This is a genomic window from Pantoea rwandensis, assembly GCF_000759475.1.
Lineage (GTDB): Bacteria > Pseudomonadota > Gammaproteobacteria > Enterobacterales > Enterobacteriaceae > Pantoea > Pantoea rwandensis_B.
On record NZ_CP009454.1, the window covers coordinates 863,497 to 975,802 of the forward strand.

Below are 112,306 nucleotides of genomic sequence, written 5' to 3' on the forward strand. Positions count from 1 at the left end.
GCCGAGGGTGAAAATCAGGATGATGGCGAGGCCAACGTAAGCGCCCGCCATCGCCGAACTGATCCAGAAGGCCAGCGGGCTGTGTTGTGCCGTACGCACAATGCGCGCCGCGTTGGCGGCGCAGGTATTCAGGGTGTCAGTAAACATAGTGACGTCTCATAAAGTAAAAGAATTCTGTCAGGCGCACACTTCGACCTGGCCCGCAGTAACGCGCACCGGATAGCTCGCCACGGAACGGGCGGCATCTTCCAGGCAGACGCCATCGCTTAAACGGAAGCGCTGTTTTTTCAGCGGGCTGGCGACCCACAGCGTGTGCTGATGTTCGGCAATCAGGCCGCGTGACAGCACGCTGGCGGCGGAGAAAGGATCGATGTTACTCAGCGCATAGAGTTGCTCATCATCATGCGGACGGAAGATGGCAATCTGCTGGCCTTTCACCAGCGCGCAGACGCCGGTGGCAGGCAGGATTTGTTCGAGTTCACACACGGAATGCCACTGGCTCATGCGTCGATCTCCTCAATCTGGGTGATGGCAATACGCTCGGCAGGGCTTGCCGGACGGTGCTGATCGCGCTGAGCGACGTGCTGCACCAGCGGATCGCGCTGATCGCTGTTGATGAAGGTGCTGAAGTGGATGTGCTGCCGGGGATCGTTCACCGTTGCAGTCCATTCACACTCGACTTCAGCCCGAAGGCGCGCCAGTTCAGCTTCCAGCTGCGCATTCAGGCTGAGTTTGTCATCGATAATCACGCTGCGCAGATAGTCGATACCGCCTTCCATGCTTTCCAGCCACAGCGAGGTACGTTGCAGGCGGTCACCGGTGCGGATATAGAACATCATAAAGCGGTCGAGATAAGTCAGCAGGGTATCGCGATCCAGGTCCGCTGCCAGCAAATCGGCGTGGCGTGGCTTCATGCCACCGTTGCCGCACACATACAGATTCCAGCCTTTTTCCGTCGCGATAATGCCGACATCTTTGCCCTGCGCCTCCGCACATTCGCGTGTGCAGCCCGAGACGCCAAACTTCATTTTGTGCGGTGTACGAATGCCTTTGTAGCGGTTCTCGAGCTCGATACCGAAGCCGAGGCTATCGCCGACGCCATAGCGACACCAAGTGCTGCCCACACAGGTTTTTGCCATGCGCAACGCTTTGGCATACGCCTGGCCGGTTTCAAATCCGGCATCAATCAGCAGCGACCAGATGGCAGGCAGGTCATCACGCTGGGCACCGAACAGGCCAATACGCTGCGAGCCGGTGATTTTGGTGTAAAGGTTGTACTGGCGCGCCACCGCACCGATCGTCATCAACCCTTCTGGCGTGATTTCGCCCCCGGGTGAGCGCGGGATGACCGAGTAGGTACCATCTTTCTGGATATTGCCAAGGAACAGATCGTTGCTGTCCTGAAGTGGCGCGAGTTGCGGTTTGAGCACATAGTCGTTCCAGCAGGAGGCCAACAGCGAGCCCACGGTCGGTTTGCACACTTCACAGCCATAACCCTGACCGTATTTCGCCAGTAAGGCTTCGAAGGAAGTGATCTCTTCGACACGAATCAGGTGATACAACTCCTGGCGTGAATAGGGGAAGTGCTCGCACAGGTGATTGTTGACTTCGATGCCCTGGCGGCTCAGTTCCGCGTTGAGCACCTGAGTGATCAGCGGAATGCAGCCGCCGCAGCCCGTTCCGGCACGGGTATCGCTTTTCAGCATCGCCACGGTATGGCAACCGCCTTGCACCGCTTTGACGATATCGCCTTTACTGACATCAAAGCAGGAGCAGATTTGCGCGCTGTCCGGCAGGGAATCGACGCCCAATACCGGCTTCTCGCCACTGCCTGCTGGCAAAATCAAACCTTCAGGATTATCGGGCAGCGCGATGTTATTCAGCGCCAGCTGCAGCAGATTGCCGTAATCACTGGTGTCACCGACCAATACCGCGCCGAGCAGCGTGCGGTTGTCTTCGCTGACAATCAGGCGTTTGTAGATGTGCTTTTGCTCATCAAGCCACATATAGCTGCGCGCGCCCGGCGTGCGGCCATGCGCATCGCCAATACCACCGACATCCACGCCCAGCAACTTAAGTTTGGCGCTCATATCGGCACCAGAAAAGGCACTGTCGCGTCCCAGCAACGCATCGCTGGCGACCTGTGCCATTTTGTAGCCCGGCGCGACTAAGCCGAACAGCCGGTTCTGCCAGGCTGCGCATTCGCCGACGGCATAAATCGCCGGATCGCGCGTCTGGCAGCGGTCGTTGATGGCAATGCCGCCACGCTGGCCGATTTCCAGCCCACACTGTTTTGCCAGCTTGTCTTGCGGACGAATGCCGGTGGAGAACACGATGAAATCGACATCCAGCGCGCTGCCATCGGCGAATTCCAGCGTCTTACCGCCTTTAGCGTGGTGCACAATTTGCTGGGTATTTTTGCCGGTGTGCACACGCACACCCATTTGTTCGATCTTACGACGCAGTTGCTCGCCACCTTGCGCATCCAGCTGTTCCGCCATTAATCCGGGCGCGAACTCAATTACATGGGTTTCGATACCGAGGTTTTTCAGTGCGCCTGCCGCTTCGAGGCCAAGCAGACCGCCGCCAATCACGGCACCGCGTTGGCTGCGGCGGGCGCAGGCTTCTATGGCGTTGAGATCTTCGATGGTGCGATAGACAAAGCAGTCGCTGCCTTCGGCGCCTTTTATCGGCGGTATCCACGGATAAGAGCCGGTGGCAAAAATCAGCGTGTCGTAATGCACCGCGCGACCGGTATTGGAGTGAATCAGTTTTTCGTCGCGGTTGATGGTAATCGCCCGTTCACCGATCAGCAGTTTGACCTGATGTTTTTCGTAATAGCCGGGGCGAACCAGTGACAGCTCTTCAGCGGTGTGATGGGAGAAGTAGGCGGAAAGGTGGACGCGGTCATAGGCGACGCGCGGTTCTTCACAAAAGACGGTAATGGCAAATTGGCCGGGCTCGGCTTTATCGATCAATTCTTCTATAAAGCGGTGGCCCACCATGCCGTTGCCAATGATCACGACACTGTGCTTGCTCATGCTTGCCTCAAAAATTGCGGTATCTGCGCTTACGATAGCGCGCTACATCAGGCGCTTATTGATGCACATCAAGCGCACCCTCATATACCTATTTTGAGGTATGTAATTGATTTTGAACGAAATAGATAAGTGACTTATTTGGTTGAATATTGTGCAGAACGGGTCACTGCCGATGGCGCCGTGAAAAGTCACTCGCTGGTTCGCCAATAATGACATCCGAAAAATCGATGACGCTGACAGACAGTTTTTCGTGCTAGCTTAACCTGTTGCTTTGAACAGGAGGATGGCATGGCGAACCGGTCACTGAAGTGGATCAACAATCTGCGCTTAGCGGGCCAGCAGGGCTTGTGGCAAATGGAAATCAACGGTGGAAAAATTGCGGCGATACGTCCCCAGCCACCGCAAATCGTGGATCAGAGTGACGCACTGGACGCCGAAGGAGGGCTGGCGAGTGCGCCGTTTATCGAACCGCACATTCACCTCGACACCACGCAAACTGCCGGGCAGCCTGCCTGGAATCAGTCCGGCACCCTGTTTGAAGGTATTGAACGCTGGGCGGAGCGCAAAGCGCTGCTCAGCCATGACGATGTCAAACAGCGCGCACAGCAGACGCTGAAGTGGCAAATTGCCAACGGTATCCAGCATGTGCGTACCCACGTTGATGTTTCCGATCCCACTCTCACCGCGCTGAAAGCGATGCTGGAAGTGAAAGCGGAAATGGCGCCGTGGATCGATATTCAAATCGTGGCGTTTCCGCAGGAGGGAATTCTTTCCTATCCCAACGGCGAAGCGCTGCTGGAAGAGGCATTGCGTCTCGGCGCCGATGTGGTGGGTGCCATCCCGCACTTCGAGTTCACACGCGAGTATGGTGTGGAATCGCTGCATAAAACCTTCGCGCTCGCCAACCGTTATGACCGCATGGTGGATGTACACTGTGATGAGATCGATGATGAGCAATCGCGCTTTGTCGAAACCGTGGCGGCGCTGGCGCATCGTGATGGCAATGGCGAACGCGTAACCGCCAGCCACACCACGGCGATGCACTCCTATAACAACGCCTACACCTCGCGATTATTCCGCTTGCTGAAGCTGTCGAAGATTCACTTTGTGGCTAATCCGCTGGTGAACATTCATTTGCAGGGACGTTTTGATAGCTACCCCAAACGTCGCGGCATCACGCGAGTGAAAGAGTTGCTCGACGCCGACATCAACGTCTGTTTTGGCCATGATGATGTGTTTGATCCCTGGTATCCGCTCGGCACGGCCAGTATGCTGCAGGTGCTGCATATGGGATTACATGTCTGTCAGTTGATGGGCTACGAACAGATCGACAACGGCCTGAGTCTGATTACCACCAACAGCGCGAAAACGTTGCAATTGAAGGATTACGGTCTGGCGGTGGGTGACCATGCCAGTCTGATTATTCTGCCGGCTGAGAGTGGCTTTGATGCGGTACGCAGACAAGTGCCTGTGCGCTATTCGATACGGCAGGGAAGCGTGGTGGCGTCAACGCAGCCCGCGAGCAGTGAAATCTATTTGGGCGAGGCGGAAGCGGTGACATTCCGACGATAGTCGCTTAATAAAAAAGAGTGCGCATCACTGCGCACTCTCTTGCTACGGCACCAGGCAACGGAGGCGAACGTTCACCCCTGCACGTCACCGATTAGTGCGTAATATGACCATGCTGGCGATGTTTGGTCACAAAGCCCAGCAGCACACACATCACAAACACCACGGCATACAAGCCATTCGCGGTGGAGAGTGCCGCATGTGCGCCGCCTTTCGCCACAATCGGGCCGGTGACCACAAAGGTCAGCATGGTGCCGACGGTGCCGCAGGTGAGGATAAAGTTCACCAGCTTCGGCGAAGAGACTTTGGTTTGCAGCGAACCGAGGGTGATGATGGTGGTGTAAATGGCGCTGGAGCTGAAGCCGAGAATCATGATGATCCAGTGCAGCATGCTGGCGTCGTTCGTGGTGACAAACCAGTACATCAGGCCCGTCGCTAATGCGGCTAGCACCATCAGGATGCGCTGTAGATCGAAGAAGCGCAGCAGGAAGCTGAACACCCACATGCCGACCATGTACGCGGTCCAGAAGTTACCCACCAACTGACCGGCTGCCGCAATGTCCATACCCATCGATTTGGTCGCATACTCTGGCACCCAAGAGATAAAGCCCAGCTGACCAAGGATGTAGCACAGCGCCGCGATCGACAGGAACAGCACGCCAATGCCCCATTTCTCTTTCTCGCCACCTTGTACGGCAGCTTCGCTTTTCAGTTCCGGGAATTCCACCATCAACGTCAGAACGAAGATGGCGATGTAAATGACGCCGATGCAGGCATATACCCAGTACCATGGCAGCATGCGCGCCAGTAACACACCGGCGATAATCGGGAAAATGGTACCGGCCATGCTGAAGAACGAGTCGGTAAACAGCAGGCGGGAGCCACGCTGACGGCCATCGTACAGATGGGTAATCAGGAAGGTACCGATCGACATGGTTATACCGCTGACCACACCGAGCACAAACATGCACAGTGAGAAGACGGTCAGGTTATGGCTGGTCATCAGGCCTGCCACCGCGAGGATCATCAGCACAAAGCCAAAAATCAGCTGGCGTTTCAACGGCACAATCACCATCAGCCAGGCGTTAAGGAATACCGCGACCAGGATACCGGCATTCAGGAAGGTGAAAGTGTTGCTCATCTCTGAGATGGGCAACTGGAAGTATTGGGCAATATTATCCAGTACCATACCGGTAACGATCACCAGCGCGCCGGTGAGCGCGTAGGAGAAAAAGCTGATCCAGGTAAGGCCAATGCGATTACGGTTTGTCATGTTCTGAACCTGTGATGCGCCGGGATTGGCAAAAAGTGTCATGAATTGTAAATGCAACTGTGATCTTAATAAACAACGAGTGTAACGAGCGGGAAATATTTCATTAATAGTGTGATTTTCATCACGCAAATGATTGCGTGCCAAAAAAAGTATGACAATCGCAACATCAGCGTAAATATCGGTAAAACGCTGGCTCTTATATAACTTGCTCTTTACAATCGATCTCGTTTTTGAGCTTGCACTTCATGGTAAGGAATCTTTCATGTTTAAACGTACTTTGACAGCGGCAGTCGCCCTGTTAGCGCTCTCTTCTGTATCCGCTTCGGCTCTGGCCGCTAAAGGGGATACTCATGTGCTGCTCACCACCTCTGCGGGCAATATCGAACTCGAACTGAACAACCAGAAAGCCCCGGTTTCGGTGAAAAACTTTGTCGACTACGTCAACAACGGTTTCTACAACAACACGATTTTCCATCGCGTGATTCCTGGCTTTATGATCCAGGGCGGCGGTTTCACCACGGATATGCAGCAGAAGCAGACCGTGGCACCGATTAAGAACGAAGCCGACAACGGCTTGCGTAACCTGCGTGGCACCATCTCGATGGCGCGTACTGCTGATAAAGACAGTGCGACCAGCCAGTTCTTCCTCAACGTCGCGGATAACGCGTTCCTCGATCACGGCCAACGTGACTTCGGTTACGCGGTATTTGGTAAAGTTGTGAAAGGCCAGGACGTGATCGACAAGATTGCTCAGGTGCCAACCAAGGATGTCGGCCCGTACCAAAATGTGCCGTCAAAACCGGTTGTTATCCTTTCTGCGAAAGTCCTGCCTTAATGATTTAACGCGCCGGCGATCGTCGGCGCGTTCTGCTGCTCTCCAGCAAAGCTAAAATTAGCTCTTATACTTAGGGCAAATTGCTTGTCGGAGGCGCCATGACCAGCCAACTCACCGAAAAACAGAAAGCCACCCTGTGGCAACAGCGCCGCATGGCCAGTTATCAGGCCAGTTGCCGTCTTGCAGGCTACGTACTCAGCGATATGACGGCTGAGCAACATGAAGAGCGACTTGAGTCACTGAGGAGGCAATATGGCGGATAACACGCTGGCCGTGCGCGACCCTTATGTCTGGCACAATGATACGGTGCTGAAAAACCGCCTTGATATTCATGATGACGTGCAGTTGCGTAAAGCCGAACTGGCTTTCAGTGCCGCCCGGCTAACCACGCTGGAACTCGGCCCGCGCAGCACCGGCATGCCATGGCTATGCCATATTCATCGCACGCTGTTTCAGGATCTCTACAGTTGGGCAGGGGAGTTACGCAGCATCGATATCTGGCGTGATGAGACACCCTATTGCCACTGCGAATATATTGAGAAAGAGGGCAACGCGCTGATGAGCGCGCTGGAAGATGAACATCAACTGACAAACCTGACGCAGGATGAGTTTGTTGCGCGGCTTGCGCATTACTACTGTGAAATCTTCGTATTGCATCCGTTCCGCGCCGGCAACGGCCGCACGCAGCGCATTTTCTTTGAACAGCTGGCGCTGCACGCCGGTTATCTGCTGTCATGGGATAAGCTGGATCGAGAGGCGTGGCGTACCGCACTGTATGCTGGTGTATCGGGCGATCTGACGCCGCTGACGGCGCAGTTTGCAAAAGTGGTGAGCCCAGCCCGGTAAAATGCGTAGAATAGCGGCGGTTTGACTGGCCTGAGGGCACTATGCTGCTGTTAATTGATAACTACGACTCCTTCACCTGGAATCTCTACCAGTATTTCTGTGAGCTGGGAGCACAAGTCCGCGTGGTGCGTAACGATGCCATCACGCTGGCGGAGATGGAGACGCTGCCACTCACCCATTTGGTGATCTCCCCTGGCCCCTGCACGCCGGATCAGTCTGGTATCTCACTGGACGCCATCCGCCATTTTGCTGGGCGTTTGCCGGTTCTGGGTGTTTGCCTCGGCCATCAGGCGATTGCGCAAGCCTATGGCGCGCAGATAGTGCGCGCGCGGCAGGTGATGCACGGCAAAACTTCTGTTATCCAGCACACCAATCAGGGCGTTTTTCGCGACCTTAATAATCCGCTCACCGTTACGCGCTACCATTCACTCATTGTGGCGCGCGATACGCTACCTGCAGAATTCGACGTCACGGCCTGGAGCCTGCGTAACGGCGAGCCGGATGAGATCATGGGCTTCCGCCACCGTACGCTGCCCTTAGAAGGGGTGCAGTTCCATCCTGAGAGTATCCTCAGCGAGCAGGGCCATCAGCTGTTGGCTAATTTCCTCGACACGTAACTTATGTTTGCCTTCGTGTGATTTTTTATGCATATTTTGTGATTATAATTTCACTTCAGCTCAATAAATAACCCAATGAGGTCGGCAATGGCAGCGGAAAAACTAGCGGTAACCCGGGAAACGTTCGATAACGTGATTTTGCCTGTTTATGCACCTGCGCAGTTCGTGCCGGTGAAAGGCAAGGGCAGCCGAGTCTGGGATCAGCAGGGCAAAGAGTATATCGACTTCTCCGGCGGTATCGCGGTGACGGCTCTGGGTCATTGCCATCCGGCGCTGGTGGAAACGCTGAAAAGCCAGGGTGAAACCCTGTGGCATACCAGCAACGTGTTTACCAATGAACCGGCATTACGTCTGGCGAGCAAACTGATTGCCGCGACCTTTGCCGATCGCGTGTTCTTTGGTAATTCCGGTGCGGAAGCCAACGAAGCCGCCTTCAAGCTGGCACGTTACTACGCCTGCAAAAAACACAGCCCGTTCAAAAGCAAAATCATCGCCTTCCACAATGCGTTCCACGGTCGTACCTTGTTTACCGTTTCTGTTGGCGGCCAGCCGAAATACTCCGACGGCTTTGGTCCAAAGCCGGCAGATATCGTACATGTGCCGTTTAACGATCTGGATGCGGTGAAAGCGGTGATGGATGACCACACCTGCGCGATTGTCGTGGAGCCGATTCAGGGTGAAGGCGGCGTGGTGGCTGCGACGCAGGAATTTATGCAGGGTCTGCGTGCGCTGTGCGATGAGCATAAAGCGCTGCTGGTGCTGGATGAAGTACAGAGCGGCATGGGTCGTAGCGGTAAGCTGTTCAGCTACGAACATTACGGCATCAAGCCAGACATCATCACCACCGCGAAAGCGCTGGGCGGCGGTTTCCCGGTGAGCGCGATGCTAACCACCAATGAAATCGCGTCGGTGATGGCTCCGGGCGTGCACGGCACCACCTATGGCGGCAACCCGCTGGCCTGTGCGATTGCTGAAACCGCGCTGGATATCATCAACACCCCAGAAGTGCTGGGTGGCGTAGAGGCCCGTCGTCAGCAGTTCGTGGATGCACTGCAGGCGATCGACAGCAAATACGATCTGTTCAGTGAGATTCGCGGCAAAGGTTTACTGATTGGCGCAGCGCTGAAGCCACAACACGCCAGTAAAGCGCGCGATATCCTCAATGCCTCAGCAGCAGAAGGGGTGATGGTTCTGACCGCGGGCACTGATGTGATGCGTTTTGTGCCGTCACTGGTGATCGAGCCGACTGACATCGAAGAAGGCATGGCGCGTTTCGCCAAAGCGATTGAGAAAGTGCTGGCGGCGTAATCAGCCCTTCGGACGTAACACTTTCAGCCAGCGGCCGTGATGCGGTCGCTGGCTCCACGCCAGTGAAGAGATGGTGTGCATCACATTCAGGTGTTGCAGGATGCGCTTCACATGCTGCTCGACAATCGTTACCGGCCCTTCATTCATATTCTCCGGCGCTTCCAGAATATTGCTGTCATTGCCTGGCCCATCATACGCCAGCCGCTGCTGACAGCGCTGCAGCGCAATTTCACAGGATTGCAGATAGCGTTCCGCCAGCTTCGGCGTCAGCATGGTGTGCTCACGCGCCAGGATCGTCATCGCGTTGATGTGTTCCACAATGAACTGGCTGTGGGTCACCCACATGCGCATATCTTTCAGGTACTGCGCGTTGAAGCCCGGTTCGCTTGAGGCCTGATTCAGTGAGTTGAAGAGCGCATTGTGCGCCTGATTGACCTTCATGCGCTGATACGCCAGCTTTTCAGGAGACTGCTCCGGCCCCAGCAACATCCGCAAGGCTTCCTGATAAGCCTCCAGCGCATCATGCGCGTTGCTGCGCAGTAATCCGCTCTGCCACTGTGGCCACAGCCAGATCATACCGGCAAAGGCGATCAGGCAGCCCATCAGGGTATCCATCATGCGCGGCAGCAGAAACTGCGCCCCGTTCAGCGACAACAGCTGAAGTGAATACACCGCCGTCACGGTGAAGCCAATCATCGACCAGCCGTAATACTTGCGCGTGACCAGGTAGCTGGCGAGGGTGATGGCCAGCATGAACAGTAGGGTGATCGATTCGGGGACGTCGAGCTGTAGCGATCCTGCGGCGATCAGCAATCCGGCAAAGGTGCCCAGCGCACGGTGCTGGATACGCACCCGTGTCGCGCTGTAGCCATTCTGGCTGACAAACATGATGGTCATCAGAATCCAGTAAGGCTTGGGGATATTGAAGAACAGCGCCAGCGCGCTGCCGAACATCAGCATCACCGAGATACGCGCGGCGGTGCGCAATGCGGCGGACTTGAGCGATAGGTAGCTGCGCAGCGCCGGGAACAGCGGCAGGCGACGCTGGCGATCCGCCATCAAGTCTCGAGTGTATAACGGCTTTTGCGTGCGCAACACGCGGGCGATGCGGCTGAAGTGGTAGTAGCAGAAGTTGCCCACCGGGTTATCAGGATGCTGGCGCGCGATTTTTTCCAGCGCACCCAGTTGCTTCTCCATGTGGAAGCGATCGGGCAACTGATGATAGAGAATGGCATCGGCCAACAGGCGCAGGCGCGCAGAGATGGTTTTGGCATTCCAGCGGATCACTGCTTCAGCGTGACTCTGCTCGACCAGCTTTTGCACTTCTTCCGGCTGGTGCAGGCTCACCGAGATGTGCTCCTGCAAATCAAGCGCCACCTGGAAAGCCCGCGTCAGGCGCTTGTGGCTGTTATCGCGGCTGGCAGAGAGCATGTGCATCTGCTGATAGCAGGTGGTGATCAGGTCAACGGCTTTTTGCTGACGCGCCAGCAACGGCGGCAGCGCTTTCTCGGGATCGGTAAGCTGCGTCAATAGGGTGTATTTGGCATCGCAATAATCCGCCAGTTCCCGATACAGCAGGCTGAGGGTTTCGCGCATTGGCTGCTCTTTCCACAGCCAGAACCAGAACCAGTTAAACAGGCCGTACCACAGCGTGCCACCAATATACAGCAGAGGCGGCACCCACATGGGCATGCGGCCCACCAGGCTGAGGCTGAAGATGGCAGCAATGAGCGTAGCGGGCAGTAAGCGGCCGTGCAGCGGGCTGATTTCGCCGGTCACGCCAATCAACAGCGGCAGCACAAACAGGATCAGCGGTAACGGAATGGCGTCACTGGTAAGAAATTGGATCAGGAAACTGGCGGTAGCAAACAGTGAGCCGCCCACAATCAGGCGTTTAAAGAAGCGCTTATGTGGTGTATCGAGACCCGCCATGTTGCAGCAGGCAGGAACTAATGAGAACAGCAGGCCTTTTTGCAGATCGCCAAACAGCCAGCCTAGTGCCACAGGCAGGCACAGCACCAGCGTTTGCCGCAGTGCGTAGTTGACCTCAGGATGATAGATGATTCGGCGCCACATCAGCTCATCGCAAACAAAAACGGCGCGATGTTGCCATCACGCCGTGGGTGATAAGAAATTAGCGGGTGCCGTAGACGACGATGGTTTTACCGTGTGCGGAGATCAGGTTCTGATCTTCCAGCATTTTCAGGATACGACCCACGGTTTCGCGTGAGCAACCCACGATCTGACCAATCTCCTGACGGGTTATTTTGATTTGCATCCCGTCGGGGTGCGTCATCGCATCGGGTTGTTTCGCCAGATTAAGCAGTGTTTGCGCGATACGGCCCGTCACATCGAGGAAGGCAAGGTTGCCCACTTTCTCGGAGGTGACTTGCAGACGACGCGCCATCTGCGACGAAAGTCGCATTAAAATATCCGGGTTTACCTGAATCAGCTGACGGAATTTTTTGTAAGAAATTTCAGCCACTTCGCAGGCAGTCTTAGCACGTACCCAGGCACTACGTTCCTGGCCTTCTTCAAACAGGCCGAGTTCGCCGATGAAGTCTCCCTGATTGAGGTAGGAGAGGATCATCTCTTTGCCTTCTTCATCTTTGATCAGAACCGCAACGGAACCTTTCACGATGTAGTACAGCGTTTCCGCTTTCTCACCCTGATGGATGAGCGTGCTTTTGGACGGATATTTGTGAATATGGCAATGGGACAGGAACCATTCGAGTGTAGGGTCTGTTTGCGGTTTGCCGAGAACCATTCGCTATTATCCTCTGTTGTAATCGTGCCCAAAATACAGGGGGCAGTTTTCCCTGTCAGGCGGTGTAATCGTAGAGCGCTTCCAGTAAAGGAAAATTATTTCCGGGTGATTCTTAAGCTACGCTTTTGATTCTTCCCGCCTTCGTCTGTGATGACGAAAATATTTTCAGCACTGTTTGTAGCACAGCTTTTGCAAGCTGTCTTCTGTTGTCTCGCTTCAGCAACAGGCGGAAGAGTCTGGATTGCTGTTTATCAAGTGAAAGCGTACTCTGGCGGCAAAACCGCCACTTCAGGAGAAAGAATAATGCAGGCACGAGTGAAATGGGTGGAAGGGCTGACCTTTCTCGGAGAATCCTCATCTGGCCATCAGGTATTAATGGACGGTAACTCGGGTGACAAAGCGCCAAGCCCGATGGAGATGGTTTTGATGGCAGCAGGCGGCTGTAGCGCGATTGACGTGGTATCGATCCTGCAGAAAGGCCGAAATGATGTGGCTGACTGCGAGGTGAAACTCACCTCCGAGCGCCGTGAAGAAGCGCCACGTATTTTTACGCACATCAACCTGCATTTTATCGTTAGCGGCACCGCGCTAAGCGATAAAGCAGTGGCGCGGGCTGTCGATCTGTCGGCGGAGAAGTATTGCTCGGTGGCGATCATGCTCGGCAATAGTGTGAAAATGACGCACAGTTACGAAGTGATTGAGCGATAACATAAGCGGGCGGCCAAACGGCCGCCGCTACAGAATTTCTGGATTATTCAATCCGTTTACCTTCAATCAGCCGCTGCACCAGTGGCGTCATGATTAACTCCATTGCCAGCCCCATTTTGCCGCCCGGCACCACTAGCGTGTTCATATGTGAAATGAACGAGCCCTGGATCATCGCCAGCAGGTAAGGGTAAGCAATGCCTTCCAGCCCACGGAAGTGAATTACCACAAAACTTTCATCGAGTGACGGAATTTCACGTGCGGCAAAGGGGTTTGACGTATCCACCGTTGGCACACGCTGGAAGTTGATGTGGGTGCGCGAGAACTGCGGCGTGATGAAGTTGATATAATCCTCCATCGAACGCACCACTGAATCCATCACCGCTTCACGGGAATGGCCGCGCTCACTGGTGTCGCGCACCAGCTTTTGAATCCACTCCAGATTGACAATCGGCACCACGCCGACCAGCAAATCGACATGCTCGGCGACGTTGTGCTGCTGTGTTACCACGCCACCGTGTAATCCTTCATAGAACAGCACGTCAGTGTTTTCCGGCAGCGGCTGCCAGGGCGTAAAGGTGCCCGGCACCTGATTCCACGGCACCGCTTCGTCGTAGGTGTGCAGATATTTGCGCGACTCACCCAACCCGGTTTTTCCGTAATGCTTAAACGTCTGTTCCAGCAGCCCGAAGTCATTGGCTTCCGGGCCGAAGTAACTGATATGGCGGCCCAGATCGCGTGCCTTACGGATCGCCATATCCATTTCTGGACGGGTATATCGGTGAAAACTGTCACCTTCCAATTCCGCAGCATGCAGATCCAGCTGCTGGAAAATCTTACGGAAGGCGAGGCTGGTGGTGGTGGTACCGGCACCGCTGGAACCGGTCACGGCAATGATTGGATGCCTGGCTGACATAACAGAACTCCCTGTGAAGTCGGGCGATGAGCATTGTTACCACGAATTACTGTGCGGTGCATTAACCGCGAAACTCGCCTTTCGGCATAATGTTGACGGATTCATGCAGTTCCGACCACACCAGCACAACGTCTCCGCGCTCCAGTTGGCGGCGCACGTCGGCGACTTTCTGTTCCAGGCTGCGCTCCTGCTCACCATAGTCGGTACCTTCGCGCAGCACGAAAGTTTCAATCAGGTTTTCCAGTGTTGCGACTTCAAGTTCTTGCCAGGGAATAATCACGATCACACATCCAGATAGGTTGAAAGCCAGTCAGGCACACGCTGTTCCAGCCACATTTTCGGCTTCATTAACGTACCGCCAACAAAGCCAACGTGACCGCCTTTTTGCGTCAGCTGATATTCAATCGAAGGCGACAGTTGCTCCGGCTGCGGGATCACCGCATCGGTCATAAAGGGATCGTCTTTGGCATGGATGATCAGCAGCGGCTTGCGCACGCCCGTGAGCAGCGGCATAGCGCTGGCACGTTGATAATAGTCGTTGGCATCCAGAAAACCGTGCGCCCGTGCAGTAATCGCATCATCAAACTCACGAATACGGCGAAATGCCCGCAGCTGGCTCAGTTCCACCGGCAGTGTGCCAGGCCAGGCCAGCAGTTTGCGCGTGGCGTTCTGTTTCAGCTTGGTCAGTAAATAGTGCTGATAGAAACGAGAGAAGCCGGCATCGAGCTTTTCACTGCAGGGTTCGAGCGCAAAGGGTGCCGAAATCGCGACGGCTGCATCCACAGGCACATCATTGCCCTGCATGCCCAATAAATAGGCCAGCATATTGCCACCGAGTGAAACGCCCACTGCTGCCGTTGGCACCGTGCCCCATTCGCGCTGCAGCCAGTGTAAGAAAAAGGTCGCATCTTCGGTTTCACCGGAATGATAAATGCGTTCCAGGCGATTAGGTTCGCCACTGCAGCCACGAAAGTGCATCACCACCGCCAGCCAGCCCCGCGCCTGACACGCTTGCATCAGACCATGGGCGTATGGGCTACGAAAGCTTCCTTCCAGGCCATGAAACATCACCATACGCGGCTTGTGGCGCGCCTGCGCGGGGTCTTCGCTCCAGGCGAGATCAACAAAATCGCCGTCAGGCAGATCAAGTCGCTGCCAGTGCGGACGCAGGGTTACGCGCCGACGCAGTATGCGCGGCAGCAGGGTTTGCAGATGCGCGTTACTGAATCCGCGCAGCGGAGTGAATCGCTCGCCGTTCAGGCGATCAAAATAGCTTGGGTAAAGGCTTGTCTGATGCATAACTCGCTGATAGCTTCGATGGGTTGTCCGCTTTACTGGGTGAGGAGCACCCGAATTTACATGGAACTGAGTCTTTTTTTATCAATGTTGGGTTTTCTTTGGGTCGCTGCCATCACGCCAGGGCCCAATAATATGTTACTTACCGCCTCAGGTGCTAATTTTGGCTTCCTGCGCACCATCCCGCTGCTCATTGGTATCATGATTGGTATGCAAGTCATGTTGCTGATGGTGGCATTTGGCATCGGCGGTTTGATCCTGCTTTATCCTTCACTGCATCTGGTGCTGAAGATTGCCGGTAGTCTCTATCTGTTGTGGCTGGCGTGGAAAATTGCTACCGCAGAGTACGAGAAGCTGGAAACCGAAGACGCCACGGTGAAACAGATGCCGTTCTGGCAGGGTGGTCTGTTACAGCTGATCAACCCAAAAGCCTGGCTGATGGCGTTGGGCGCGGTGGCCAGCTTCAGCCTTGCAGGCGACGCGTATCTGCATTCCGTGATTGCGATCAGTATCGGCATGGCGCTGGTTAATGTGGTATCCGGTGTTATCTGGATGGGATTTGGTTCGCTGATTGGCCGATTGTTGCGCAGCCCGCGTGCGTGGAAAATCTTCAACCTGGCGATGGGTGCGCTCACGGCAGCCTGTGTACTGCTGATCTGGCGTTGAGTTAACTGGAGGCGCGTTCAACGCGCTTCCAGGGTAACACTTCACGCACCACTTCACTGTGCGGCTGGCGGATGCGGTTCAATAACAGCTGAACACTGCGTGCACCCAGTCGATTCATCGGTTGTTCGATGGTGGTCAGTGGTGGATTGAGGCTGCTGGTGAAGGGAATGCCATCGAATCCTACTACCGCCAAATCCTCTGGTACCCGCAATCCCGCTTCCAGCGCTGCATGGATCACGCCAACCGCCAGCACATCAGAAACCGCAAACACGGCGTCTGGTCGCTCCGGTAGCGCCAGCAGTTCACGCAGTGCGGCACTGCCCGCTTCACACGAAATGTTTTCCGCGTAAGCCACGCCACCCCAACTCAGTTCCAACTGCTCCAGCGCTTCGCGATAACCCGTTTCGCGCTGATGTGAATAGAGATAGCGCATATCACAATTCACCAGCGCGATACGTCGGCGGCCTTTGTTGGCCAGATAACGCACCGTTTCAAATGCGGCTTCTTTATTATCAATGGTGACACTAGAAGCGGGAATGGCTGGATCGTATTCGGCGCATTGCACCCAGGGGGCGTCACCAATCAAATCTTTTAACTGCTGCAAACAGGCGGCGGCATCCATAGTGATCACACCGTCAACCACTTTACCGCTTAATAACGCCAGATAAGCGGCTTCGCGCGGCAGCTGCGAGGCCGAATTGCACAACAGGATGTGATAACCCTGCGCTTCGGCTTCAGCTTCAATGCCTTGTACCACGCGTGAGCAGAAGGGATTAGTGATGTCTGATATTAACACCAGCAACATATGACTCTGGGCAGTACGCAGCTGGCGAGCCAGCAGATTGGGCTGATAGTCACAGTGATTGATGGCCGCCAATACTTTTTCTCGCGTATCTGTTCGCACGCCGGGATGCTGGTTCAACACCCGAGAAACCGTGGCTTTAGACACGCCAGCAAGACGGGCAACTTTTTCAATCGACATGGATTTCAGTACCGCCAGTAGAGGTGAAAAATCAGAAGCCTATCAATAGCACAGTCGTTATGTGAGCGCGTGACATATTTCCGTCTTTACGCGTTCTTTGCATTTGCATATTTCGCATATCCTTGCCCAATGTTGATCTAAGAACAGATTTTCATTAGGGATAATTTTTAATTCCTTTATGAAATTATAGCCGCTGGAGAAACTGCCATCACGACATAACATTGGGGTGAACGATGATGGCAGTAAAAAAAACAATAACGGCAGTGGCGGCAGCATTGGCCCTGATGGCGTTTCAGGCACAGGCGGTGAATGTCACCGTGGCATATCAAACCTCGGCGGAACCGGCCAAAGTGGCGCAGGCCGATAACACCTTTGCCAAAGAGAGTGGCGCGACGGTGGATTGGCGCAAGTTTGATAGCGGTGCCAGCGTGCTGCGGGCATTGGCTTCCGGTGATGTGCAAATCGGTAATATCGGGTCCAGCCCGTTAGCCGTGGCGGCAACACAGCAGTTGCCCATCGAAGCTTTCTTACTGGCATCACAGCTTGGCAATTCCGAAGCGCTGGTGGTGAAGAAATCCATCACCCGTCCCAAGGATCTGATTGGCAAACGCATCGCCGTGCCTTTCATCTCCACCACCCATTACAGCCTGCTGTCAGCGCTCAAGCATTGGGGCATCAAGCCGTCGCAGGTGCAGTTAGTGAATCTGCAACCGCCTGCCATTATTGCGGCGTGGAAACGCGGTGATATTGACGGCGCGTACGTCTGGTCACCGGCGGTTAACGAGCTGGAAAAGGATGGCACGGTGTTAACCGACTCTTCTCAGGTGGGCAAATGGGGATCGCCAACGCTGGATGTGTGGGTGGTGCGCAAAGATTTCGCCCAGCAGCATCCTGAAATCGTCACTGCCTTTGCGCGCAGCGCGATTGAGGCACAGCAAGCCTACATTGCTAATCCAGAACAGTGGCTGAAGCAGCCCGACAATCTCAGCAAACTGGCGCGCCTGAGTGGCGTACCGGAAAGCGATGTGCCGGTGCTGGTCAAAGGCAATACCTACCTGACCGCACAGCAGCAGGTGGAACAGCTGGGCAAGCCAGTGAACAAAGCCATTGTTGATACCGCGCACTTCCTGAAAGAGCAGGGCAAAGTGCCGGACGCGGCTAATGATTACAGCAGCTTTGTCACCACGCAATTTGTTGCACCTTTAGCGAAATAACGGAGGCGCTATGCTCAGCATCACCAACCTGAATGCACGTTACGCCGGACAACCGGCGCTGCAGGATATCAATCTGCAGCTGGATCAACGCGACCTGCTGGTGGTGCTGGGACCGTCTGGCTGTGGCAAAACCACCTTGCTGAACTTGATCGCCGGATTCCTGCCGCTGGAGTCAGGCAGTATCACGCTTGATGGTAAAGCGGTAAATGGACCGGGCGCAGAACGCGGCGTGGTGTTTCAGAATGAAGGGCTACTGCCGTGGCGTAACGTGATCGATAACGTGGCGTTTGGCTTGCAGCTGGCGGGAATGGACAAGGCTGAACGCCACACCATTGCTCGCCGTTTAATCCGCAAAGTCGGACTGGAAGGGGCAGAAAAGCGTTATATCTGGCAGCTCTCTGGGGGTCAACGTCAGCGCGTGGGGATTGCGCGTGCGCTGGCGGCTGATCCTCAGTTGCTGCTTTTAGATGAGCCATTTGGTGCGCTGGATGCCTTTACACGCGAACAGATGCAAACCCTGCTGCTGACGCTGTGGCGCGATACCGGCAAACAAATTCTGCTGATTACCCACGATATTGAAGAAGCGGTGTTTCTTGCCAGCGAACTGGTGCTGTTGTCACCGGGACCCGGCCGTGTGGTGGAGCGTATCAAACTCGATTTTGGTCAGCGGTTCGCTGCCGGTGAAGCGTGCCGCAGTATTAAATCCGACCCGGCCTTTATCGAGCGCCGTGAATATGTGCTGAATCAGGTCTTTTCTCAGCGGGAGGCGTTTGTATGAGTGCGGTGATTGATGAGAAAACCCAGACTCGCCGACGCACACTGCGCTGGCCGTTTTCCCCCCAGTTTTCATTGAGTCTACTGAGTGTCGCGTTGTTGCTGCTGGTGTGGTGGGGCGTCACAACGCTGGGTTTGGTGGCCCCTCTGTTTCTGCCGCCGCCACAGCAGGTGCTGCAAAAGCTGCTGCTGATTGCCAGCCCGCAAGGCTTTATGGATGCCACGTTATGGCAGCACCTGGGCGCCAGCCTGACGCGCATGCTGGTGGCGCTGTTCTTTGCCGCGCTGATTGGCATTCCCGTCGGCATTGCGATGGGCCTAAGCCCGGCGATTCGGGGGCTGCTCGATCCACTGATTGAACTCTATCGCCCGGTGCCGCCGCTCGCTTATTTGCCGCTGATGGTGATTTGGTTTGGTATCGGTGAGACCTCAAAAATTTTACTGATATATCTGGCGATCTTCGCGCCGGTGACGCTCTCGACGTTGGCGGGTGTGAAAAATGCTCAGCAGGTACGGATTCGCGCGGCACAAGCATTGGGCGCGTCGCGCTGGCAGCTGCTGCGCTTTGTCATCTTGCCGGGCGCCTTGCCGGAAATTCTCACGGGTTTGCGCATTGGCCTTGGCGTCGGCTGGTCAACGCTGGTGGCTGCCGAACTGATTGCCGCCACACGCGGACTGGGATTCATGGTGCAGTCAGCGGGCGAGTTCCTTGCCACTGATGTGGTACTGGCCGGAATCGCCGTGATTGCCTTGATCGCTTTTAGCTTAGAACTGGGTCTGCGCGCTTTGCAGCGCCGATTAACGCCCTGGAATGGAGAACAGCAATGAACGAACGTATCACTTTTACCGCGCTGGGCCCGCATATCGGTGCGCAGGTTAGCGATCTTGATCTCAGCCGCCCGTTAAGCGACGCGCAGTTTGAGCAGCTTTATCATGGCTTGTTACGCCATCAGGTGTTGTTTCTGCGTAATCAGGTGATCACACCGGAACAGCATCGCGCTCTGGCGATCCGCTTCGGTGATCTGCACATCCATCCGGTGTATCCGCATGCCGAGGGGGTGGAAGAAATTATCGTGCTGGATACCCATCAGGATAATCCACCGGACAACGATAACTGGCACACCGATGTGACCTTTATTCAAACGCCGCCAGCGATTGCGATTTTAGCGTCGAAGCTGCTGCCGGACAGCGGTGGCGACACGCTGTGGTCCACGGGGATTGCGGCTTATGAAGCGCTGTCCGAGCCTTTCAAGCAGCTACTGAGTGGCTTACAGGCAGAACACGATTTCAAGAAGTCATTCCAGGAATACAAATACCGTAAGACTGAAGAGGAACATCAACGCTGGCAACAGGCCGTGGCGAAGCATCCGCCGGTGCACCATCCCGTCATTCGCACGCACCCGGTGAGCGGGCGTAAGGCGCTGTTTGTGAATGAAGGCTTTACGACGCGTTTACTGGGATTGCGTGAGAAGGAGAGCGAAGCACTGCTGAATTTCCTGTTCTGGCACACGGCAAAACCGGAGTTTCAGGTGCGCTGGCGCTGGCAGGAGAATGATGTGGCTATTTGGGATAACCGCGTCACGCAGCATTATGCCAATGCGGATTATTATCCGGCGCGTAGAGTGATGCATCGTGCAACCGTGCTGGGTGATGTGCCGTTCTAACTGGCTGATTCATATCCGTAGCGGCACTATTTATCGCGCGCGTCTAAAAAAAATGCGCAATAAATTGCGCCGCTACGAAGTGTGCAAACATCCAGACAAGCGCACAAGATACAGCGATGAGAATCTAAACAGGACAGGAAAGCCCCGCCCGAAGAGCAAAGCGTCCGCCACATGGATGTGGCGGTCGATCAGCATGGATGCGTGATCCCTTTGCGATCGGGCGGGGCTTTTCTGGCCCTTACACCAAACCCGGCAGCAACATAAACAGCAACACAATTTACCAGGTTCGCAAAATGCTAACCCTACAGAATCAACCTAGCGGCTAGCCCGCCAGCATCTGCTCCAGCTGTTCTTGCGCATCCAGCCAGGCCATTTCAACGTCTTCCAGCGCCGATTTGCTTTCAGCCTGGCGTTGCAGCGCCGAAGTGAGGTCCGCTTTACGACTCTGATGGTAAATCGCACTGTCTGACAGCATCGCTTCCGCTTCGCTCAGTTGGCTCTGCCACTTTGCCATCTGCTTCTCTAACTTCTCGATCTCTTTACGCAACGGCTGGGTTTGCGCACGCAGTTCGGCATCGCGGCGTTTCTGATCTTTACGAGACTGGGCGCTGTTGGCGTTATCCTGCTTCGGTGCCGCATCCTGCTGGGCTTGCTGCTTTTGCAGATCGCTCAACCACTGCTGGTAATCATCGAGATCGCCTTCAAACACATCGACTTTGCGGTCATGCACCAGATAGAGATCGTCGGTGGTGGATCGTAGTAAATGACGGTCATGCGAAACCACAACCAGCGCGCCTTCGAAATCAATCAGCGCTTCGGTCAATGCCTGACGCATGTCGAGATCGAGGTGGTTAGTCGGTTCATCGAGTAGCAGCAGATTTGGACGTTGCCAGACGATCAGTGCCAGCACCAGCCGCGCTTTTTCACCGCCGGAGAAACGTTCGGTGATTTCACTGACTTTATCCCCCTGGAAACCGAAGCCGCCGAGATAATCACGTAGCTGTTGTTCCAGCGTTTGTGGCGCAATGCGGGCCAGATGCTGCAATGGCGATTCATCGGCGCGCAGGTATTCAAGTTGATGCTGAGCGAAGTAGCCAAGCTTGATGCCTTTTGCCAGGCCAACTTTGCCATCCAGCGCTTCAATCTCACCAGCCAGCAGTTTGATCAGCGTTGATTTACCCGCACCGTTACGGCCGAGCAAACCGATGCGTGAGCCCGGCACCAGATTCAGTTTGATGGCATCAAGAATGATGCGTTCGCCATAACCCGCCGTGACTTTCTCCATTTTCAGTAATGGATTGGGCAGGCTTTCTGGTGCGCGGAAGCTGAAGCTGAACGGGTTATCGACGTGAGCCGGCGCAATTAACTCCATGCGCTCCAGCATCTTGATACGGCTCTGCGCCTGTTTGGCTTTAGTGGCCTGGGCGCGGAAGCGATCAATATACTTTTGCAGGTGCTGTACTTTTTCCTGCTGGCTCTGGAACAGCGCCTGCTGCTGCGCCAGTTTGGCGACACGCTGGCGCTCGAACGAGCTGTAGTTGCCGGTGTATTCGAACATCGTCTGCTGTTCGATATGAATGATTTTATCCACCACCGGATCAAGGAAGTCACGGTCATGCGAGATGAGGATCAGCGTGCCTTCATAGCTTTTTAACCAGCGCTCAAGCCAGATAACGGCGTCAAGATCGAGGTGGTTAGTCGGTTCATCAAGCAGCAGCAGATCGGAGCGGCACACCAGCGCTTGCGCAAGGTTAAGGCGCATACGCCAGCCGCCGGAGAAATCACTCACCGGCCGCATTAATTGTTCCTGGCTAAAGCCCAATCCGTGCAGCAGGCTGGAGGCGCGAGCATGTATGCTCCACGCCTGAATCGCATCCAGCTTGCCATGCAGCAGGGCGATGGCGTTGCCGTCATCCCTGGCGTTGGCATCAGCTAATTCGGATTCAAGCTGACGATATTCGCGGTCGCCGTCGATAACATATTCCAGCGCGGCTTTACTGAGAGCCGGGGTTTCCTGGTTCACCCATGCCAGCGCCCAGTTACCTGGGAAAGTGAAATTGCCTGCATCACTGCTAATTTCGCCCTTCAGTAGCGACAGCAGCGTGGATTTTCCACAGCCGTTCTTACCCACCAAACCGACTTTTTGGCCGGGATTAATGGTGGCTGTTGCGTTGTCCAGCAGCACGTTGGTGCCGCGGCGTATTTGTAATGCGGAAAAGACAATCATAAGCGCCGTATCGTCAGAATATGTTAATTTATCGGCAACATAATTCAATAATGGTTAGTTGCGTCGAGCATGGTAGCGGAATTCCGCTGCGGTGACGACGCTTTGGAGGGGAACGATGTCGCAGCCACCCAAAATTTTGCTGCTTTACGCCCATCCGGAAACACAGGATTCGATTGCTAATCGGGTTTTGCTGCAGTCGGCTATGGAACTGGACCACGTCACGGTGCACGATTTATACGCCCACTATCCGGACTTTTTTATTGATATTCATTACGAGCAGCAGTTGTTGCGCGAACACCAAATCATTGTTTTCCAGCACCCGCTATACACCTATAGCTGCCCGGCTTTGCTGAAAGAGTGGCTGGATCGCGTGTTGTCGCGCGGGTTTGCCAGCGGTCAGGACGGGAATGCGCTGGAGGGCAAGTACTGGCGCAGCGTGGTGACCACCGGAGAACCAGAAACCGCGTACCACCACAATGGTCTGAATCGTTATCCGATGAGCGACATCATGCGTCCGTTTGAGCTGACGGCGCAGATGTGTCGTATGCACTGGATGACGCCGATGGTGATCTACTGGGCGCGCCGCCAGACGCCGGAAGTGATGCGCAATTATGCGCGCGCCTACCGTGACTGGCTCTCGTCACCGTTGCCGCAGGGAGTGATGTGATGGAAGGTCAAACGTTACTCACCGCCGGAGTGATTTATCTGGTGGCTGCTGTGGTTGTGGTGCCGATTGCGGCACGACTTGGCATTGGTGCCGTACTGGGTTATCTGCTGGCCGGCATTGCCATCGGCCCGTGGGGGCTAGGCTTTATCAGCGACGTTGATGAGATTCTGCACTTCTCCGAACTCGGCGTGGTGTTCCTGATGTTCATCATCGGACTGGAGTTGAATCCCGCCAAGCTCTGGGCGTTAAGACGTTCAATCTTTGGCGTGGGCGCTGCGCAGGTATTGGTTTCTGCGGCGATTCTTGGTGTGCTGTTGTGGCTAACCAACTTTAGCTGGCAGGCCGCGACTATCGGCGGGATTGGCCTGGCCATGTCCTCCACGGCCATGGCACTGCAATTGATGCGCGATAAAGGCATGAATCGTAGCGAAGCGGGACAGCTCGGCTTCTCAGTGCTCCTCTTCCAGGATTTGGCTGTCATCCCCGCATTAGCACTTGTGCCCTTGCTGGCCGGTGGGGACAGCGGTCATGTTGACTGGCTGAAAGTGGGTATGAAGGTGCTGGCGTTTGCCGGCATGCTGGTGGGTGGCCGTTATCTGCTGCGTCCGATTTTCCGCTTTATCGCCGCTTCCGGTGTGCGTGAAGTGTTCACGGCGGCTTCATTATTACTGGTGCTGGGCTCGGCGCTGTTTATGGATATGCTAGGGCTGTCGATGGCCCTCGGCACCTTTATCGCCGGGATCCTGCTGGCCGAGAGTGAATATCGGCACGAGCTTGAAGTGGCGATCGAACCCTTCAAAGGGTTGCTGCTCGGGCTGTTCTTTATTTCCGTCGGCATGGCGCTGAATTTGGGCGTGCTCTATACCCATATCGCGGAAATTATCCTTGGCGTAGTGATTCTGGTGGCGGTGAAAACGCTGGTGCTCTATGTGCTGGGCCGTATTTATGGCTTACGCAGTTCCGAGCGCCTGCAGTTTGCCGGGGTGCTTAGCCAGGGCGGTGAATTTGCTTTTGTGCTGTTTTCGGCGGCCTCGTCGGCCAAACTGTTTAGCGGCGATCAATTACCCCTGTTGCTGGTGACGGTGACGCTGTCGATGATGACTACACCGCTGTTGATGCAGGGTGTAGATAAAATTCTCGCACGTCGGTTCAATGAGCCCGATGATGACAATGAGAAGCCGTTTGTCGAAGATGATCAGCCGCAGGTGATTGTGGTGGGCTTTGGTCGTTTTGGTCAGGTGGTGGGTCGCTTGCTGATGGCTAACAATAAGCGTATTACGGTGCTGGAGCGTGACATCTCGGCTGTCAGCCTGATGCGCAAATATGGCTATAAGGTTTACTATGGCGATGCCACTGAGCTTGAGTTACTGCGTGCTGCCGGTGCGGAGAATGCACAATCCATTGTGATTACCTGCAATGATCCGGAAGATTCGATGTCCATCGTTCACCTTTGCCAGCAGCACTTCCCGCAGTTGGAAATCCTGGCGCGTGCGCGTGGCCGTGTGGAAGCCCATGAGTTACTGCAAGCGGGCGTCACGCTGTTCTCGCGTGAAACCTTCTCCAGTGCGCTGGAACTGGGGCGCAAGACGCTAATTTCACTCGGCATGCATCCGCATCAGGCGCAACGTGCGCAACAGCACTTCCGTCGACTCGATATGCGCATGCTGCGTGAGCTGGTGCCAAGCCACGATGATAACGCGCAGGCCTCACGCGTGCGTGAAGCTCGCCGTGAGTTAGAAGACATCTTCCAGCGCGAAATGCAGCATGAAAAGCGCCAGATCGACGGTTGGGATGACGAGTAGGACTACACTTAACATATCCGTTGCTTAATAGCGGGCAGGAAAGAGTATGCGTAAACGTTTTATTGCTGGTGCGGTATGTCCGCAATGTCAGGAAAAAGACACGCTGGCGTTATGGCGTGAAAACAATGTCGAAGTGGTGGAGTGCGTGCAGTGCGGCCATCAAATGCGTGAAGCGGATAAACAAGTTCGCGATAAGGTGCGCAGCAATGAGCAAGTGATCGGCATTTTTCATCCTGAGTAGCGGAATGGCGCAGCTTTTTTTAAGCTTAAACTTACAGCGGGATTGAATTCCGCTACAATCGGCGCCATTAACGCTGAGCAGTATGCAGCAACACATTTGTTGGCATCCTCAGTCTTGAACCTTTCTGGTTGGTTATTGCACGCAAAATAGACCAATGAGACGGGATCTCAGTTCTCAACGGTTAGGAGATATCATGAAAGTAGCAAAAGACCTGGTGGTGAGCCTGGCGTATCAGGTTCGTACCGAAGACGGTGTGTTGGTTGACGAGTCACCGGTGAGTGCGCCGTTGGACTATCTGCACGGTCATGGTTCCCTGATTTCTGGTCTGGAAAAAGCGCTGGAAAATCACGCGGTTGGCGATAAGTTTGATGTGCATATTCCGGCAAACGACGCTTACGGTCAGTACGATGACAACCTGGTGCAGCGTGTACCAAAAGACGTGTTCATGGGCGTCGACGAACTGCAGGTTGGCATGCGCTTCCTGGCAGAAACCGATCAGGGTCCAGTGCCGGTTGAAATCACCGAAGTGGAAGACGAGCACGTTGTGGTTGATGGTAACCACATGCTGGCGGGTCAGAACCTGAACTTCAACGTGGAAGTGGTAGCGATCCGTGAAGCAACGGAAGAAGAAATCGCTCACGGCCATGTGCATGGCGCGGATGGTCATCATCATGACCACGATCACGACCATGGTCACGATCACGGCCAGGGAGGTTGTGGTACTGGCGGTTGCGGCTGCAGCCACTAAGTTCTTCATTGAACAACAAAAGGCCACCTCCGGGTGGCCTTTTGCTTTAATAGTGCGGTGGTGGCGTCTCTTCGGACTGCGAAGCAATCGGTGAGGGTGTCGCTGCTTTCACTTTATCCACTAATAAACGTACCTGTTCGCGCATACGACTCATCTCTAGTTCGTGTTGAGTCACCGTCAGATTGAGCTGATCGATGGTATGCTCCTGAAATGCCAGTTTGCTCTCCAGCGCCTCAAGGCGTTGTTCCCACTCTTCATGCTGCATCATCTCTTCTCCTGTCACGGTGCTGCGCCTGGCGCGTATCGGGCGTGATTCTACGGCCTTTAGCGCCAGAATCACCCGATTTTTAACCATTATGGGGCTTTGCGGTTGAAATCAGCGCTAATGCCTTCATCTCTGGTGAAACTTCCTGATGCAAAAAAGGTCGGATGTTAAGCGGGTAATTACGTTGTGGGAGTGTTCGCCGCTGCCACGTAAAGTTATAGTGTGGGCCACTGTCCGCAATGATTCCCGAGGTTTAGATGCTTCGGTTTTGGAGAAAGGATGAAATCACTGTTTAAAGTCACATTGTTAGCTACCACCATGGCCATTGCGCTGAATGCACCGCTGGCAATGGCAGCTGAAACCGCTGCGGCTCCGGCTGACGCTGCTCAGGCAGCACCGCAGGCACCGAAAAATGCTGCCTTCAAAAACGAAGACCAGCAGTCAGCTTATGCGCTGGGTGCCTCTTTGGGTCGCTACATGGACAACTCTCTGAAGGAACAAGAGAAGCTGGGCATCAAACTGGACAAAGATCAGCTGATCGCAGGTGTTCAGGATGCATTCGGTGGCAAGAGCAAACTGTCTGATCAAGAGATCGAGCAGACACTGCAAGCCTTCGAAGGCCGCGTGAAAGGCGCTGCACAGGCGAAGATGGAAAAAGACGCGAAAGAGAACTCTGACAAGGGTGCCGCTTACGCTGATAAATTCGCCAAAGAAAAAGGCGTGAAGAAAACTGAATCTGGCTTGCTGTATCAGGTTGAGAAAGAAGGCACCGGTGACGCGCCTAAAGACAGCGACACCGTCGTCGTGAACTATAAAGGTACGCTGATTGACGGTACCGAGTTCGATAACTCTTACACCCGTGGCGAGCCACTGTCATTCCGTCTCGACGGCGTGATCCCAGGCTGGACCGAAGGTCTGAAGCACGTGAAGAAAGGCGGCAAGATCAAGCTGGTGATCCCACCGAACCTGGCTTACGGCAAAAATGGCGTTCCGGGCATTCCGGCCAACTCAACGCTGGTATTTGATGTTGAGCTGCTGGATATCAAGCCAGCGCCAAAAGCGGATGAGAAAGCACAGGCTCCGGCCACTGCTGATAAGAAAGCGCAGTAATCTGCTTGCGCTTCTGACGCCGCCTCCGGGCGGCGTTTTTATTTGTCCGCCAGACTTGAGATTCGCTGGCTGTACTCGCAATACTCAGGGCTGAACGAACATGCCGCCTTGCAGCAACCCAAATTGTTTAGGGGAATGAGTAAAGCTCTGGCTAAACATCCCGACATTTGCCAGACTAGCGCCTGCACAACTATCACAATATGAGTCTGCCCCAAAGCTGTCGAGACAGGCTCCAGCCATTTAGGGTAATGTCTTCGATGTCTAATCCATTCAATCCCGGTGAACTGACTGACTTCGATTTACTGGAGCAACGTCCGTTCGAGCAAGCCGATTACGATATTCTCAAATCTTACGAAGCCGTCGTTGATGGCCTCGCGATGCTGATCGGCTCGCACTGCGAAATCGTGCTGCATTCACTGGAAGATTTGAAATGCTCCGCCGTGCGCATCGCCAACGGTGAACATACCGGCCGTAAAGTGGGCTCGCCGATTACCGATTTGGCATTGCGCATGCTGCATGATATGCATGGCGCAGACAGCAATGTGTCCCGTGCTTACTTCACGCGCGCCAAAAGCGGTGTGCTGATGAAATCTGTCACCATTGCGATTCGCAATCGTCAGCAGCGAGTGATTGGCCTGCTGTGTATCAACATGAACCTTGATGTGCCGTTCTCGCAGATTATGTCGACCTTTATGCCGCCGGAGATGCAGCAGGTGGATTCCAACGTCAACTTTGCCAGCTCAGTCGAAGACCTGGTGATGCAAACGCTGGAATTTACCATTGAGGAAGTGAGTAACGACCGCAACGTCTCGAACAACGCCAAGAATCGCCAGATTGTGCTCAACCTGTATGAGAAGGGCATTTTTGATATCAAGGATGCGATTAACCAGGTCGCTGACCGTCTCAATATTTCTAAGCACACGGTTTACCTCTACATCCGTCAGTTCAAAAGCGGTGACTTCCAGGGGCAGGATCGCTAATGCGCTATACCTTGCTGGTGACGGGGCCGGCGTACGGTACGCAGCATGCCAGTAGTGCATTGCTGTTTGCTCGTGCGTTGCTCAAAGCAGGGCATCAGCTGGAAAGTGTTTTCTTTTATAGAGAAGGCGTGCTGAATGCCAACCAGCTTAGTGCACCTGCCAGCGATGAAGTGGATGTGGTGCGCGCATGGCAACAACTGCGCGAAGAGAGCGGTGCCGCGCTGAATATTTGCGTGGCTGCCGCATTGCGCCGTGGCGTGACGGATGAACAGGAAGCCACTCGCTTGCAACTGGCAGGCAGTAATTTGCAGCCTGGTTTTGAACTGAGCGGCTTAGGTGCGCTGGCAGAAGCCGCGTTGAGCTGTGATCGTCTGGTGCAATTCTGATGAATCGCGTGGCATTTCTTTTCACTCAGGCACCTCACGGCAGCAGCGCGGGCAGGGAAGGGCTGGATGCGGTGCTGGCTACTGGCGCGCTCAGCGAAGACATTGGACTGTTCTTTATTGGCGATGGCGTGCTGCAACTGCAACGCGAACAGCAGCCTGAGCAGATTTTGGCTCGCAACTATATCGCGACGTTTGGCGTGCTCGATCTCTACGACATCGACCAGTGTTTCGTCTGCCGCGAGTCACTTGATGCGCGCGGGCAAAGCCTGACGGCTGAACGTGTGATGACGGCTGAAGTGCTGGATGCCGCGACACTGCGCCAGACACTCGCCACTTATCATCGAATCCTTCGTTTCTGAGAATCCAACATGCTCTACACGCTGCTGCAATCACCCTGGCAATGCGATATCGATAGCCTGTTACTGCTGATGCAGGAGGGCGACGATTTGCTGCTAATGCAGGATGGCGTCACGGCGGCGCTTGAGGGCAGCCAGATGTTCATCAAGCTGCAAGCCTCTCCGGCCGCGCTTTGGGTCCTTGAGGAAGATGTGGTCGCGCGTGGGTTGGTTGAGCAAATTTCGACCAAAGTAGCACGTTTGGACTATACTGGTTTCGTTGCGATGACGGTGAAGCACCAACAACAAGTGGCCTGGTAGCAAGGAAAACCTGGTTATTTCTTGACACCCTTTTGACACAGCCCTAAAATTCTGCCTCCTCGTAGTAATACGAGGCGATTTATTACGTGTTTACGAAGCAAAAAGCTAAATCCCAGGAGCTATTTAATGGCAACAGTTAACCAGCTGGTTCGCAAACCACGCGTACGCAAAGTTGCAAAGAGCAACGTGCCTGCGCTGGAAGCTTGCCCGCAGAAACGTGGTGTTTGTACTCGTGTGTACACCACTACCCCTAAAAAACCAAACTCAGCACTGCGTAAAGTTTGCCGTGTGCGTTTGACTAACGGTTTTGAAGTTACCTCCTACATCGGCGGTGAAGGTCATAACCTCCAGGAACACTCAGTGATCCTGATCCGTGGCGGTCGTGTTAAAGACTTGCCAGGTGTGCGTTACCACACCGTTCGCGGCGCGCTTGACTGCTCAGGTGTTAAAGACCGTAAGCAGTCACGCTCCAAGTACGGCGTGAAGAAGCCAAAGGCTTAATGGTTCTCCGTTAAGTAAGGCCAAACATTTTCACTTTAATGTCAAAATAAACTCGTAGAGTTTTGGACAATCCTGAATTAACAACGGAGTATTTCCATGCCACGTCGTCGCGTCATTGGTCAGCGTAAAATCCTGCCAGATCCTAAGTTCGGATCAGAATTGCTGGCTAAATTTGTAAACATCCTGATGGTAGATGGTAAAAAATCTACTGCAGAATCTATCGTCTATACCGCACTTGATACCCTGGCTCAACGTGCAGGTAAAGATGGTCTGGAAGCTTTCGAAGTTGCTCTCGAAAACGTACGTCCGACTGTAGAAGTTAAGTCACGTCGCGTTGGTGGTTCAACCTACCAGGTTCCAGTTGAAGTCCGTCCGGTTCGTCGTAATGCTCTGGCAATGCGTTGGATCGTTGAAGCTGCTCGTAAACGCGGTGATAAATCAATGGCTCTTCGCCTGGCGAACGAACTTTCTGACGCTGCAGAGAACAAAGGTACTGCAGTTAAGAAACGTGAAGACGTTCACCGTATGGCTGAAGCCAACAAGGCGTTCGCACACTACCGCTGGTAACAGCCACGTAGTTGTTATTAACCCAGCGGGCGTCCCAGTGGCTTACCTGCTGGGCTTTTTTAACTTAGAACGTCTCAGAATCAGAGGAATCAAATGGCTCGTAAAACACCCATTGAGCGCTATCGTAACATCGGTATCAGTGCTCACATCGACGCCGGTAAAACTACCACTACCGAACGTGTTCTGTTCTACACCGGTGTAAACCACAAAATCGGTGAAGTGCATGACGGCGCCGCAACCATGGACTGGATGGAGCAGGAACAGGAACGTGGTATTACCATCACTTCCGCTGCAACCACCTGTTACTGGTCAGGTATGGCTAAGCAGTTCGAGCCACACCACGTCAACATCATTGACACCCCGGGACACGTTGACTTCACCATCGAAGTTGAGCGTTCTATGCGTGTGCTTGATGGCGCAGTAATGGTTTACTGTGCGGTTGGTGGTGTTCAGCCACAGTCTGAAACCGTATGGCGCCAGGCTAACAAATATAAAGTTCCACGCATCGCGTTCGTTAACAAAATGGACCGCATGGGTGCTAACTTCCTGAAAGTTGTTGACCAGATGAAAACGCGCCTGGGTGCAAACCCGGTTCCACTTCAGCTGGCTATTGGCGCAGAAGAGAAATTCACCGGTGTTGTTGACCTGGTGAAAATGAAAGCCATCAACTGGAACGATGAAGATCAGGGCGTTACCTTCGTTTACGAAGATATCCCAGCTGATATGCAGGAACTGGCTGAAGAGTGGCGTGCCAACCTGGTTGAAGCCGCTGCTGAAGGTTCTGATGAGCTGATGGAGAAATTCTTCGGCGGTGAAGAGCTGACTGAAGAAGAGATCAAAACTTCTCTGCGTAAGCGCGTGCTGAAAAACGAAATCATCCTGGTAACCTGTGGTTCTGCATTTAAGAACAAAGGTGTTCAGGCGATGCTGGATGCGGTTGTTGAATACCTGCCAGCACCGACTGACGTTACCGCGATCAACGGTATGCTGGACGACGGTAAAGACACGCCGGCTGAGCGTCATTCTGACGACAACGAGCCGTTTGCTGCTCTGGCGTTCAAAATCGCAACCGACCCGTTTGTGGGTAACCTGACCTTCTTCCGCGTTTACTCTGGTGTTGTTAACACCGGTGACACCGTGTTCAACCCGGTTAAGTCAAACCGTGAGCGTCTGGGCCGTATCGTTCAGATGCACGCAAACAAACGTGAAGAGATCAAAGAAGTTCGTGCGGGCGACATCGCAGCAGCGATCGGCCTGAAAGATGTGACCACTGGTGACACCCTGTGTGATCCAGAAAATGTCATCATTCTTGAGCGCATGGAATTCCCAGAGCCGGTAATCTCTATCGCCGTTGAGCCGAAAACCAAAGCTGACCAGGAAAAAATGGGTCTGGCTCTGGGTCGTCTGGCGAAAGAAGATCCATCATTCCGTGTATGGACTGACGAAGAATCTAATCAGACCATCATCGCGGGTATGGGTGAGCTGCACCTCGACATCATCGTTGACCGTATGAAGCGTGAGTTCAACGTTGAAGCGAACGTCGGTAAACCACAGGTTGCTTATCGCGAAGCGATTCGTTCTAAAGTTACCGATGTTGAAGGTAAACACGCTAAGCAGTCTGGTGGTCGTGGTCAGTACGGTCATGTTGTTATCGACATGTACCCACTGGAGCCGGGTGTTAACCCGAAAGGCTACGAATTTGTCAACGATATCAAGGGCGGTGTGATTCCAACTGAATACATCCCTGCGGTTGATAAAGGTATCCAGGAGCAGCTGAAGTCTGGTCCACTGGCCGGTTATCCGGTAGTTGACCTGGGTGTTCGTCTGCACTTCGGTTCTTACCATGACGTTGACTCCTCTGAGCTGGCGTTTAAACTGGCCGCTTCTTTAGCCTTCAAAGATGGCTTTAAGAAAGCACAGCCAGTTCTGCTTGAGCCGATCATGAAGGTTGAAGTAGAGACTCCGGAAGAGAACACCGGTGACGTTATCGGTGACCTTAGCCGTCGTCGTGGTATGCTCAAAGGACAGGAATCTAACGCTACTGGCGTTCAGATTCATGCTGAAGTTCCGCTGTCTGAAATGTTCGGATATGCAACCCAGCTGCGTTCTCTGACCAAAGGCCGTGCTTCTTACTCCATGGAGTTCCTGAAGTACGATGATGCGCCGAACAACGTCGCTCAGGCCGTTATTGAAGCTCGTAGCAAATAAGCTACGGTTTAAAAATTGTGAACTGATGCCTTCATGACTCATGAAGGCACAACGTAAGGAATTATCGCCATGGCGAAAGAGCAATTTCAGCGTAACAAACTGCACGTAAACGTTGGCACCATCGGTCACGTTGACCATGGTAAAACCACTCTGACTGCAGCTATCACCACCGTTCTGGCTAAAACCTACGGCGGCTCTGCTAAAGCGTTCGATCAGATCGATAACGCACCAGAAGAGAAAGCTCGTGGTATCACCATCAACACTTCACACGTTGAATATGAAACCCCGACTCGCCACTACGCACACGTTGACTGCCCAGGCCACGCCGACTATGTGAAAAACATGATCACCGGTGCTGCGCAGATGGACGGCGCGATCCTGGTTGTTGCTGCGACTGATGGCCCAATGCCACAGACCCGTGAGCACATCCTGCTGGGTCGTCAGGTTGGCGTTCCTTACATCATCGTGTTCCTGAACAAGTGCGACATGGTTGATGATGAAGAGCTGCTGGAACTGGTAGAGATGGAAGTTCGCGATCTGCTGTCAGCATACGACTTCCCAGGCGACGATACTCCAATCGTACGCGGTTCTGCTCTGCAGGCACTGAACGGTGTTGCTGAGTGGGAAGAGAAGATCATTGAGCTGGCTGGTCACCTGGATAACTACATCCCAGAGCCAGTACGTGCAATCGACCTGCCGTTCCTGCTGCCAATCGAAGACGTATTCTCAATCTCAGGCCGTGGTACTGTTGTAACCGGTCGTGTTGAGCGCGGTATCGTTAAAGTGGGCGACGAAGTTGAAATCGTTGGTATCAAGGCGACTGTTAAGTCTACCTGTACTGGCGTTGAAATGTTCCGTAAGCTGCTGGACCAGGGTCAGGCGGGTGAAAACTGTGGTGTTCTGCTGCGCGGTATCAAGCGTGAAGACATCCAGCGTGGTCAGGTACTGGCTAAGCCAGGCACCATCAAGCCACACACCAAGTTCGTATCAGAAGTATACGTCCTGTCTAAAGACGAAGGCGGCCGTCATACTCCGTTCTTCAAAGGCTACCGTCCACAGTTCTACTTCCGTACTACTGACGTGACTGGTAACGTTGAGCTGCCAGAAGGCGTTGAGATGGTAATGCCAGGCGACAACGTGAAAATGACCGTTGAGCTGATCCACCCAATCGCGATGGACCAGGGTCTGCGTTTCGCAATCCGTGAAGGCGGCCGTACTGTTGGTGCGGGCGTTGTTGCTGAAGTTCTGGCTTAATCGCGGAATGTCGGTGGCTGCCTGGGTAGCCGCCGCAGCACGAAAAGAGAGCACTTCGGTGCTCTTTTTTTTGTCTGAAATTCGCCACTCAAGTCAATCCCACACAAAAGCTACGTTTGAAATAAAAACTATTCTCATTTACACTTTGATCAGAATTTGTACTGGAGTCGCAGTAAATGTACGTCTGTCTGTGTAATGCCGTGAGTGACAAAACCCTCCGTGAAGTAGTACGTCGCTATCAACCCAAATCGATCCAACATCTTCGTCAACTGGTCCCTATTGGAAAACAGTGTGGTAAGTGCATCCGTTTTGCGCGCGAGATTATGGATGATGAGCTGCAGAAGGTACCGCTGTACAAAGAAATCGCTTAGGTCGAATCGACATCCTCCGGCAATAACCACAAAAACAGTCCTGTTTTTTTGACTTCTTTTTATCCGCATCTACGATCTATTTACCTGGAAGCGGAGGAAGCAAAATGAAGGGCGACAGTAAAATCATAACTCATCTCAATAAACTGCTGGGGAATGAACTGGTTGCGATTAATCAGTACTTTCTTCATGCACGTATGTTCAAAAACTGGGGGCTTATTCGCCTCAACGATGTCGAGTATCACGAATCCATCGATGAAATGAAGCATGCGGACAAATACATCGAGCGCATTCTTTTTCTTGAAGGGATTCCAAATTTGCAGGATCTCGGCCGGTTGCGTATTGGTGAAGATGTACCGGAAATGCTGCAGTCCGATCTGACGTTGGAGTTAGAAGGGGCGAAGGATTTACGTGAAGCAATTGCCTATGCCGACAAGGTACATGACTACGTAAGCCGCGACATGATGATTGAGATTCTGGGCGAGGAAGAGCATCACATTGACTGGCTGGAAACCGAACTCGACCTGATTCAAAAACTCGGTTTGCAGAATTACCTGCAGGCGCAATTAAAAGATGAAAGCACAGACTAAAACCCTTTCGTTGTAGCAATGTCACAGAGCCTGTAAGGGGAAATATCGAGCCCCATACAGGCTTTTTCGCATTTAGTCCGCAATTGATGTGGTTAAAAACGCATCACGGGTTGCTTCCTGAACTGATTTGCGTATAATGCGCGGGCCTGCCGATATTGGTATGGCGCGATTCGAGCAGAATCGCAGGTGATAGCAAGCGATGTATCACCTGACAATACTCCCGATTGGGGAGTTATATGCTGAACGATTACACTCCTCCATCAATCGTAATGGGTGTGGGTAGTAATTCTTTTCGTTTATAAAATGTTTGGAGCCTTGGTCTCATGTCGAACCAAAGAATCCGTATCCGTCTTAAAGCGTTTGATCATCGCCTGATCGATCAATCAACCGCGGAAATCGTTGAGACTGCCAAGCGCACTGGTGCGCAGGTACGTGGTCCGATCCCGCTGCCAACTCGCAAAGAGCGTTTCACCGTTCTGATCTCTCCGCACGTTAACAAAGACGCGCGCGATCAGTACGAGATCCGTACTCACAAGCGTCTGGTAGACATCGTTGAGCCAACTGAAAAAACCGTTGATGCACTGATGCGTCTGGATCTGGCTGCCGGTGTTGACGTGCAGATCAGCCTGGGTTAATCAGGTCATCGAGCGATTGAGAGGTTGATACAATGATTGGTTTAGTCGGTAAAAAAGTGGGCATGACTCGCATCTTCACTGAAGATGGCGTTTCAATCCCAGTAACCGTAATCGAAGTTGAAGCAAACCGCGTTACTCAGGTCAAAGGCCTGGAAAACGACGGTTACCAGGCTATCCAGGTGACCACCGGTGCTAAAAAAGCAAACCGTGTGAGCAAGCCGGAAGCAGGTCATTTTGCTAAAGCTGGCGTTGAAGCTGGCCGTGGTCTGTGGGAATTCCGCACCGAAGGTGAAGAGTACTCAGTAGGCCAGAGCATCAGTGTTGAAATTTTCGCTGACGTTAAAAAAGTAGACGTTACCGGTACCTCTAAAGGTAAAGGTTTCGCAGGTACCGTTAAGCGCTGGAACTTCCGTACCCAGGACGCTACACACGGTAACTCCTTGTCTCACCGCGTTCCGGGTTCTATCGGTCAGAACCAGACTCCGGGCAAAGTGTTCAAAGGCAAGAAAATGGCTGGTCAACTGGGTAACGAGCGCGTAACCGTTCAGAGCCTGGAAGTGGTACGTGTTGACGCTGAGCGCAACCTGCTGCTGGTCAAAGGTGCTGTCCCGGGTGCAACCGGCAGCGACCTGATTGTTAAACCAGCTGTGAAGGCGTAAGGGGATAGCAATGGAATTAGTACTGAAAGACGCGCAGAGCGCGCTGACTGTTTCCGAAACTACCTTCGGTCGTGATTTCAACGAAGCGCTGGTTCACCAGGTTGTTGTTGCTTATGCCGCTGGTGCTCGTCAGGGTACTCGTGCGCAGAAAACTCGTGCTGAAGTAACTGGTTCAGGCAAAAAGCCTTGGCGCCAGAAAGGTACCGGCCGTGCGCGTTCAGGTTCTGTAAAGAGCCCGATCTGGCGTTCAGGTGGCGTGACCTTCGCTGCGCGTCCACAGGACCACAGTCAAAAAGTTAACAAGAAGATGTACCGCGGCGCGCTGAAAAGCATCCTGTCCGAACTGGTACGTCAGGACCGTCTGATCGTTGTCGAGACGTTCTCTGTAGAAGCGCCTAAAACTAAGCTGCTGGCACAGAAACTGAAAGACATGGCGCTGGAAGATGTGCTGATCATCACCGGTGAACTGGATGAGAATCTGTTCCTGGCTGCGCGTAACCTGTACAAGGTTGACGTGCGTGATGCAGCAGGTATCGACCCAGTTAGCCTGATCGCCTTCGACAAAGTCGTTATGACTGCGGAAGCAGTTAAGCAAGTTGAGGAGATGCTGGCATGATCCGTGAAGAACGTCTGCTGAAAGTAGTGCGTGCACCGCACGTATCTGAAAAAGCATCTACTGCGATGGAAAAAAGCAATACCATCGTTCTCAAAGTTGCTAAAGACGCGACCAAAGCAGAGATCGTTGCTGCTGTTGAGAAGCTGTTCGAAGTTGAAGTTAAAGACGTAAACACCCTGGTTGTTAAGGGCAAAGTTAAGCGTCACGGACAGCGTATCGGTCGTCGTAGCGACTGGAAAAAAGCTTACGTCACCCTGAAGGAAGGCCAGAACCTGGACTTCGTCGGCGGCGCTGAGTAAGTCGGAGGAGAAAGACAATGGCAGTTGTTAAATGTAAACCGACATCTCCGGGTCGTCGTCACGTAGTTAAAGTGGTGAACCCAGAGCTGCACAAGGGCAAACCTTTTGCTCCGCTGTTAGAAAAAAACAGCAAATCCGGTGGTCGTAACAACAATGGTCGTATCACTACCCGTCATATCGGTGGTGGTCACAAGCAGGCTTACCGTATTGTTGACTTCAAACGCAACAAAGATGGTATCCCAGCAGTTGTTGAGCGTCTTGAGTACGATCCGAACCGTTCTGCGAACATCGCACTGGTTCTGTACAAAGATGGCGAGCGCCGTTACATCCTGGCCCCTAAAGGCCTGAAAGCTGGTGATCAGGTTCAATCTGGCGTTGATGCTGCGATTAAAGCAGGTAACACCCTGCCAATGCGTAACATCCCGGTGGGTTCTACCGTTCACAACGTAGAAATGAAACCAGGCAAAGGCGGTCAGATTGCTCGCTCAGCTGGTACTTACGTGCAGATCGTTGCGCGTGATGGTTCCTACGTAACCCTGCGTCTGCGTTCAGGCGAAATGCGTAAAGTCGAAATCGACTGCCGCGCAACCCTGGGCGAAGTCGGTAACGCTGAGCACATGCTGCGCGTTCTGGGTAAAGCTGGTGCAACCCGTTGGCGTGGTGTTCGTCCTACCGTTCGCGGTACTGCGATGAACCCAGTCGATCACCCGCACGGTGGTGGTGAAGGTCGTAACTTTGGTAAGCACCCGGTAACTCCGTGGGGCGTTCAGACCAAAGGTAAGAAGACCCGTAGCAACAAGCGTACCGATAAATTTATCGTACGTCGCCGTAGCAAATAATTTTAGAGGATAAGCCATGCCACGTTCTCTCAAGAAAGGTCCTTTTATTGACCTGCACTTGCTGAAGAAGGTAGAGAAAGCGGTGGAAAGCGGTGACAAGAAGCCCCTGCGCACTTGGTCCCGTCGTTCAACGATCTTCCCTAACATGATCGGTTTGACCATCGCTGTCCATAATGGTCGTCAGCACGTTCCTGTCTTTGTATCCGACGAAATGGTCGGCCACAAACTGGGTGAATTTGCACCGACACGTACTTATCGCGGCCATGCTGCAGATAAGAAAGCCAAGAAGAAATAAGTAGGAGGAAGAGATGGAAACTATTGCTCAACATCGCCATGCTCGTTCTTCTGCTCAGAAGGTCCGCCTTGTTGCTGACCTGATTCGCGGTAAGAAAGTGTCGCAGGCTCTGGATATTCTGACCTACACCAACAAGAAAGCTGCTGTGTTGGTTAAGAAAGTCCTGGAATCTGCCATTGCGAACGCCGAACACAACGATGGCGCTGATATCGACGATCTGAAAGTCGCGAAAATCTTCGTAGACGAAGGCCCAAGCATGAAGCGCATTATGCCGCGTGCGAAAGGTCGTGCAGATCGCATCCTGAAGCGCACCAGCCACATTACTGTGGTTGTGTCCGATCGCTGAGACTCTGGAGACTAGCAATGGGTCAGAAAGTACATCCTAATGGTATTCGCCTAGGTATTGTAAAACCATGGAACTCTACCTGGTTTGCGAACACCAAAGAATTCGCTGACAACCTGGACAGCGATTTTAAAGTACGTCAGTTCCTGACTAAGGAACTGGCTAAAGCGTCTGTATCTCGTATCGTTATCGAGCGTCCGGCTAAGAGCATCCGTGTGACCATTCACACCGCTCGCCCGGGTATCGTTATCGGTAAGAAAGGTGAAGACGTAGAAAAACTGCGCACGGTCGTAGCGAAAATCGCTGGCGTTCCTGCACAGATCAATATCGCCGAAGTCCGTAAACCGGAACTGGACGCTAAATTGGTTGCTGATAGCATCACTTCACAGCTGGAGCGTCGTGTGATGTTCCGTCGTGCTATGAAGCGTGCTGTTCAGAACGCAATGCGTCTGGGCGCGAAGGGTATTAAAGTTGAAGTTAGCGGCCGTTTGGGCGGAGCCGAGATCGCACGTACCGAATGGTACCGTGAAGGTCGCGTGCCACTGCACACTCTGCGTGCAGACATTGACTACAACACCTCTGAAGCGCACACCACTTATGGTGTAATCGGCGTTAAGGTATGGATCTTCAAAGGTGAGATCCTGGGTGGTATGGCTGCTGTTGAACAACCGGAACCGGCTGCTCAACCTAAAAAGCAGCAGCGTAAAGGCCGTAAGTAAGGAGAGTCGCTGATGTTACAACCAAAGCGTACGAAATTCCGTAAAGTGCACAAAGGCCGCAACCGTGGTCTGGCGCAGGGTACGGATGTCAGCTTCGGTACTTTCGGTCTGAAAGCTGTTGGCCGTGGTCGTCTGACTGCTCGTCAGATCGAAGCAGCACGTCGTGCTATGACCCGTGCAGTTAAGCGTCAAGGTAAGATCTGGATCCGTGTATTCCCGGACAAACCGATCACCGAGAAGCCGCTTGAAGTGCGTATGGGTAAAGGTAAGGGTAACGTGGAGTATTGGGTTGCCCTGATCCAACCGGGTAAAGTCCTGTATGAAATGGACGGTGTTCCGGAAGAGCTTGCCCGTGAAGCATTCAAGCTGGCAGCAGCAAAACTGCCTATCAAAACCACCTTTGTTACTAAGACGGTGATGTAATGAAAGCAAATGAGCTGCGTGAAAAAAGCGTTGAAGAGCTGAACGCTGAGCTTCTTAACCTGCTGCGTGAGCAATTCAACCTGCGCATGCAGGCAGCATCCGGCCAGCTGCAGCAGACACATCTGCTGAAGCAAGTGCGCCGTAATGTTGCACGTGTTAAGACTTTACTGACTGAGAAGGCGGCGTAATGACCGATAAAATCCGTACTCTGCAGGGTCGTGTAATTAGTGACAAAATGCAGAAATCTGCAGTTGTTGCTATCGAACGTGTCGTGAAACACCCGATCTACGGTAAGTTCATCAAGCGTACGACTAAGCTGCACATCCATGACGAGAACAACGAATGTGGAATCGGTGACGTGGTAGAAATCCGCGAAACCCGTCCACTGTCTAAGACTAAGTCTTGGGCGCTGGTTCGCGTTGTAGAGAAAGCGATTCTGTAATAGAATCCGCTTCCTCTAAAAAATAAAATGAACGGCTCGTCTGAGCCGTTCATTTTTTCTACCCATCTGCGAGATCCGGTGTTATAATGCCGCGCCCTCAATTATGGGGCTTTTTAACGACCTGAGGTTTGGGTCCCGAAGTAGTAGTTGACATTAGCGGAGCACTAAAATGATCCAAGAACAGACTATGCTGAACGTCGCCGACAACTCCGGTGCACGTCGCGTAATGTGTATCAAGGTTCTGGGTGGCTCGCACCGTCGCTACGCAGGCGTCGGCGACATCATTAAAGTTACCATCAAGGAAGCAATTCCTCGCGGTAAAGTTAAGAAAGGTGATGTCCTGAAGGCGGTAGTGGTGCGCACCAGGAAGGGTGTTCGTCGCCCGGACGGTTCTGTCATTCGCTTCGATGGTAATGCATGCGTTATTTTAAACAATAACAGCGAGCAGCCTATCGGTACGCGTATTTTTGGGCCGGTAACTCGTGAACTTCGTACTGAAAAGTTCATGAAAATTATCTCTCTGGCACCAGAAGTACTCTAAGGAGCGAGCAATGGCAGCGAAAATCCGTCGTAACGACGAAGTTATCGTGATTACCGGTAAAGACAAAGGTAAACGCGGTAAAGTAAAGAATGTCCTGACTTCTGGTAAGGTCATCGTTGAAGGTATCAACCTGGTTAAGAAACACCAGAAGCCGGTTCCGGCTCTGAACCAACCAGGCGGCATCGTTGAAAAAGAAGCTGCTATTCAGGTTTCTAACGTTGCAATCTTCAATGCGGCAACCGGCAAGGCTGACCGTGTAGGCTTTAGATTCGAAGAAGGCAAAAAAGTCCGTTTCTTCAAGTCTAATAGCGAAACTATCAAGTAATTTGGAGTAGTACGATGGCGAAACTGCATGATTACTACAAAGACGAAGTAGTCCAGAAACTCATGACTGAGTTCGGCTACAATTCTGTCATGCAAGTCCCTCGGGTCGAGAAGATCACCCTGAACATGGGTGTTGGTGAAGCGATCGCTGACAAGAAACTGCTGGATAACGCAGCAGCTGACCTGGCAGCAATCTCCGGTCAAAAACCGTTGATCACCAAAGCACGCAAATCAGTTGCAGGCTTCAAAATCCGTCAGGGCTATCCGATCGGCTGTAAAGTAACTCTGCGCGGCGAGCGCATGTGGGAGTTCTTTGAGCGCCTGATCACTATTGCTGTTCCACGTATTCGTGACTTCCGCGGCCTGTCTGCTAAGTCTTTCGATGGTCGTGGTAACTACAGCATGGGCGTTCGTGAGCAGATCATCTTCCCAGAAATCGATTATGACAAAGTCGATCGCGTTCGTGGTTTGGATATTACCATTACCACTACTGCGAAATCTGATGATGAAGGCCGTGCTCTGCTGGCTGCCTTTGACTTCCCGTTCCGCAAGTAAGGTAGGGTTACTTAATGGCTAAGCAATCGATGAAAGCACGCGAAGTAAAGCGTGTGAAATTAGCAGACAAGTTCTTCGCTAAGCGCGTTGAACTGAAAGCGATCATTTCTGATGTGAACGCATCCGACGAAGATCGTTGGGATGCCGTTCTCAAGCTGCAGAGTCTGCCGCGTGATTCCAGCCCTTCCCGTCAGCGTAACCGCTGCCGTCAGACAGGTCGTCCGCACGGTTTCCTGCGGAAGTTTGGGTTGAGCCGTATCAAGGTCCGTGAAGCCGCAATGCGCGGTGAAATCCCGGGTCTGAAAAAGGCTAGCTGGTAATTGTCACCATTTGAATCACGGGAGTAACACAGATGAGCATGCAAGATCCGATCGCGGATATGCTGACCCGTATCCGTAACGGTCAGGCCGCGAACAAAGTTGCGGTCTCTATGCCTTCCTCCAAGCTGAAAGTGGCAATTGCCAACGTGCTGAAGGAAGAAGGCTACATTGAAGATTTTAAAATCGAAGGCGACATCAAGTCTGAGCTGGAAGTTACTTTAAAGTATTTCCAGGGCAAGGCTGTGGTAGAGAGCATTCAGCGTGTTAGCCGTCCAGGTCTGCGCATCTATAAGAAAAAAGATGAGCTGCCAAAAGTAATGGCTGGTCTGGGCATCGCTGTAATTTCTACCTCTAAAGGTGTCATGACTGATCGTGCAGCGCGCCAAGCTGGTCTTGGTGGCGAAATTATCTGCTACGTAGCGTAATCGGAGGATAAAATGTCTCGTGTTGCAAAAGCACCTGTCGTTGTTCCTGCGGGCGTAGAGGTAAAACTCAACGGTCAGGAAATTTCGATCAAAGGCAAAAACGGCGAGCTGACTCGTACTATCAACAGTGCTGTAGAAGTTAAGCATGCAGACAACGCCCTGACTTTCGCTCCACGCGAAGGCTTCTCGGACGCTTGGGCACAGGCAGGTACTGCTCGTGCGCTGCTGAACGGCATGGTTATCGGTGTTACCGAAGGCTTCACCAAGAAGCTGCAACTGGTTGGTGTTGGTTATCGTGCAGCTGTTAAAGGCAACTCTGTGAGCTTGGCCCTGGGCTTCTCTCACCCTGTTGACCATGCACTGCCGGCCGGCATCACTGCTGAATGTCCAACTCAGACTGAGATCGTGCTGAAAGGCGCTGATAAACAGCTGATTGGTCAGGTTGCAGCGGATCTGCGCGCCTACCGTCGTCCTGAGCCTTACAAAGGCAAGGGTGTTCGTTACGCCGACGAAGTCGTGCGTACCAAAGAGGCTAAGAAGAAGTAAGGTAACACTATGGATAAGAAATCTGCTCGTATCCGTCGTGCGACCCGTGCACGTCGCAAGCTCAAAGAGCTGGGTGCTACTCGCCTGGTGGTACATCGTACCCCGCGTCATATTTACGCACAGGTGATCGCCCCGAACGGTTCCGAAGTTCTGGTTGCTGCTTCTACTGTAGAAAAAGCTATTGCCGAACAACTGAAGTACACCGGTAACAAAGACGCTGCTGCAGCCGTAGGTAAAGCTCTGGCTGAGCGCGCTGTCGAGAAAGGCATTACAAATGTTTCTTTCGACCGTTCCGGGTTCCAATATCATGGTCGTGTCCAGGCACTGGCAGATGCTGCCCGTGAAGCTGGCCTTCAGTTCTAAGGTAGAGGTCTAAGATGTCAAACATCGAGAAACAAGCTGGCGAACTGCAGGAAAAACTGATCGCGGTAAACCGTGTATCTAAAACTGTAAAAGGTGGTCGTATTTTCTCCTTCACCGCACTGACTGTAGTGGGTGATGGTAACGGCCGCGTTGGTTTTGGTTACGGTAAAGCGCGTGAAGTTCCAGCAGCGATCCAGAAAGCGATGGAGAAAGCCCGTCGCAACATGATTAACGTCGCGCTGACTCACGGCACCCTGCAGCACCCTGTTAAAGGTGCTCACACGGGTTCTCGTGTGTTCATGCAGCCAGCTTCTGAAGGTACCGGTATCATCGCCGGCGGTGCAATGCGCGCTGTTTTAGAAGTTGCTGGAGTACATAACGTTCTGGCTAAAGCGTATGGTTCTACTAACCCGATTAACGTGGTTCGTGCAACTATCGATGGCCTGGGCAATATGAATTCTCCAGAAATGGTCGCTGCCAAGCGTGGTAAATCCGTTGAAGAAATTCTGGGGTAATCACGATGGCTAAGACTATTAAAATTACACAAACCCGCAGTTCAATCGGCCGCCTGCCTAAGCACAAAGCCACTCTGGTTGGCTTGGGTCTGCGTCGTATTGGTCATACCGTTGAGCGTGAAGACACGCCAGCAGTGCGCGGTATGGTTAACGCGATTTCCTACATGCTGAAAGTGGAGGAGTAAGAGATGCGCTTAAACACTCTGTCTCCGGCCGAAGGGTCTAAACACGCTTCTAAGCGTCTGGGTCGTGGTATCGGTTCTGGCCTCGGTAAAACCGGTGGTCGTGGTCACAAAGGTCAGAACTCTCGTTCTGGCGGTGGCGTACGTCGCGGTTTCGAGGGTGGTCAGATGCCTCTGTATCGTCGTCTGCCGAAATTCGGTTTCACCTCTCGCAAAGCAATGGTCACTGCAGAAGTTCGTCTGTCTGACCTGGCGAAAGTTGAAGGCGGTATTGTTGACCTGAATACTCTGAAAGCAGCCAACATCATCGGTGTTCAGATCGAGTTCGCGAAAGTGATTCTGTCTGGTGAAGTTTCTGCACCGGTAACGATTCGTGGTCTGCGTGTCACTAAAGGTGCGCGTGCTGCAATCGAAGCTGCTGGCGGTAAAATCGAGGAATAAGTAGCAGATGGCAAAGCAACCGGGATTAGATTTTCAAAGTGCCAAAGGTGGCTTTGGTGAACTGAAGCGCAGACTTTTGTTTGTTATCGGTGCACTGATTGTCTTCCGTATTGGCTCTTTTATTCCAATCCCTGGTATCGATGCCACTGTACTTGCCAAACTGCTTGAGCAACAGCGTGGCACCATCATTGAAATGTTCAACATGTTCTCTGGTGGTGCTCTCAGTCGTGCCTCAATCTTCGCACTGGGTATTATGCCGTATATTTCGGCCTCTATTATTATCCAGTTGCTGACGGTGGTTCACCCAGCGTTGGCCGAGATTAAGAAAGAGGGTGAAGCTGGTCGTCGTAAGATTAGCCAGTACACTCGCTATGGCACCCTGGTTCTGGCTGTATTCCAGTCGATCGGTATTGCTACCGGTCTGCCGAATATGCCTGGAATGCAAGGCCTGGTAATGAATCCAGGTTTCGCATTCTACTTTACCGCTGTTGTAAGTCTGGTTACCGGGACAATGTTCCTGATGTGGCTGGGCGAACAGATTACTGAACGAGGTATCGGTAACGGTATCTCGATCATTATCTTCGCAGGTATTGTTGCGGGTCTCCCGCCGGCCATTGGCCATACCATCGAGCAAGCGCGGCAAGGTGACCTGCACTTCCTCCTGTTGCTGTTGGTTGCAGTTCTTGTATTTGCAGTGACGTTCTTTGTTATTTTCGTTGAGCGTGGCCAGCGCCGCATTGTGGTCAACTACGCTAAACGTCAGCAAGGTCGTCGTGTATATGCTGCACAGAGCACACATTTACCGTTGAAAGTGAATATGGCGGGTGTAATTCCGGCTATTTTTGCTTCCAGCATTATTCTGTTCCCAGCAACCATCGCGTCATGGTTCGGGGGCGGAACCGGTTGGAACTGGCTGACAACAATTTCGCTGTATTTGCAACCAGGACAGCCGCTTTATGTGCTACTCTATGCGACTGCAATCATCTTCTTCTGTTTCTTCTACACGGCGTTGGTTTTCAACCCACGTGAAACAGCTGATAACTTGAAGAAGTCTGGAGCATTCGTACCGGGAATTCGTCCGGGAGAGCAAACGGCGAAGTATATCGATAAAGTAATGACACGTTTGACCTTAATCGGCGCACTGTACATTACCTTTATCTGCCTGATCCCGGAGTTCATGCGTGATGCCATGAAGGTTCCCTTCTACTTTGGCGGCACATCGCTGCTTATCGTAGTGGTTGTCATCATGGACTTTATGGCTCAAGTGCAAACTCTGATGATGTCGAGTCAGTATGAGTCTGCATTGAAGAAAGCAAACCTGAAAGGCTACGGCCGTTAATTCAGGCGCTTGAGAAGTTACGGAGAGTAAAAATGAAAGTTCGTGCTTCCGTCAAGAAATTATGTCGTAACTGCAAAATCATCCGCCGCGACGGTGTCGTACGTGTGATTTGCAGCGCCGAGCCAAAGCATAAACAGCGCCAAGGCTGATATTGTCACATATTTTTCTTGCAAAGTCGGGTTGAGCTGGCTAGATTAGCCAGCCAATCTTTTGTATGTCGATGCGTTACCATTTGAGTATCCTGAAAACGGGCTTTTCAGCATGGGACGCATTTATTTAATTATAGGAGTGCATAGTGGCCCGTATAGCAGGCATTAACATTCCTGATCAAAAACATACCGTAATCGCATTAACTTCGATCTTCGGTATCGGCAAGACCCGTTCTAAAGCCATCTGTGCTTCAACGGGTATCGCTGAAAATGTTAAGATCAGAGAGCTGTCTGAAGAACAAATTGAACAGCTGCGTGAAGCAGTTGGTAAATTCGTTGTTGAAGGTGATCTGCGCCGTGAAATCACCCTGAGCATCAAGCGTCTGATGGACCTTGGTTGCTATCGTGGTTTACGCCATCGTCGTGGTCTGCCAGTTCGCGGTCAGCGTACTAAGACCAATGCACGTACCCGTAAGGGTCCGCGTAAACCGATCAAGAAATAATCGGGGTGAGTAAATAATGGCAAAGGCACCAGTTCGTGCACGCAAGCGTGTAAGAAAGCAAGTCTCAGATGGCGTGGCTCATGTCCATGCATCTTTTAACAACACCATCGTTACCATTACTGATCGTCAGGGTAACGCACTGGGTTGGGCAACCGCCGGTGGTTCCGGTTTCCGCGGTTCACGTAAATCTACTCCGTTTGCTGCTCAGGTAGCTGCAGAGCGCTGTGCAGAAGCAGTGAAAGATTACGGTATTAAGAATCTGGAAGTTATGGTTAAGGGTCCAGGTCCAGGCCGCGAATCAACAATTCGTGCTCTGAACGCTGCTGGTTTCCGCATCACTAATATTACTGATGTGACTCCAATCCCTCACAACGGTTGTCGTCCGCCGAAAAAACGTCGCGTTTAACGCCCGTTTTTAGGTTAGTTGGAGAAAGAAAATGGCAAGATATTTGGGTCCTAAGCTCAAGCTGAGCCGTCGTGAGGGCACCGACTTATTCCTTAAGTCTGGCGTTCGCGCGATCGATACCAAGTGCAAAATTGAACAACCACCTGGCCAGCACGGTGCGCGTAAACCGCGTCTGTCTGACTACGGCGGTCAGTTACGTGAGAAGCAGAAAGTTCGTCGTATGTACGGCGTACTGGAGCGTCAGTTCCGTAACTACTACAAAGAAGCAGCACGTCTGAAAGGCAACACCGGTGAAAACCTGTTGGCTCTGCTGGAAGGTCGTCTGGATAACGTTGTTTACCGTATGGGCTTTGGCGCCACTCGTGCAGAAGCACGTCAGCTGGTTAGCCATAAATCTATCCTGGTAAACGGTCGCGTTGTTAACATCGCTTCTTATCAGGTATCTCCGAATGATGTCGTTAGCATCCGTGAGAAAGCCAAACAGCAATCTCGCGTGAAGGCCGCTCTGGAGCTGGCTGAGCAGCGTGAAAAGCCAACCTGGCTGGAAGTTGATGCGACTAAGATGGAAGGTGTGTTCAAGCGTATTCCTGAACGTACTGATCTGTCTGCGGACATTAACGAACACCTGATCGTCGAGCTTTACTCTAAGTAAAGCTTAGTACCAAAGAGAGGACACAATGCAGGGTTCTGTGACAGAGTTTCTAAAACCGCGCCTGGTAGATATCGAGCAAGTGAGTTCGACGCACGCCAAGGTGACCCTTGAGCCATTAGAGCGTGGCTTTGGCCATACTCTTGGCAACGCACTGCGCCGTATTCTGCTTTCTTCCATGCCGGGTTGCGCGGTGACCGAGGTTGAGATCGATGGCGTGCTCCACGAGTACTCCACCAAAGAGGGCGTACAGGAAGATATCCTGGAAATCCTGCTCAATCTGAAAGGGCTGGCGGTAAGAGTTCAGGGTAAAGATGAAGTCATCCTTACTTTGAATAAATCTGGCATTGGCCCTGTGACTGCAGCCGATATTACCCACGACGGTGATGTCGAAATCGTCAAGCCGCAGCACGTGATCTGCCATCTGACCGATGAAAACGCATCTATTAGCATGCGTATCAAAGTTCAGCGTGGTCGTGGTTATGTGCCGGCTTCTGCCCGAATTCATTCGGAAGAAGATGAGCGCCCAATCGGCCGTCTGTTGGTTGACGCTTGCTACAGCCCTGTAGACCGTATCGCCTACAATGTTGAAGCAGCGCGTGTAGAACAGCGCACCGACCTGGACAAGCTGGTCATCGAAATGGAAACCAACGGCACAATCGATCCTGAAGAGGCGATTCGTCGTGCGGCTACCATCCTGGCAGAACAACTGGAAGCTTTCGTTGACTTACGTGATGTACGTCAGCCGGAAGTGAAAGAAGAGAAACCAGAATTCGATCCGATCCTGCTGCGCCCTGTTGACGATCTGGAATTGACTGTCCGCTCTGCTAACTGCCTCAAGGCAGAAGCTATCCACTACATCGGTGATCTGGTACAGCGTACCGAGGTTGAGCTGCTTAAAACGCCTAACCTTGGTAAAAAATCTCTTACTGAGATTAAAGATGTGCTCGCTTCACGTGGTTTGTCTCTGGGCATGCGCCTGGAAAACTGGCCACCAGCAAGCATTGCTGATGAATAATCAGATCACAGGTTAAGGTTTCACTGAGAAGGATAAGGTCATGCGCCATCGTAAGAGTGGTCGTCAACTGAACCGCAACAGCAGCCATCGTCAGGCTATGTTCCGCAACATGGCCGGTTCTCTGGTTCGTCACGAGATCATCAAAACGACTCTGCCGAAAGCCAAAGAACTGCGTCGCGTAGTTGAGCCGCTGATTACTCTTGCCAAGACCGACAGCGTAGCTAATCGTCGTCTGGCATTCGCCCGCACTCGTGATAACGAGATCGTGGCAAAACTGTTTAACGAGCTGGGCCCGCGTTTCGCGAGCCGTGCCGGTGGTTACACTCGTATTCTGAAGTGTGGCTTCCGTGCTGGTGACAACGCTCCGATGGCTTACATCGAGCTGGTTGATCGTCCAGAAGCTCAAGCAGAAGCTGCTGCAGAGTAATTTGCAGTAACGTAGAAAACCCGCTTCGGCGGGTTTTTTATTGCCTTCAATTCCCCATCTCCCCCATCTTTCGCTATGCTGAACGCTGTTGTCAGTCGCAGAGGTTCATTATGTGGTTAATTGACCAGCTGGTAGAGCAGCAGATACGCGCCGCGCAGGAAAAAGGTGAACTGAGTAATCTACCTGGTGAAGGTGCACCTTTGCAGCTCGAAGACGAAAGTGGCGTGCCGCCAGAGTTACGCACGGCATATCGACTGCTGAAAAACTCAGGTTTTTTACCCCCTGAACTTGAAATGCGCCGCGAAGCTGTGCAACTCAACGATCTTTTACAGCATTTGGATCCTGACGATCATCAAGTCAGTGAACTCAATAAAAGATTAACCCTGCTGGAGATGAAGTTACAGCAGGCCGGTATGAGCACAGATTTTTTACGTGGTGAATATGGCGGGCCCGTTCGGCATCGTCTATTGCAGGAGAAGTAACATGTATAAAATTGGCCAGCTGGCTAAACTTGCGGACGTCACACCTGACACCATACGTTTTTATGAAAAGCAGCAAATGATGGATCATGAGATTCGTACTGAAGGTGGCTTCCGTCTCTATAACGATGATGATCTTCAGCGCTTGCGCTTCATTCGCTATGGGCGTCAGCTCGGTTTTAGCCTGGATTCGATCCGCGGTTTATTATCGATCCGTATCGATCCCGAACACCATACCTGCCAGGAGTCCAAAGCGATCGTAGCCAGACGTCTGGATGAAGTGAATGGTATGATTACCGAGTTGCAAACCATTCAGCGCTCATTAGAACGTTTAGCCGCGACCTGTTGCGGGGAACTACATAGCAGCGCCTGCTGTTCTATCCTTGAAGCGCTGGAAAAAGGTGAAGAGCCGCAGGTGGAAATTTGTTGTAGCAAGGATTGAATTTCACGCAGGAAAGCCTATAGTTGCGCCATTATTAACCGGAGGACACTATGAGTCGCTATCAGCATCGCAAAGGCAAGATTAACGATAACGCTTTGGAGGCACTGTTACATGATCCGCTGTTTCGTCAGCGAGTTGAACAGAATCAGAAAGGGAAAGGCAGCTACCGACGTAAAGATAAACATGCGAAGGGTAGAAACTGGGAGGCCAGTGATAAGCAGAAAAGTTTATCACTGGCCTTCTGCTTTACAGACAAAAAAGCCGCCTGGACATGGCGGCTTTTTTATCACAATTTATCGCTGTTCTGCTGTTTCAACAGATCGCGAATTTCAGTGAGCAACACTTCTTCGTTGGTTGGTTTTGGCGCTGGTTTTTCAACTTCTTTCTTCTGATACAACTTGTTCATCAACTTGATGGCCATAAAGATGGCAAAGGCAACGATTACAAAGTCAAAAATGGTTTGAATAAAGTTACCGTATTCCATTACGACAGCAGGTACATCACCCTCGGCTGGTTTTAGGACCCACTTAAACTGTTTAAAATCGACTCCGCCAATCAGTAATCCCAGTGGTGGCATGATGATATTCGCGACCAGTGATGAAACAATCTTGCCGAAAGCGGCACCGATAATCACACCGACTGCCAAATCAACCACGTTCCCACGCATTGCAAAATCACGAAACTCTTTGAATAAACTCATTGTTATCTCCTTGCCTTGGCCAATGGCTAAAGTCTAACAAACCTTTGTGCAATTGCCATGATAACAGCGGATTAAGCAAAATTATCATGGCGGGCAAACGCCCGCGGCGATTTAGAGGAAGAAAGGACTTGGCTGGAAGAGACGTTCAACATCGGGGACAAACTTCTTATCTGTCAGGAACATAATGACATGGTCGCCCTGCTCAATACGCACATTGTCATTCGCGATGATGACTTCATCACCACGTACGACGGCACCGATTATCGTACCTGGCGGCAGTTTAATATCTTCAATTAAACGGCCCACCACGCGGGACGTGGTCTCTTCCCCGTGTGCGATAGCTTCGATAGCTTCGGCAATACCGCGTCGCAGTGAGGAGACGCCAACAATATCTGCCTTGCGCACGTGACCAAGCAGGGCGGAAATGGTGGCCTGCTGCGGAGAGATGGCAATATCGATCACGCTTCCCTGAACCAGATCGACATAAGCACGACGCTGGATCAAAACCATGACCTTTTTCGCTCCCATCTTCTTTGCGAGCATGGCCGACATAATGTTGGCTTCGTCGTCATTGGTGACGGCGATGAAAAGATCCACCTGATCAACATGTTCTTCGGCGAGCAATTCCTGATCTGAAGCATCACCATAAAACACCACGGTGTCGTGCAGACGTTCAGCCAGTTCTGCTGCGCGTTGTTGATTACGTTCAATCAACTTCACGCTGTACTGTTTTTCCAACCGCTGGGCCAAACCAAAACCGATGTTGCCGCCGCCGACCAGCATAATGCGTTTGTAGGGTTTCTCAAGGCGCTGCATTTCGCTCATTACCGCGCGAATATGCTGGCTTGCGGCAATAAAGAAGACTTCATCGCCCGCTTCGACAATCGTTGAACCCTGAGGGCGAATAGGGCGGTCCTGACGGAAAATAGCCGCTACGCGTGTATCGATATGCGGCATATGTTCACGCAAAATGGACAACGGGTTACCGACCAGAGGCCCACCGTAATAAGCTTTAACTACCGCAAGGCTCACTTTTCCTTCGGCAAAGTTAACGACCTGCAATGCGCCAGGATACTGAATCAGGCGATAGATGTTGTCGATCACCAACTGTTCCGGTGAAATCAAATGATCGATCGGCACAGCTTCCGGTACAAACAGCTTTTCGGCATCCCGCAAATATTCCGCTGCGCGAATACGGGCAATTCGGTTCGGTGTATTGAAGAGCGAATAGGCAATCTGACAGGCAATCATGTTGGTTTCGTCGGAATTGGTGACAGCAACCAGCATATCGGCATCTTCAGCGCCGGCTTCACGCAATATACGTGGATGGGAACCATGGCCGTGCACTACGCGCAGGTCAAATTTGTCCTGCAACGCGCGCAGACGGGTGGCATCCGTATCTACAACCGTGATGTCGTTATTTTCGCCCACCAGGTTTTCAGCAAGCGTGCCGCCAACCTGCCCGGCGCCGAGGATAATAATTTTCATCGTTGAATCGCCCTTGTCAGAATGCGCCGCGCTATTTTTTTATTAATTTAGCGTAAAAGAATCCGTCACCGCCATCAACGCTCGGGAAGACTTGCCACCCATTGATTTGGCCTTCGGGCAGCTGCTCAGCGACAGCATCATCGTGCTCAGCCAGAAAGGCCGCGATCTGCTGATGGTTTTCTTCGGGCAGGATCGAGCAGGTCGCGTAAAGCATCGTGCCGCCGGATTTCAAACGTGGCCAAACTGCATTGAGGATTTCGCGCTGCAGTGTAGCCAGCTCTGGGATATCACGATCACGGCGCAACCATTTAATATCAGGATGACGTCGAATCACACCGGTTGCAGAACAAGGTGCATCCAGCAGAATACGGTCAAATTGCTGGTCGCCGCACCACTCTGCAGGTGTCCGGCCATCGCCCTGGCGGACTTCGGCTTGCATGCCCAGGCGCTGGAGATTTTCATGCACGCGAGTCAAACGTTGTTGATCAATATCCACGGCCAGCACGTTTGCCTGAGGGGCGATTTCCAGAATATGCGTGGTCTTGCCGCCAGGTGCTGCACAGAGATCGAGAATGGCTTCATTGTTTTGTGGCTCAAGCAGCAGAGCACAGCGCTGTGCAGACAAGTCTTGTACTGTCACCCATCCTTGATCGAAGCCCGGTAGCTGACTGACGGGGGCAGGGGATTCAAGACGCAGAGCATCCGGCGCATCGGCGGGGAAAGCTGCTTTATCTTCAGCCTGCAACAGGCTTAGCCACGTATCGCGGCTATGATGCTGACGATTGACGCGCAACCACATCGGCGGACGCTGATTATTGGCGTCAACGATCTGCTGCCAACGATCTGGCCAGGCGGTCTGCAAACGTTTGAGTAACCAACCGGGATGCCAGTAGCGCTGCGGGCCTTGATCCACTTCAGCAAGCAGCGTTTCTTGCTGACGCTGGAACTGACGTAGCACACCGTTAATCAATCCCTTCAGCGCCGTGCGTTTTAGCACTTCTGCACCTGCAACCGTTTCGGCCAGTGCGGCATGTGCTGGCACGCGCGTGTACAGCAACTGATACAACCCAATCATGATCAGGTAGTGCAGCACGCGCTGCTTACCCGTTAGCGTGCGCTCCATCAGTTTGCCAATCAGCGCTTCCAGCTGCGGCAAAGTGCGCATTACGCCAAAGCAGAGTTCCTGCAACAGCGCGCCATCTTTATCAGCCAATGTTTTTTGCGCGCCAGGCAGAATGGCACTGAGTGATTCACCTTTATCTACCACGCGTTCAATGAGTTGCGCGGCAAGGCTACGCAGGTTAGTTGCTTTTTTCATATTCATTCATCAAACAAAAAGCCCGGTTAAACCGGGCTGGAGATCAGGCCAGAAGGGTGCCAGTGGCAAACCATTCACGACGCGAATTCAGCAGATCTTGCGCGGACATGGCTTTCTTACCCGCAGGCTGCAGCGAAAGTAGATTGAGTACGCCGTCAGCGGTGGCAATCTGAATGCCATTTTTATCAGCATGGATGATTTCGCCCGGCCGTTTGTTCTGATGAGGTAAAACGCTAGCCTGCCACACTTTGACGGGCTGATCCTCGATCAGGAAGAAACTCACCGGCCAGGGATTGAAGGCGCGAATGCAGCGCTCAAGCTGTACAGCAGAAAGTGACCAATCAAGACGCGCCTCTTCTTTGCTCAACTTTTCAGCGTAAGAAACCAGTGCTTCATCCTGCACTTCCGGTTGCGCTTTGCCGCTAGCGAGCAGGTCGAGTGTATCCAGCATGCCTTGTGGCCCGAGCTCGGCCAGTTTGTCATACAGTGATGCGCTGGTGTCTTCAGGCGTGATAGGGCAGGAGAGCTTATGCAGCATGTCACCCGTATCCAGACCCACATCCATCTGCATGATGGTCACGCCGGTTTCGCGGTCGCCAGCCCAGAGCGAACGTTGAATAGGTGCCGCACCGCGCCAGCGTGGCAGGAGTGAACCATGGACATTGATGCAGCCGAGTCGCGGCATATCGAGAACGGCCTTCGGCAGAATCAGGCCATAAGCCACCACGACCATGATATCGGCTTGCAAATCCGCGACCAGTTGTTGGTTCTCTTCAGGTTTTAGCGATTTCGGCTGAAACACAGGAACATCGTGTGACTGCGCCAGCACTTTGACGGGACCTGGAGTGAGTTTATTACCGCGGCCCGATGGACGATCGGGCTGAGTAAATACGCCAACCACCTGATGCTCAGAAGCAAGCAGCGCGTCGAGATGACGCGCTGCAAAGTCAGGTGTACCGGCAAAGATAATTTTTAGCGATGCAGACACAGTTTAACCTTCTGTTAGTACTCAGGCTTCGCGTGCATTCATGCGGGCCAGCTTTTCCAGTTTCTGTTTAATGCGCTGACGCTTGAGCGGCGACAGATAATCGATAAACAGCTTGCCATCCAGGTGGTCGATTTCATGCTGAATGCAAATTGCCAGCAGACCATCCGTTTCCAACTCAAAACTTTTACCGTCACGATCCTGCGCACGGACTTTGACCCATTCCGCACGCGGCACGAAGGCACGTTGTTCAGGGATTGAGAGGCAACCCTCTTCAATGCCGGTTTCACCGCTTTTTTCCAGCAGTTCCGGGTTAATCAACACCAGACGTTCGTCTCGATTTTCAGAAACATCGATAACAATGATGCGTTGATGAATGTCGACCTGAGTGGCCGCTAAGCCAATGCCTTCTTCGGCGTACATGGTTTCAAACATGTCATCGACAATGCGCTGAACGTCTGCGTTTACGGTAGCCACCGGCGCAGCGATTTTGCGAAGGCGATCATCAGGGAAATGTAATACCTGCAAAACTGACATAAATATCCAGATCTGTATGCGTTAAAGAAAAGATTACTACCTCATATTGTAGACTTTTTGTGGCCTGATTGACAGCATTGCACCGCATGTGAGCAGGCTTAAGGATGGACGCGTGGAGCGAGTGGAAGGGATACTCCGGCTGGCAAATGTTAAAGGCCTGCGCCGGCATCGCGTAGTGAATCTCGCGCGGAATTTGCAAAACGGTGCCGCCGTCGATGACGAATTACTGCACAGCCATGGTTTGAATGAATTGCAGCGCCAACAGTTTAACGATTATTGCCCACGGCAACTGGCGCGCACGTTACAGTGGCTGGATCAACCTCATCATCATTTAGTCTCCTGCATAGATGCTGATTATCCGGGCCACCTGGCTGAAATCAGTCAACGCCCCTCATTGCTCTATGTATCTGGTCACCTCTCCGTTTTGCAGACACCGCAATTAGCTGTGGTGGGCAGTCGGCACTGTTCCCACTATGGCAAAGAGTGGGGCACATGGTTTACACAGCAACTTGCACTCAGTGGGTTGACCATCACCAGCGGACTGGCTCGCGGTATTGATGGCGTTGCACACCGTGCAGCCTTGAATGCAAGTGGTAAAACAATCGCAGTGCTGGGTAGCGGCTTGCAACATATCTACCCCAAAAGCCATCAGTCGCTGGCGCAGGCGATCATGGATAACGAAGGGGCTTTAGTCTCTGAATTTCCTCTTGATATGGCGCCACATGCTGTTAATTTTCCGCGCCGTAACCGCATCATCAGTGGGTTGAGCCAGGGAGTGCTGGTCGTTGAGGCTTCACTGAAAAGCGGTTCGCTGGTCACGGCTCGCTGCGCGCTGGAACAAAATCGCAATGTTTATGCGTTACCCGGAGCATTGGGTAATGATGGCAGTGGAGGTACGCATTGGTTGATTCAGCAGGGAGCACTGTTGGTTGCCCATCCAAATAACATCCTTGAAGATTTGCATTCCAATTTGCAATGGCTGCCGGCAACCACTTCAGAAACAATATATTCACAAGACAGTGACGATGTTCCATTGCCATTTGCAAGCGTGTTGGCTAACGTAGGTGATGAGGTTACACCTGTTGACGTCGTCGCTGAACGTGCCGGCCAACCTGTGCCAGTTATCGCAGCCCAGTTGCTGGAGCTGGAGTTAGCAGGATGGATCGCAGCTGTACCCGGCGGCTATGTCCGATTGAGGAGGGCATGCCATGTTCGACGTACTTATGTACTTGTTTGAGACCTATATCCACAACGAAGCTGAAATGCGTGTTGACCAGGATAAATTGACCGATGATTTGGCCGATGCGGGTTTTCATCGTGAAGATATCTACAATGCGTTGAATTGGCTTGAACGTTTAGCGGACTATCAGGATGGTCTGGTCGCGCCAGTACAATTGGCTGCCGACCCGCTCTCAATGCGAATTTATACGGACGAGGAATGCCAGCGTCTTGATGCTGATTGTCGCGGTTTTATTTTGTTCCTGGAACAAGTTCAGGTGCTGAATATGGAAACGCGCGAGATGGTCATCGAACGGGTCACGGCTCTTGATACTCAGGAATTCGATCTTGAAGATCTTAAATGGGTGGTGCTGATGGTGCTGTTTAACATCCCTGGATGTGAAAACGCTTATCAGCAGATGGAAGAACTGTTATTCGACGTCAATGAAGGTATGCTGCATTAATTTGCGATTAATGTATCCGGAAATATGAGTAAACCAGCACTATTTTCTGTGCGTAAACACGATCCCTGCCCCGCTTGCGGGGCAGATTTAGTGATACGCAGTGGTAAACACGGCCCGTTTCTTGGCTGTGTGAATTATCCAACCTGTGATTATGTTCGTCCCCTGAAAAATCAGGCCGATGGGCATATCGTTAAAGTGCTGGAAGGGCACGTGTGTCCTCAGTGTGGCGCAGATAAAGTTCTGCGTCAGGGGCGATTTGGGATGTTTGTTGGTTGTAGCCACTATCCTGAATGTGATTACACAGAAACCATCGATAAGCCCGACGAGACCGCGATTGCCTGTCCCCAATGTCAGAACGGAAAGCTGGTTCAGCGCCGTTCGCGCTATGGCAAAACCTTTCACTCCTGCGACCGTTACCCCGATTGCCAATTTGCAATCAATGCAACGCCTGTTGAAGGTATCTGTCCGCATTGCCAGTTTCCCTTATTAATAGAGAAGAAAACCGTACAAGGCATGAAGCGCTTATGCGCCAGCAAACGCTGTGGCAAGCTCATCGCCCAGGACGAAGAACGATCATGAAGCAAAAAGCGTATGTTCCCGGAAGTCTCGAGTTTTGCATCGAGCAACTACAGCAGCAGGCGGTTATTGCCTATCCAACAGAAGCGGTATTTGGTTTAGGCTGTGATCCCGATAGCGAAAGCGCCGTCATGGCCTTACTGGCGCTCAAACAGCGTCCGGTTGAGAAAGGGCTTATCCTGATTGCAGCAGATTATGCGCAACTGGAACCCTACATTGCCGATCGTGAACTCACGGTGCTACAGCGTGAGCGCATGTTTGCTAGCTGGCCAGGGCCGGTGACTTATGTGGTTCCGACAACACCGTATACGCCTCGCTGGCTAACAGGGCGTTTCGATTCGCTGGCTATCCGCGTTAGCGATCATCCGGATGTGCAGGCACTTTGCCGTGGCTTCGGCAAACCATTGGTGTCTACCAGCGCCAATCTCTCCGGCGAGGCGCCGTGCCGCAATGCTGATGAAGTTGCACAGCAATTCGGTGCTCAATTCCCCGTGTTGCACGCTGCAACGGGCGGGCGGTTAAATCCTTCTGAAATTCGCGACGTTATCAGCGGCGAACTTATTCGTCAGGGTTAATTTATGGAACACTTCGCCGTTTTTGGTCATCCCATTGCACACAGTAAGTCACCATTCATTCATAGCCTTTTTGCCGAGCAGACAGGAATCGCGCACACCTATGGCCGGGTTTGTGCACCGCTGGAGGGGTTTCCTCAGTCAATTAGCGACTTTTTTACTGTCGGTGGAAAAGGTGCAAATGTCACACTGCCATTTAAACAACAGGCGTGGGAACTGGCCGATGAACTCAGTGAACGTGCAGCCTTATCTGGGGCGGTTAACACCTTAAAGAAAAAGGCAGATGGCTCGATCTTTGGTGATAATACCGATGGGATTGGCCTGCTAAGCGATCTGGAACGATTGAATTTGATCCGTTCTGGTGACCGCATTTTACTGGTGGGAGCCGGTGGGGCAGCTCGAGGTGTGATCCTTCCCCTGCTTTCTTTTGGATGTTCAGTGGTAGTGGTCAACCGAACGGTTGCCCGCGCTGAAGAATTGGCAGATATCTTCCAGCATAGTGGGGATATCCAGGCCAACGGCTTTGCTGAGCTCTCCGGTCAGGCATTTGATCTGATCATCAATGCAACCTCCAGTGGCGTTGAGGGTAAAGTGCCGCCGTTGCCAGACTCATTGATCACCCCGCAAACACGCTGCTACGACATGTTCTATCAGCAAGGGCTGACGCCATTCTTGTTGTGGTGTCAGCAGCACGGTGCGGGTCAGCTGGCAGATGGATTGGGCATGCTGGTGGGGCAGGCGGCGCATGCTTTCCAACTGTGGCATGGCGTGATGCCAGAAATTACCCCCGTTATTGCTCAATTAAAGCAGGCCATGAAGGAGTGAATCAGGCGATCCATTTTCCCGATCGTGAACGTTGGGACGAGGAACGAGGAGCGATCGTCTTTCCGGTGCTGGTGCAAGGAATGGAGTTAACTTGTGCTATCAAGCTCGACGGATTACAGGATCGATTTGGAACGGGTGCTGCGATGGCGCTGTTTAGCGCGCATCGCTGGGATCTGGAAGAAGAAGCGGAAGCGCTTATCCGGCAGGATGAGATAGATGATCAAGGTTGGATCTGGCTTTCCTGAGCGAGGTATTCATCTTTCCAGCCAACATAATTGCTCGATGAATAGAGCAGGCCTGCGATTTCCGCCTCACTCAATGGGCGGATTTGTTTAACCGGGCTGCCTAAATAGAGATAGCCGCTCTCCAGTCTTTTACCCGGCGGAACCAGACTACCCGCTCCAATCATGACATCCTCTTCAACAAACACACCATCCAGCAAAATCGATCCCATGCCAACCAGTACGCGATCGCTGATATGACAGCCGTGCAGCATCGCTTTATGACCGACAGTCACGTCTTCACCAATCACTAAAGGATGCCCTTCCGGGTTGCTGGTGGACTTGTGCGTGACATGTAAAACGCTGCCGTCCTGAATATTGCTTCTTTTACCTATCACAACTTTGTTCACATCACCGCGGATAGCAACCAGCGGCCAGATGCTGACATCGTCGGCGAGTTGCACTTCACCCACCACCACGCTACTGCGATCGATCATTACGCGATCGCCGATTTGTGGAAAATGGTTCTTATAAGGTCGTAGGGCTACAGACATGATCGTTCTCCTTTTGCATTTTTCCCCTAGCCTGCGGCTTATCAGGCGGGCAAACAAGATGAATTTTGAGCGGATCGCTCGCGATCGCAGCGAAAAGATTGAAAACTCGCCAGTCGATTAAAAAGATCGAAAAAAGGGGTTGTGCAAAAAAATCGGATCCCTATAATGCGCATCCACTGAGACGGCAAAGCGGCAACGCAAGCGGCTAAGCAGGGAGTGAAGCGATTCACCCCGCCAGATAAAACGCTGAAAAAAGTGTTTGACTCTGAAGGAGGAAAGCGTAACATACGCCACCTCGCGACAGACGGTTAACCCGCTGTTCGCACTGCTCTTTAACAATTTATCAGACAATCTGTGTGGGCACTCGCAGGATTGATATCAGCGTCTCCGGACGTAAAAAATATCAAGTCTCACGAGTGAACACATAATGAAATTCATTATGACGTTTTACAGATGAGCATCGCTGCACTTGTTGCAGCAAATCAAACTTTAAATTGAAGAGTTTGATCATGGCTCAGATTGAACGCTGGCGGCAGGCCTAACACATGCAAGTCGAACGGTAGCACAGAGAGCTTGCTCTTGGGTGACGAGTGGCGGACGGGTGAGTAATGTCTGGGAAACTGCCCGATGGAGGGGGATAACTACTGGAAACGGTAGCTAATACCGCATAACGTCTTCGGACCAAAGTGGGGGACCTTCGGGCCTCACACCATCGGATGTGCCCAGATGGGATTAGCTAGTAGGTGGGGTAATGGCTCACCTAGGCGACGATCCCTAGCTGGTCTGAGAGGATGACCAGCCACACTGGAACTGAGACACGGTCCAGACTCCTACGGGAGGCAGCAGTGGGGAATATTGCACAATGGGCGCAAGCCTGATGCAGCCATGCCGCGTGTATGAAGAAGGCCTTCGGGTTGTAAAGTACTTTCAGCGGGGAGGAAGGCGTTAAGGTTAATAACCTTGGCGATTGACGTTACCCGCAGAAGAAGCACCGGCTAACTCCGTGCCAGCAGCCGCGGTAATACGGAGGGTGCAAGCGTTAATCGGAATTACTGGGCGTAAAGCGCACGCAGGCGGTCTGTCAAGTCGGATGTGAAATCCCCGGGCTTAACCTGGGAACTGCATTCGAAACTGGCAGGCTAGAGTCTTGTAGAGGGGGGTAGAATTCCAGGTGTAGCGGTGAAATGCGTAGAGATCTGGAGGAATACCGGTGGCGAAGGCGGCCCCCTGGACAAAGACTGACGCTCAGGTGCGAAAGCGTGGGGAGCAAACAGGATTAGATACCCTGGTAGTCCACGCCGTAAACGATGTCGACTTGGAGGTTGTGCCCTTGAGGCGTGGCTTCCGGAGCTAACGCGTTAAGTCGACCGCCTGGGGAGTACGGCCGCAAGGTTAAAACTCAAATGAATTGACGGGGGCCCGCACAAGCGGTGGAGCATGTGGTTTAATTCGATGCAACGCGAAGAACCTTACCTACTCTTGACATCCAGCGAATTCGGTAGAGATACCTTAGTGCCTTCGGGAACGCTGAGACAGGTGCTGCATGGCTGTCGTCAGCTCGTGTTGTGAAATGTTGGGTTAAGTCCCGCAACGAGCGCAACCCTTATCCTTTGTTGCCAGCGGTCCGGCCGGGAACTCAAAGGAGACTGCCAGTGATAAACTGGAGGAAGGTGGGGATGACGTCAAGTCATCATGGCCCTTACGAGTAGGGCTACACACGTGCTACAATGGCGCATACAAAGAGAAGCGACCTCGCGAGAGCAAGCGGACCTCATAAAGTGCGTCGTAGTCCGGATTGGAGTCTGCAACTCGACTCCATGAAGTCGGAATCGCTAGTAATCGTAGATCAGAATGCTACGGTGAATACGTTCCCGGGCCTTGTACACACCGCCCGTCACACCATGGGAGTGGGTTGCAAAAGAAGTAGGTAGCTTAACCTTCGGGAGGGCGCTTACCACTTTGTGATTCATGACTGGGGTGAAGTCGTAACAAGGTAACCGTAGGGGAACCTGCGGTTGGATCACCTCCTTACCTGAAGATACCTTCCCGCGCAGTGCTCACACAGATTGTCTGATAGAAAAGTAACGAGCAGAAAAAACCTCTACAGGCTTGTAGCTCAGGTGGTTAGAGCGCACCCCTGATAAGGGTGAGGTCGGTGGTTCAAGTCCACTCAGGCCTACCAAATTTCTTCTCATGCTGCGTTAAAGCGCCGCTCGTATAGCTCACTATACGTCGCGACCCTTTGCCTTGCCTGAAAAGAAATTACCGTTTGAAAAAGCGGAACTCCTGGTGAGTGGTAGTAGTGGTCTCTGCAGTAACTGTATGGGGCTATAGCTCAGCTGGGAGAGCGCCTGCCTTGCACGCAGGAGGTCAGCGGTTCGATCCCGCTTAGCTCCACCATTACAGTGACTCAAAACAATACTTCAGAGCGTACCGGCAACGGTAGGCTGCGAAGTATTATGCTCTTTAACAATCCGGAACAAGCTGAAAATTGAAACGACACGTCGCGTTCATTCTCCGTAATAAGAATGAATAAACGATGTGTTCGAGTCTCTCAAATGCTTGCAGTCTGCATGCGTTGTAAAACGCCTGTGGGTTGTGAGGTTAAGCGACTAAGCGTACACGGTGGATGCCCTGGCAGTCAGAGGCGATGAAGGACGTGCTAATCTGCGTAAAGCGTCGGTAAGGTGATATGAACCGCTACAGCCGACGATGTCCGAATGGGGAAACCCGGTGCACTCTGTGCATCATCGCAACATGAATACATAGTGTTGCGAGGCGAACCTGGGGAACTGAAACATCTAAGTACCCAGAGGAAAAGAAATCAACCGAGATTCCCCCAGTAGCGGCGAGCGAACGGGGAACAGCCCAGAACCTGAATCAGTTTGTGCATTAGTGGAAGCGTCTGGAAAGTCGCAGGGTACAGGGTGATACTCCCGTACACAAAAATGCACATACTGTGAGTTCGAAGAGTAGGGCGGGACACGTGGTATCCTGTCTGAATATGGGGGGACCATCCTCCAAGGCTAAATACTCCTGACTGACCGATAGTGAACCAGTACCGTGAGGGAAAGGCGAAAAGAACCCCGGCGAGGGGAGTGAAACAGAACCTGAAACCGTGTACGTACAAGCAGTGGGAGCCTGATTTGTCAGGTGACTGCGTACCTTTTGTATAATGGGTCAGCGACTTATATTCTGTAGCAAGGTTAACCGTATAGGGGAGCCGCAGGGAAACCGAGTCTTAACTGGGCGTTAAGTTGCAGGGTATAGACCCGAAACCCGGTGATCTAGCCATGGGCAGGTTGAAGGTTGGGTAACACTAACTGGAGGACCGAACCGACTAATGTTGAAAAATTAGCGGATGACTTGTGGCTGGGGGTGAAAGGCCAATCAAACCGGGAGATAGCTGGTTCTCCCCGAAAGCTATTTAGGTAGCGCCTCGTGAACTCATCTTCGGGGGTAGAGCACTGTTTCGGCTAGGGGGCCATCCCGGCTTACCAACCCGATGCAAACTGCGAATACCGGAGAATGTTATCACGGGAGACACACGGCGGGTGCTAACGTCCGTCGTGAAGAGGGAAACAACCCAGACCGCCAGCTAAGGTCCCAAAGTCATGGTTAAGTGGGAAACGATGTGGGAAGGCACAGACAGCCAGGATGTTGGCTTAGAAGCAGCCATCATTTAAAGAAAGCGTAATAGCTCACTGGTCGAGTCGGCCTGCGCGGAAGATGTAACGGGGCTAAACCATGCACCGAAGCTGCGGCAGCGACGCTTAGGCGTTGTTGGGTAGGGGAGCGTTCTGTAAGCCGTTGAAGGTGTGCTGTGAGGCATGCTGGAGGTATCAGAAGTGCGAATGCTGACATAAGTAACGATAAAGCGGGTGAAAAGCCCGCTCGCCGGAAGACCAAGGGTTCCTGTTCAACGTTAATCGGAGCAGGGTGAGTCGACCCCTAAGGCGAGGCTGAAAAGCGTAGTCGATGGGAAGCAGGTTAATATTCCTGCACTTGGTGTTACTGCGAAGGGGGGACGGAGAAGGCTAGGTTATCCGGGCGACGGTTGTCCCGGTTTAAGCATGTAGGCGGAGAGTTTAGGTAAATCCGGACTCTTTTTAACGCTGAGGTGTGATGACGAGTCACTACGGTGGTGAAGTAACTGATGCCCTGCTTCCAGGAAAAGCCTCTAAGCTCCAGGTAACACGAAATCGTACCCCAAACCGACACAGGTGGTCAGGTAGAGAATACCAAGGCGCTTGAGAGAACTCGGGTGAAGGAACTAGGCAAAATGGTGCCGTAACTTCGGGAGAAGGCACGCTGGCGCGTAGGTGAAGGGACTTGCTCCCCGAGCTGAAGCCAGTCGAAGATACCAGCTGGCTGCAACTGTTTATTAAAAACACAGCACTGTGCAAACACGAAAGTGGACGTATACGGTGTGACGCCTGCCCGGTGCCGGAAGGTTAATTGATGGGGTTATCCGCAAGGAGAAGCTCTTGATCGAAGCCCCGGTAAACGGCGGCCGTAACTATAACGGTCCTAAGGTAGCGAAATTCCTTGTCGGGTAAGTTCCGACCTGCACGAATGGCGTAATGATGGCCAGGCTGTCTCCACCCGAGACTCAGTGAAATTGAAATCGCTGTGAAGATGCAGTGTACCCGCGGCAAGACGGAAAGACCCCGTGAACCTTTACTATAGCTTGACACTGAACATTGAGCCTTGATGTGTAGGATAGGTGGGAGGCTTTGAAGCGTGGACGCCAGTCTGCGTGGAGCCAACCTTGAAATACCACCCTTTAATGTTTGATGTTCTAACGTAGGCCCGTGATCCGGGCTGCGGACAGTGTCTGGTGGGTAGTTTGACTGGGGCGGTCTCCTCCCAAAGAGTAACGGAGGAGCACGAAGGTTGGCTAATCCTGGTCGGACATCAGGAGGTTAGTGCAATGGCATAAGCCAGCTTGACTGCGAGAGTGACGGCTCGAGCAGGTGCGAAAGCAGGTCATAGTGATCCGGTGGTTCTGAATGGAAGGGCCATCGCTCAACGGATAAAAGGTACTCCGGGGATAACAGGCTGATACCGCCCAAGAGTTCATATCGACGGCGGTGTTTGGCACCTCGATGTCGGCTCATCACATCCTGGGGCTGAAGTAGGTCCCAAGGGTACGGCTGTTCGCCGTTTAAAGTGGTACGCGAGCTGGGTTTAGAACGTCGTGAGACAGTTCGGTCCCTATCTGCCGTGGGCGCTGGAGAATTGAGGGGGGTTGCTCCTAGTACGAGAGGACCGGAGTGAACGCACCACTGGTGTTCGGGTTGTCATGCCAATGGCATTGCCCGGTAGCTAAGTGCGGAAAAGATAAGTGCTGAAAGCATCTAAGCACGAAACTTGCCCCGAGATGAGTTCTCCCTGACTCCCAGAGAGTCCTGAAGGGACGTTGAAGACGACGACGTTGATAGGCCGGATGTGTAAGTGCAGCGATGCATTGAGCTAACCGGTACTAATGACCCGTGAGGCTTAACCTTACAACGCCAGAGGCGTTTTTTGAGAGACGCAGAAGTAGATTTTCAGCTTTGTTCGAACGGATTGATTTGCGCGGCCTGCGAGGGCGGCGTGAATAACAGAATTTGCCTGGCGGCTGTAGCGCGGTGGTCCCACCTGACCCCATGCCGAACTCAGAAGTGAAACGCCGTAGCGCCGATGGTAGTGTGGGGTCTCCCCATGCGAGAGTAGGGAACTGCCAGGCATCAAATTATAGTGTGCTGATATGGCTCAGTTGGTAGAGCGCACCCTTGGTAAGGGTGAGGTCCCCAGTTCGACTCTGGGTATCAGCACCAGTTTTAAAGCGTGAGTTCGGTAAATGACAGAATTTGCCTGGCGGCTTTAGCGCGGTGGTCCCACCTGACCCCATGCCGAACTCAGAAGTGAAACGCCGTAGCGCCGATGGTAGTGTGGGGTCTCCCCATGCGAGAGTAGGGAACTGCCAGGCATCAAACACAGAAGCCCTGAACGAAAGTTCAGGGCTTTTTTGTATGTTTAAAACTCGCAACCAGGCTCAAGATTCACCAAAAACGTCGAAATGAGTCAATGCGAAATAATATTACGGGCATAAAAAAGCCTCTGCACAGATTGTGCAGAGGCTTAAGTAGCTCATTGAATATCAATGGATAACTTGAGAAAGGAAGGCGCGTGTACGTTCTGATTTAGGATTCGCGAAGAACTCCTGCGGCGGCGCTTCTTCAACGATCTCTCCGCGATCCATAAAGATCACCCGGTCCGCCACAGTACGCGCAAAGCCCATCTCGTGCGTCACGCATAACATCGTCATACCATCTTCTGCCAGACCAATCATGGTATCGAGAACCTCTTTCACCATTTCTGGATCGAGTGCTGAGGTGGGTTCATCGAACAGCATGATTTTCGGTTTCATACACAGCGAACGCGCGATCGCCACACGTTGTTGCTGCCCTCCTGACAACTGTCCTGGAAACTTATGGGCATGTTCCGCGATACGCACGCGTTGCAGATAATGCATCGCTAACTCTTCCGCTTCTTTCTTCGGCATCTTACGCACCCAAATCGGTGCCAACGTGCAGTTTTGCAACACAGTAAGATGCGGGAACAGATTGAAATGCTGGAATACCATGCCGACTTCGGTGCGTACACGCTCAATATTGCGCACATCATCGTTAAGATGGATGCCATCTACTACGATACGGCCTTGTTGATGCTCTTCTAAATGATTGATGCAACGAATAGTCGTCGATTTCCCGGATCCCGAAGGCCCGCAAAGAACAATGCGTTCGCGGGGTTTCACCAGTAAGTTAATATCTTTAAGAACATGGAACTGACCGTACCATTTATTCACGTTTTCGAGCGTAATCATCATGGCGTCAGCCGCATTAGTCATAATTTGTGTCATGTAAAACCTCAGTGCGATTTACGCCCGGTGTGGAAGCGCTTCTCCAGATGCTGGCTATAGCGCGACATGCTAAAACAGAAAATCCAGTAAACCATGGCAGCAAACACATAGCCTTCGGTAGACATACCCAACCAGGTGGGGTCAACGGTGGCTTGCTGCACGCTACTGAAGAGATCGAATAGGCCGATGATGATCACCAGGCTGGTATCTTTAAACAGTGCAATGATGGTATTCACTAATCCGGGGATGGTCAGCTTGAGTGCCTGCGGCAGAATAACCAGCATCTGCGTTTTCCAGTAGCCGAGTGCCAGTGATTCTGCTGCTTCAGTCTGCCCTTTTGGCAGCGCTTGCAAGCCGCCACGTACCACTTCTGCAACATAAGCGGACTGGAACAGAATCACTCCAACCAGCGCACGTACCAGCTTGTCGATGGTTGTGCCCTCAGCCATAAACAGCGGCAGCATCACCGATGACATAAACAGCACGGTAATCAAGGGTACACCGCGCCAGAACTCGATGAAAATGACTGACAGGGTGCGAACCACTGGCATTTTTGAACGACGAGCCAGCGCCAGCAGAATCCCCAACGGCAGTGCGCCGGCGATGCCAATTGAGGCAATAATCAGCGTTAGCGTTAGGCCGCCCCACTGGCGGGTTTCCACGCGATCCAGCCCCAGATAGCCGCCATACATCAGCAGCCAGACAACAATCGGGTAGATCACCGCCCAGCAGGCAATGTAGCGACCACGGCGTGGCATTGACTTAATGAACATGGGAATGATCGACACTAAGCCAACCATTAACGCCAGATTAATGCGCCAGCGCAGTTCGTGCGGATAAAGTCCATACATAAACTGGCCAAAACGTGCGTGGATGAATACCCAGCATGCACCTGCTTTGGTGCAATCTGCACGTGTTTCGCCAATCCAGTTGGCCTGGAAAATCAGCCACTCCAGCGCCGGTGGAATCACACTCCAGATAATCCAGAAGCTGAACAACGTGAGCAGGGTATTCAGCCAGCTGGAGAACAAATTTTTGCGCGCCCACAGCCAGGCTTTCCCTAACGGATTGCTGGGTGCAGGCGATGTATCGTGTGTGGTAACAGACATAATGATCCCGTTCTCTTATCGCTCAACTAGCGCAATTTTGCGGTTGTAGAGGTTCATCAGCAGTGAAATGAGCAGGCTGATGATCAGATAGACCGCCATGGTGATCGCGATAGTTTCAATCGCCTGGCCAGTTTGGTTCAGCACGGTACCGGCAAACAACGACACCATATCGGGATAGCCAATGGCCGCCGCCAATGATGAGTTCTTCACGATATTGAGATACTGGCTGGTTAACGGTGGGATGATCACGCGCATTGCCTGCGGGATGATGACCTGGCGCATCGTGACAGGATTTGGCAGACCCAGTGAGCGAGCTGCTTCATTCTGACCGTGCGGCACGGACTGAATCCCGGAGCGAATCACTTCCGCAATGAACGATGAGGTATACACAGACAGCGCCACCGTTAGCGCCGCCAGCTCCGGGATCATCACAAAGCCGCCACGGAAGTTGAATCCGCGCAGTTCTGGTACATCCCAATGCGTTGCGGCACCAAACAATGTGTGTGCAATCAGTAGTAACAGCACAATCAAACCTGCAGCGGCGGGCCACGTGCGGCGTAACTGGCCGGTCTTTAATTGATGCTTACGGTTGAAGCGGAAAAGCGCAACACTGCCGAGAATGGCCAGCGCCAGTGCAATCAGGAATGGCCAGGTGCCCGGCGCATACTCGGGCCACGGAATATACAAACCGCGGTTACTGACAAACGCCAGATCAAACGCATTGAGTGCCTGACGTGGCCCTGGCAGGTTACGCAATACCGCAAAGTACCAGAAGAAGATCTGCAGCAGCGGTGGGATATTACGAAACGTCTCGATGTAGATGGTCGAGAGTTTACGCAGCAGCCAGTTTTCAGACAGGCGTGCGAGCCCTACGGCGAAGCCCAGGATGGAGGCAAACACAATGCAGAGCGCGGAAACCAGCAGGGTATTGGTCAACCCCACCATAAACACGCGCGCGTAAGTATCGCCTTCGGTGTAATCGATCAGGTGTTGGACGATGCCGAAACCGGCATTGCGCTCAAGAAATCCGAAACCGGATGTGATGCCGCGGTTGGCCAGGTTGATTACTGTATTGTGGACCAGATATCCCACTACAGCAAGCACGGCCACAATCGCGATGATCTGGTAAAGCCAGGCGCGAACCGTAGGATTACCAAACGAAAAATCCCTCTTTACGGTTGGGCGTTGTGACATGTTGAAACCTCAGTGAAGAAAACGCTTGGGCACCGCAGGGTGCGGTGCCCGACTGGCAGAACAGACTTAGCGTACTGGTGGAGCGTACTGGATGCCGCCCTGGTTCCAGAGTGCATTCTGGCCACGCGCGATTTTCAGTGCGCTGTCTTTACCCACGTTGCGATCGAACACTTCCTGATAGTTACCGACCTGTTTGATGATGTTGTAAGCCCATTTATTATCAAGTTTCAGGTCTTTACCGAAGTCACCTTCTGCCCCCAACAGGTGAGCCATATCCGGAGTAGTTGGCTTGGCCGCCATTTGATCAACATTCTTAGAGCTCACGCCCATTTCTTCTGCGTTCAGCATGGCGTAAAGAGACCATTTAACGATGGTGAACCAATCGTCGTCACCACGACGTACCACTGGCCCCAGCGGCTCTTTAGAGATCACTTCTGGCAGCACGATGAAATCATCTGGCTTGCCGAGTTTCACACGCAGTGCATACAGCTGAGACTGGTCAGAAGAGAGGGTATCGCAGCGGCCACTGTCGAGCGCTTTCGCTGACTCATCCGAGCGGTCGAAGGTCACTGGCGTGTACTGCATTTTGTTGGCTTTGAAGTAGTCAGCCACGTTCAGCTCGGTATCGGTACCGGCCTGAATACAGACGGTGGCACCATCCAGCTCTTTGGCGCTTTTCAGACCCGCTTTCTTATGGGTCAGGAAGCCGATGCCGTCATAGTAGTTCACACCAGCGAACAAGAAGCCCATGCCACCATCACGTGAAGAGGTCCAGGTGGTATTACGAGACAGGATGTCCACTTCACCAGACTGGAGCGCAGTGAAACGCTCTTTAGCCGTCAGCGGGGTGTATTTCACCTTGCTGGCATCACCAAATACCGCAGCCGCAGCAGCGCGGCAGACATCCACGTCGATTCCGGTAAATTTGCCGCTGGCATCAGCGTAGGAGAAGCCTGGCAGGCCATCGCTGATACCGCACTGTACGAAACCTTTCTTTTTAATGGCATCCAGCGTGGTGCCTGCGTGCGCTTGTTGAGTAACGGCGAACAGCGAGGCTGCAGCGACCAGGGTGGAAAGCATCATCTTTTTCATAAAGCATCCTGTGTGGCGAGATCGTGTGTTGTTATGTTTGCACGCACTTTAATGTGCGCTTTTTTCTGTCTGTGGCGGTTGGCCATCCACGACTCTGCAAAGGTAATGCCAGGTTTGCAGAATCCTGAATTCACTGGAAAGATCTTTTAATAAAAGGACGCATCCAGAAATTTTGGCTACTATCGCGCACCAAAAGGCTGCATGACGAGACGACGCGATCACAAATAGTGCAAATAGTTTCACTATGTGGAAGCAGTGTGAGCCATCACTCAGGATAAAATGTATGCGTTTGCAGGGTTACGGTAGAAACAGTGCAGGATCACTGGGAAAGCGGCATGGCGGGCGTTATGACGCACAAAGCTGGCGCTAAAAAGGGGCAAAAGACGTGCGGTAAGAGAGACAAAATATCACGGATGCAATTGCAACTATCGTTACCATATCCGCGACAATTGTTTCATCCGTTGCTAACGCAGTGAAACTATCGGTGAGGCACAAACAAAAACGCCAACCCGAGGGTTGGCGTTAGCGCAGCAAAGAACAATTAGTTCATGCCGTATTTTTTCAGCTTCTTACGCAGCGTACCACGGTTGATACCCATCATCAGAGCTGCACGGGTCTGGTTGCCACGGGTGTACTGCATCACCATGTCCAACAGAGGCTGCTCAACTTCAGCCAATACCAGCTCATACAGATCACTTACATCCTGACCATTCAGTTGAGCAAAATAGTTCTTCAGTGCCTGTTTAACCGAATCACGAAGTGGCTTTTGCGTCACCTGATCCTGTGAGTTAACGGTAGAAACGGTCAGTACATCAGAATTTACGCGTTGTTCGAACATAGTTCTTTCAGCTCTTTATTTCGTTTACGCAAGATTTTCGAAGTATGCCTCCAACGCCTCCAGCTGTTCGCTGGCATCCTCTATGGCGTTGAATGTGCGCCGAAACTGGTCATCAGGAGCACTTTCCTGCAAATACCAGGAAACGTGTTTACGAGCAATACGGTATCCCTTGCGCTGACCATAAAAGTCGTGCAGTTCCCGTATATGTCCAATCAGCATTTGCTTCACTTCAGCCAGCGGCTTCGGTGCCAGCAGCTCCCCTGTGTCCAGATAATGCTGGATTTCCCGGAAGATCCACGGTCTTCCCTGAGCAGCGCGACCAACCATCAGAGCATCGGCTCCGGTATAGTCGAGCACCGCTCTGGCTTTATGCGGGTCAGTAATGTCACCATTCGCGATAATCGGAATGGAAACGCTCTGCTTAACTGTCCGAATGCTGTCGTATTCAGCGTGCCCCTCAAACAAACAGGCGCGCGTGCGGCCATGAATGGTGAGAGCCTGAATGCCACAGCGTTCAGCCAATTGGGCAATCTCTACACAATTACGATTTTCTTTGTCCCAGCCGGTGCGAATCTTCAGCGTAACCGGTACATCAACTGCATTCACCACCGCACGGAGGATAGACTCCACCAGTGACGGATGCTGCAGCAGTGCTGAGCCAGCCATCTTACGATTCACTTTCTTAGCCGGGCAGCCCATGTTGATATCAATAACCTGCGCGCCAGACGCCACATTAATGCGCGCGGCAGCAGCCATCTCATCAGGATCGCAACCGGCAATTTGCACGGCACGGATTCCAGGCTCGTCACTATGCACCATACGCAAACGGGATTTATCACTGGCCCAAACTTCTGGGTTTGATGACAGCATCTCGGAGACAGTCATACCCGCGCCGTTCTCGTAACACAAGGTGCGAAATGGCTTGTCGGTAACGCCAGCCATAGGTGCAGCGATGAGTCGATTACGTAGCTGATGGTGTCCAATGCGCATGAAAAAGAAGTGACCCTAACTGTTCGCAAGGCGGCGTATATTACGCATTTTTTAACGAAGATGAAAGGCCAAACTTTGAACAATTCGCCGTCAATCGGCAAGGAAATCGGCCTTAACAGCGATGATACAACTAATAATCTATATAATTCAGTCAATTAAAAATTTATGCTGAAATTGTGAGCAAAAGTTTTTCTTAAATCACGCCCAAAAACACAACATAAAAACCGCTACATCCGGTAATTAGCCAGAGAAATGACGGCGATGTGATTATTAAATGTACTAATTTAATTGCTTTCAGGTAGCAGGTTTACGGCTTATCTGCAGAGAGTGAATCCCTTTCACCGTTAGGGTGGCCAGACAGCAAACCGGCCAGCGAAGCCAGCCGGTGATCAAGCTTAGCGACGCACGCCAGTAATACGGCACCACTCCTCTTTTTCCGCCACCGGATCAAGCTCGAAGCGCTCAACATAGGCTTCGCACACCCCTTCAGCCTGGCTGGCTAATACGCCCGACAATCCCAGATGCCCGCCCGTTTTTGGCAATACGCTAATCAGCGGCGCCAGTTCACGTAGCGGGCCGGCGAGGATATTGGCGACAACCACATCAGCTTGCAGGTTTTCGGGTTGTTGATGCGGCAGATAGAGCGACAGACGATCAGAAACGCCATTGCGCTCCGCATTGTCACGGCTGGCCTGAATAGCCTGTGGATCAATATCAATCCCGATAGCCTGCGACGCGCCCAGTTTGAGGGCGGCTATAGCGAGAATGCCGGATCCACAGCCAAAATCGATCACGGTTTTGCCTTGAAGATCGAGCCCATCGAGCCAGGTGAGACAGAGCGAAGTGGTCGGGTGGGTGCCGGTACCAAACGCCAGGCCCGGATCCAGCATCACGTTGACGGCATTCGGATCCGGCACGTCCCGCCAGCTCGGGCAGATCCACAAACGTTCACCGAAACGCATCGGGTGGAAGTTATCCATCCATTCACGTTCCCAGTCTTTATCTTCGATCTGCTCGATCTTGTGATGGAAATGCGATCCCAGCAGCGGATGTTGACTCAGCTCGGCCACCACATCGTCCATCTCGGTTTCGGCGTCGAACAGACCAATCACATCCGTATCGCCCCATAAGCGTGTTTCACCCGGCAGCGGTTCGTAAACCGGGTTGTCATGGGTATCCTGAAACGTCACCGAGACGGCGCCCACGTCCATCAGCGCATCGCTGAGCGGCTCGGCATTTTCGCCGGTACTGTTAATTTTGATTTGAATCCAAGGCATAGCGTTTCTCTTTATTTCACTGCAGCGTGACGCGCTTCAGGCGTGCTGCCAAACAAATTACCCACCACGAAGGCCAGCAGGCTTAAGGTCAATGAGGGAACGATAGGGTGGAAGCCCCATAGTTCAATGTTCAGGCTGGCGAGCAAGGTATAGCAAGCCGCGCCGACCACCATGCCGCTGATAGCACCTGTCGAGTTAGCACGCTCCCAATACAGTCCCAATACCAGCGGCCAGAGGAACACGGCTTCCAGTCCGCCAAAGGCCAGCAGATTGAGCCAGATAATCATATCCGGTGGATTCCATGCCGCCAGTAACAGCAATATGCCCAGCACGAAAGTGATGGTGCCGGATAGCATCCGAAGGCGCGATTCATTCTCGCTGTGCTGTGGTGCAATACGCAAATAGAGATCTTTGATCAGCGTAGCGGAGGATTGCAGCAGCTGCGCGTTAATCGTCGACATGATAGCTGCCATCGGTGCAGCGAGAAACACGCCGGCTGCCATTGGCGGCAACACGGTGATCATCAGTGTCGGGATCACGCGATCCGGAATAGTGAGATCCGGCAGAATGGCACGACCTAACGCCCCCGCCAGATGCATGCCGAGCATCAGAATCACCACGACAATGGTGCCCAGAATGATGCCGCGATGCATGGCTTTGCTGTCTTTATACGAAATACAGCGCACCGCAGTATGCGGCAAACCAATCACGCCAAAGCACACCAATACGGCAAAGGAGCTGAGAAAAGTCGGGTTGATGACATTGCCCACGCCTTCCGGGGAGACCAGCTGTGGATCAATAGTGCGCAGCTTGGTCACGGCCGTTTCCAGTCCGCCTGCCTGATGGATCACCGCGAAAAGCAGCAGGAAGGTGCCGATCAGCATCACCAGACCTTGCATCGCATCATTGAGTACGCTGGCACGGAAGCCGCCAAACGCGGTATACAACGCAATAGTGCCGCCGAAAATCAGCAGACCGGTGTCGTAGGGAATACCTGCTGCCGTTTCCAGCAGACGCGCGCCACCAATGAACTGCACGGTCATCGCGCCAACAAAGGCCACCAACAAGCTAATACTGGAGAGCCAAATCAGCAGTGTGCTGCCATAGCGGCCATACAGCATGTCATTCAATGTCACCGCATTGTAGCGCCGCGCCAGAATGGCAAATTTTTTCCCTAGTACACCGAGCGAGAGCCACACCGCCGGCACCTGAATCATCGCCAGCAATACCCAGCCAAGACCATATTTATAGGCAGCACCCGGCCCGCCAATAAACGAACTGGCACTGATGTAGGTGGTGGTGATAGTCATGGCCAGCACAAAGCCACCCATTGAACGGCTGCCGAGGAAGTATTCGGTGAGGAAATTGCCCTGACGCTGTTTGCGCATGGCAAACACCGACAATCCGGCGATCAGTACCAGATAGGCTAACAGAGGCAGAATGATTTCACTGTCCATCTTGATCCTCCAGCGACATATCGCGATACAACAGGCGAACCATCAACCAGCAAAGGACAATAAACAGCAGCGGGGCGAAAATGCAGGAGAGCTCAAACCAGTGCGGTAATCCGGTGATGCCGCTCTCATTGCCGCCCAGCCAGGCGCTGAGGCCCCAGACGGCGAGATACGCCAGCGTCAGATAAAATGCCCAGCGCGCCTCTTTGTTCGCTTGTAAAAAACGCCAATCCATTATGCAACCTCAAAGGTAACAAAAATGAAAAAGGCCGGATTAACCGGCCTTTGTTTGCTCTGCGCTGCGATTACTTCTCGTGCAGGCCGAGTTTTTTCTCCAGATAGTGGATGTTGGTGCCACCCTGCTGGAAATGTTCGTCGGACATGATTTTCATCTGCAGCTCGACGTTGGTCTTGATGCCGTCGATGATCAGTTCCGCCAGCGCATTTTTCATACGCGCGATGGCCACTTCACGGGTGTCACCGTAGGTGATCAGTTTGCCGATCATGGAATCGTAGTACGGCGGCACGCTGTAGCCGGCATAGATGTGCGATTCCCAGCGCACGCCAAAACCGCCTGGCGCGTGGAAACGGGTGATCTTGCCCGGGCTTGGCAGGAAGGTGTTCGGGTCTTCGGCGTTGATACGGCATTCCACCGCATGGCCGCGTACCACCACGTCTTCCTGTTTGATTGACAGCGGCTGACCGGCAGCAATACGCAGCTGCTCTTTGATCAAATCCACGCCGGTGATCATCTCGGTCACCGGATGCTCCACCTGAATACGGGTGTTCATCTCGATGAAGTAGAACTCACCGTTTTCGTACAGGAACTCGAAGGTACCCGCACCGCGGTAGCCGATATCGATACAGGCTTTCGCACAGCGCTCGCCGATAAAGCGACGCAGCTCCGGCGTAATGCCCGGCGCTGGTGCTTCCTCGACCACTTTCTGGTGACGACGCTGCATCGAGCAGTCACGTTCCGCCAGATAGATAGCGTTGCCCTGACCGTCGGCCATCACCTGAATTTCGATATGGCGTGGGTTCTCGAGGAATTTCTCCATGTAGACCATGTCGTTGTTGAAAGCCGCTTTGGCTTCCGCTTTCGTCATGCCGATGGATTGTTCCAGATCTTTTTCACTGCGCACCACGCGCATACCACGACCACCGCCGCCGCCAGAGGCTTTGATAATCACCGGGTAGCCGATGCGCTTGGCAATGGCACGGTTTTTATCCATGTCTTCGGTCAGCGAGCCATCAGAACCTGGCACGGTCGGTACGCCGGTTTTCTTCATCGCGGTGATCGCAGACACTTTATCGCCCATCAGGCGGATGGTGTCAGCTTTCGGACCGATGAAGATAAAGCCTGAACGCTCAACCTGCTCGGCGAAATCGGCATTCTCAGAGAGGAAGCCGTAGCCCGGGTGGATCGCCACGGCGCCGGTGATTTCGGCGGCGGAGATCAGTGCAGGGATGTTCAGGTAGCTTTTGACCGACTGCGCCGGGCCGATACAGACGGTTTCGTCTGCTAACAGCACGTGCTTCAGGTCGCGGTCAGCGGTGGAGTGAACCGCAACGGTCTTGATGCCTAATTCTTTACACGCGCGGAGAATACGCAGAGCGATCTCACCGCGGTTAGCAATGACAATTTTATCCAGCATGCTTCGCCTCGTTATTCGATGACGACGAGCGGCTCGTCAAATTCAACCGGCTGGCCGCTTTCCACCAGGATCGCCTTCACAACGCCGGATTTATCGGCTTCGATCTGGTTCATCATTTTCATCGCTTCAACGATGCACAGGGTATCGCCTGCGTTGACTTTCTGGCCCACTTCCACGAAGGCTTTCGCATCCGGGCTTGGGGTACGGTAGAAAGTGCCGACCATCGGAGAACGCACGATGTGGCCGGTGATTTCCGGCTTAGCGGCTTCAGCCGGCGCAGCGGCTGCAGGTGCAACGGCGGTCGCCAGCGCAGGCTGCTGCATCACTGGCGCAGCGTAAGCCTGTTGCATGACCGGGTAGCCAGCGTTCGCAGGTGAACGGCTGATACGAACTGACTCTTCGCCTTCAGAGATTTCCAGCTCGGAGATGCCAGACTCTTCTACCAGTTCGATCAGTTTCTTAATTTTACGAATATCCATGAGTGTGGTTCCGTACTCTGTTTAATTGGAATGTGACAGGCGTTTTACTGCCGTTTGTAAAGCCCATGAGTATCCATCAGCGCCAAGTCCACAGATGACGCCAGCAGATACATCAGAAAGATAGGAGTGATGTCGGAACGGTTCGCGTGCATGCACGTTTGAGAGATGCACCTCAATAAAAGGTATGCTGACCGCCAACAGGGCATCACGCAGTGCAACGCTGGTATGCGTGAACGCAGCCGGATTGATGATGATGTAATCCACATTGCCACGGGCCTCGTGAATACGATCAATCAACTGAAACTCTGCGTTAGATTGCAAATGACTTAATTTCACATCGTGCTGTTCAGCCTGTTGCGTCAAATCGCCGACAATTTGCGCCAGCGTGGTATGACCATACTTATCAGGCTCGCGCGTTCCCAACAGATTCAGATTGGGACCGTTCAAAAGCAGTATGTGAAATTTGTGCGCCATCTTGCTGCTATCTCCTGCAATCAGTGAGGCATCGCGTAAAATACCGCGACATCTGCCGTTTGTCACTCCTGAGAGTGAAAAAGGCGACTTCGCTTGCAATAAAGCCGGGCATTATATCCGTTTCGTCGCAATTCGCAGCAAAATACTGGTCTTATCTGCGAAGTTGATCGGATGCGGCCCTTAGGCCACACCTTTTAACAGATCTCGTGACAGGAAAACAACCGTGCGGGGATTATCGACGCAGAAGATTACGCAACTTATTGTAACGCCAGCCTAACAACACCAAAGCCAGCAGCGCATAAATCCAGGGCTGCGGCGAGAAGACTTTCACCGACCAAAGATAGTGGATAGGTGCGAGGATCGCGACAAGATAGATGCCGTTGTGCAGGGTTTGCCAGCGGCGACCCAGTTTACGTTGTGCGCGCTGGAACGAGGTGATGGCTAAAGTAAACAGCACCAGCCAGCAGATCATACCCAGTAACAGATAAGGGCGCGAAATGATCTCACTCCCCAGTAACTGCAGATGGTTGTAACCCAGCTCCAGCAGGTAATAGCTGGTCAAATGCAAACATGCCCAGGCAAAACACCATACGCCCAGCAGGCGGCGAGTGCGTATCAGCAACGGTTGTTTCAGGTAGCGCGTTAATGGCGTCACCAGCAGCGTCGCCAGCAGTAATTTTAACGCCATTCTGCCGGTAAAATGCTGGATATCTTTCGCAGGATCGGCACTTAACCAACCCTGGCTGGCAGCCATAAACAGATACACAAACGGCAGGAAAGCCGCGAGATGCAGCACCACTTTTAACAGGGTGATATGGCGTAACGTCAGTCGCACTCAGTAGTTCTCCCGTAAATCGAGCCCGCGATACAGTGAAGCCACCTCTTTAGCGTAGCCGTTAAACAGCAGGGTTGGCTGGCGTTCGACATTGAGAATACCGCCGGAACCAATAAAACGTTCTGTGGCTTGCGACCAGCGTGGATGATTCACATGTGGGTTAACGTTGGCATAAAAACCATATTCATTATTGGCGATTTGGTTCCAGGTTGTCGGGGGCTGATCGCGCGTCAGTGTGATCTTCACGATGGACTTGATGCCCTTGAAACCATATTTCCACGGCACCGTCAGGCGAATCGGGGCGCCATTTTGTGGCGGCAGCGCTTTGCCGTACACGCCGGTGCTTAACAGTGTGAGAGGGTGCATTGCTTCATCGAGGCGTAATCCTTCCACATAGGGGTAATCCAGCCCACCGCCGATAAAGCGATCTTTCTGCCCAGGCATTTGATCCGGCGCATATAACGTCTGAAAGGCGACAAAGCGGGCATTGCTGGTGGGTTCAGCCAATTTGAGTAATTTATTCAGCTCTAAGCCCACCCAGGGGATCACCATCGACCACGCTTCAACACAGCGCATGCGATAAATACGCTGCTCCATGGCAAAACGTTTAAAGATATCGTCCATATCCAGCGTGATCGGTTTCGCCACTTCACCTTCAATGCGCAACTGCCAGGGTTCGGTTTTCAGCGTGCCGGCGTTGGCGGCAGGATCGGCTTTATCCAGGCCAAACTCATAAAAGTTGTTGTAGCCGGAAACCTTGTCAAACGGCGTCATGGGCAAATCAGCTTGCCACTGCGCGGGTTTGGTAAATTGCAGATCGCGACCTGCGGGGGCGGGTGGGCGGTCATTGCCTTTGAACCAGCTCAGCACATCTGCCTGCGCCGCGCCGGGCAAACTTGCCGCAGCTGCGCCTAATCCCAGCGCTTTCAACACCTGACGGCGGCGCATATTAAAGATGCTCTCGGGCGTCACGTCGGATTCGGTAAGGTATTGCTTCAGCTTCATGACATTCTCCGGCGAAAAAGGTGTGGTACTCAGCATGATCAACTCACGCTGGACACGCCACTTTGCCCGGAAAAATATGAAATTTCCTGGCGAAAGCGCTCTGTTGAGAATAGGACGAAAAAGCCCGTGTGAAACGCAAGCCATCACACTTTGCGGCTATACTCGCGCCGCAGGGCCGATTAGCATGGCGCACCGCCTAATTTGATGCGCGTCTGGCGCTGATTCAGACGATGTTTTGTGCTATTTTGCTCAGGTTTACGCCAATGAGCAGGTTGGCGCCGTTGGATGGCGACCGTTCAGAACCGCAGTGATACAGGCACAGGGATGCGATTAACAACAAAGTTTTCTGCGTTTATTACATTATTAAGCTTACTGGCAATGTTATTGATGCTGGTCGGCTGCGCTTTTAGTTTTATCTGGTTATCGCAACAGCGCGTAGAAACACGCGTCAATACGCTAGCGACCGAAGTCGATAAAGCGCTGACAACGCAATCGCCACAAGAACTGACGCAGTGGTTGACGCGCATCATGCCGGTGATCAATGCGGAACAGATTGAGATGCATAACGGCAATACCGTGGTGTTTCAACTCGCTCGCCATGAAAATCCTATGCTTGAAGATGAGCCGAATCGTTTTATTCAGTTCGATCTTCCGTTGGTGCACTCTCCCGGCCTTGAACTGCGAGTAGTGGTACTCGATCCTGCGAAAACCTGGTTCCGCTCCTTTACCGGTGCCTATACGCTGATTGTCCTGCTCAGCGTGGTGGCCATTATGTCCGCTTTATTGGTGATGACGCATCGTTGGATCAATCGTCGCTGGCAGCACATGGAGCGTTTAGAAGCACGCTCCGAGCGCATTCTGGCGGGTGAGCGCGTGCCCTCCGTCGGGCATTATGCCGAATGGCCGCCAAAAGCCAGTCGCGCCATTGACACATTACTTAACGATCTTCAGGAAGCGGGCGAGCAGCGCCTGCGCATTGATACGCTTATCCGCACGTTTGCCGCACAGGATTCACGCACCGGCCTGAATAACCGCCTGTTCTTTGATAACCAGTTAGCCACGCTGCTGGAAGATCAGGAAGATGTGGGCACGCATGGCGTGGTGATGATGGTGCGTCTGCCCGATCTCGACACGCTGCATGAAACGCTGGGCCAAACGCTGGTGGATGAATACCTATTTGACCTGATTAATATGCTGTCGACTTTTGTTCTGCGCTATCCAGGCGCTTTACTGGCACGCTACTTCCGCAGCGATTTTGCCGTTTTATTGCCGCACCGCACGCTTAAAGAGGCCAACAGTATCGCCGATCAGTTGATCAACGCGGTCGACTCATTGCCGCCGATGCGTATGGTCGATCGCGATGATTTAATCCACATTGGCATCAGTGCGTGGCGCAGCGGAGAAACCGTGCCGCAGGTGATGGAAAATGTCGAGATGGCGACCCGTCGTGCCGCTTTGCAGGGCGGTAACAGTTGGTCAGTCGGTGAAGGCAATACCTTAGACATGGGGCGTGGTAGCGTGCGCTGGCGAACGCTGCTGGAAAACACCCTTAATCGCGGCGGCCCACGTCTTTACCAAAAACCGGCCGTATTGCTGGATGGCAAAGTACACCACCGTGAAATGCTGGCGCGCGTGTTCGATGGCGACAAAGAAGTGGTGTCGGCCGAGTATATGCCGCTGGTGCTGCAACTTGGTTTGACCGACAGTTGGGATCGCCAACTGGTGACGCGAATCGCGGCACTCTCTGAAGTGTGGCCTGATGAAACACTGGCTTTACCCGTCAATATTGACTCCTTATTACAGCGCCCATTCCAGCGCTGGCTGCAAAAGCTTTTGCTGCAATGTACAAAATCGCAAAGAAAACGTTTTTTATTTGAACTTGCTGAGGCGGATGTTTGTCAACACATCAATCGCTTAGTACCGGTTTTCCAAATGTTGACCGCGTTTGGTTGTCGTGTGGCGGTGGATCAGGCGGGTATGACCGTGGTGAGCAGTGCTTATATCAAGCAGTTCCCAATCGAAGTGATCAAACTCGATCCTGGGCTGGTACGTAATATTGAACGTCGTACTGAAAACCAGTTATTTGTGCAAAGTTTACTGGAAGTATGCAAATCCACCTCGACACAAGTTTTTGCTGCGGGCGTGCGTACGCGCGCGGAGTGGCAAACGCTGGCGAATCTGGGCGTGGCAGGTGGGCAAGGCGACTTCTTTGCCCCATCATTGCCGGTGAACAGTAACGTGAAAAAACATTCACAACGTTATCGAATTTAGGTCTTCAGCCAGTAAAGCGGCGCTGAGTCGCTTTTTTCTGCCATTTAGTGGATAACGTCCGCGCTTATGATGGCTGGAAATGTTAGATTTTATGTCGAAATTAGCCCGGTGATTGAGGGTGAATTTACGTTTAATAGGGCGGCTTTGCGCTATTTAACGGCGGCCAGGGATAAGCGAATCGGCCCAAAAAATTATTCAGCGTATTTTTTCACCGAAGCAGAACGTTTTTGCGCCTTGTAGCGGCTTCGCGTGGTTGGTAAAGTAGGCGGATTTTATTTTCCGCCCCCAGCTTGCAGGATTATCCCTTAGTATGTTTAAAAAATTTCGTGGCATGTTTTCCAATGACTTGTCCATTGACCTGGGTACCGCGAATACCCTGATTTACGTAAAAGGACAAGGCATCGTGCTGAACGAGCCTTCCGTGGTTGCCATTCGTCAGGATCGTGCTGGTTCGCCAAAGAGCGTTGCGGCCGTAGGTCATGACGCCAAGCAGATGCTGGGTCGTACTCCAGGCAACATCGCGGCCATCCGTCCTATGAAAGATGGCGTGATCGCCGACTTCTTCGTGACTGAAAAAATGCTCCAGCACTTCATTAAACAAGTGCACAGCAACAGCTTTATGCGTCCAAGCCCACGTGTGCTGGTCTGCGTACCGGTTGGCGCCACTCAGGTTGAGCGCCGTGCTATCCGTGAATCTGCACAGGGTGCAGGCGCGCGCGAAGTGTTTCTGATTGAAGAGCCGATGGCTGCCGCAATTGGTGCAGGCCTGCCGGTATCAGAAGCAACCGGTTCGATGGTGGTGGATATCGGTGGTGGTACCACTGAAGTGGCCGTCATCTCCCTGAACGGCGTGGTCTACTCTTCTTCTGTACGTATAGGTGGTGATCGCTTCGATGAAGCTATCATTAATTATGTGCGCCGCAACTACGGTTCACTGATTGGTGAAGCCACTGCGGAACGTATCAAGCACGGCATTGGTTCTGCCTATCCGGGTGATGAAGTACACGAAATTGAAGTACGTGGTCGTAACCTGGCAGAAGGTGTACCGCGTGGCTTTACCCTGAACTCCAATGAAATCCTCGAAGCGCTGCAAGAGCCGTTGACCGGTATCGTGAGTGCAGTGATGGTCGCGCTGGAACAGTGCCCACCAGAACTGGCTTCTGATATCTCCGAGCGCGGCATGGTGCTGACCGGTGGTGGCGCATTGCTGCGCAATCTGGATCGTCTGCTGATGGAAGAAACCGGTATTCCGGTGGTTGTTGCAGAAGATCCGCTGACCTGCGTCGCGCGCGGCGGTGGTAAAGCGTTGGAAATGATCGACATGCACGGCGGCGATTTGTTCAGCGAGGAGTAAATCCTCATCGGCTGAGACCGTGGTCAAATTGCGCAGGGAGTCGCGCCTATCGACGCTGCGCACGACGGCGAGATGCGTCCAGCCCTGGAGGCGTTAGTCATAAGACTGGCGCTTCTTCCCTGATGTCGAGGAACACGCAGAATTTATGAAGCCGATTTTTAGCAGGGGGCCTTCCCTGCAGTTGCGTCTCTTTCTGGCAGTCATTGTGGCTATCGCGATTATTATCGCAGACAGTCGCGTGAGCTCCTTCTCCCAGATCCGCAACTACCTGGACACGTCGGTAAGTCCATTTTACTTTCTGGCCAATGGGCCGCGACAGCTTCTTGACGGTGTCTCAGAAACGCTGGCTTCACGCCAGCAGCTCGAGCTGGAAAACAAAGCGCTGCGCCGTGAGCTCTTCCTGAAAAACAGTGACCTGCTGATGCTGGGGCAATACAAGCAGGAAAACGCACGTCTGCGTGAGCTGCTCGGCTCGCCGCTGCGTCAGGATGAGCACAAGATGGTGACCCAGGTGATTTCAACCGGCACCGATCCGTATACCGATCAGGTCGTTATCGACAAAGGCAGCGTAAACGGTGTTTACGAAGGCCAGCCGGTGATCAGTGATAAAGGTGTAGTGGGTCAGGTGGTGGCTGTGGGTCAGGTGACCAGCCGCGTACTGCTGATTTGTGATGCTTCGCATGCGTTGCCGATTCAGGTGTTACGTAATGATATTCGCGTGATTGCGGCGGGTAACGGCTGCAGCGAAGACTTGCAGCTGGAACATCTGCCGGGCAACACTGACATTCGTGTTGGCGATGTGCTGGTGACGTCAGGCCTCGGTGGACGTTTCCCTGAAGGCTACCCGGTTGGCGTGGTCTCTTCCGTGAAAGTCGATACCCAACGTGCCTACACCGTGATTCAGGCGCATCCAACGGCAGGCCTGCAACGTCTGCGTTACCTGCTGCTGTTGTGGGGCGCGGATAAGAATGGCGACATGCCAATGGCACCAGATGAAGTTCACCGCGTGGCGAATGAGCGTCTGATGCAGATGATGCCGCAGGTCTTGCCGCCAGCGGGCGAAATGGGCCCACCGGCACCGGATATGATGCAGCCTGCGCAGCAAATGGGGGCGCCGGCACCCGCTAACAGCAGTCGTTCGCAAGGGATCCCAGCGAGCACACGCGGAGGCCAGCCTTGAGTCGATACCGCAGCCAGGGCCGATGGGTTATCTGGCTGTCCTTTCTGATTGCCCTCATTCTGCAAATCATGCCCTGGCCGGAACAAATCTACATGTTCCGGCCTTCATGGCTTTTGTTGATCCTGGTTTACTGGGTTCTGGCATTGCCGCACCGGGTTAATGTGGGTACAGGCTTCTTTTTAGGGGCCGTGATGGACCTGGTGGCCGGTTCGACGCTGGGGGTGCGCGCGCTGGCGTTCAGCATCATCGCGTATCTGGTGGCCTTCAAATTTCAGCTATTCCGAAATCTGGCGTTGTGGCAGCAGGCATTAATGGTTATGGTGCTGTCGCTTGCGGTGGATGTAATTGTTTTCTGGGCTGAATTCCTGGTGATCAACGTCTCATTCCGCCCGGAAATCTTCTGGAGCAGTGTGGTCGACGGCATTCTATGGCCCTGGCTATTCTTATTAATGAGAAAGATTCGCCGTCAGTTCGCTGTTCAGTAAGGAAGACTATGATAAGCCTGTATCTCGCATCCGGTTCACCGCGTCGACGTGAACTGCTCACGCAACTGGGTCTGCAGTTTGAACGTCTGGTTACCGACGTTGAAGAGCAGCGCCAGCCAGAGGAAGCGGCGGAAGTGTATGTTCGCCGTCTGGCTTTGGATAAAGCGCGTGCTGGCGTGGCGGTCGCGCCGCAGGATTTACCGGTGCTGGGTGCAGATACCATCGTGGTACTCAACAATAACGTGCTGGAAAAGCCGCGCGATGCTGCACACGCAGCGCAGATGTTGAGTCAACTCTCCGGGCAAACGCATCAGGTGATGACTGCCGTCGCGCTGGCTGACAGTGCACGCGAGCTGGATTGCCTTGTCACTACTGACGTGACATTCCGCAATATCACGGCAGAAGAAATCTCGCACTATATTGCCAGCGGCGAGCCGATGGACAAAGCCGGCGCGTACGGAATACAAGGTCTGGGCGGCAACTTTGTCCGCAAGATTAATGGAAGCTATCACGCCGTAGTGGGATTACCGCTGGTTGAAACCAATGAGTTGCTGAGCCACTTTCAGTCACTGCGTGCGTTAAGGGGACAAGATGACGGCTGAGTTGCTGGTTAACGTTACACCTTCTGAAACCCGTGTTGCCTATATTGATGGCGGCATTCTGCAGGAAATTCACATCGAGCGCGAAGCACGGCGCGGTATCGTAGGGAATATCTATAAGGGTCGCATTAGCCGCGTTTTGCCCGGCATGCAGGCCGCGTTTGTTGATATTGGCATGGATAAAGCCGCCTTTCTGCACGCTTCTGACATCATGCCGCACACCGAATGCGTGGCGGGTGATGAGAAGAAAAACTTCGTCGTACGCGATATTAGCGAGTTGGTGCGTCCCGGCCAGGATTTAGTGGTACAGGTGGTGAAAGATCCGCTCGGCACCAAAGGCGCGCGCCTTACCACCGATATTACGCTGCCTTCACGTTATCTGGTGTTTATGCCAGGCGCATCGCATGTGGGTGTTTCCCAGCGTATTGAAAGCGAAGCGGAGCGTGATCGCTTGAAAGCGGTCGTTTCCGCCTACTGCGACGACCTCGGCGGTTTCATTATTCGTACTGCTGCTGAAGGCATCTGTGAGGAAGACCTGGCGCAGGATGCCGCGTTCCTCAAGCGTCTCTGGACCAAAGTCAGCGAGCGTAAGAAACGTAACCAGACGCGCTGTCTGCTGTACGGCGAGTTAGCATTGGCACAGCGCGTGTTGCGCGACTTTGCCGGCGCAGCGCTGGATCGCATTCGCGTGGATTCACGTCTGACCTGCGATCTGCTGGTGGAATTTACCGGCGAATATATCCCGGAAATGGCCAGCAAGCTGGAGCTGTACAGCGGCAAACAGCCAATCTTCGATCTGTTTGATGTTGAGAATGAAATCCAGCGCTCACTGGAGCGCAAGGTTGAACTCAAGTCGGGCGGCTATCTGATCATCGATCAAACCGAAGCCATGACCACCGTCGATATCAATACCGGTGCATTTGTTGGGCATCGTAATCTCGACGAAACCATCTTCAACACCAACATTGAAGCCACGCAGGCGATTGCTCGCCAGCTGCGTCTGCGCAATTTGGGCGGCATTATCATCATCGATTTTATCGACATGAGTAATGACGACCATCGTCGCCGCGTACTGCATTCGCTGGAAAGTGCGCTGAGCAAAGATCGGGTGAAAACCGGTATCAACGGCTTCTCGGCGCTTGGTCTGGTGGAAATGACGCGTAAGCGCACGCGGGAAAGTATTGAACATGTGCTCTGTGCCGATTGCCCGGTGTGCAAAGGGCGCGGCACGCTGAAAACGGTGGAAACGGTCTGCTACGAAATCATGCGCGAAATCGTGCGTGTGCATCATGCTTATGATTCCGATCGCTTCCTCGTTTATGTTTCCCCGGCAGTGGGCGAGGCGTTAAAAAGCGAAGAGTCACATGCGCTGGCTGAAGTGGAAATCTTTGTCGGTAAGCAGGTTAAAGTTCATGTTGAGCCGCTCTATACTCAGGAGCAGTTTGACGTTGTCATGATGTAAGTCGTGATGCTGAACGCCGTTATTCAACGGGAAGCAAGGAGAGGTGCGTGAGGCGGTTGCCGAGGATTTTGTTACTGCTGCTCGCCGCAATCATCGTTATTGTGGCGCTGCTAGTCAGCGGGTTGCGCCTCGTGATGCCGCATCTCAACAGCTATCGCAGCGACATACTGCAGACGATTTCACGCGTCAGCGGAGTGACGGTGGATGCCAGCGAGCTGCAGGGTAAATGGGAGAACTTCGGCCCAACCCTGCAGGTGCGCAATCTCAACGTTGTGATGCCGGAAGATGGCAAACTCACCATTGGCCGTGTAAATCTGGCGCTTAACGTCTGGCAATCGCTGCTGCACTGGCGTTGGCAGTTCCGTGATCTGACCTTCTGGCAATTGCGCCTCGAAACCAATCATCCGCTGCTCACCAGCGATCAACAAAAAAACAGCTTTAAGCCGGCGCAAATCAACGATCTGTTTCTACGCCAGTTTGACCACTTTGATCTGCGTGATAGCAGCATCCGTTTTCTCACGCCCTCTGGCCAGCACGCTGAGCTGGCGATCCCGCGTCTGACCTGGCTCAACGAAAGCACGCGTCACCGCGCGGAAGGGGAAGTTAATCTCTCCAGTTTTACGGGGCAGCACGGTGTGGTGCAGGTGCGACTCGATCTCAACGATACCAACGGATTACTCAACGATGGCCGCATCTGGATGCAAGCGGATGACGTCGATGTGCGCCCGTGGATCGGTCCGTGGCTGCGTGACAATACCAGCCTCGAAAGTGCCCGCTTCAGCCTTGCAGCGTGGGTGAATCTGCGTGATGGCGATGTCTACGCCGGTGACCTGTTGCTCAGTAAAGGCGGTGCACGCTGGCGCGGCGAACAGGGCGATCACCAGCTGCAGGTCGATGGCTTAACCGCGCATCTGGCGCGTTTCCAAAATGGCTGGAGTTTGTCCGTCCCGCAAACCCGACTCAGCACCGATGGCATCGCCTGGGCGCCGGGGCACTTCTCACTTCTGTGGAAGCCCGAAGACCAGCAGATGCTGGGCGCTAACAGTGGTGCGGAAGTGCGTGTCCGTGCCACCCAACTGGATCTGGAGCGTCTGGCACCATTGGTGCCGCTGTTCAAACCCTTATCCCCTGCGTTACTGGATAACTGGCGTGCATTGCAGCCGCGCGGCAACATCGATGCGCTGGCGCTGGATATTCCGCTCAATCAGCCCGAGCAAACCCGCCTGCAAGCCAAATGGCGCAACCTGGCGTGGCAGCATTGGGAGCTGTTGCCGGGGATCAGCAATCTCAACGGTACCGCCAGCGGCAGCGTGAGTAACGGTCGGTTGGATGTGACGATGGGACAAGCGGAAGTGCCTTATGGCGACATGTTCCAGGCGCCACTGCAAATTCAACAGATCACTGGCAAGCTGAACTGGCAGCGCGATGCCAGCGGCCTGACGCTGGACGGTCAGAATCTTGATGTTCAGGCACGTTCCCTGTGGGCGCGCGGTGATTTCCGCTATCAGCAAAATGTCGGCAAAGCGCCACAGCTGGATATTCTGGCGGGCATTCGCGTCACCGATGCGGGTGATGCCTGGCGCTACTTCCCGGAACCGCTAATGGGCCATGATCTGACCCATTTCCTCAGCGAGTCGATCAAAGGCGGGAAAGTGGACAATGCCACGCTGTTGTTCGCCGGTAATCCCAGCCTGTTCCCGTTTAAGCACAATGACGGCATGTTTGAAGTGTGGGTGCCGCTGCGTCAATCCACTTTCCAGTTCCAGCCCGGTTGGCCAGCGCTGGAAAACCTCGATATCGACCTCGATTTTGTTAACGACGGCCTGTGGATGAAAGCCGAGAAAACCAAATTGGGGGAAGTGGATGCACGGAACGTCAGCGCGGTGATCCCGGACTATCTCAAAGAGAAGTTGATCATCAATGGCGATCTTAGCGGTCAGGGCAAGCAGATTGCCGATTACTTCGAACAGACGCCTTTGAAATCGACGTTGGGCGCGGCACTGCAGCAGCTGCAAATCGGTGGCAATGTGCGCGGTTCATTGAATCTCGATATTCCGCTGGATGGTGAATTGGTGCATGCCAGCGGGAATGTGGTGATGAACAATAACAGCCTGCACATCAAGCCGTTAAACACCACGCTGGAAAATCTCACCGGGCGCTTCCGCTACAACAACGGCAATCTCGAAAGTGAAGATATGCAGGCTAACTGGTTCGGTCAGCCCACCGGCGTCCGTTTTTCTACCACTGAGAATCCTGACAACTTCGGCGTCAACGTGAAGTTATTGGGCGACTGGCAGCCGTCGAAACTGAAAGTATTGCCGGCCAGTGTCAGCAGTCAGTTGAGCGGCAGTTTGCCGTGGCAGGGCAATGTCGACATCACGCTGCCACACAATGGTGGTGCGACCTATAAAGTCGATTTGCAGGGTGAGGGCAAAACAGTAAGCAGTCACTTACCTGCGCCGCTGGATAAGCAGGCGGGCGAAGCAATGCCCATCGCCATCAACGCCACCGGTGACCTTAAAGGATTCACGCTAAGCGGCAGCGTGCGTGAGCACAACCGTTTTAACAGCCGCTGGATTCTCGAACCCCAGCTGCGCGTGGATCGCGGCATCTGGCTCAACGATGCGAAAAGCACGCCGAAGCTGCCAGAAAAACGCGGGATGGAACTCAATTTACCACCGTTGGATGGTGAAGCCTGGATGGGGCTAATGGCGGGAAGCAGTGGTTCGCGTAATGCTCAGGGCGAAACGGAAGTGGGCGGCGCGCTGTTACCGGGCGATGTGACTCTGCGGACACCGGCACTGATGCTCGGTGGCCAGCAGTGGCATGACGTTAATGCCACCGTCACGCAAGGGCCGACTGGCAACACGCAACTTCAGCTGGAAAGCCGCGAAGCGCGCGGCAGTTTGCAAACCGCACAGCATGCGCCATGGCAGATCGACCTTAGCTATCTTTACTACAATCCAGAATGGGCGAACAGCAGCGACAACAACGCCTCGCCGTTGGGTGGCAACAGCAGCACAGTCGACTTCAGTAACTGGCCGGCGATGCAGCTAAACTGTGATGAGTGCTGGCTGCGCGGACAGAAGTTTGGTCATATGCAGGCCAGATTACAGCCGCAGGGAGATACGTTAGCACTTACTAACGGTAGCGTGGATTCCGGCAGTGCAAAGCTGAAGATCAACGGCGAATGGGTCAACAAGCCGGGCAATCAGCGTACCTCATTAAAAGGCAGTCTGAGCGGTAAAAACATCAATGACGCCGTTAACTGGTTTGGGATGAATACCCCACTTCGTGACGCGCCGTTTAACGTGGATTATGACCTGCACTGGCGTTCCGCCCCGTGGCAGCCTTCCGCGGAAACGTTGAGTGGTACGCTGAAAACCCATTTTGGCAAAGGCCAGATTGCGGATGTGAATACCGGACGTGCAGGGCAGTTGCTCCGCCTGATGAGTTTTGACGCCTTACTGCGTAAGCTGCGCTTCGATTTCAGTGACACCTTCAGCGAAGGCTTCTATTTCGATTCAATTAACGGCACGGCGTGGATCGAAAACGGTGTGATGCGCACGGATAACCTGCTGGTCGATGGCCTTGAAGCGGATATCGCCATGCAGGGGCAGATCGATCTGGCAAAACGCCAGATTGATATGGAAGCGGTCGTTGCCCCTGAGATCTCCGCTTCGGTAGGTGTGGCGACGGCCTTTGTGGTCAACCCGGTGATCGGGGCCGCCGTGTTTGCCGCCAGTAAAGTATTGGGCCCGCTGTGGAATAAGATTTCGCTACTGCGTTATCACATAAGCGGACCGTTGGATAAACCGGAAATCAATGAAGTGCTGCGCAAACCGCGCGAAGACGACAAGAAGTGAATTTGACGCCGTCGGGGAATTGCCGCAGGCTATGACTATCCGAGCACATAATGAGTGAGAAACGATGACTCTGAATCTGGTAAGTGAGCAGTTACTAGCTGCGAACAGCATTAATCAGCAGGACCTTTTTTCCCTGTTAGGGCAGCTTTCAGAACGTCGTCTGGATTATGCCGATCTCTACTTCCAGTCCAGTTTCCATGAATCCTGGGTGCTGGAAGACAAAATCATTAAAGATGGTTCTTACCATATCGACCAGGGTGTCGGTGTGCGTGCTATCAGTGGTGAGAAAACCGGTTTCGCTTACGCAGACCAAATCACCCTGAACGCCCTGCGTCAGTCTTCTGAAGCCGCGCGCAGTATTGTGCGTGAGCAGGGCAATGGCAAAGCGCATACGCTTTCAGCGGTGATCAACCGTTCGCTGTATGCGCCGGTGAATCCGCTGGACAGCCTGACGCGCGAAGACAAAATTGCACTGCTGCATCGTGTTGATACCGTGGCACGTGCGGCCGATCCGCGCGTGCAGGAAGTGAATGCCAGCCTGACAGGCGTGTACGAGCAGGTGCTGGTGGCGGCGACCGATGGCACGCTGGCTGCAGATATCCGTCCGCTGGTGCGTCTGTCGATCAGCGTACAGGTGGAAGATCAGGGGAAACGCGAACGTGGCTCTAGCGGCGGCGGGGCGCGTACCGGCTATGAATTCTTCTATGCCGATGAAAACGGTGATGTCCGTGCCGATGCATGGGCGCGTGAAGCGGTGCGTCTGGCGCTGGTGAATCTCTCTGCCGTGGCTGCGCCAGCGGGCACATTGCCGGTAGTGCTCGGCGCAGGCTGGCCAGGCGTGCTGCTGCATGAAGCCGTCGGTCATGGTCTGGAAGGCGATTTCAACCGCCGTGAAACTTCGGTCTTCAGCGGAAAAATGGGGCAACTGGTGGCCTCTGAACTCTGCACCGTGGTTGACGATGGCACCATCGAAGGCCTGCGCGGCTCACTGGCGGTGGATGATGAAGGCGTGCCAGGCCAATACAACGTATTGATCGAAAACGGCGTGCTGAAAGGTTACATGCAAGACAAGCTTAATGCGCGTCTGATGGGTGTTCCGCCAACCGGTAACGGGCGTCGTGAATCCTATGCGCATCTGCCGATGCCGCGTATGACCAACACCTATATGCTGGCAGGCAAATCCACGCCTCAGGACATCATTTCCAGCGTTGAGTACGGGATTTATGCGCCGAACTTTGGTGGTGGTCAGGTGGATATCACCTCCGGCAAGTTTGTCTTTTCAACCTCGGAAGCTTATCTGATTGAAAACGGCAAAGTGACCACGCCGGTTAAAGGTGCAACGCTGATTGGTTCGGGTATTGAAGCAATGCAGCAGATCTCAATGGTCGGAAACGATCTGGCGCTGGATAAAGGCGTTGGCGTGTGCGGTAAAGAGGGGCAGAGTGTGCCGGTCGGCGTCGGCCAGCCAACCCTCAAGCTGGATAAAATCACCGTCGGCGGTACTGCATAATCATTCCAGGTGCGCATAAATGCGCACCTGACGAATGACCGTAGCGTCTGATATTCCCATGCATAGCGCACGCTACAAAGCCTGATGACTCCATGGCACCCACTCTGAAGGCCGTGGAGTCAGATATTCGCATGGCGGACTCTGCTCATTATCGAACAGTCTGAGTTTACCTATGGCGTACCTGCCGAATGGCGGCATCGCCCATCGGAGATTCACCCCTTTAGGAGAATCATCAGCTCTTACGATGCTGCTGATACTGCTGCGCCACCTGCTTAAAGTACTCGGTCAGATAATCAATACATACCTGCACCTTCAACGGCATCTTGTCCTTCTCGGTATACAGCGCATACACCGGACGCGGTTCTGAGTGATATTGCGGGAACAGAATATCGATCTCCCCGGCGTTAATCTCATCAATCACCCACATCAGGGGGACATAGGCGATGCCGCAACCAGCTTTCAGCCAGCGAATCAGCGTCTGTGAATCATTGGTGACGAAGCGACCCTGCGGCGTCAATCGCGTCACCAGGCCTTCCGGCGCGACCAGTTCAAAGGTGTTATCCGGGCGAACGCTGTACTCCAGCCATGAAAAATTATCGATTTCACCCGGTTTATCTGGCGTGCCATGCTGTGCCAGATAACTTTTTGCGGCACAGACCACCATCGGCATCGCGCCCAGTCGGCGTGAGAACAGGTTTGAATCTTGCAACGCGCCTACGCGGACCACGAGATCCAAGCCGTTAGCGATCAAATCTGGCGCGGGAATGCCGGTAACCAGATTGACGCTCAAACCAGGATATTCACGCAGCATATCGCTGGTCATTGCAGACAACACGTTTTGCGCCATGGTGGAGGAGCAGCCGATGCGCAGAATACCGATCGGCGTATTGTTAAAGGCATAAAGCTGTTCGTGCACCTGAGACGCTTCAGCCAGCATGCGGCGGCAACCCTGATAGTAGATCTTACCTGCTTCGGTCAGACCAATACTGCGCGTACTGCGATTTAACAATTTGACCTGCAACTCATCTTCCAGTTTGGCGACAATTTGGCTGATTGACGAAACGCTAAGATGAAGCTGACGTGCCGCGGCGGTAAAAGAACCTAATTCAACCACTTTGGCGAAAATGGACATGCCTTTAAGTCGTTCCATTGTTTACTCTGGCTAAAAAGTGATTTAGCTCACAATATGTAGAAAACGTATAGTCATGCGCGTTACTATACGCACGCTGGGTCTGTTCACCGCACCTTAACACGGCTGTGTTTACACGATGATACGCTATCATTAGCTCAACGCGGCCTGAATGTTGCCATCAGTCTCCCAATCATCCCCTGATTCTCAACCCGACGTGCCATGCGGCATGAGGGCAGGTATCGGTGCAATCCGGCAAGGTCGAACTAAGGAACCGTAATGAGTGTGCTTCCGGTATTTGTCGTATTCGGGCTGAGTTTTCCGCCCATCTTCATTGAACTACTGGTTTCTCTGGCGCTGTTCTGGCTGGTGAAACGCGTGCTGACGCCCAGCGGAATTTATGACCTGGTGTGGCATCCGGCACTTTTTAACACAGCGTTGTATTGCTGCGTGTTTTACCTTGTATCCCGTCTATTCGTCTGAGGTTTTTAAGTGAAAGCGCTCATAAGAAAAATCGCGCGTTACGCGATTACAATCCTGCTGGTTATCATCGCAATCGTGATCATCTTCCGCGCCTGGGTGTTCTACACCGAATCGCCCTGGACGCGTGACGCCAAATTCTCCGCTGATGTGGTGGCGATCTCGCCGGACGTGACCGGCCTTATCACTGACGTGCCGGTGCATGACAACCAGCTGGTGAAACAGGGTGATACGCTGTTTGTCGTGGATCGCCCGCGCTACCAGAAAGCGCTGGATGAAGCCCAGGCGGATGTCGAATATTACCAGGCATTGGTCAATGAAAAGCGTCGTGAAGCGGCGCGCCGTAACCAACTTGGCACCAGTGCCATGTCACGTGAAGCCATCGATCAGTCTAATAACGATCTGCAAACCAGCGAACATCAGCTGGCGAAATCGGTGGCAACGCGCGATTTGGCGGTGATCGACCTGGATCGCACCACCATCAAAGCGCCTTCAGATGGCTGGGTCACTAACCTGAACGTTTATCAGGGCGAGTTCATCACCCGTGGTTCCGTTGCCGTGGCATTGGTACAGCAGCACTCATTCTACGTGCTGGCGTATATGGAAGAGACCAAGCTGGATGGCGTGCGTCCGGGCTTCCGCGCCGAAATCACCCCGCTGGGCAGCAATGCGGTATTACGCGGCACGGTGGACAGTATCGCTGCGGGCGTGACCAACAGCAGCAGCAGCGTGGACAGCAAAGGCATGGCGACCATTGATTCCAACCTCGAATGGGTGCGACTGGCGCAGCGCGTACCGGTGCGTATTCATCTTGACGATCAACCAGGCAACCGCTTCCCGGCGGGCACCACTGCCACGGTGGTGATCACCGGGGATAAAGATCGCCAGACCAAAGTCTCGCCGTTGACGCAGTTCTTTAACCGCCTGCGCGAGTTTGGTTAAGCGAGGGCGTTATGATTGAGTTTTTGCGTTTCCCGGTGAAGCTGACATTTGCGCTGGTTGCAGCGCTGATGATTGGCTTTCACTTTAATCTGGAAACGCCGCGTTGGGCGGTGATGACAGCCGGCATTGTGGCCGGTGGTACCGCCTTTGCTGCGGGGGGCGATCCCTATTCTGGCGCACTGCGCTATCGCGGCATTCTGCGCATCATTGGTACGTTTATTGGCTGTATTGCCGCCCTCACTATCATGATCGCCACGGTGCGTGCACCGGTGGTGATGCTGCTGCTGTGCTGTTTATGGGCGGGCATGTGCGTCTGGCTCTCCTCGCTGATCAAAGTCGAGAACTCCTACGCGCTAGGTTTGGCTGGTTACACTGCGCTGATCATCGTGGTCACCGCCGATGCCAGCGGTGGCTTAACGCTGGCACCGCAATATGCCGTTGAACGTTGCAGTGAAATCGTCATTGGGATTCTGTGTGCGATTCTTGCGGATATGCTGTTTTCGCCGCGCTCGATCAAAAAAGTGATTGATGCCGAAGTCGATTCGCTGCTGGTGGCGCATTACAAACTGCTGCAACTGTGTGTCGCCCACGCGGATAAAGACGAGGTGGATCGCACCTGGAGCGCGCTGGTACGTCGCACTACCGCACTCAACGGTATGCGCAGCCAATTGTTGATGGAATCTTCGCGCTGGAAAAATACCAGCCGCCGGTTGCAGATGCTGAATACGCTGTCGCTGACGTTGATTACGCAAGCAGCTGAAACCTTTCTGATTCAAAACGCCCGTCCGGATTATATTCCGACGCAGTATCGCCTGCTGATTGAGAAAGACGTTCATAACGTCGATGACGTGCATAAGCGCATGAAGGTGATGCGTCGTTTAATCAGTGTCAGCAATAAAACCGTGCCGATGACGGTGGCAAGCTGGGTCGGTGCAGCAACAGAGTATCTGCTGCTGATTAATGGTGTGCGCAGTAACAGCCGCATTACCACGCTGGAAGAGAGTATCCTGCAGCGCGAAGTGGTGATTCAGGCACGTTCGGCGGAAACCCATCATGCGATGATCAACGGCGTGCGTACCTTTGTGGCGACCGCGCTCGGTTCTCTGTTTTGGCTCTATACCGGCTGGACTTCGGGCAGTGGCTGTATGGTGATGCTGGCCGTCATCACCGCGCTGGCGATGCGTATGCCGAATCCGCTGATGATGGCGAAAGATTTCTTCTACGGTATGGCCTTCGCCGTGCCACTCGGCATGCTCTACTTCGTCTATATCCTGCCAGCCACCCAGCAAAGCGCGTTGCTGTTGTGTATCGCGATTGGCGCACTCGGCTTTATCGGCGGTATCTTCGTGCAACGACGTCAGATTGGTACGCTAGGTGCGTTGATTGGTACCATCAATGTGCTGGTGCTGGATAATCCGATGAAGTTTGAGTTCAACGTCTTCCTCGATAACGCCCTGGGCCAGTGGATCGGCAGCTTTGTGGCGATGATGGTCATTCTGCTGATTCGCGATAAATCCAAAGCACGTACCGGCCGTAAATTGTTGAATCGCTTTATGTATGCGGCTGTGGCGGCCTTAACCACTAATCAGGCGCGCCGTCGCGAGAACCATCTGCCCGCGCTCTATCAGCAGCTGTTTCTGCTGCTCAATCTGTTCCCCGGCGATATCGACAAATACCGCATCGCGCTGACGCTGATTATCGGCCATCAGCGACTGCGTAATGCTGAAGTCCCGGTTAACGCGGAGCTTTCGGCTTATCACCGCCAGTTGCGATACACCGCCGATCGCGTGATTTCAGCCACCAGCGATGACAAGCGGCGCTACTACTTTGAGCGTTTGTTGAAGGAACTGGAGATTTATCAGGAAAAGCTCCATCACTATTCGGCACCGGAGAGCGTTACCGAACCGGTGAAACGGCTCTCGTTGATGCTGGATAAATACCAGAACACCCTCATCCAAATCTGAAATCGGCCGCTGCACCTTGCAGCGGCCTTTTTGATCCCACGCTGAAACAAAACCCGATGATATTGGCATCTATACTTTCCTGACTGGATGAAAACTAGCAGGAGAAGAATGATGTCCACCTCTCTACAACAACACGCGCTGTTTAAAACCGGCTATTTCGCTGCGGGCCAGTGGCACACCGCCAGTGACACCTTTGACGTCACTAACCCGGCAACCGGCGAAGTGCTGGCCAAAGTCGCCCGAGCGGGTAAGGCGGAAACCGAGCAGGCCATCACTGCCGCTCAGCAGGCTTTTCCGGCATGGCGTGATAAAACCGCGAAACAGCGCGCGGAGATCCTTCATCGCTGGTATCAACTGATCATTGAGAACAAAAGCTGGCTCGGGCAGCTCATGACGGCCGAGCAGGGCAAACCCCTGAAAGAAGCCGAAGGCGAAGTCGAGTACGCCGCCAGCTTTATTCAATGGTTTGCCGAGCAAGCTAAACGTGCCAACGGCGAAATCATCCCGCCTGCGAAACCCGGATCACGCATTTTGGCAACACGTGAACCGATTGGTGTGGTGGCGGCTATCACGCCGTGGAATTTCCCGATGGCGATGCTGACACGCAAGCTTGGCCCGGCGCTGGCAGCAGGCTGTACCGGCATCATCAAACCGGCGAATAATACGCCGCTGTGTGCCTTTGCACTGTTGGCTCTGGCACAAGAAGCCGGTGTACCTGATGGCGTGTTAAATGCGGTGGCGGGCGATACCCATGCCATCAGCGACGCCATTATGGCTAGCCAGGCGGTGCGTAAAATCTCGTTTACCGGGTCGACCGCCGTGGGCAAAACGCTGATGCGCAACGCAGCAGACACCATGAAGAAAGTCTCGATGGAGCTGGGCGGCAATGCACCCTATATCGTGTTTGAGGATGCGGATATTGAGGCGGCGGTACAGGGTGCAATAGCCAACAAATTCCGCAATGCGGGCCAGGTTTGTGTCAGCGTGAACCGTTTCTATGTGCACAACGCGGTCTACGATCGTTTCGTCAATCAACTGGCCGATGCCGTGGGCAAGCTGAAAGTAGGGAATGGCGTTGAAGAAGGCGTGATTGTCGGCCCGCTGATCGAGCGCTCGGCGCTGGAGAAAGTGGAAGAGCACGTGAAGGATGCGCTGAGCAAAGGCGGTAAGTTGCTGATCGGCGGCGAGCGTCATCCGCTGGGAGGCAACTTCTGGCAGCCGACGGTGATTGCCGAGGCGCATGAGGGGATGATGCTGGCCCAGGAAGAGACCTTTGGTCCGGTCGCCGCCTGCTTCCGCTTTGATGATGAAGCCGATGTCATTCAGCGCGCCAATAACACGGAATACGGATTAGCCGCCTATTTCTACACGCAAAATCTGCAACGGGTGTTCCGCGTCTCGGCGGCGCTGGAGGCCGGGATGATTGGCATTAATGAGTGTGCCGTATCCACCGAACTGGCACCGTTTGGCGGTGTAAAAGAGTCCGGTTTGGGACGTGAAGGATCGGTGCTGGGAATGGAAGAGTACCTGGAAGTGAAAGCGCTGCATATTGGTGGGCTTGCCTGACGGGCGGCCCTGCCTGCAAGAGGGAATCACGATGAGAACCGAGCGTTTTGATTTTGACGAAATCGTCGATCAAGCCCATTTCTATCGCCAGTTCAGCGATCGTTTTGCGCTGGCGGATCTGGCCATCAGCGATCTTGACGATCTCTGGGATGCGATACTTGGGGAGCAGTTGCCGTTGCCGCTGGAAATTGAGTTTGTGAATCTGGGGACAGGGCAGAAACGCCGGTATGGCGCATTAATCCTGCTGTTTGATGAAGCAGAAGAGGAGCTGGAAGGCCAGCTCCGCTTTAATGTGAAGTGACAAGCCGAAAAAGGGCCCCGGCGAGCGGGGCCAAAGGGTTCGTCAGAATTGACGAGGAATTATTTATACAGCTCGGCGGTCACGTGATAGCTGTCGCCGGTTTTCGCTTCAATCACTTTATAAGCACTGGCACCTTGTGCATCGGCTTTCTGAGAAAGCTCAGAACGATAATCCATTGGCGAACCGCCGGTACCGCTGATGGTGATAGTGCTGCCGGTAGGTTGCAGATTTTGCGCCTGCTCATCAGTTACCAGTTGTGCTGCTGATGCACCAAAGGCAAACAGGGAAAGAAGGCTGGCGGCTGCGATGGTTGCTTTGATTTTCATGATTTTTTCTCCTCGTTGTAATCAACAACCTGCGGCAAAAAGTGGGTGAGGCGGGTCGTCGATCAATTGTCTGGCGCCGTTCAGGCGCCCGACGTTCGATGTATTCTTATTTGTACAGTTCTGCAGTCACGTGGAAGGTGTCGCCACGGTTATTCTCAATGATGCGGTAATGGCTGGCACCCTGAGCATCGGCTTTCTGCGACAGTTCCTGACGGACGTTGGTCTGATCACCGTCAACACCGCTCACGCTGATGGTTTGATTCAGCGGTTGTAGTTGCTCGGCTTGTTCGTTAGAAACCAGGCTGGCGGCACTGGCACCGAAGGACAATACGGAAGCCAGACCTACGATGGCGATAGCTAATTTGGTTTTCATGATTCACTCTCCTGAAATGGGGTTTGGCAACCTGAGAGGCAAATGCGTCTCAAACGGGTCGCCGTTCACACTGCGTCTTGTTCAGTCAACTTATTTATAAAGCTCAGCGGTGGCGTGATAGCTGTCGCCGGTATTCGCTTCGATCACACGGTAGGCTTTAGCACCTTCCTGATCGGCTTTAGCATTCAGCTGCTCATGGATATCCATCGGAGAACCGCCCACGCCGCTCACACTAATGGTGCCGGCAGGTTGCAAATTCGCTGCCTGTTGGGCATTGATAGAATCTGCTGCAAAAGCACCAAATGACAGGGCAGATAGAACACTCAGGGTTGCGATAGTAGTTTTAACGTTCATGGTATTTTTCCTCGTCTTCTGTTTTTATCTTTTTCTTTCGTGTGATTTGCATCACGAAAACAAGTATAGATCTAATAACCCATGAAATTAATATCTGGCTAATAATGTTTGGTTGTTATTCTTTATCCTTATGGCACCTTTTTAGAACTGGAAGTTATTAAAACCGGTCAATCATTAACCATTGACTGTTATTTATTCGTAAAAACAATGATCTGCATCAAATTATCTTTTCGTGCGAAAGATCATGGTTGATCCCGCTGGCTGATACGCCATAAGAAGCTATAACCACTGAGCACAATATGTAAATCAGTGTAAAATAGCGCGAATGGTTAAGCAGGGGAAAAGGTCGTACCAATATTTCGGCGGATGCAGAACCGGCAGCTATATCGATAACTTATTATTAAAAAAGGATTTTGTAACAAGCGTGGCGGGTAACGGGTCATCAGGAAGGATGTTACCGGCAGATGATCTGCCGGTTAAGACCAGGGTTTTATAGTTCCTGTTCGAATAAAACCAGTACGGCATCGTGCAGCTGTTTTACGGAGAAGCTACGTGCAGGGGTAATAAAGATGGTGTCATCCCCCGCGATAGTCCCGAGAATGCCTTCCGCTTTACCGAGTGAATCCAGCAGGCGTGCAATCAGCTGCGCAGCACCCGGGCTGGTGTGAATCACCACTAAGGCATCATTGTAATCGATATCCAGCACCAGATTCTTCAATGGGCTGGTGGTGGTCGGCACGCCCAGTTCGGCTGGCAAACAATAAACCATTTCCATTTTGGCATTGCGGGTGCGTACGGCACCAAACTTGGTCAGCATACGAGAAACTTTTGACTGATTGATGTTCTCGAAGCCGTCTTCCTGCAGCGCCTGTACGATTTCGCCCTGAGAGCTGAATTTTTCTTCTTTTAATAACGCTTTGAACGCTTTGATCAAGTCGTCTTGTTTTGATGGGTTTCGCATAAGCTACCAATAAAAGAGGGGTGCAGCAGGCAACAGGCCAGCGGCAGATAAATTATTATGCATTTAGATGAATTTTTATGCAATAAGCGTAGTGAGAGAATCGCGCTAATCAACTGCGGACAGGCATCATAGCAGAGTTTTGTGTTGCGCCAAAATCGCGGGCTGACGCGCAAAGCGAAGGTTGCAATGTTGTTATAGTATTGAAGTGGTAACAACTATATCGATGATCATTGCCGTCCATTGTCTTCTGGCTGCGATTGTATCATTCAGGCGACTTCTGAAGTGGAGATGTCTCGGGAGCCGATTGCGGCGTCATGTTATTGCGCGACAGGTTTGTCGCTATCGCCTGAGAAGTTGATTAAACTCGTAACCTGATGGATTTTCGGCATATCTCTGCCCCACCTTCATAAGGAGTTCAGGATGAAAGTTGCCGTTCTCGGTGCAGCCGGTGGTATTGGCCAGGCGCTCGCACTGCTGCTCAAGACTCAATTACCCGCAGGTTCCGCTCTCTCACTTTATGATATCGCCCCGGTCACGCCCGGGGTGGCGGTTGATCTCAGCCATATTCCTACCTCAGTGAAGGTGGAAGGGTTCAGTGGCGAAGACGCGACACCTGCGCTGCAGGGCGCCGATATTGTGCTGATTTCTGCGGGTGTGGCACGTAAACCCGGCATGGATCGCGCCGACTTGTTTAACGTTAACGCGGGCATTGTGCGTAACCTGATCGAGCAGGTTGCCAGCACCGCGCCGAAAGCGCTGATTGGCGTGATCACTAATCCGGTTAACACCACGGTGGCGATTGCGGCTGAAGTGTTGAAGAAAGCCGGCGTGTATGACAAGAACCGCCTGTTTGGTGTCTCAACCCTCGACATTATCCGCGCCAACACCTTTGTTGCCGCGTTGAAAGGCAAGCAGCCTACCGAGATCGAGGTCCCGGTGGTGGGGGGGCACTCAGGCGTGACAATTTTGCCGCTGCTGTCGCAGGTTAAAGGCATCAGCTTCAGCGAACAGGAAGTGGCTGACCTCACTAAGCGTATTCAAAACGCCGGCACCGAAGTGGTGGAAGCGAAAGCTGGTGGTGGATCGGCGACCTTATCCATGGGGCAGGCTGCTGCGCGCTTTGGTCTCTCACTGGTGCGTGCGCTGCAGGGCGAAGCAAACGTGGTCGAATGCGCTTATGTTGAAGGGGATGGTGAGTATGCGCGCTTCTTCTCTCAGCCGCTGCTTATCGGCAAGAACGGTATCGTGGAACGTCGCCCGTTGGGTTCTTTGAGTGCGTTCGAACAGCAGGCGCTTAACGGTATGCTGGAAACGCTGAAGAAAGATATCGCGCAGGGCGAAGAGTTTGTGAAGTAACGCTCAGCAGAAAAAACAACGCCCGGTGATTGCCGGGCGTTGTCATTTATAAGCCGCCAGATTTAAAGGTCTGGCTGGACGGTGAGCCATTGCTGGCCGGTGTTTTACGCCCCAGCGTTTCCATACGCACCTGGAATGGTGGGAACGGCATCTCAATGCCGTGCTCTTCAAAGCCGCGCAGAATCAACTGATGCAACTCATGACGCAGCGGCATGCGGTGGCCCATCTCAGCCGCGTGCACACGCAATTCAAACAGCTGAATGCCTTGCTGTAAATCCACCAGGAACACATCCGGCGCGGGCATATCCAGCACATAGGTACAGCGCTCGGCCGCCTGCTTGAGAATGTTGGTGACTTCATCACTGTTAACATGAGCCGGAGCCGGAATGGTCAGCACCACACGCGTGACAGAATCCGACAACGACCAGTTAACGAACTGCTCAGTGATAAAGGCCTTGTTCGGCACAATGATCTCTTTACGGTCCCAATCGGTAATCGTCGTAGCGCGGGTATTGATGCGGGTAATGCTGCCGGTCAGATCGCGAATGGTAACGGTATCGCCGATACGAATTGGCTTTTCGAACAGGATAATCAGACCAGAAATAAAGTTGGCGAAGATCTCCTGCATACCAAAGCCCAGTCCCAGACCTAATGCCGCCACCAGCCACTGCAGTTTTGCCCACTCAACACCAATAATCGAGAAGCCGACTAACCCGCCAATCAACATCAGTACGTATTTGGTCAGGGTGGTAATAGCGTAACCGGTGCCGGGCGTCAGGCTGATGTGTTGCAGCAGTGCCAATTCCAGCAGGGCAGGCATGTTGCGCACCAGCTGGGTGGTAATAATGAACACCAGGATGGCAATCAGCACCGCACCCAGCGTTATCGGCTGCACGCTCTCCACGCCCTGCACCGTGGTGCTGGCATCCCATAGCGGGATATTATCGAGGAAGCTAAAGGCCGAGTGAATTTCCGACCACAGCACAATCACCGATACCAGCGCAATCAACGTCAGAATGGAGCGCACCAAACGCAATGACTGCGCGCTGATCTCATCTAAATCCAGGCTCGGCTCTTCAATTTCGATGGTATCGGCGTTGGCGGGCGTTTGTTGATCTTTCTCTTCTTCGCTGCGCGCACGGTTCGCCAGCATATCGGCACGGCGTTGGCGGGCGCGATCAAAGGCGATGCGGCGACGTTGGATCAGCATCCAGCGGCGAATAATGTGGTAAATCACCAGCAGGAAGAACCAAATGCCTACCGAGGTTTCCAGGCGTGCCAGCAGGGCCTGCGCCGTTGCCAGATAGCCGATGCAGGAAGCCAACGCCGCCACCAGCGGGATGGCAATCATCAGGTTCCACAGAATGCGGTTAACGAAGTTGTCGCCGTTGCCCTCTTTATCCAGATACAGCGGAATGCCTGCACGTTTGAGGCTGACGGTGACAATACTTAACGCACCGCAAATCAAAATGAAGCACAGGCGACCGAGCGTGCCGGAGAACTGCGGATCGTCCAGATTGGCAAAGGCAATCAGCAGCATGATCAGCGGCACAATCAGGCCAACCGTCAGAGAGTAGTAACGCATAGCACGCGCTACCCGCGCCTGCGGCCAGCGGAAGTGCACCACAAATAGCCCATCATGACGCGCAAAAGCAGCACTGATCATAAAGGCCCACAGCAGCGGCAGCGTGGCGGTGATGCCATCTCCAATCGCAACGGCAAACGGATAAGGCCAGGCGTGCTGCAAACCAAAGCCCAGCGCGGCCCACAATACCGGCAGCGGCACGGCGACCAGAATCGACCAGAACACGGTGCGCAATGTCAGGCTAAAGCGGTCCTGGGTCACTTTGCCCACTTTGCTGGCGGAACGCGCCATAAAGGCATTGTAATGACGGCGCGAGCTGATGCTGAAGCCCACCAACAGCACTGCGCAGATGATTGGCATCACGGTTTCTTTGCTGGTAAACATCATCGCCAGCGCTTTACCGAGTTGCCCTAAGGTATCCAGCGACAGCAGGCGGGTTAAGTCACGCGCCACGTCAATCGGATACTTCAGGTCGATGGCGCTGACATCCGCCGTCCAGAACAGATAACGGTGGGTGGCTTCCTTCACTTCACCCAGGGCGTCCTGCAACTGCGTGTTCGACACCTTCAGCTTGGTGATTTCCAGAATCAGTGTATCGCAGCCGGAGATCAGTGAATTGAGCAGCTCGCGCTGGGTTTTCAACTGGGCATCAAGAATACGGGTTTGCTCGCTGGTGAACGGCGTGCCGTCATCCTGCTTCTCTTTGCGCAGATCCTTTTGCCGCTCCAGCAAATCTTCATAATGCAGTCGTTGTACACGCAGCTGGCCCATCTCGCTGTCGATCTGCTGCGACTTCGGCATATCCGGCAATCTGGCGACTTGCGCACGCAAGGCTTCACCCAGCAGATTCGAGGCGCCCAGCCATTGTGATTGTTCGCGCAGCGTGCTGAGAGCCTGGCGCACCTGTAGCGTTTGGTTGGTGGCCAGACGTTGCTGCGAAGCGACCAAATCCATACGTTGGGCCTGCGCATTCAGGTCGGCTGATAGCTCACGGTTGACGCGGAATTGATCGCTGATCGAAGCCGGTAAATCGCCACTGTTTTCCGCCAGCTGTTCAGTGCGTTCGAGCGCCAGTTCCGCTTCTCGCTGACGCTGGTTATTCAGTTGATTGCGCAGCGACTGCAGATAGTTATCCAGCTGCGTCACTTTGCGCTGATGCACCTCCGCCCGCATACGCGCCAGCTCCTGGCGATTATTGGCGGAGAGCTGTGCCAGTTCTAACTCATCCACGCGCGCTTTATTGGCGGCATTCTCGGCCAGTCGGGCATATATCTGCGCCTGAGCCAGCGGCGTAGCGGCCGCAGAAAAGCCCTGAGCACGGCGATCGCTTTCGGTCATCGCCCGGCGCGCGTCAGTCTGCTGCTGCGGTAACTGTGAAAGTGAATCGCTGATCTCACGTGCGCGGTCCTGCTCTTGCTGCGCCTGACGGCCTTCTTCCAGCAGCTGGCTGCTGATTTGCAGGATTTCCTGATCCAGCTCGGCGCTGCTCATGTTGGTGCGCACCGTTTTACTGCTGTCGGTCAGCGTGGCAATCTGCTGACGCAGTTCACGTGCCAGCCGTGGGAAATCATCAATCACCTGCTGATACTGTTTGGCACGCTCAAGCGATTCATCACGCTCAGAGAGGAAATTGATCGCCGCTTCAATCGCCTGAACTTGCTCGGCTTGAGCGGGAGAGGCTTTGGCGGATTTGGCCGCATCCAGTTCCTGCTTCAGCTGACTCGCAGGAGGAACGGTGGCTGCCAATACAGAACTGCTGAGCACCAGGCTCAGCAGCAGAGAGAGAAAAACGCGCACGGGATAGGTTCCGGTTATTCAGCGAGCGGGGCGCTTTCGCCGGGCTGCGGCAGGGCAATCGCCAGCGGTTGGCCAAGACGGGTTTTACTCTCGGCTTCGAGACTTTCCGCCAGCTTGACGCGGCCCGGTGCGAACAAGTTAATCACTGTCGAACCGAGTTTGAAACGCCCCATTTCCTGACCTTTCAACAGCACAACAGCGCCGTCATGATCGGCTGAAGGATAACGCCAACGTTTAATCACCCCTTCACGTGGTGGCGTAATGGTGCCCGCCCACACGGTTTCGATGCTGCCCACAATAGTCGCTCCCACCAGGATCTGCACCATCGGGCCATGATCGGTATCGAAGACGCAGATCACACGTTCATTGCGTGCAAACAGGTTCGGGATGTTACGTGCTGTCAGCGGGTTGACGGAGTAAAGGTCGCCCGGCACATAAATCATTTCGCGCAGAATGCCGTTGCAGGGCATGTGCACACGGTGATAATCGCGCGGTGCGAGATAGGTGGTGATGAACTCGCCATCGACGAACTTTTCCGCCAGATCGTCGTTACCGGCCAGCAAGGCCTGCAACGAATAGTAATGGCCTTTCGCCTGGAAGATCTGATCGCCTTCGATGCGGCCTAACTGGCTCACCGCGCCATCGGCTGGCAGCGCCAGCAAGGTCGCGTCGGGATCAATCGGGCGCGCACCCTCTTTTAGCGGACGCACGAAGAAGTCATTGAAGGTGCGATAGCTACCGGTATGGGGTTTGCTGGCTTCGGCCATATCCACTTTGTAGTACCAGACAAAAATGTCGATGACCGCTTTGGTCAGCCAGCCACCGCGACGACTGGCGCCCCAGCCGGCAAGTTCGGTCAGCCCTTTTTTAGGCAGAATATGATTCAGGCCGAGTTTAAAACGATCAAACACCGTTGCCTCCTGGCTTAATTACGCTTGGTTTACACAAAAGGGGGCGGATTGTAGCAGCGCCCCGGTCAGTTGGCGAATGTGCCGTTGTACCCGTTAATCTTCGCTGGCGGAAAAGTTTTTACGCGTTTTTACCTGCGCCATACTCTCCAGAATCCGGTGGTAGTTATCGAAGCGCGAGATGTTGATTGTTCCTTCCTCTACCGCTTCGCGAATGGCGCAGCCGGGATCGGTATCATGCTTGCAGTCGCGGAAACGGCAACCGCCGATAAACTCACGAAATTCGACAAATCCACGGGTGATTTGTTCCGGCTCCAGATGCCATAAACCGAATTCACGTACGCCTGGAGAATCAATCACGTCGCCGCCGTGCGGGAAGTGATACAGGCGTGAGGCGGTGGTGGTGTGTTGGCCCAGACCGGAGTTATCAGATACATCGTTGGTCAGAATCTCATCACCCGCCAATTCCAGTCCCAGCAGATTGTTCAGCAAACTGGATTTACCCACACCAGATTGACCCGCAAAAATGCTCACGCGATCGGTTAAGGCCTGTTCCAACTCCGCCAGGCCATCTTTGGCACGGCTGGAGACCATCAACACGCGATAGCCAATTTTGCGATAGATATCCATCTGCTCATCCACAAACGCGCGGGCTTCCGCGTCGAGCAGGTCGGTTTTGTTCAGGACCAGCAGCGGCTCAACGCCCAGGGTTTCACTGGCCACCAGATAACGATCGATGATATTGAGCGAAAGTTCCGGCAGGATCGCCGACACAATGATGATCTGATCGATGTTCGCCGCGATCGGTTTGACGCCATCATAGAAGTCCGGACGGGTCAGCACCGTTTTACGTTCGTGAACCGCTTCTACGATGCCTTTGCCGCCGCCAATCGCCGCACGCCACAGCACACGGTCACCGGTGACCAGCGAGCGAATGGTGCGACGGATATTGCAGCGATGCACTTCGCCCACGCCATCTTCCACATCTGCGTGCATGCCGAAACGGCTGATCACCACGCCTTCGCTCGCTTCTCCAAACAGGTTGTCATCCGGTTCCGGCTTTTCATTCCGTTGCTGCAGACGACGCTGATGGTTAGCGCTTACGCGACGTTGTTGACCCTTCGACAGTTTATTTTTGCTCACGCATCCTCTCACGGCTTTCGCCAGGCTTCGCCCCGCTGGGCAAAACGTCTATGATACACCTGAAACGAGTGTAATGACGACTTTGGCAACAGGCGGGAAACGCATGACAGCTGGAAATGAAAATAATCTGATTTGGATCGACCTGGAAATGACCGGATTGGATCCGGAGCAGGATCGCATTATTGAGATCGCCACGATCGTCACCGATGCCAACCTGAACATCCTGGCAGAAGGCCCGGTGTTTGCGGTGCATCAGTCTGATGAGCAATTGGCATTGATGGATGAGTGGAATGTGCGTACGCACACCAACAGTGGCCTGGTCGAACGTGTGAAAGCCAGCCAATACGACGACCGTGCTGCAGAGCGGGCGACCATCGAATTTCTCAAGCAGTGGGTTCCGGCCAACACTTCTCCGATTTGCGGCAACAGCATCGGCCAGGATCGTCGCTTCCTGTTCAAATACATGCCGGAGCTGGAAGCCTACTTCCATTACCGTTATCTGGATGTCAGCACGCTAAAAGAACTGGCGCGTCGCTGGAAACCGGATATCCTGCCAGGCTTCAAAAAAGCCGGCAGCCATCAGGCGCTGGACGATATTCGCGAGTCCGTTGCTGAGTTGGCGTATTACCGCGAGCACTTCTTGCAGCTTTAATCGGCAAAGGGTGCGCAGGAAATCATCAGGTTGCCGATTAAAGCAGCAAACGAACTGAAAGCGCAAAATTTTGCTTTTAGACTCTTGCGACTGAAAGGATTTCTCGTATAATGCGCACCCCGTACCGGTGAAGAATTTACAACGGTGCGCAGCAGTAACACGAAGTTCCGGAATCAAGTATTTCGGTTTGCGGCAAGGCAGCAACGAAACGAATCACAGAGAGCTTACTTCAGTAAGTGACCCGTGTGAGTGAAGGAAGCTAACGCAGCTGCGAATTGAAAGACGAAGATTATGCGGGAATAGCTCAGTTGGTAGAGCACGACCTTGCCAAGGTCGGGGTCGCGAGTTCGAGTCTCGTTTCCCGCTCCAAACTTCGTTAGCAGTAACCTCTTTGCGGGAATAGCTCAGTTGGTAGAGCACGACCTTGCCAAGGTCGGGGTCGCGAGTTCGAGTCTCGTTTCCCGCTCCAAAATCTGTTTAGTAGTAACCTCTTTGCGGGAATAGCTCAGTTGGTAGAGCACGACCTTGCCAAGGTCGGGGTCGCGAGTTCGAGTCTCGTTTCCCGCTCCAGATTTTCATATTCACTAATGTTATTTGCTCTCGGGCGTAATCAGACTTAAAACTGCTGCAGTCTTTATCGATCTTATGCGGCCTGTTTTTCTTTCTGGAAATTTTACGCACCGCATTAGCACCAATGATGCCTGTAGTCTGTTGCAGTTATCTTACAGGTTATCCACAATGCGCCTGCAACGTGCTGACGGCGTTTTACCCTATCTGCAAAAATGTTTTAAACAGAGTTATCCACAAGCTCTGGACAAGCCCCTGCGCGCTAAACTCTACATTAATGTTTACAGTAATTACCTAAATAATTGTTTTTATTGTATTTATAGGTATTTCAGTGTGTGAATAGTCTTGCTAGACGATATAACGATCCCCGTCACTATTCGGCTCTATAATTTTATTCACAGCATGTGGAAAAGGATTTTATCCTGCGCGATTGGTCATTCACGCATCACGGGCCAGGCCTTTCTCGACGGCGCGCACTAAGCGCTGTTTCTTAGCGGGCTGAACCTCTACCCCCTGTGCTGCACGTTTCTGTAACTGCTGCGCGATGGCCCAGTCAATATGCTCATCCAGCATGGCGTGTTCACCGCTACGCATTTGCAACGCCGCCAGATTTTCCTCTGCCCAGGGCGCATTGCCCAATGCCACCGCGATGTTCCTCAGCCAGCGCAAGTGGCCGATGCGACGAATCGCCGAGCCTTCCGTGACACGCAAGAATTTCGCTTCGTCCCACTGAAAAAGATCCACCAACGGTGGCGCGTGCAGCACCGCACGCGGTGAGAAATCATCTTCATCGGTTAACTGACCGTAACGATTCCACGGACAGATAAGCTGGCAATCGTCACATCCGTAGATGCGGTTACCAATCAGCGGGCGGAACTCTTCCGGTATCGCGCCTTCGAGTTCGATGGTGAGATAGGAAATACAGCGCCGCGCGTCAACCACATAAGGCTCAACGATGGCGGAAGTAGGGCAAATAGTGATGCAGGCGACGCAGCGACCGCACTGTTCTTCCTGTGGCTGATCGACGGGCAACGGCAAATCAATCAGCAACTCGCCGAGAAAGAACCAGGAACCGGCTTCACGATTGAGAATGAGCGAGTGTTTACCGGTCCAGCCCAGGCCTGCTTTGGCGGCAATCGGGCGCTCGAGAATCGGTGCGGAATCGACAAACGGGCGGAAATTGAGTTCGCCACAATGCGCCTGGATCATCTCTCCAAGCTTTTTCAGTCGATTGCGCAATACTTTGTGATAATCGCGGCCCAGCGCATAGCGGCTGACATAACCCAACTGGGGATTTTTTAAGGTACTGGCAAACGCTGCTTTCGCGGGAAGATAGTTCATGCGCACGCTGATCACGCGCAGTGTGCCGGGCAGGAGTTCGTGTGGGCGGGCACGCATCATACCGTGACGCGCCATCCAGTCCATTTCTCCGTGATACTGCTTCTCCAGCCAATCCTGTAATTTGGGCTCTTCAGCGCTGAGATTGGTATCGCAAATACCAACCTGCTGAAAGCCAAGTTCGCGCCCCCACAGTTTAATTTGGTGGGCAAGCTGTTGAAGATCGAGAGGGTATGACATGAGAAACCAGGCAATTGAAGCAAACCCGCGCAGTTTACCACACTCTGTCTGGCCTGCGCAGGCGATAGGGCAACTGGAGCGCGATGCGGCGGATAGCCTGGGTTTAACCTTGTACGAATTAATGCTGCGCGCCGGGCAGGCGAGCTATGAGCGAGTGCGGGCACAGTGGCCGCAGGCGCAGCACTGGCTGATTCTCTGCGGACAGGGTAATAACGGGGGCGATGGCTATGTGGTGGCGCGGCTGGCACAGGCGGCGGGATTGCGCGTCACATTGCTGGCGTGTAGCGGCAATAAACCCTTGCCGGAAGAAGCACAGCAGGCGCAAGAAGCCTGGCTGGCGGCGGGAGGGGTGATACATGCCCCGGATGCGCCATGGCCGCAAAACATTGATGTGATCGTCGATGCATTGCTCGGTACTGGCATCAATCGTGCGCCAGCCGCACCTTACGCTGAATTGATTGATCTGGCCAATGCACATGCCGCGCCCATCTTCGCGATAGATATTCCCTCGGGATTGGATGCCGCCACTGGCACCACGCCTGGCAACGCCATCAACGCGGATGTCACCCTGAGTATGATTGTGCTGAAACCGGGATTGTTGACCGGTAAAGCTCGCGATCACGTGGGCCGGTTGCATTGTGATGCACTAGGGCTGAACACCTTCCTCGCAGGCGAGACGGCCCCCATGCAACGCTACGATGCGGCTGATCTGGCGCACTGGCTGAAACCACGAAAAGCCACTTCGCACAAAGGCGACCATGGACGTTTAGTGGTGGTGGGAGGGGATACTGGCACCGCCGGGGCAATCCGAATGACGGCAGAAGCAGCGCTGCGCAGTGGTGCTGGGCTTGTGCGCGTGCTCACGCATGAAGATAATATCGGCCCGATTCTGACGGCACGGCCGGAGCTCATGGTCGATGCGTTGGGTGAAGAAACGCTGGAACAAGCCCTGCAATGGGCTGACGTGATCGCTATCGGACCCGGACTGGGACAACGCGATTGGGCTCAGAAGGCACTGAAAAAAGTCGCGGCCAGTGAAAAGCCGATGCTTTGGGATGCTGATGCGCTTAACCTGCTGGCAATCAAGCCGGATTACCGTCAGAATCGCATCATTACTCCGCATCCTGGCGAGGCCGCACGACTGTTAGGCGTTAAGACCCGTGAGGTCGAGCGCGATCGCTTACAGGCGGCACAAACGCTGGCAAAACGCTATGGCGGGGTGGTGGTGCTGAAAGGCGCAGGCACGATCGTGGCCAGCGCGGCAGGTGACATCGCGATTGCGGATGTAGGCAATGCGGGGATGGCATCCGGCGGCATGGGCGATGTACTGAGCGGTATCATTGCGGCCATGCTGGGCCAGAAACTGACTTTACTTGAGGCAGCCAGCGCGGGCTGTGTCGCACACGGTGCAGCGGCAGATGCGGTTGCCCGGCAGCGCGGTACGCGCGGCATGTTAGCCACTGATTTGTTCGAACTGCTGTGGCAGTTTGTTAATCCAGAGATGATCCAACAATAAAGCATGAAGACCTGTGTTATCCCTTTGCCCGATGAGGCGGCAACCCTAAATCTGGGTGCGCAACTGGCCCGCGTTTGCAGCAGCGCGTTGGTGATCTATCTTTATGGCGATCTCGGCGCCGGTAAAACCACGTTTAGCCGCGGCTTTTTGCAGGCGCTTGGCCATCAGGGTAATGTCAAAAGCCCAACTTATACGCTGGTGGAGCCGTACGAACTCGGCTCACGCACGCTGTATCACTTCGATCTTTATCGCCTGGCCGATCCTGAAGAGCTGGAGTTTATGGGTATCCGCGATTACTTCAGCGGGGATGCATTGTGTCTGGTCGAATGGCCGCAGCAGGGCGCCGGCGTATTGCCCGAACCCGATCTGGCATTGACGCTGCGCTACGTGGACGCGGCGCGAGAAGCGGAGATCCGCGCGGTATCTGCGGTGGGTGAAACGTTGCTGGCTCAGTTCCAGCAAGGCAGGGAATCGGCATGACCGCATGGATGAAAGGGATTGTGCTGGCTGCGCTCTGTATCGTTTCTGCTTCTGCGTTATCTGCCACCTTGTCAGATATCAAAGTCGATAACGGCGACAGCCAGGCAACCGTCACGCTGAGTTTTAATGGTCAACCCGTGTATGGTTTCTTCCCGCTGCATAATCCCAATCGTGTGGTGCTGGATATTCGGCAAAGCGGCGCGATTAAGGGCTTACCGCTGAACTTTAGCGGCGAAAATATCGTACAACGTATTCGTAATAGCCAGCCGAAAGACAAACAGAGTATTCGTTTGGTGTTCGAACTGACCCAGGCGGCACACACGCGTGCCAGCACCCAACGTGACGGCAATCAGTATCGCGTGGTGTTTACCATTCGCGGTACGCAACCGGCAAAACGCAGCACTGCTGCCGCACCGGTGACCACCGCCCGCCAAAGCGAAAGTGCCGCGAATCCGTTTAATGCCAATCCGGTGACCACCGTCACCAGCAGCAACACCACGGTACGTCCGGGTGGCGCCGTTTCACGCAATGACACGGTGATTGTGGCGATTGACGCCGGCCACGGTGGTCAGGACCCCGGCGCATCGGGCCAGCATGGCCTGCACGAGAAGAACGTCACCATTGCCATTGCGCGCAAACTGAAAGCGCTGATGGATCAGGACCCGATGTTTAAACCTGTGCTGACGCGAAACGGCGATTACTTTATCTCGGTGATGGGTCGTTCCGAGGTGGCGCGAAAAGAGAATGCCAACTTACTGGTATCGATTCACGCCGATGCCGCGCCTAATCATTCGGCGACCGGCGCATCCGTTTGGGTGTTGTCAAACCGTCGCGCCAATAACGAAATGGCGAACTGGCTGGAACAGAAAGAGAAGCAGTCCGAATTGCTGGGCGGTG

General features: G+C 53.3%; 122 protein-coding genes, 6 tRNA genes, 4 rRNA genes and 1 pseudogene (2 of these 133 running past the window's edge). 92 read left to right on the forward strand and 41 right to left on the reverse strand.

Features of this window, described 5'->3' with window-relative positions:
* The 3 genes in view from nirC to nirB are tightly spaced (at most 30 nt apart) and all read right to left on the reverse strand, a layout consistent with a single transcriptional unit that may run on beyond the window.
* Positions 1-147, reverse strand: the 5' portion of a protein-coding gene (nirC, locus tag LH22_RS03830) for a nitrite transporter NirC (RefSeq protein ID WP_038644289.1). The gene continues 657 nt to the left of window position 1, outside the view; 147 of the gene's 804 nt are visible here — the first part of the coding sequence; it begins with the start codon at positions 145-147; its stop codon lies off the left edge, out of view.
* 30 nt (positions 148-177) lie between these two features.
* The gene (gene nirD, locus LH22_RS03835; protein ID WP_038644290.1) at positions 178-504 is read right to left on the reverse strand and encodes a nitrite reductase small subunit NirD; all 327 of its coding nucleotides are present in this window, start codon (positions 502-504) and stop codon (positions 178-180) included.
* On the reverse strand, positions 501-3,041 hold the full coding sequence (nirB, locus tag LH22_RS03840; RefSeq protein ID WP_038644291.1) for a nitrite reductase large subunit NirB: 2,541 nt from the start codon (positions 3,039-3,041) through the stop codon (positions 501-503). Before nirB ends, nirD begins: the two co-directional genes overlap by 4 nt.
* Positions 3,042-3,329: 288 nt before the next feature.
* On the opposite strand from nirB, the gene LH22_RS03845 reads away from it, so the two are divergent.
* Positions 3,330-4,613, forward strand: a complete 1,284-nt coding sequence (locus tag LH22_RS03845) for a cytosine deaminase (RefSeq protein WP_038644292.1) — start codon at positions 3,330-3,332, stop codon at positions 4,611-4,613.
* A gap of 91 nt (positions 4,614-4,704) precedes the next feature.
* Here LH22_RS03845 and tsgA read toward each other — a convergent pair whose 3' ends face one another.
* Positions 4,705-5,883 carry an MFS transporter TsgA gene (tsgA, locus tag LH22_RS03850; protein ID WP_038644293.1) on the reverse strand — a complete coding sequence of 393 codons (1,179 nt, stop codon included), beginning with the start codon at positions 5,881-5,883 and terminating at the stop codon, positions 4,705-4,707.
* A 262-nt stretch (positions 5,884-6,145) separates the two neighbouring features.
* Here tsgA and ppiA point away from each other — a divergent pair, with 262 nt between their 5' ends.
* The 5 genes from ppiA (at position 6,146) to argD (ending at position 9,489) form a co-directional block, all read left to right on the forward strand.
* Positions 6,146-6,718 carry a peptidylprolyl isomerase A gene (ppiA, locus tag LH22_RS03855; protein WP_038644294.1) on the forward strand — a complete coding sequence of 191 codons (573 nt, stop codon included), beginning with the start codon at positions 6,146-6,148 and terminating at the stop codon, positions 6,716-6,718.
* Positions 6,719-6,816: 98 nt separating this feature from the next.
* Positions 6,817-6,981, forward strand: coding sequence for a YhfG family protein (locus LH22_RS20020; protein ID WP_071845582.1), 165 nt, complete (start codon positions 6,817-6,819; stop codon positions 6,979-6,981).
* Positions 6,971-7,564 carry a putative adenosine monophosphate-protein transferase Fic gene (locus tag LH22_RS03865; protein ID WP_038644296.1) on the forward strand — a complete coding sequence of 198 codons (594 nt, stop codon included), beginning with the start codon at positions 6,971-6,973 and terminating at the stop codon, positions 7,562-7,564. The genes LH22_RS20020 and LH22_RS03865 overlap by 11 nt, the downstream gene beginning before the upstream one ends.
* Before the next feature lie 41 nt (positions 7,565-7,605).
* Entirely contained in the window at positions 7,606-8,181 is a 576-nt protein-coding gene (locus LH22_RS03870) for an aminodeoxychorismate synthase component II (RefSeq protein WP_038644298.1), read from the forward strand.
* Between the two features lie 87 nt (positions 8,182-8,268).
* Positions 8,269-9,489 (forward strand): bifunctional acetylornithine/succinyldiaminopimelate transaminase, encoded by a 1,221-nt coding sequence (gene argD, locus LH22_RS03875; RefSeq protein ID WP_038644299.1) that lies wholly within the window; start codon positions 8,269-8,271, stop codon positions 9,487-9,489.
* Here argD and LH22_RS03880 read toward each other — a convergent pair whose 3' ends face one another.
* Positions 9,490-11,565 (reverse strand): YccS/YhfK family putative transporter, encoded by a 2,076-nt coding sequence (locus tag LH22_RS03880; RefSeq protein WP_038644300.1) that lies wholly within the window; start codon positions 11,563-11,565, stop codon positions 9,490-9,492. It abuts the gene before it with no gap.
* Positions 11,566-11,623: 58 nt separating this feature from the next.
* Complete coding sequence (gene crp / locus LH22_RS03885) at positions 11,624-12,256, reverse strand: cAMP-activated global transcriptional regulator CRP (RefSeq protein WP_000242758.1); 633 nt, start codon at positions 12,254-12,256, stop codon at positions 11,624-11,626.
* Positions 12,257-12,559: 303 nt separating this feature from the next.
* Between crp and LH22_RS03890 the strand changes: the two genes are divergently transcribed.
* Positions 12,560-12,964 carry an OsmC family protein gene (locus LH22_RS03890; protein ID WP_038644303.1) on the forward strand — a complete coding sequence of 135 codons (405 nt, stop codon included), beginning with the start codon at positions 12,560-12,562 and terminating at the stop codon, positions 12,962-12,964.
* 43 nt (positions 12,965-13,007) lie between these two features.
* Here the strand turns inward: LH22_RS03890 and LH22_RS03895 are convergent, their stop codons facing one another.
* From LH22_RS03895 to LH22_RS03905, 3 genes are all read right to left on the reverse strand, one after another.
* The gene (locus LH22_RS03895; RefSeq protein ID WP_038644305.1) at positions 13,008-13,877 is read right to left on the reverse strand and encodes a phosphoribulokinase; all 870 of its coding nucleotides are present in this window, start codon (positions 13,875-13,877) and stop codon (positions 13,008-13,010) included.
* 61 nt (positions 13,878-13,938) lie between these two features.
* Positions 13,939-14,157, reverse strand: coding sequence for a YheU family protein (locus tag LH22_RS03900; RefSeq protein WP_034820041.1), 219 nt, complete (start codon positions 14,155-14,157; stop codon positions 13,939-13,941).
* A 2-nt stretch (positions 14,158-14,159) separates the two neighbouring features.
* Positions 14,160-15,176 carry a hydrolase gene (locus tag LH22_RS03905; RefSeq protein ID WP_038644307.1) on the reverse strand — a complete coding sequence of 339 codons (1,017 nt, stop codon included), beginning with the start codon at positions 15,174-15,176 and terminating at the stop codon, positions 14,160-14,162.
* 60 nt (positions 15,177-15,236) lie between these two features.
* Here LH22_RS03905 and LH22_RS03910 point away from each other — a divergent pair, with 60 nt between their 5' ends.
* Positions 15,237-15,839 (forward strand): LysE family translocator, encoded by a 603-nt coding sequence (locus tag LH22_RS03910; protein WP_038644309.1) that lies wholly within the window; start codon positions 15,237-15,239, stop codon positions 15,837-15,839.
* Position 15,840: 1 nt separating this feature from the next.
* Here LH22_RS03910 and LH22_RS03915 read toward each other — a convergent pair whose 3' ends face one another.
* Entirely contained in the window at positions 15,841-16,821 is a 981-nt protein-coding gene (locus tag LH22_RS03915) for a LacI family DNA-binding transcriptional regulator (RefSeq protein WP_038644310.1), read from the reverse strand.
* 233 nt (positions 16,822-17,054) lie between these two features.
* Here LH22_RS03915 and tauA point away from each other — a divergent pair, with 233 nt between their 5' ends.
* From tauA to tauD, 4 genes are read left to right on the forward strand one after another with little or no spacing between them, the layout of a single operon-like run.
* Positions 17,055-18,035, forward strand: a complete 981-nt coding sequence (gene tauA / locus LH22_RS03920; protein WP_038644312.1) for a taurine ABC transporter substrate-binding protein — start codon at positions 17,055-17,057, stop codon at positions 18,033-18,035.
* Between the two features lie 10 nt (positions 18,036-18,045).
* Positions 18,046-18,813 (forward strand): taurine ABC transporter ATP-binding subunit, encoded by a 768-nt coding sequence (gene tauB / locus LH22_RS03925; RefSeq protein ID WP_038644313.1) that lies wholly within the window; start codon positions 18,046-18,048, stop codon positions 18,811-18,813.
* On the forward strand, positions 18,810-19,637 hold the full coding sequence (gene tauC / locus LH22_RS03930) for a taurine ABC transporter permease TauC (RefSeq protein WP_038644315.1): 828 nt from the start codon (positions 18,810-18,812) through the stop codon (positions 19,635-19,637). Before tauB ends, tauC begins: the two co-directional genes overlap by 4 nt.
* Positions 19,634-20,473 carry a taurine dioxygenase gene (gene tauD, locus LH22_RS03935; RefSeq protein ID WP_038644316.1) on the forward strand — a complete coding sequence of 280 codons (840 nt, stop codon included), beginning with the start codon at positions 19,634-19,636 and terminating at the stop codon, positions 20,471-20,473. Before tauC ends, tauD begins: the two co-directional genes overlap by 4 nt.
* Before the next feature lie 322 nt (positions 20,474-20,795).
* Here tauD and LH22_RS03940 read toward each other — a convergent pair whose 3' ends face one another.
* Positions 20,796-22,700, reverse strand: a complete 1,905-nt coding sequence (locus LH22_RS03940; RefSeq protein WP_038644318.1) for an ABC transporter ATP-binding protein — start codon at positions 22,698-22,700, stop codon at positions 20,796-20,798.
* A 115-nt stretch (positions 22,701-22,815) separates the two neighbouring features.
* Between LH22_RS03940 and kefG the strand changes: the two genes are divergently transcribed.
* The 4 genes from kefG (at position 22,816) to slyD (ending at position 26,158) form a co-directional block, all read left to right on the forward strand.
* Positions 22,816-23,367, forward strand: coding sequence for a glutathione-regulated potassium-efflux system ancillary protein KefG (gene kefG, locus LH22_RS03945; protein ID WP_034830789.1), 552 nt, complete (start codon positions 22,816-22,818; stop codon positions 23,365-23,367).
* Positions 23,367-25,169 (forward strand): glutathione-regulated potassium-efflux system protein KefB, encoded by a 1,803-nt coding sequence (gene kefB / locus LH22_RS03950; RefSeq protein ID WP_038644319.1) that lies wholly within the window; start codon positions 23,367-23,369, stop codon positions 25,167-25,169. Before kefG ends, kefB begins: the two co-directional genes overlap by 1 nt.
* Before the next feature lie 46 nt (positions 25,170-25,215).
* Entirely contained in the window at positions 25,216-25,410 is a 195-nt protein-coding gene (locus tag LH22_RS03955) for a YheV family putative zinc ribbon protein (RefSeq protein WP_034830784.1), read from the forward strand.
* 193 nt (positions 25,411-25,603) lie between these two features.
* Positions 25,604-26,158: a peptidylprolyl isomerase gene (slyD, locus tag LH22_RS03960; RefSeq protein WP_034830781.1), complete on the forward strand. Its 555-nt coding sequence runs from the start codon at positions 25,604-25,606 to the stop codon at positions 26,156-26,158.
* Between the two features lie 46 nt (positions 26,159-26,204).
* Here slyD and LH22_RS03965 read toward each other — a convergent pair whose 3' ends face one another.
* Positions 26,205-26,423 (reverse strand): SlyX family protein, encoded by a 219-nt coding sequence (locus LH22_RS03965; protein ID WP_034830802.1) that lies wholly within the window; start codon positions 26,421-26,423, stop codon positions 26,205-26,207.
* 279 nt (positions 26,424-26,702) lie between these two features.
* Here LH22_RS03965 and fkpA point away from each other — a divergent pair, with 279 nt between their 5' ends.
* From fkpA to LH22_RS21005, 42 genes and pseudogenes are all read left to right on the forward strand, one after another.
* On the forward strand, positions 26,703-27,533 hold the full coding sequence (gene fkpA, locus LH22_RS03970) for an FKBP-type peptidyl-prolyl cis-trans isomerase (RefSeq protein WP_038644320.1): 831 nt from the start codon (positions 26,703-26,705) through the stop codon (positions 27,531-27,533).
* Between the two features lie 257 nt (positions 27,534-27,790).
* The gene (locus tag LH22_RS03975) at positions 27,791-28,513 is read left to right on the forward strand and encodes a helix-turn-helix transcriptional regulator (RefSeq protein WP_034830776.1); all 723 of its coding nucleotides are present in this window, start codon (positions 27,791-27,793) and stop codon (positions 28,511-28,513) included.
* Positions 28,513-28,899 carry a sulfurtransferase complex subunit TusD gene (gene tusD, locus LH22_RS03980; protein WP_038644322.1) on the forward strand — a complete coding sequence of 129 codons (387 nt, stop codon included), beginning with the start codon at positions 28,513-28,515 and terminating at the stop codon, positions 28,897-28,899. The genes LH22_RS03975 and tusD overlap by 1 nt, the downstream gene beginning before the upstream one ends.
* Entirely contained in the window at positions 28,899-29,258 is a 360-nt protein-coding gene (tusC, locus tag LH22_RS03985; protein WP_038644324.1) for a sulfurtransferase complex subunit TusC, read from the forward strand. Before tusD ends, tusC begins: the two co-directional genes overlap by 1 nt.
* 9 nt (positions 29,259-29,267) lie before the next feature.
* Complete coding sequence (tusB, locus tag LH22_RS03990) at positions 29,268-29,555, forward strand: sulfurtransferase complex subunit TusB (RefSeq protein ID WP_034830769.1); 288 nt, start codon at positions 29,268-29,270, stop codon at positions 29,553-29,555.
* A gap of 126 nt (positions 29,556-29,681) precedes the next feature.
* Entirely contained in the window at positions 29,682-30,056 is a 375-nt protein-coding gene (gene rpsL, locus LH22_RS03995) for a 30S ribosomal protein S12 (RefSeq protein ID WP_006120575.1), read from the forward strand.
* A gap of 96 nt (positions 30,057-30,152) precedes the next feature.
* Positions 30,153-30,623, forward strand: coding sequence for a 30S ribosomal protein S7 (rpsG, locus tag LH22_RS04000; RefSeq protein ID WP_007886246.1), 471 nt, complete (start codon positions 30,153-30,155; stop codon positions 30,621-30,623).
* 93 nt (positions 30,624-30,716) lie between these two features.
* Positions 30,717-32,831 carry an elongation factor G gene (gene fusA / locus LH22_RS04005; RefSeq protein ID WP_038644327.1) on the forward strand — a complete coding sequence of 705 codons (2,115 nt, stop codon included), beginning with the start codon at positions 30,717-30,719 and terminating at the stop codon, positions 32,829-32,831.
* 69 nt (positions 32,832-32,900) lie between these two features.
* Positions 32,901-34,085, forward strand: coding sequence for an elongation factor Tu (gene tuf / locus LH22_RS04010; RefSeq protein ID WP_034830763.1), 1,185 nt, complete (start codon positions 32,901-32,903; stop codon positions 34,083-34,085).
* Between the two features lie 176 nt (positions 34,086-34,261).
* Positions 34,262-34,456, forward strand: coding sequence for a bacterioferritin-associated ferredoxin (gene bfd, locus LH22_RS04015; RefSeq protein WP_034830760.1), 195 nt, complete (start codon positions 34,262-34,264; stop codon positions 34,454-34,456).
* 104 nt (positions 34,457-34,560) lie between these two features.
* Positions 34,561-35,043 (forward strand): bacterioferritin, encoded by a 483-nt coding sequence (gene bfr / locus LH22_RS04020; protein ID WP_038644329.1) that lies wholly within the window; start codon positions 34,561-34,563, stop codon positions 35,041-35,043.
* A 323-nt stretch (positions 35,044-35,366) separates the two neighbouring features.
* Entirely contained in the window at positions 35,367-35,678 is a 312-nt protein-coding gene (rpsJ, locus tag LH22_RS04025) for a 30S ribosomal protein S10 (protein WP_006120582.1), read from the forward strand.
* Between the two features lie 32 nt (positions 35,679-35,710).
* Positions 35,711-36,337 carry a 50S ribosomal protein L3 gene (gene rplC / locus LH22_RS04030; RefSeq protein ID WP_038644330.1) on the forward strand — a complete coding sequence of 209 codons (627 nt, stop codon included), beginning with the start codon at positions 35,711-35,713 and terminating at the stop codon, positions 36,335-36,337.
* 10 nt (positions 36,338-36,347) lie between these two features.
* Positions 36,348-36,953: a 50S ribosomal protein L4 gene (gene rplD / locus LH22_RS04035; protein ID WP_034830751.1), complete on the forward strand. Its 606-nt coding sequence runs from the start codon at positions 36,348-36,350 to the stop codon at positions 36,951-36,953.
* Complete coding sequence (gene rplW, locus LH22_RS04040; RefSeq protein WP_034830749.1) at positions 36,950-37,252, forward strand: 50S ribosomal protein L23; 303 nt, start codon at positions 36,950-36,952, stop codon at positions 37,250-37,252. The genes rplD and rplW overlap by 4 nt, the downstream gene beginning before the upstream one ends.
* A gap of 17 nt (positions 37,253-37,269) precedes the next feature.
* Positions 37,270-38,091, forward strand: coding sequence for a 50S ribosomal protein L2 (rplB, locus tag LH22_RS04045; protein ID WP_034830746.1), 822 nt, complete (start codon positions 37,270-37,272; stop codon positions 38,089-38,091).
* A gap of 16 nt (positions 38,092-38,107) precedes the next feature.
* Complete coding sequence (rpsS, locus tag LH22_RS04050) at positions 38,108-38,386, forward strand: 30S ribosomal protein S19 (protein WP_001138115.1); 279 nt, start codon at positions 38,108-38,110, stop codon at positions 38,384-38,386.
* Positions 38,387-38,399: 13 nt separating this feature from the next.
* Positions 38,400-38,732 carry a 50S ribosomal protein L22 gene (gene rplV, locus LH22_RS04055; RefSeq protein ID WP_007891659.1) on the forward strand — a complete coding sequence of 111 codons (333 nt, stop codon included), beginning with the start codon at positions 38,400-38,402 and terminating at the stop codon, positions 38,730-38,732.
* A 17-nt stretch (positions 38,733-38,749) separates the two neighbouring features.
* Positions 38,750-39,448 carry a 30S ribosomal protein S3 gene (rpsC, locus tag LH22_RS04060; RefSeq protein ID WP_034830744.1) on the forward strand — a complete coding sequence of 233 codons (699 nt, stop codon included), beginning with the start codon at positions 38,750-38,752 and terminating at the stop codon, positions 39,446-39,448.
* A gap of 12 nt (positions 39,449-39,460) precedes the next feature.
* Positions 39,461-39,871, forward strand: a complete 411-nt coding sequence (gene rplP, locus LH22_RS04065; protein WP_002438716.1) for a 50S ribosomal protein L16 — start codon at positions 39,461-39,463, stop codon at positions 39,869-39,871.
* Complete coding sequence (gene rpmC / locus LH22_RS04070; protein WP_034830743.1) at positions 39,871-40,059, forward strand: 50S ribosomal protein L29; 189 nt, start codon at positions 39,871-39,873, stop codon at positions 40,057-40,059. Before rplP ends, rpmC begins: the two co-directional genes overlap by 1 nt.
* Complete coding sequence (gene rpsQ / locus LH22_RS04075; RefSeq protein ID WP_038644333.1) at positions 40,059-40,313, forward strand: 30S ribosomal protein S17; 255 nt, start codon at positions 40,059-40,061, stop codon at positions 40,311-40,313. Before rpmC ends, rpsQ begins: the two co-directional genes overlap by 1 nt.
* Before the next feature lie 169 nt (positions 40,314-40,482).
* Positions 40,483-40,854, forward strand: a complete 372-nt coding sequence (rplN, locus tag LH22_RS04080; RefSeq protein WP_006120590.1) for a 50S ribosomal protein L14 — start codon at positions 40,483-40,485, stop codon at positions 40,852-40,854.
* 10 nt (positions 40,855-40,864) lie between these two features.
* Positions 40,865-41,179: a 50S ribosomal protein L24 gene (gene rplX, locus LH22_RS04085; protein ID WP_034830741.1), complete on the forward strand. Its 315-nt coding sequence runs from the start codon at positions 40,865-40,867 to the stop codon at positions 41,177-41,179.
* Between the two features lie 14 nt (positions 41,180-41,193).
* Positions 41,194-41,733, forward strand: a complete 540-nt coding sequence (rplE, locus tag LH22_RS04090) for a 50S ribosomal protein L5 (protein ID WP_013510763.1) — start codon at positions 41,194-41,196, stop codon at positions 41,731-41,733.
* 14 nt (positions 41,734-41,747) lie between these two features.
* Positions 41,748-42,053, forward strand: a complete 306-nt coding sequence (gene rpsN, locus LH22_RS04095) for a 30S ribosomal protein S14 (protein ID WP_007891666.1) — start codon at positions 41,748-41,750, stop codon at positions 42,051-42,053.
* Between the two features lie 32 nt (positions 42,054-42,085).
* The gene (gene rpsH, locus LH22_RS04100; RefSeq protein ID WP_007891668.1) at positions 42,086-42,478 is read left to right on the forward strand and encodes a 30S ribosomal protein S8; all 393 of its coding nucleotides are present in this window, start codon (positions 42,086-42,088) and stop codon (positions 42,476-42,478) included.
* 12 nt (positions 42,479-42,490) lie between these two features.
* The gene (rplF, locus tag LH22_RS04105; RefSeq protein WP_038644335.1) at positions 42,491-43,024 is read left to right on the forward strand and encodes a 50S ribosomal protein L6; all 534 of its coding nucleotides are present in this window, start codon (positions 42,491-42,493) and stop codon (positions 43,022-43,024) included.
* A gap of 9 nt (positions 43,025-43,033) precedes the next feature.
* Entirely contained in the window at positions 43,034-43,387 is a 354-nt protein-coding gene (gene rplR / locus LH22_RS04110; protein WP_008104733.1) for a 50S ribosomal protein L18, read from the forward strand.
* Between the two features lie 14 nt (positions 43,388-43,401).
* On the forward strand, positions 43,402-43,902 hold the full coding sequence (rpsE, locus tag LH22_RS04115; protein WP_007891679.1) for a 30S ribosomal protein S5: 501 nt from the start codon (positions 43,402-43,404) through the stop codon (positions 43,900-43,902).
* A gap of 5 nt (positions 43,903-43,907) precedes the next feature.
* Positions 43,908-44,087 carry a 50S ribosomal protein L30 gene (gene rpmD / locus LH22_RS04120; protein WP_021186404.1) on the forward strand — a complete coding sequence of 60 codons (180 nt, stop codon included), beginning with the start codon at positions 43,908-43,910 and terminating at the stop codon, positions 44,085-44,087.
* A 3-nt stretch (positions 44,088-44,090) separates the two neighbouring features.
* A complete protein-coding gene (gene rplO / locus LH22_RS04125; protein WP_034830738.1) occupies positions 44,091-44,525 on the forward strand; it encodes a 50S ribosomal protein L15 in 435 nt (144 codons plus the stop codon).
* A 7-nt stretch (positions 44,526-44,532) separates the two neighbouring features.
* Complete coding sequence (secY, locus tag LH22_RS04130) at positions 44,533-45,864, forward strand: preprotein translocase subunit SecY (protein ID WP_007891686.1); 1,332 nt, start codon at positions 44,533-44,535, stop codon at positions 45,862-45,864.
* A gap of 32 nt (positions 45,865-45,896) precedes the next feature.
* Entirely contained in the window at positions 45,897-46,013 is a 117-nt protein-coding gene (rpmJ, locus tag LH22_RS04135; RefSeq protein WP_004160566.1) for a 50S ribosomal protein L36, read from the forward strand.
* Positions 46,014-46,159: 146 nt separating this feature from the next.
* Positions 46,160-46,516, forward strand: coding sequence for a 30S ribosomal protein S13 (rpsM, locus tag LH22_RS04140; protein ID WP_034830736.1), 357 nt, complete (start codon positions 46,160-46,162; stop codon positions 46,514-46,516).
* 16 nt (positions 46,517-46,532) lie between these two features.
* Entirely contained in the window at positions 46,533-46,922 is a 390-nt protein-coding gene (rpsK, locus tag LH22_RS04145; protein WP_004160563.1) for a 30S ribosomal protein S11, read from the forward strand.
* 31 nt (positions 46,923-46,953) lie between these two features.
* Positions 46,954-47,574: a 30S ribosomal protein S4 gene (gene rpsD, locus LH22_RS04150; protein ID WP_007891687.1), complete on the forward strand. Its 621-nt coding sequence runs from the start codon at positions 46,954-46,956 to the stop codon at positions 47,572-47,574.
* Between the two features lie 25 nt (positions 47,575-47,599).
* The gene (locus LH22_RS04155; protein WP_007891688.1) at positions 47,600-48,589 is read left to right on the forward strand and encodes a DNA-directed RNA polymerase subunit alpha; all 990 of its coding nucleotides are present in this window, start codon (positions 47,600-47,602) and stop codon (positions 48,587-48,589) included.
* Between the two features lie 40 nt (positions 48,590-48,629).
* Complete coding sequence (rplQ, locus tag LH22_RS04160; protein WP_003850180.1) at positions 48,630-49,016, forward strand: 50S ribosomal protein L17; 387 nt, start codon at positions 48,630-48,632, stop codon at positions 49,014-49,016.
* Between the two features lie 110 nt (positions 49,017-49,126).
* On the forward strand, positions 49,127-49,498 hold the full coding sequence (locus LH22_RS04165) for a DUF1992 domain-containing protein (RefSeq protein ID WP_038644337.1): 372 nt from the start codon (positions 49,127-49,129) through the stop codon (positions 49,496-49,498).
* Position 49,499: 1 nt separating this feature from the next.
* Entirely contained in the window at positions 49,500-49,937 is a 438-nt protein-coding gene (gene zntR, locus LH22_RS04170; protein WP_038644339.1) for a Zn(2+)-responsive transcriptional regulator, read from the forward strand.
* 50 nt (positions 49,938-49,987) lie between these two features.
* Positions 49,988-50,185: pseudogene (locus LH22_RS21005) on the forward strand (alternative ribosome-rescue factor A); the annotation flags it as partial.
* Positions 50,186-50,223: 38 nt separating this feature from the next.
* Here the strand turns inward: LH22_RS21005 and mscL are convergent.
* The 5 genes from mscL to def all read right to left on the reverse strand — a co-directional run bounded on the left by mscL (position 50,224) and on the right by def (position 54,965).
* Complete coding sequence (gene mscL / locus LH22_RS04175) at positions 50,224-50,637, reverse strand: large-conductance mechanosensitive channel protein MscL (protein WP_034830732.1); 414 nt, start codon at positions 50,635-50,637, stop codon at positions 50,224-50,226.
* 111 nt (positions 50,638-50,748) lie between these two features.
* Positions 50,749-52,125: a Trk system potassium transporter TrkA gene (gene trkA / locus LH22_RS04180; RefSeq protein WP_038644340.1), complete on the reverse strand. Its 1,377-nt coding sequence runs from the start codon at positions 52,123-52,125 to the stop codon at positions 50,749-50,751.
* 31 nt (positions 52,126-52,156) lie between these two features.
* Entirely contained in the window at positions 52,157-53,443 is a 1,287-nt protein-coding gene (gene rsmB, locus LH22_RS04185) for a 16S rRNA (cytosine(967)-C(5))-methyltransferase RsmB (protein ID WP_038644341.1), read from the reverse strand.
* 43 nt (positions 53,444-53,486) lie between these two features.
* On the reverse strand, positions 53,487-54,431 hold the full coding sequence (fmt, locus tag LH22_RS04190) for a methionyl-tRNA formyltransferase (protein ID WP_038644343.1): 945 nt from the start codon (positions 54,429-54,431) through the stop codon (positions 53,487-53,489).
* Between the two features lie 21 nt (positions 54,432-54,452).
* The gene (gene def, locus LH22_RS04195) at positions 54,453-54,965 is read right to left on the reverse strand and encodes a peptide deformylase (RefSeq protein WP_034830726.1); all 513 of its coding nucleotides are present in this window, start codon (positions 54,963-54,965) and stop codon (positions 54,453-54,455) included.
* Positions 54,966-55,077: 112 nt separating this feature from the next.
* Here def and dprA point away from each other — a divergent pair, with 112 nt between their 5' ends.
* From dprA to LH22_RS04225, 6 genes are read left to right on the forward strand one after another with little or no spacing between them, the layout of a single operon-like run.
* The gene (dprA, locus tag LH22_RS04200) at positions 55,078-56,202 is read left to right on the forward strand and encodes a DNA-protecting protein DprA (protein ID WP_038644345.1); all 1,125 of its coding nucleotides are present in this window, start codon (positions 55,078-55,080) and stop codon (positions 56,200-56,202) included.
* Positions 56,174-56,647 (forward strand): DUF494 family protein Smg, encoded by a 474-nt coding sequence (gene smg / locus LH22_RS04205; RefSeq protein ID WP_034830723.1) that lies wholly within the window; start codon positions 56,174-56,176, stop codon positions 56,645-56,647. The genes dprA and smg overlap by 29 nt, the downstream gene beginning before the upstream one ends.
* A 24-nt stretch (positions 56,648-56,671) precedes the next feature.
* Complete coding sequence (locus LH22_RS20030) at positions 56,672-57,226, forward strand: DNA topoisomerase family protein (protein ID WP_071845583.1); 555 nt, start codon at positions 56,672-56,674, stop codon at positions 57,224-57,226.
* The gene (tsaC, locus tag LH22_RS04215) at positions 57,223-57,798 is read left to right on the forward strand and encodes an L-threonylcarbamoyladenylate synthase type 1 TsaC (protein ID WP_038644346.1); all 576 of its coding nucleotides are present in this window, start codon (positions 57,223-57,225) and stop codon (positions 57,796-57,798) included. Before LH22_RS20030 ends, tsaC begins: the two co-directional genes overlap by 4 nt.
* A 3-nt stretch (positions 57,799-57,801) precedes the next feature.
* Positions 57,802-58,620 (forward strand): shikimate dehydrogenase, encoded by an 819-nt coding sequence (aroE, locus tag LH22_RS04220; RefSeq protein ID WP_038644347.1) that lies wholly within the window; start codon positions 57,802-57,804, stop codon positions 58,618-58,620.
* On the forward strand, positions 58,617-58,865 hold the full coding sequence (locus LH22_RS04225; RefSeq protein WP_038644349.1) for a DUF1488 domain-containing protein: 249 nt from the start codon (positions 58,617-58,619) through the stop codon (positions 58,863-58,865). Before aroE ends, LH22_RS04225 begins: the two co-directional genes overlap by 4 nt.
* Here the strand turns inward: LH22_RS04225 and LH22_RS04230 are convergent.
* Positions 58,841-59,395 carry a gamma carbonic anhydrase family protein gene (locus LH22_RS04230; RefSeq protein ID WP_038644350.1) on the reverse strand — a complete coding sequence of 185 codons (555 nt, stop codon included), beginning with the start codon at positions 59,393-59,395 and terminating at the stop codon, positions 58,841-58,843. The two genes, LH22_RS04225 and LH22_RS04230, sit on opposite strands and share 25 nt — an antisense overlap.
* 491 nt (positions 59,396-59,886) lie before the next feature.
* Here LH22_RS04230 and LH22_RS04235 point away from each other — a divergent pair.
* The 7 genes from LH22_RS04235 to rrf (LH22_RS04265) all read left to right on the forward strand — a co-directional run bounded on the left by LH22_RS04235 (position 59,887) and on the right by rrf (LH22_RS04265) (position 65,369).
* Positions 59,887-61,426: ribosomal RNA gene (locus LH22_RS04235) — 16S ribosomal RNA — on the forward strand.
* A gap of 74 nt (positions 61,427-61,500) precedes the next feature.
* Positions 61,501-61,577, forward strand: a tRNA-Ile gene (locus tag LH22_RS04240).
* Positions 61,578-61,719: 142 nt separating this feature from the next.
* Positions 61,720-61,795: transfer RNA gene (locus LH22_RS04245), tRNA-Ala, on the forward strand.
* A gap of 202 nt (positions 61,796-61,997) precedes the next feature.
* Positions 61,998-64,905: ribosomal RNA gene (locus tag LH22_RS04250) — 23S ribosomal RNA — on the forward strand.
* A 105-nt stretch (positions 64,906-65,010) separates the two neighbouring features.
* Positions 65,011-65,126 (forward strand): 5S ribosomal RNA (gene rrf / locus LH22_RS04255).
* Between the two features lie 15 nt (positions 65,127-65,141).
* Positions 65,142-65,217 (forward strand) — tRNA-Thr (locus LH22_RS04260).
* Between the two features lie 36 nt (positions 65,218-65,253).
* Positions 65,254-65,369 (forward strand): 5S ribosomal RNA (gene rrf / locus LH22_RS04265).
* Together the 16S, 23S and 5S rRNA genes with 3 tRNA genes alongside form the textbook arrangement of a ribosomal RNA operon.
* 171 nt (positions 65,370-65,540) lie before the next feature.
* Here rrf (LH22_RS04265) and LH22_RS04270 read toward each other — a convergent pair.
* From LH22_RS04270 to msrP, 14 genes are all read right to left on the reverse strand, one after another.
* Positions 65,541-66,302 carry an amino acid ABC transporter ATP-binding protein gene (locus LH22_RS04270; protein WP_034830190.1) on the reverse strand — a complete coding sequence of 254 codons (762 nt, stop codon included), beginning with the start codon at positions 66,300-66,302 and terminating at the stop codon, positions 65,541-65,543.
* Positions 66,303-66,310: 8 nt separating this feature from the next.
* On the reverse strand, positions 66,311-67,411 hold the full coding sequence (locus LH22_RS04275) for an amino acid ABC transporter permease (protein ID WP_038644352.1): 1,101 nt from the start codon (positions 67,409-67,411) through the stop codon (positions 66,311-66,313).
* A 15-nt stretch (positions 67,412-67,426) separates the two neighbouring features.
* On the reverse strand, positions 67,427-68,605 hold the full coding sequence (locus LH22_RS04280; protein ID WP_038644353.1) for an amino acid ABC transporter permease: 1,179 nt from the start codon (positions 68,603-68,605) through the stop codon (positions 67,427-67,429).
* Positions 68,606-68,671: 66 nt separating this feature from the next.
* A complete protein-coding gene (locus LH22_RS04285) occupies positions 68,672-69,697 on the reverse strand; it encodes an amino acid ABC transporter substrate-binding protein (RefSeq protein WP_034830184.1) in 1,026 nt (341 codons plus the stop codon).
* A 541-nt stretch (positions 69,698-70,238) separates the two neighbouring features.
* The gene (gene fis, locus LH22_RS04290; protein ID WP_003855228.1) at positions 70,239-70,535 is read right to left on the reverse strand and encodes a DNA-binding transcriptional regulator Fis; all 297 of its coding nucleotides are present in this window, start codon (positions 70,533-70,535) and stop codon (positions 70,239-70,241) included.
* A 24-nt stretch (positions 70,536-70,559) separates the two neighbouring features.
* Entirely contained in the window at positions 70,560-71,525 is a 966-nt protein-coding gene (gene dusB / locus LH22_RS04295; RefSeq protein WP_038644355.1) for a tRNA dihydrouridine synthase DusB, read from the reverse strand.
* Between the two features lie 395 nt (positions 71,526-71,920).
* Entirely contained in the window at positions 71,921-72,802 is an 882-nt protein-coding gene (gene prmA / locus LH22_RS04300) for a 50S ribosomal protein L11 methyltransferase (protein WP_038644356.1), read from the reverse strand.
* 11 nt (positions 72,803-72,813) lie between these two features.
* Complete coding sequence (gene panF / locus LH22_RS04305; protein WP_038644357.1) at positions 72,814-74,259, reverse strand: sodium/pantothenate symporter; 1,446 nt, start codon at positions 74,257-74,259, stop codon at positions 72,814-72,816.
* Positions 74,249-74,491, reverse strand: a complete 243-nt coding sequence (locus LH22_RS04310) for a YhdT family protein (protein ID WP_038644358.1) — start codon at positions 74,489-74,491, stop codon at positions 74,249-74,251. The genes panF and LH22_RS04310 overlap by 11 nt, the downstream gene beginning before the upstream one ends.
* Before the next feature lie 70 nt (positions 74,492-74,561).
* Positions 74,562-75,911, reverse strand: coding sequence for an acetyl-CoA carboxylase biotin carboxylase subunit (gene accC / locus LH22_RS04315; protein WP_038644359.1), 1,350 nt, complete (start codon positions 75,909-75,911; stop codon positions 74,562-74,564).
* Between the two features lie 11 nt (positions 75,912-75,922).
* Entirely contained in the window at positions 75,923-76,390 is a 468-nt protein-coding gene (accB, locus tag LH22_RS04320; protein ID WP_034830260.1) for an acetyl-CoA carboxylase biotin carboxyl carrier protein, read from the reverse strand.
* Positions 76,391-76,411: 21 nt separating this feature from the next.
* Positions 76,412-76,864 carry a type II 3-dehydroquinate dehydratase gene (aroQ, locus tag LH22_RS04325; protein ID WP_038644361.1) on the reverse strand — a complete coding sequence of 151 codons (453 nt, stop codon included), beginning with the start codon at positions 76,862-76,864 and terminating at the stop codon, positions 76,412-76,414.
* A 232-nt stretch (positions 76,865-77,096) separates the two neighbouring features.
* A complete protein-coding gene (msrQ, locus tag LH22_RS04330; RefSeq protein WP_038644362.1) occupies positions 77,097-77,699 on the reverse strand; it encodes a protein-methionine-sulfoxide reductase heme-binding subunit MsrQ in 603 nt (200 codons plus the stop codon).
* Positions 77,700-78,704, reverse strand: a complete 1,005-nt coding sequence (msrP, locus tag LH22_RS04335; RefSeq protein WP_038644364.1) for a protein-methionine-sulfoxide reductase catalytic subunit MsrP — start codon at positions 78,702-78,704, stop codon at positions 77,700-77,702.
* Positions 78,705-79,028: 324 nt separating this feature from the next.
* On the opposite strand from msrP, the gene csrD reads away from it, so the two are divergent.
* From csrD to tldD, 8 genes are all read left to right on the forward strand, one after another.
* Entirely contained in the window at positions 79,029-80,975 is a 1,947-nt protein-coding gene (csrD, locus tag LH22_RS04340; RefSeq protein ID WP_038644366.1) for an RNase E specificity factor CsrD, read from the forward strand.
* A 310-nt stretch (positions 80,976-81,285) separates the two neighbouring features.
* Positions 81,286-82,329 (forward strand): rod shape-determining protein MreB, encoded by a 1,044-nt coding sequence (gene mreB / locus LH22_RS04345; protein WP_007891976.1) that lies wholly within the window; start codon positions 81,286-81,288, stop codon positions 82,327-82,329.
* 145 nt (positions 82,330-82,474) lie between these two features.
* Positions 82,475-83,509 (forward strand): rod shape-determining protein MreC, encoded by a 1,035-nt coding sequence (gene mreC / locus LH22_RS04350; protein ID WP_038644367.1) that lies wholly within the window; start codon positions 82,475-82,477, stop codon positions 83,507-83,509.
* Positions 83,506-83,994, forward strand: a complete 489-nt coding sequence (gene mreD, locus LH22_RS04355; RefSeq protein WP_034830875.1) for a rod shape-determining protein MreD — start codon at positions 83,506-83,508, stop codon at positions 83,992-83,994. The genes mreC and mreD overlap by 4 nt, the downstream gene beginning before the upstream one ends.
* 8 nt (positions 83,995-84,002) lie before the next feature.
* On the forward strand, positions 84,003-84,596 hold the full coding sequence (locus tag LH22_RS04360) for a Maf family protein (protein ID WP_038644368.1): 594 nt from the start codon (positions 84,003-84,005) through the stop codon (positions 84,594-84,596).
* Positions 84,586-86,055, forward strand: a complete 1,470-nt coding sequence (gene rng / locus LH22_RS04365) for a ribonuclease G (RefSeq protein WP_038644369.1) — start codon at positions 84,586-84,588, stop codon at positions 86,053-86,055. Before LH22_RS04360 ends, rng begins: the two co-directional genes overlap by 11 nt.
* A gap of 47 nt (positions 86,056-86,102) precedes the next feature.
* Positions 86,103-89,921: an AsmA2 domain-containing protein YhdP gene (yhdP, locus tag LH22_RS04370; RefSeq protein ID WP_038644370.1), complete on the forward strand. Its 3,819-nt coding sequence runs from the start codon at positions 86,103-86,105 to the stop codon at positions 89,919-89,921.
* A 64-nt stretch (positions 89,922-89,985) separates the two neighbouring features.
* Positions 89,986-91,431, forward strand: coding sequence for a metalloprotease TldD (tldD, locus tag LH22_RS04375; RefSeq protein ID WP_038644371.1), 1,446 nt, complete (start codon positions 89,986-89,988; stop codon positions 91,429-91,431).
* 232 nt (positions 91,432-91,663) lie between these two features.
* On the opposite strand, the gene aaeR is transcribed toward tldD, so the two are convergent.
* The gene (gene aaeR, locus LH22_RS04380) at positions 91,664-92,581 is read right to left on the reverse strand and encodes an HTH-type transcriptional activator AaeR (RefSeq protein WP_038644372.1); all 918 of its coding nucleotides are present in this window, start codon (positions 92,579-92,581) and stop codon (positions 91,664-91,666) included.
* Between the two features lie 258 nt (positions 92,582-92,839).
* On the opposite strand from aaeR, the gene aaeX reads away from it, so the two are divergent.
* The 5 genes from aaeX to LH22_RS04405 all read left to right on the forward strand — a co-directional run bounded on the left by aaeX (position 92,840) and on the right by LH22_RS04405 (position 97,813).
* Positions 92,840-93,043 carry a p-hydroxybenzoic acid efflux pump operon protein AaeX gene (aaeX, locus tag LH22_RS04385; protein WP_021508145.1) on the forward strand — a complete coding sequence of 68 codons (204 nt, stop codon included), beginning with the start codon at positions 92,840-92,842 and terminating at the stop codon, positions 93,041-93,043.
* Between the two features lie 9 nt (positions 93,044-93,052).
* On the forward strand, positions 93,053-93,982 hold the full coding sequence (aaeA, locus tag LH22_RS04390; protein ID WP_038644376.1) for a p-hydroxybenzoic acid efflux pump subunit AaeA: 930 nt from the start codon (positions 93,053-93,055) through the stop codon (positions 93,980-93,982).
* A gap of 11 nt (positions 93,983-93,993) precedes the next feature.
* Complete coding sequence (aaeB, locus tag LH22_RS04395) at positions 93,994-95,946, forward strand: p-hydroxybenzoic acid efflux pump subunit AaeB (protein WP_038644377.1); 1,953 nt, start codon at positions 93,994-93,996, stop codon at positions 95,944-95,946.
* Positions 95,947-96,057: 111 nt separating this feature from the next.
* Positions 96,058-97,512 carry an NAD-dependent succinate-semialdehyde dehydrogenase gene (locus LH22_RS04400; RefSeq protein WP_081946710.1) on the forward strand — a complete coding sequence of 485 codons (1,455 nt, stop codon included), beginning with the start codon at positions 96,058-96,060 and terminating at the stop codon, positions 97,510-97,512.
* A 31-nt stretch (positions 97,513-97,543) separates the two neighbouring features.
* Positions 97,544-97,813 (forward strand): barstar family protein, encoded by a 270-nt coding sequence (locus LH22_RS04405; RefSeq protein WP_034831139.1) that lies wholly within the window; start codon positions 97,544-97,546, stop codon positions 97,811-97,813.
* 59 nt (positions 97,814-97,872) lie between these two features.
* Here LH22_RS04405 and yhcN (LH22_RS04410) read toward each other — a convergent pair whose 3' ends face one another.
* From yhcN (LH22_RS04410) to argR, 4 genes are all read right to left on the reverse strand, one after another.
* Positions 97,873-98,139, reverse strand: coding sequence for a peroxide/acid stress response protein YhcN (gene yhcN / locus LH22_RS04410; protein WP_038644381.1), 267 nt, complete (start codon positions 98,137-98,139; stop codon positions 97,873-97,875).
* A 106-nt stretch (positions 98,140-98,245) separates the two neighbouring features.
* Positions 98,246-98,512: a YdgH/BhsA/McbA-like domain containing protein gene (locus LH22_RS04415; protein WP_034831135.1), complete on the reverse strand. Its 267-nt coding sequence runs from the start codon at positions 98,510-98,512 to the stop codon at positions 98,246-98,248.
* Positions 98,513-98,602: 90 nt separating this feature from the next.
* The gene (gene yhcN / locus LH22_RS04420) at positions 98,603-98,866 is read right to left on the reverse strand and encodes a peroxide/acid stress response protein YhcN (protein ID WP_034831133.1); all 264 of its coding nucleotides are present in this window, start codon (positions 98,864-98,866) and stop codon (positions 98,603-98,605) included.
* A gap of 490 nt (positions 98,867-99,356) precedes the next feature.
* A complete protein-coding gene (gene argR, locus LH22_RS04425) occupies positions 99,357-99,827 on the reverse strand; it encodes a transcriptional regulator ArgR (protein WP_034831131.1) in 471 nt (156 codons plus the stop codon).
* Positions 99,828-100,247: 420 nt separating this feature from the next.
* Between argR and mdh the strand changes: the two genes are divergently transcribed.
* Positions 100,248-101,183, forward strand: coding sequence for a malate dehydrogenase (gene mdh / locus LH22_RS04430; RefSeq protein WP_038644384.1), 936 nt, complete (start codon positions 100,248-100,250; stop codon positions 101,181-101,183).
* Between the two features lie 46 nt (positions 101,184-101,229).
* On the opposite strand, the gene mscM is transcribed toward mdh, so the two are convergent.
* The 3 genes from mscM to rsgA all read right to left on the reverse strand — a co-directional run bounded on the left by mscM (position 101,230) and on the right by rsgA (position 106,616).
* A complete protein-coding gene (gene mscM / locus LH22_RS04435; protein WP_038644385.1) occupies positions 101,230-104,565 on the reverse strand; it encodes a miniconductance mechanosensitive channel MscM in 3,336 nt (1,111 codons plus the stop codon).
* Between the two features lie 14 nt (positions 104,566-104,579).
* Positions 104,580-105,476, reverse strand: a complete 897-nt coding sequence (gene asd / locus LH22_RS04440) for an archaetidylserine decarboxylase (protein ID WP_038644387.1) — start codon at positions 105,474-105,476, stop codon at positions 104,580-104,582.
* Between the two features lie 93 nt (positions 105,477-105,569).
* Positions 105,570-106,616, reverse strand: a complete 1,047-nt coding sequence (gene rsgA / locus LH22_RS04445) for a small ribosomal subunit biogenesis GTPase RsgA (RefSeq protein WP_034829385.1) — start codon at positions 106,614-106,616, stop codon at positions 105,570-105,572.
* A gap of 103 nt (positions 106,617-106,719) precedes the next feature.
* Between rsgA and orn the strand changes: the two genes are divergently transcribed.
* The 4 genes from orn to LH22_RS04465 all read left to right on the forward strand — a co-directional run bounded on the left by orn (position 106,720) and on the right by LH22_RS04465 (position 107,838).
* Positions 106,720-107,268 (forward strand): oligoribonuclease, encoded by a 549-nt coding sequence (gene orn, locus LH22_RS04450; protein ID WP_038644391.1) that lies wholly within the window; start codon positions 106,720-106,722, stop codon positions 107,266-107,268.
* Positions 107,269-107,561: 293 nt separating this feature from the next.
* Positions 107,562-107,637, forward strand: a tRNA-Gly gene (locus LH22_RS04455).
* A gap of 24 nt (positions 107,638-107,661) precedes the next feature.
* Positions 107,662-107,737: transfer RNA gene (locus LH22_RS04460), tRNA-Gly, on the forward strand.
* A 25-nt stretch (positions 107,738-107,762) separates the two neighbouring features.
* Positions 107,763-107,838, forward strand: a tRNA-Gly gene (locus LH22_RS04465).
* Between the two features lie 435 nt (positions 107,839-108,273).
* Here LH22_RS04465 and queG read toward each other — a convergent pair.
* On the reverse strand, positions 108,274-109,413 hold the full coding sequence (queG, locus tag LH22_RS04470) for a tRNA epoxyqueuosine(34) reductase QueG (RefSeq protein ID WP_038644394.1): 1,140 nt from the start codon (positions 109,411-109,413) through the stop codon (positions 108,274-108,276).
* On the opposite strand from queG, the gene nnr reads away from it, so the two are divergent.
* The 3 genes in view from nnr to amiB are tightly spaced (at most 8 nt apart) and all read left to right on the forward strand, a layout consistent with a single transcriptional unit that may run on beyond the window.
* Positions 109,412-110,929 carry a bifunctional ADP-dependent NAD(P)H-hydrate dehydratase/NAD(P)H-hydrate epimerase gene (nnr, locus tag LH22_RS04475; protein WP_071845584.1) on the forward strand — a complete coding sequence of 506 codons (1,518 nt, stop codon included), beginning with the start codon at positions 109,412-109,414 and terminating at the stop codon, positions 110,927-110,929. The two genes, queG and nnr, sit on opposite strands and share 2 nt — an antisense overlap.
* Before the next feature lie 3 nt (positions 110,930-110,932).
* Entirely contained in the window at positions 110,933-111,409 is a 477-nt protein-coding gene (tsaE, locus tag LH22_RS04480; RefSeq protein ID WP_038644396.1) for a tRNA (adenosine(37)-N6)-threonylcarbamoyltransferase complex ATPase subunit type 1 TsaE, read from the forward strand.
* 8 nt (positions 111,410-111,417) lie between these two features.
* Positions 111,418-112,306: the 5' portion of an N-acetylmuramoyl-L-alanine amidase AmiB gene (gene amiB, locus LH22_RS04485; RefSeq protein ID WP_369800323.1), read on the forward strand. The gene runs 749 nt beyond the window's last position; 889 of the gene's 1,638 nt are visible here — the first part of the coding sequence; it begins with the start codon at positions 111,418-111,420; its stop codon lies beyond the right edge, outside the window.

Bases quoted from the DNA above. Each gene is read 5' to 3' on its own strand.
- LH22_RS03865 (WP_038644296.1), top strand. From the start codon at position 6,971: ATGGCGGATAACACGCTGGCCGTGCGCGACCCTTATGTCTGGCACAAT.
- rpsC (WP_034830744.1), top strand. From the start codon at position 38,750: ATGGGTCAGAAAGTACATCCTAATGGTATTCGCCTAGGTATTGTAAAA.
- LH22_RS04415 (WP_034831135.1), bottom strand. From the start codon at position 98,512: ATGAAAACCAAATTAGCTATCGCCATCGTAGGTCTGGCTTCCGTATTG.
- LH22_RS20030 (WP_071845583.1), top strand. From the start codon at position 56,672: ATGAGTAAACCAGCACTATTTTCTGTGCGTAAACACGATCCCTGCCCC.
- LH22_RS03870 (WP_038644298.1), top strand. From the start codon at position 7,606: ATGCTGCTGTTAATTGATAACTACGACTCCTTCACCTGGAATCTCTAC.
- rsmB (WP_038644341.1), bottom strand. From the start codon at position 53,443: ATGAAAAAAGCAACTAACCTGCGTAGCCTTGCCGCGCAACTCATTGAA.
- zntR (WP_038644339.1), top strand. From the start codon at position 49,500: ATGTATAAAATTGGCCAGCTGGCTAAACTTGCGGACGTCACACCTGAC.
- rplN (WP_006120590.1), top strand. From the start codon at position 40,483: ATGATCCAAGAACAGACTATGCTGAACGTCGCCGACAACTCCGGTGCA.
- aaeB (WP_038644377.1), top strand. From the start codon at position 93,994: ATGATTGAGTTTTTGCGTTTCCCGGTGAAGCTGACATTTGCGCTGGTT.
- prmA (WP_038644356.1), bottom strand. From the start codon at position 72,802: ATGCCTTGGATTCAAATCAAAATTAACAGTACCGGCGAAAATGCCGAG.
- rpsH (WP_007891668.1), top strand. From the start codon at position 42,086: ATGAGCATGCAAGATCCGATCGCGGATATGCTGACCCGTATCCGTAAC.
- LH22_RS03845 (WP_038644292.1), top strand. From the start codon at position 3,330: ATGGCGAACCGGTCACTGAAGTGGATCAACAATCTGCGCTTAGCGGGC.
- LH22_RS03965 (WP_034830802.1), bottom strand. From the start codon at position 26,423: ATGCAGCATGAAGAGTGGGAACAACGCCTTGAGGCGCTGGAGAGCAAA.
- crp (WP_000242758.1), bottom strand. From the start codon at position 12,256: ATGGTTCTCGGCAAACCGCAAACAGACCCTACACTCGAATGGTTCCTG.
- rpmJ (WP_004160566.1), top strand. From the start codon at position 45,897: ATGAAAGTTCGTGCTTCCGTCAAGAAATTATGTCGTAACTGCAAAATC.
- LH22_RS04310 (WP_038644358.1), bottom strand. From the start codon at position 74,491: ATGGATTGGCGTTTTTTACAAGCGAACAAAGAGGCGCGCTGGGCATTT.
- rpsG (WP_007886246.1), top strand. From the start codon at position 30,153: ATGCCACGTCGTCGCGTCATTGGTCAGCGTAAAATCCTGCCAGATCCT.
- csrD (WP_038644366.1), top strand. From the start codon at position 79,029: ATGCGATTAACAACAAAGTTTTCTGCGTTTATTACATTATTAAGCTTA.
- fkpA (WP_038644320.1), top strand. From the start codon at position 26,703: ATGAAATCACTGTTTAAAGTCACATTGTTAGCTACCACCATGGCCATT.
- rpsK (WP_004160563.1), top strand. From the start codon at position 46,533: ATGGCAAAGGCACCAGTTCGTGCACGCAAGCGTGTAAGAAAGCAAGTC.
- tsgA (WP_038644293.1), bottom strand. From the start codon at position 5,883: ATGACAAACCGTAATCGCATTGGCCTTACCTGGATCAGCTTTTTCTCC.
- rpsJ (WP_006120582.1), top strand. From the start codon at position 35,367: ATGTCGAACCAAAGAATCCGTATCCGTCTTAAAGCGTTTGATCATCGC.
- rplO (WP_034830738.1), top strand. From the start codon at position 44,091: ATGCGCTTAAACACTCTGTCTCCGGCCGAAGGGTCTAAACACGCTTCT.
- nirB (WP_038644291.1), bottom strand. From the start codon at position 3,041: ATGAGCAAGCACAGTGTCGTGATCATTGGCAACGGCATGGTGGGCCAC.
- tusB (WP_034830769.1), top strand. From the start codon at position 29,268: ATGCTCTACACGCTGCTGCAATCACCCTGGCAATGCGATATCGATAGC.
- rplR (WP_008104733.1), top strand. From the start codon at position 43,034: ATGGATAAGAAATCTGCTCGTATCCGTCGTGCGACCCGTGCACGTCGC.
- LH22_RS03910 (WP_038644309.1), top strand. From the start codon at position 15,237: ATGGAACTGAGTCTTTTTTTATCAATGTTGGGTTTTCTTTGGGTCGCT.
- aroE (WP_038644347.1), top strand. From the start codon at position 57,802: ATGGAACACTTCGCCGTTTTTGGTCATCCCATTGCACACAGTAAGTCA.
- LH22_RS04270 (WP_034830190.1), bottom strand. From the start codon at position 66,302: ATGACACAAATTATGACTAATGCGGCTGACGCCATGATGATTACGCTC.
- msrP (WP_038644364.1), bottom strand. From the start codon at position 78,704: ATGAAGCTGAAGCAATACCTTACCGAATCCGACGTGACGCCCGAGAGC.
- rplV (WP_007891659.1), top strand. From the start codon at position 38,400: ATGGAAACTATTGCTCAACATCGCCATGCTCGTTCTTCTGCTCAGAAG.
- fis (WP_003855228.1), bottom strand. From the start codon at position 70,535: ATGTTCGAACAACGCGTAAATTCTGATGTACTGACCGTTTCTACCGTT.
- rng (WP_038644369.1), top strand. From the start codon at position 84,586: ATGACGGCTGAGTTGCTGGTTAACGTTACACCTTCTGAAACCCGTGTT.
- rplQ (WP_003850180.1), top strand. From the start codon at position 48,630: ATGCGCCATCGTAAGAGTGGTCGTCAACTGAACCGCAACAGCAGCCAT.
- rplX (WP_034830741.1), top strand. From the start codon at position 40,865: ATGGCAGCGAAAATCCGTCGTAACGACGAAGTTATCGTGATTACCGGT.
- slyD (WP_034830781.1), top strand. From the start codon at position 25,604: ATGAAAGTAGCAAAAGACCTGGTGGTGAGCCTGGCGTATCAGGTTCGT.
- LH22_RS03940 (WP_038644318.1), bottom strand. From the start codon at position 22,700: ATGATTGTCTTTTCCGCATTACAAATACGCCGCGGCACCAACGTGCTG.
- rplD (WP_034830751.1), top strand. From the start codon at position 36,348: ATGGAATTAGTACTGAAAGACGCGCAGAGCGCGCTGACTGTTTCCGAA.
- yhcN (WP_034831133.1), bottom strand. From the start codon at position 98,866: ATGAACGTTAAAACTACTATCGCAACCCTGAGTGTTCTATCTGCCCTG.
- rplW (WP_034830749.1), top strand. From the start codon at position 36,950: ATGATCCGTGAAGAACGTCTGCTGAAAGTAGTGCGTGCACCGCACGTA.
- panF (WP_038644357.1), bottom strand. From the start codon at position 74,259: ATGGACAGTGAAATCATTCTGCCTCTGTTAGCCTATCTGGTACTGATC.
- rpmC (WP_034830743.1), top strand. From the start codon at position 39,871: ATGAAAGCAAATGAGCTGCGTGAAAAAAGCGTTGAAGAGCTGAACGCT.
- rpmD (WP_021186404.1), top strand. From the start codon at position 43,908: ATGGCTAAGACTATTAAAATTACACAAACCCGCAGTTCAATCGGCCGC.
- trkA (WP_038644340.1), bottom strand. From the start codon at position 52,125: ATGAAAATTATTATCCTCGGCGCCGGGCAGGTTGGCGGCACGCTTGCT.
- aaeR (WP_038644372.1), bottom strand. From the start codon at position 92,581: ATGGAACGACTTAAAGGCATGTCCATTTTCGCCAAAGTGGTTGAATTA.
- LH22_RS04165 (WP_038644337.1), top strand. From the start codon at position 49,127: ATGTGGTTAATTGACCAGCTGGTAGAGCAGCAGATACGCGCCGCGCAG.
- mreB (WP_007891976.1), top strand. From the start codon at position 81,286: ATGTTTAAAAAATTTCGTGGCATGTTTTCCAATGACTTGTCCATTGAC.
- LH22_RS04405 (WP_034831139.1), top strand. From the start codon at position 97,544: ATGAGAACCGAGCGTTTTGATTTTGACGAAATCGTCGATCAAGCCCAT.
- LH22_RS03895 (WP_038644305.1), bottom strand. From the start codon at position 13,877: ATGTCAGCCAGGCATCCAATCATTGCCGTGACCGGTTCCAGCGGTGCC.
- bfr (WP_038644329.1), top strand. From the start codon at position 34,561: ATGAAGGGCGACAGTAAAATCATAACTCATCTCAATAAACTGCTGGGG.
- LH22_RS20020 (WP_071845582.1), top strand. From the start codon at position 6,817: ATGACCAGCCAACTCACCGAAAAACAGAAAGCCACCCTGTGGCAACAG.
- LH22_RS03975 (WP_034830776.1), top strand. From the start codon at position 27,791: ATGTCTAATCCATTCAATCCCGGTGAACTGACTGACTTCGATTTACTG.
- rpsN (WP_007891666.1), top strand. From the start codon at position 41,748: ATGGCTAAGCAATCGATGAAAGCACGCGAAGTAAAGCGTGTGAAATTA.
- LH22_RS03905 (WP_038644307.1), bottom strand. From the start codon at position 15,176: ATGCATCAGACAAGCCTTTACCCAAGCTATTTTGATCGCCTGAACGGC.
- LH22_RS04280 (WP_038644353.1), bottom strand. From the start codon at position 68,605: ATGTCACAACGCCCAACCGTAAAGAGGGATTTTTCGTTTGGTAATCCT.
- tauD (WP_038644316.1), top strand. From the start codon at position 19,634: ATGAACGAACGTATCACTTTTACCGCGCTGGGCCCGCATATCGGTGCG.
- yhcN (WP_038644381.1), bottom strand. From the start codon at position 98,139: ATGAAAATCAAAGCAACCATCGCAGCCGCCAGCCTTCTTTCCCTGTTT.
- accC (WP_038644359.1), bottom strand. From the start codon at position 75,911: ATGCTGGATAAAATTGTCATTGCTAACCGCGGTGAGATCGCTCTGCGT.
- rplE (WP_013510763.1), top strand. From the start codon at position 41,194: ATGGCGAAACTGCATGATTACTACAAAGACGAAGTAGTCCAGAAACTC.
- queG (WP_038644394.1), bottom strand. From the start codon at position 109,413: ATGTCATACCCTCTCGATCTTCAACAGCTTGCCCACCAAATTAAACTG.
- argR (WP_034831131.1), bottom strand. From the start codon at position 99,827: ATGCGAAACCCATCAAAACAAGACGACTTGATCAAAGCGTTCAAAGCG.
- LH22_RS04360 (WP_038644368.1), top strand. From the start codon at position 84,003: ATGATAAGCCTGTATCTCGCATCCGGTTCACCGCGTCGACGTGAACTG.
- aroQ (WP_038644361.1), bottom strand. From the start codon at position 76,864: ATGGCGCACAAATTTCACATACTGCTTTTGAACGGTCCCAATCTGAAT.
- bfd (WP_034830760.1), top strand. From the start codon at position 34,262: ATGTACGTCTGTCTGTGTAATGCCGTGAGTGACAAAACCCTCCGTGAA.
- rplF (WP_038644335.1), top strand. From the start codon at position 42,491: ATGTCTCGTGTTGCAAAAGCACCTGTCGTTGTTCCTGCGGGCGTAGAG.
- tusC (WP_038644324.1), top strand. From the start codon at position 28,899: ATGAATCGCGTGGCATTTCTTTTCACTCAGGCACCTCACGGCAGCAGC.
- rpsD (WP_007891687.1), top strand. From the start codon at position 46,954: ATGGCAAGATATTTGGGTCCTAAGCTCAAGCTGAGCCGTCGTGAGGGC.
- tldD (WP_038644371.1), top strand. From the start codon at position 89,986: ATGACTCTGAATCTGGTAAGTGAGCAGTTACTAGCTGCGAACAGCATT.
- LH22_RS03915 (WP_038644310.1), bottom strand. From the start codon at position 16,821: ATGTCGATTGAAAAAGTTGCCCGTCTTGCTGGCGTGTCTAAAGCCACG.
- LH22_RS04400 (WP_081946710.1), top strand. From the start codon at position 96,058: ATGTCCACCTCTCTACAACAACACGCGCTGTTTAAAACCGGCTATTTC.
- LH22_RS03890 (WP_038644303.1), top strand. From the start codon at position 12,560: ATGCAGGCACGAGTGAAATGGGTGGAAGGGCTGACCTTTCTCGGAGAA.
- LH22_RS03880 (WP_038644300.1), bottom strand. From the start codon at position 11,565: ATGTGGCGCCGAATCATCTATCATCCTGAGGTCAACTACGCACTGCGG.
- rplP (WP_002438716.1), top strand. From the start codon at position 39,461: ATGTTACAACCAAAGCGTACGAAATTCCGTAAAGTGCACAAAGGCCGC.
- argD (WP_038644299.1), top strand. From the start codon at position 8,269: ATGGCAGCGGAAAAACTAGCGGTAACCCGGGAAACGTTCGATAACGTG.
- rpsL (WP_006120575.1), top strand. From the start codon at position 29,682: ATGGCAACAGTTAACCAGCTGGTTCGCAAACCACGCGTACGCAAAGTT.
- LH22_RS03955 (WP_034830784.1), top strand. From the start codon at position 25,216: ATGCGTAAACGTTTTATTGCTGGTGCGGTATGTCCGCAATGTCAGGAA.
- def (WP_034830726.1), bottom strand. From the start codon at position 54,965: ATGTCAGTTTTGCAGGTATTACATTTCCCTGATGATCGCCTTCGCAAA.
- kefG (WP_034830789.1), top strand. From the start codon at position 22,816: ATGTCGCAGCCACCCAAAATTTTGCTGCTTTACGCCCATCCGGAAACA.
- rplC (WP_038644330.1), top strand. From the start codon at position 35,711: ATGATTGGTTTAGTCGGTAAAAAAGTGGGCATGACTCGCATCTTCACT.
- kefB (WP_038644319.1), top strand. From the start codon at position 23,367: ATGGAAGGTCAAACGTTACTCACCGCCGGAGTGATTTATCTGGTGGCT.
- mdh (WP_038644384.1), top strand. From the start codon at position 100,248: ATGAAAGTTGCCGTTCTCGGTGCAGCCGGTGGTATTGGCCAGGCGCTC.
- accB (WP_034830260.1), bottom strand. From the start codon at position 76,390: ATGGATATTCGTAAAATTAAGAAACTGATCGAACTGGTAGAAGAGTCT.
- tsaC (WP_038644346.1), top strand. From the start codon at position 57,223: ATGAAGCAAAAAGCGTATGTTCCCGGAAGTCTCGAGTTTTGCATCGAG.
- LH22_RS04285 (WP_034830184.1), bottom strand. From the start codon at position 69,697: ATGAAAAAGATGATGCTTTCCACCCTGGTCGCTGCAGCCTCGCTGTTC.
- mreC (WP_038644367.1), top strand. From the start codon at position 82,475: ATGAAGCCGATTTTTAGCAGGGGGCCTTCCCTGCAGTTGCGTCTCTTT.
- fusA (WP_038644327.1), top strand. From the start codon at position 30,717: ATGGCTCGTAAAACACCCATTGAGCGCTATCGTAACATCGGTATCAGT.
- tsaE (WP_038644396.1), top strand. From the start codon at position 110,933: ATGAAGACCTGTGTTATCCCTTTGCCCGATGAGGCGGCAACCCTAAAT.
- tauC (WP_038644315.1), top strand. From the start codon at position 18,810: ATGAGTGCGGTGATTGATGAGAAAACCCAGACTCGCCGACGCACACTG.
- LH22_RS04230 (WP_038644350.1), bottom strand. From the start codon at position 59,395: ATGTCTGTAGCCCTACGACCTTATAAGAACCATTTTCCACAAATCGGC.
- mscL (WP_034830732.1), bottom strand. From the start codon at position 50,637: ATGAGTTTATTCAAAGAGTTTCGTGATTTTGCAATGCGTGGGAACGTG.
- tusD (WP_038644322.1), top strand. From the start codon at position 28,513: ATGCGCTATACCTTGCTGGTGACGGGGCCGGCGTACGGTACGCAGCAT.
- tuf (WP_034830763.1), top strand. From the start codon at position 32,901: ATGGCGAAAGAGCAATTTCAGCGTAACAAACTGCACGTAAACGTTGGC.
- aaeX (WP_021508145.1), top strand. From the start codon at position 92,840: ATGAGTGTGCTTCCGGTATTTGTCGTATTCGGGCTGAGTTTTCCGCCC.
- rplB (WP_034830746.1), top strand. From the start codon at position 37,270: ATGGCAGTTGTTAAATGTAAACCGACATCTCCGGGTCGTCGTCACGTA.
- dusB (WP_038644355.1), bottom strand. From the start codon at position 71,525: ATGCGCATTGGACACCATCAGCTACGTAATCGACTCATCGCTGCACCT.
- ppiA (WP_038644294.1), top strand. From the start codon at position 6,146: ATGTTTAAACGTACTTTGACAGCGGCAGTCGCCCTGTTAGCGCTCTCT.
- nirD (WP_038644290.1), bottom strand. From the start codon at position 504: ATGAGCCAGTGGCATTCCGTGTGTGAACTCGAACAAATCCTGCCTGCC.
- nnr (WP_071845584.1), top strand. From the start codon at position 109,412: ATGAGAAACCAGGCAATTGAAGCAAACCCGCGCAGTTTACCACACTCT.
- orn (WP_038644391.1), top strand. From the start codon at position 106,720: ATGACAGCTGGAAATGAAAATAATCTGATTTGGATCGACCTGGAAATG.
- rpsS (WP_001138115.1), top strand. From the start codon at position 38,108: ATGCCACGTTCTCTCAAGAAAGGTCCTTTTATTGACCTGCACTTGCTG.
- LH22_RS04275 (WP_038644352.1), bottom strand. From the start codon at position 67,411: ATGTCTGTTACCACACACGATACATCGCCTGCACCCAGCAATCCGTTA.
- secY (WP_007891686.1), top strand. From the start codon at position 44,533: ATGGCAAAGCAACCGGGATTAGATTTTCAAAGTGCCAAAGGTGGCTTT.
- LH22_RS04155 (WP_007891688.1), top strand. From the start codon at position 47,600: ATGCAGGGTTCTGTGACAGAGTTTCTAAAACCGCGCCTGGTAGATATC.
- rpsQ (WP_038644333.1), top strand. From the start codon at position 40,059: ATGACCGATAAAATCCGTACTCTGCAGGGTCGTGTAATTAGTGACAAA.
- rpsE (WP_007891679.1), top strand. From the start codon at position 43,402: ATGTCAAACATCGAGAAACAAGCTGGCGAACTGCAGGAAAAACTGATC.
- tauA (WP_038644312.1), top strand. From the start codon at position 17,055: ATGATGGCAGTAAAAAAAACAATAACGGCAGTGGCGGCAGCATTGGCC.
- smg (WP_034830723.1), top strand. From the start codon at position 56,174: ATGTTCGACGTACTTATGTACTTGTTTGAGACCTATATCCACAACGAA.
- tauB (WP_038644313.1), top strand. From the start codon at position 18,046: ATGCTCAGCATCACCAACCTGAATGCACGTTACGCCGGACAACCGGCG.